Raw genomic sequence first — 115,343 nt, forward strand, 5'->3', positions numbered from 1 at the left:
TGACCTGGAACACTCATTTGAACAGCGTCATGTGTGTGGAGTTTTCCTTCTGTATATGCCTTTTGAAGCTCTTTAAATGACTTAATTTGCTTCGGTGTTCCTTTAGGCATTACATCACGAGTCATGTAGTAAATTCCTAGTTGCATCTCATGTTTCAAATCTGTGATTAATCCGTTGTTCGTAGGATTTAATAGATTTTTAGAAGGAAGTAATTTATCTTCTGCTTCTTTGGTTGCTGCAGCTGTAATCGGTAAATGCACCGCCATTTGATCCCCGTCGAAGTCAGCATTAAATGCTGTTGTAACAACAGGATTCAAGCCAATTGCACGTTCCTTCGAGCCATCACCATTCCAGTTAATTTTCGGATAGAAGGCTTGGATAGAGTGACGGTGAAGGGAAGGTTGACGGTTAAGAATAACCGGCTGCTTCTCTGCAACTTTCGTTAAGGCATCACGGAATTCAGGTGTGCGATGCTTCATGAAAGAATCAATCTCGTCGCTTGTGTATTGACGTTTTTGTAACTCATTCATGATTTTCGGTGCAAACATTTCTGCTGCTAAATCCTCCGGTAATGCAACTTCATCCAGTTTTAGTGTAGGATCTACTGTGATAACAGAACGTCCAGAGTAGTCCTGCATTTTAAACTGCATCTTCGAACGCAAGAAACCTTGCTTCGATTTAAGGGTATGCATAATCCCTTTAATCTCTTGGCCACGTTTCGGATCTTTTAACGGCTCTCCGGTACCCACAATGTTTTGCATGTTTTTATAGTAATCTTGCTTCAAGTTGCTATATAGGTAGCGGTCCGCTTCTAGTGGCTTGTTGCCATTGGCTTCGATGAAGTTTTTGTATTCATCATTCTTTTTAAGCAATGATTGATACAGCATAGAGATACCATCTTCTGCAAAAGCATTGTTATCGCCCATTTTTAGCGGCTTACGATACTTAACAGGTAAGACTGGAAGTGACTTCATCATGTAGTCTTCTGGCTCAAGTCCTCGGTCTAATGCTTTAGCTAGCATCATCACTTGACGTTCTGCAGTCGAACGCTGCGGTAAGGTCTTTGCATCTTTTAGACGAGTTTCAGCTTTCTTTAACTCATCTTTCAAGTTCACATCTTTTAGAAGGGTAGTAAGAGCCGAACCACCTGTATCTGCGACAACATCTTTATCCTGCATTTGCAGTTCATCAAGTGTTTCTAAATCAACAAGCTCTCCTTTTTCAAGACCGGAATCTTTTGGATCAAGAACAACGAACTTTTTACCTTTTACGATATCCTTGATATTGGATTGGCTAATTCCTTTTGAAGCAAGCATCGCTTCATATGGACGCGGACCATTATTATCATCAAGGAACAATGGATTCGGCATAGGTTCAATCAAGTCTACACGACTCCATTGAGAGCCATCTTCTCCGAAGATTTCAGGGTCATACACACCACCAGGACTAAAAGTATTTGTTCTTGCTTTTAAGCCCTTAGAAGAAGTCACAGGCGTTTGAGCAAGGTGCTCTAAATCCTTTTGCTTCAATGGATTTAACATAAGCTCTGTAAACTTTTCATCCAATGTTACTTCTTTATCATCACGAAGCGGTGTCATCTGAACACCTGCAGCATAAAGCTTATCCTGCAATGTCTTCAACGTTTGTGGAGTCATAGGTTCCGGAATGGCTACACCACGACGGATAGCGGCAAAGATTTCATTACGATTCTTTTTATCGCCAGCTCCATCACTTTTTAACGTTGTCATTTCGTGAATGTTATGAACAGCACCCGCTGAAGTGAGTGACCAAAACTCCATCGCACCTGTCGCTTGAGGGTTGTGACGATCCCCATCAATGCTGCCAGATGTTTTTCGTGGCGATTGGTTTATCTCATCAATACTACCTTTGATGTTACGAGCAGTGATTTTACTCTCTACTTTATGCTTTAGCTTCAGAATGTACATCGGACCTACAGTAACCTTGTTCTCATAAGGTTTACCAGTATCAGGATTAATAAGTGTTTGCTTACCGTCAGGCATTCCGATAGAAGCTAATTCATCCTGTAGACGTTTTCCTTCACTAGAATCAAAGTTTAAGACTTTATAGGAATCTAAACCTTTCTTCTCTGCAATTAAGCCAGCATTGATTTCAAATAACTGTCCCGGATTCTTACGCGACGGTACCGCAAGAGGGGAAAAGATCAACTCAACTGCTTTGCCATCAACTGTATGAGGCATTTCTTTATCAGGAAGGATTTTAGTAATCGTTCCTTTGTTTCCGTGGCGGCCCGACAATTTATCTCCTTTTTCCATTGGCTTAAAGGAAAGAATTTTAATCGCCACTTTCAGTTTGCCTTCACTTGGCTCACTTACCATGACATCGATAACTTTACCTTTTTGATAACCCACCGCACGTTTACTTACATCTTTGTAGATATCAGAAGGAAGCTCTACAATTTTGTTTCGTAGCAAGCGGCGAATATCTTTCTGTCCAGCAGACAAATCTTCTTTTTCTTTTTCGCGAACCGCTGCGACTAAGATATCACCAGCATTGATGTCTTCTCCTTTTTTAATAATTCCATTTGCATCAAGCTTTGATAACAGACCAGGAGAAACATGTAATTCTTTTAAGCGGTCAATGGCTGTTTTGGAATTGAAGGCTACTTGACCTTCTTTATTCTCCATTTCAACCGAAATCGTCTTGACCTCTTCAGATGCCATCTTCTTTGCGAACGTCTCACTCACGACTACGCCATCCTCGAAATTGTAGCCCTTGAAAGGCATATAAGCGACGCGGATATTGCGTCCTAATGCTAGTTTTCCGTTCTTAGATTGCCAGCCATCCGCAAGTAATTGACCAGCTTTTACTTTGTCTCCTACTCGAACAACAGGCTTATGATGAATATAGCCACCTGTTTTTCCTGTAGTGAAATAATTTAATTTACGAACTTTCTCAACACCGTTACCTGTATCAATTTCGATGAAATCATCACCAATACTTTTAACGGTACCAGCTACAGGAGCTTTCAAGATGTAAGAAGCACGTTCAGCCATATCTTCTTCTACAGTCTTTTTGGTTTCGGGATCGGAAATACTCTGCACAAGAGGTGCTTCCGGGTTTTCGAGACTTAAAGACTGCTTCTGCATCCCTGCACCCATCAACATACGTGCTCCGTCATTGTGGCCGCCGAATGGAATCAAGCTAGTCGCATGACTCATATGAGAAGAAGGGCTGTAGTCAATCAGCGTTACCTTGCTTTTTGGTACCTCTGTGAATTGACCTTTATGACGTACACGAACCTTATCAGTCTTGAAGGAAGTAATACGTCCTTCATCATCACGATTCATATCTTTTGGAATATTAAATGCAATGTATTCATCGAACTCATCTAGCGGATCGATATCATCTATTAACTTGCTGCGGTCCACATCACCATTTTTTACTCGGTAGAATTTAGAGTACAAACGGCCATTCTTAATTGTGGCGCCAGAAGCAAAGTGCTGAACAAGTCCCATACGGCTACTTTGCGGTGTCTCAACAGGATCGATTTTTGCGAACGCTGTGTCCTGCAAGTTACGATTGGCATTACTAGCTGATTTATCATTTAAGCTGCCTATACCTAGTGAAGTCACCTTATAGAGCTTTTGGTGAATATCAAGCGGGTTAGATGAATCTACAAGCTCCGCAATGTCACTGCTGTATAATTCTTTAATGCCTTTTTGGATATACTGATCCGGCTTCGCACTAAGCTTTTGTTGCTTCTCTGGTGTCATTTCAGAATACGTCATGCGTTGTAAACGTGTATTCTGCCATTCACGAATCCCTTTACGTACATATTCCGCTACCGTATCTTCTGGTGATTTAATATCTTTAAAACGTAAATCATCCGGAAGAGGAGACGAATTTGGGACTTTGTACTCTTTCGCCAGCTGTGCAATTGTTTGTAGAATAGTGGTAGGTTGGAAAGTACTAGCCTTTTCGCCAATTGTTTGTTTATTAATCTTTTGAGAATCTTCGCTGAACGTTAGTTTATCGCTAAGGAACGCAAGGATTTCTTGTTTTGCTTCTTCGCTGCCAGGGAAAGGTTTAGCAAAGAAAGCGGCATATACTTTTTGGTCAGACATATTAGAAGCGTGTTTGAGTAAAGAATCTGCCAATTCTTTATCTTCAATAGCTCCTTTAATCTGATCGTCTGTCACACCTAGCACACGTAAAAGGGAAATGACATCAACATTACCCGGATTCTTTTTATGAAAATCCATCGACAATCCTTTTAACTGGATTCTCATTTTAAGAGTGTCGAAGTTTAATTGGAAACGTTGCTTTCCAGCACGAACTTCACCTGTAATCATTTGTGTATGATCTACGTTACGGATAGGGTGAACATAAATCCCGTTACGCATTTGCATACGGTTTAAGACAACAATTTCATTTCCGTTCGTTACATACGTACCACGTTCTGTAGGGTAGGGAACACGAATCATCGCAACGTTTTTATGCGTTTTGATTAGTTCGCCTTTATAATACACCTCAATGGTACCCGTCACTTTCGCTTCAATGTTATCATCATCCAAAAACGCTTTTTGTTGCGCTTCATACGTAACAGATGGTTCTTCTACTTGAATATCTTTCACATCAAATTTATAATCACCGCGTTCATAAGGGAACATGTCAGCAAATTCATTTTTGATGTTTGAGATTAATTTATCTACCGCTCTTTTATGATCAAACCGTTCCATCTATTACATCAACCTACCTTTCATTTTCAATTGATAATCAAGGACAACTACAATACCTTCAGCAGTAGGGAAGTTGTACAATTTGATTAATCGTGTTCTCGGATCATTTAAAATATCATCAATCGGTCGATACCCTTCATTCGCCATAAACCTACGCACACATCGTTTGAATTTTCGTTCACGCGGCTCACATGGTTTCATTCGAATGGTCGCTGTTGTATAAGCTGTTTCCTCTGAACATGAAATCGTCATGGAAATTAAGTCTAATTCCTCGTCGTTTAATACATCATTTAAATAATCTTCATCAAGATTTAAACTAACGCTACGAAACATTACACACCACCTACCTGCCTACGTGGAGGCTTTTGATCAGGATACGGTCGCATATCTACATCGTCTTGTTCTGCCATAAGTTGATTATAGTATAAAAGCGCTCGTTGCGCGGTTTCTTTAGGGAGCTTCTGAACCAAATATGAACGTTCCGCTTCACCCATTGAAACCATTTTTTGAGCAACTTCAATCGCTTCTTGTTCTCTGTTTTGAGACGATTGCTCACCTTGACCAGCAGGTGCTTCCGCGCCTTGAGCTTGTGCTTCTGCAGCTTGAGTATTCGGATCTTCTTCCATTCCTGTATCTGTTGTTCCAGGAGCCGGTTCCGGTACAACAGGTGCATTAGGAGGCATTTGAGGGACTTGCCCCATTTCTTGCGCTTTTTGTTCCATTTTCGCTTGAAGCTCCATTTGTTTCTCTTGAAGCTCGACTTGTTCTTGCATCTTACGAATACGTTCCGCTTGAAGCTGTTTATTAACTTTCGTTGAGTCAAGACCTAGCACATCTTCAAACAGTACTTCATCCGGTAATTTGCCTTGTTGATTCAAGGAAATCATTAACTGCTTTTGCTGAATATCATCTTGCATTTTTAACTCACTGAAACTTACTTTTACTAATTTATCGTCATCATCGATGGTTTCCCATTCGCCGCGAATTTCCGCTAATCTCTTGATTAAGAAATTATTAATGTAATCTAGCAAACTTGTACGATACGTAATGAAATGATTTTCTAAAATTCGTAGGGACGTTGTGCTCCCACTGTACGAAACACCGCCTAGTACGAATTCACGCGGCGCACCTAGTCCGGCTAGAATCGTTTCGTTTAGCTGCTCAATTTCAGGAACAAGCAATAACGTTTTTCCTTGACCGCTATGCTGAATCTGATTAATCGGAATAGGGGAGACGATCTGGTAGTTCGGATCATCGAGCTGCTTCTTTAACTCAACCGCGAAATCAGTAGCGGCTTGAGCGAAATCTAAGTTTGGTGAAAGCTCATTTGTTTCTTGGAAATAGTAGACACGTTTCGGGATGATGTGTTCCCGCGCAATCGCCTCTTGAGCTTGGCGTAGGACGTTTGTATAAAGAATAAGCTTCATAACATGGAGAACACGTGGAGTCGCCCATGTGCCATCGTCACCACTTTCAGAAGGCATCTGAATATGATAGACGTAATCTGATTTCAATTTAACGAGGCCGCCTTTAGCTACAGCCTTTTTAAAAACTTCAGGAATACGTTTATATTTTTCTTCTGGATGCTTTGTTTGAATTACACGCTTAAGAGCAGTAGGGATATCATAGTAATAAACCTTTTCATTCGTTGCAGGGTCTTTATCAATTCGAACGCGTGTAACGTCTAGGCGCTGAACTGATTTCCATACGACTTCTTTTTCTGTGTAAATTTCATTTGTTTCTTTATTACGGCGTTTAACTTTTTTGATACCCGGCTCTGCAAAGATGATGCAGTTGGCATTTAAAAAGTAATCGTAGCCCACTTCGATTAAATGTTGATAAAGACCGATATCGTTTAAAACGTTCTCGTAAAATGTATACGTCTTACTTGCTTCTTCACTGTCTTTTGCATCTGTTTCAATATCATGTTCATCGGCAGCTTCCGTATCATTTAAAATCCAATCCGTAATAGGGAAGGTAGCCAGTGAACGAATCGCTGCACCAACAAGCGGATCGAATTTAAAGAAGTAGCGACACCAGCGAAAGATTTCGCGGTAGTCACTAGGAATCTCCATGTCACTTAATGTTAAGAAAGAAGAGCGATACGCTTTATACGAGTCGTTGCTTCGCGAGGCGCTAGGTGAAGCGGTTTTCACCATTCCACTTGAGCGCCCCATTAATTTGTCTACATATTGCATCATCTTTTCATGAGGATCTACGCTATTATTTTGACTCACGGATCACACCTTCTTTCTCCAGTTTGTCAGTAAGGTAGTGGAATTCTTGATGCTTATATTCAACAAAGATAGCGGTCATTAAATGAGCAACAACCGTTTCTTTCACCATATTGATAACGCCTTTGACATTATCTTCAGGGATCATGGACGTTAGGTTGTATTTATTGATGATATTTTCCGTTGTTACGTATGGGTTATCTGGTTCCAGCTGCTCGGCATAGTTTGAAATAATGTCATCTACAATTTCTGTGATTTGTTCAGTCATGATATGCTGCGTCTCGATTTGCTTATCATCCGTCAATCCGCTAGCATCACGTTCTTTCCATTTACGCATAAGAAAAGAGTTAACGCGGTCATAAAATTCTTTTTCAGAAGGATTATCTTCATCAAAGAGCTGCTGTGATACAAAGCGGACATTGGCATTCATTAATTCCTCTGATACATAAGGCGCAATCTTATCATGGAATTCTAGGAACACTTCATCACCGTCATATGCTTTGGCCACTTCTAAACCAAACACGATCTCTTCAAAAGCAAGGTTGCCCTGGAAGGTATCAAACAAGACACTCTTTGAATTCATGCCACGCATAAACTTTTCAAACGTAAGCGGCGTTTGGTACATCGCATGTTCTGGTGAGCTAATCGCTCGTAAAATACTAATCTTGTTTAATGGATTATCTGTAAGGCCTTCTTTTAAATCGAAGTCCAGCTCCAGTTGTTTTAACAAGGCTTCTGTTTCATAGTTAGACCATTTCTTACCGTAACGACTTGAAAGCAGGCGATCATAGACGAGAGGGTGGATGTCCGCATCTTCAAACACATTGATGTCATCCCGCTCGATTACAGGAAATTCATCTTCCACAATGTCATCTACAATATCTTCAAGAGCAGCGGCTTCTTTATCCACTTCATCTTCTTCCACATCTTCGACTTGCATTTCGCCGTGACTATCACTCGTACCAGCTATCAAAAGGTTACCCGGCTCTGTATTTTTAAAAGAAGCTTGCTGTTCAAATGATTCTTCTTCGTTCTGCAATTTTGCAGACAATTCGTTTGTATGTTTTCGGAAGAAATCAATAAAGAATTCTTTATCTTGATTTTTGAACGCTTCGTATCCTTCTTCATTCATGTGAAGGAGAGTAAGTTGTTCAATTAATTGCCCGTTCCATAGGTACACCACACGGTCCGGTAAAAAACCTACGTTAATTTCATTATTCAAACGGTCTACGCTAATTTGTTGTTCATCATCACCCTGGAACAAATCAAAAACCCCTGCAACTTTTTCAACTTGTCTAGGGTCTAAGAGTACGGCCGATTTATTGAAAGGGCGTAGATCATTGAAGTTAACAGGGATGTTTAATTTCCTGCCTTCTAATCCTTCAGAAGCAGTTTTAACCATTGGCTCAAACTCTTCTTCCGCTACTTTTGTTAGTAAATCTTGCTTAGCAGAAAATGTTGCCTCTTTATATTCACCGTATCCATTAGCGGCTATTAACCGCTGCATCAATGCTTTTTCCGCTAACTGGATTTCCATATTCATTTTGTTCACAAGCAGGTTGCGGAAATAGTCACCGTCTTGCTTTACGAATGCCTGCTTCATTTGAGGTGTCATTTCATCTGCTTGAATAATATCGAATGCTTGCCCGTTTAAGGTGTAAAGCACATTGATAGGAGTGAAGACGATTTTAAGATTCTTCAGCACATCTTCTACTTGTGAGTACGGATTATTTTCAATGGTGTTTTGTTTCTGTTCTTGCTGTGCTTGAGCTTGTTTTTTATCTAAGTATTGGCCACGCTTTTTGTTATACACGTGAGTAGCTGCATACCCGCCAGCAATTGAACTCAATACAGAAGTAGGATCAATACTGACATTGAAGGCTACTTTCTCGGTGAAATCTCCGTAAACACGACTGGCTTGTGTGACCTTATATTCTGGAATTGTAATCATTCAATCATTCACCTCTTTATTTAATGTAGGTTTGTTCCGTTATCTGAACAGGGAAGCGAGGTTTAAAAGGTTTGTCTGTCACAACAGCCACTTCAATTCCTGTTGTTTTAAAAGCACGGATACCGCCTTTGGTGATGCAGTATCCGAATAATTTTCCATTCTTCATTTCGTAAGGCTCAATGGAGCGCTCTGAAATTTTATCTTTATCGTCTCGATAACGAATCCGCACTTCCTTATTTTCAACAGCACCGTCACGAATCGCTTGAGCCGTTGCTTGATTAGTTTGAACTGTCGGTAGTTTCGCCATTTTGGTTTCGCTCCTTTAAGTATTTGCCTCCAACGCCTGCAAGACCGCCAACAGCAAGAGTGCCAGCACCAGCTTTCAAACGTGCATCCGCTGTACGTGTCTCTAATCCTTTGACTTGATCATCGAGTGATTTCTTCACTTCGTTTGTCTTTGAATCAAAAAGACGCTGCGTGAAATGGCTTTCTGTTTTGTCGTTCACAAGGTTGCCATATCGTTGTTTCACAATATCTGATACATTTTGGTGCTTCAGTTCACTAGCTGCTAAGTCAGCTGGATCTAAATCTTTAATCGCATTGATTTGTTTTTTATGACCTAGTAAATCATTGACGAATTGACCTAAGCCTAATTTGTGAGCATTACCCGGTGGTGTGAATGCCACTTTGCTAAATAAGTCATCCGATTGTTCAGATGAAAGTTTAGGAAGAGAGCCCATCATATTCGTTGGATGATTACCTAAGTTGTGATCATCACTTGCATCTGTAGAACCAAGCTCAATAATGACGCGGCTGCCTTTTGGTTTATCATCTTTTCCTTCACCGTTCTTCTGTTTTTGGTCATTCATCACTTTAGCAGCACCAAGCGATACACCAGTGAACCCTAAACCTGTTGCCATCGCTTCCGGTGTTTTTCGTCCAATCTCACGCATCCGATTGTAAAATTCTAATGAACCTGCAGCTTTATCCATCACGGGCTTTTCCTCCTTATTTGGCAAGAAACTTCCGGCATATCCGAATGAGTCTTCAAGTTTTTGTTTATTGTCTCTTTCTGTTGCTAACCGATCTATGGCGTGAAAACCGGATAATCCTCCTCCGAATGCCAAACCAGCTAAGCCAGAACCGACTGCATCACGTGCCAACTCTTTCTTATCGAACAGCGGTTTACCATCGTTATTTGAGCCAAAAAGCTTTGTTTTCGGCTTTTTAGGTGGTGGTGTAACGTTTGTGTCGCGTTTGACGGTTTCGCTTACAACCTTTTGATAAATCTCACGTACGCGCTGTTCAACGTCCCGTGAAGCATTGGTATTTCCGTTTAAGACGTTATCGACTGTTTCTCTTGTCGTTTCATTGGTTAAGCGACGAGCTACTTCACGACGAATCCGCTCTTGCATTTGCGGATCGTTCTCCACTTTATCTAAAGAATCGCTTAGTAAGTCATTGAGGTGCCTGCTTCCATCAATCGGTGTAGGTTTCTCCATCTTCTTTAGTTTGAAGAATGTTTTCTTGCCGACTTGCATCCCAAACTTTGAGCCTGGAGAACCTTTGCGACGGATATAATTTTCAAAGCCTTTCCCCATAGCACCTAGCGCTCTTTTTCCACCTACAGAAATATTGTTCAAATCTCCACGGATTGCTAATGTACCGGCGCCTGTTAAAATAGCGCCAAGTGCAGCTAATTCAACGGTGTTTTGTGACCATGAATCCTTAAAGTTTAGGGAATCCTCTTGTGATCCATTTAAATTTTTACTCACGTTGTCACCAACTTTCTTTATTTTGGTCGATAAGGATTGTTATCTTTTATCGCTGGCTTAAATAAAGGCTGAACACCTTCCACTTTCGCTTTAGGCAATTTCAGCTTTTGCGTTTCGTTAATATCTGGTTTAGGTTGTGATTGAGGTGTAAGGGTAGGCGGCTTACTCACTTGTTCTAAGCTTTTGACACTTGTATCAATGGCACCCTTCAGGCTTCCCGCTTCTTTAAGCATCATCCGTGCATGTTTTTGTAATGCTTGTTGAAAAGTACGCTCCATACGCTCACCTTCTTTATTTATTGTATAGTTCTATTGTACTAGATAATAAGTCCTAGACAACATAAAAAAACGCCCCGAAGACAGGACGTTTTTTAAACCTATTCAATTAAGAGCATGCATTAAGAGTTGTTGCGGATAAATGTATCGGCTTCAACATACTCTTTGTATGCTGCTTCTTTACGCATTTGCGCTTCTTGTAAAATATCTTGTGGAGCTGCTGTTTTTTCAACTTTGTATTCGCCAGGGTTGTTGATTACGTTATACCCGCGCATATCATCAGCTTTTTTGTTGCCGATCTCGCCATTAGCAACAGTTTCAGTTTTCTTTTTAGATTGGTTTACTTTTTCTTCGATATTGCTCTTAGCATCAGTTAGAGCACCTGCTACACCTTTAGCAGCAACGCCGTCAGCACCAGCCGTTTTCTCTAATTCATCAGCAGACATTTCATTAACATCAATAAAATAAGCAATCTTATCGAATAAAAGGTCGTTATGGTTACCTTGAACGATATCTTCTAATTGCTCTCTTGAATAGTTACTTTGAGCAACCTTCACGAATTCGCTTTCCATATCAGAACGTTTTAAACGTGCGATTTGATTGAACATGTCAGAAGCTTGTTTGCGAATGCCTTCTTCCACATTCTCATCATTTGCCGTATCGATTAATAGTGCAGCACCCGCTACTTTTAAAAAGTCTTGAACTAACTTTTGCTCTGTATTCATGCTAATATTTCCTCCTTCATATTGGGAATCTTCTTCATTAATTCTAACACCTGCTGTTTTGTCGGACAATACTTCTTCTGAGTCTTCTGAACTATTTTGTCTTGCATCGTAGGTCTTTTTACCTGCAAGAAGTCCAGCACCAACCAACCCGGCTGCTCCAGTACCTAACACCTGTGCGCCTTTACGACGTTGATCTTCAATTTCACCTTGTTGTTTTTGAGCATTGATCCAGTCAACATTTGCTTTCTCATGCTCATTCATCATTTGCATCTGCAAAGGTGCATCGCCAGCTTCTTGTGCTGCACGTACAGCTTGAGCCTTTTCAGAAACAAGTTGATTCATTTCATCCACATGCGCTTTTGCTGCATCAAGTTCACTTCGTAGCTTCCAGAACTTTTGAGTAGCATCCTTATATTCTTGAACGGTATCAACAGCTTTCGTGAATACAGGTCCTAAGTCAGCTGCTACTTTATTTAATTCTTCATCTTCTGCAAAAGAAGCTAATTGCTCAACTACATACTCCATGCCTTCTTGTGTGAAAAGCTGTTGCATGTTTGATTCGTTCTCGAAGAATAGCTCTTGAGCTGTTTTATTCAACACTTCTTCGTAACCTTCTTCACTAGCTAATAACTTTTCTAAACGTTCAGAAGCTACCTTTTGACGGCCATCTGATTCGTCTGTAGAAATAGCTAGTAAGTTAGCAAAAGCACCCATGTACGGAAGTTGATTCATTAAAGCAGGAGCCGCTGTCTTTTCAAAATCTTGATAGCTTTCATCCGCTTGTGTATGTGCTTGTTTCGCTACTTCTAGGTTTTGTTCCGCTTCTGATAGAGCGGCTTCAAGTTCTGCTTGATCTTGCGGAGAAGCAGGAAGTTGATCTTCTACTTCTTGCACAGCGTCAGCATTTTGAGCTTGAATTGCTTCAACTTCTTCTTCCGAAAGACCTGGCATCGGATCAGGATTCATCGCTTCAGCCGATTCATCTTCCGGAACAATCTCATTTGCAATTTTTTCTAACTCATCAAGATAATTATTGTTGTGTGCCATTTACTTTCACCTCACTGTCAGCCGGAGCTGTTTTTTGTACCATCGCTTCTTGTTGGCGTTCTAATTGTCTCGCAAGCGCAATTAATTGCTGATAATCATTGACTTGCGATGTAGGTTGAATCTTAATCTCTTTTACTTTGGTGGAATCATCCGCTTGTTTCAAGAGACTGTATTCTCCTAACACGTGATCTGCGACTTTAGTACTATGTTCCTCCGTTAATGTTACCACAAAATCAGGGCGGGCACGTCGTCTTTTCACCAATTCTTGACCAATAAAGGATGCCTTCTTCGTAATGCCTTCGATAGCATCTTCCGTCAAGGGAACATCGTTAAGTAGTGTATTGAACACCTCATTGCCGGACTTGTATTGTTTTTCTGTCATGACTAAGCTATTAGCAATCTTAAAGATGCAGCTTTCAGACTCTCGTTTCAAACGATTTAATTCCTTTTCATTCTCCTGTTTCTCATAAGCAGCGCGCTTTTCCATTTGGCGTTGACGCATGCCATCGACATCCGCATTTAAGTTATGGAAATAGCTAGGCTCTACTGAAGCGGCTTTATCCATTGAACCTTCTCCAGCCTTACCAGAAGATAGGTTAGGGTTGTTCATTTCAGGTGGAGCATCAGTACCCATTTCTTCCACAACATCAGCTAGGGAAGCTAACTGGAATGAAATACGGCGGTCATTCGAGCTACGCTTCTTGTCATAGCGTAAGTTATAAGCAAGCGTATTTGATTCTTCAACTAAGCGCTGGATCTGTACGCGGTTGAAACTTTCTTTCTTGCTCACATCCGCTAAGACTTTACTTAAATCAATATTTTGATTGACGCTCTTTTCAGCAGCTTGTTGCGATAAACGTTTCACTTTCTCTTGGAATCTACGTCCTTGCGCTACCTCTGAAGAAATATCAGTGTTTTTATTACGAATTGGAATCATGCTTATTCCTCCTTTTAATATGCATTCGCTTTAACAGATTTAAAGATACTTTCTTTGCCTTTATTTCCTCCTGCAGCCTTCGGAACAAATGCACCATTTCTGTACATTTTAGAAGCAAACCATGCGTACAGTGTGGCATGGAAGGCATCATCAGGTTGAGTAATATCATGACCATAGAATAATCGTTCCGCTAAGCCATTGCTTGCTTTTCGGTATTCAGAATAGATAGCGGTAAAGTTATCGTAAAAGACATCGAGCATGCCTTCATCGTCTTTACCGAATAGACGCAAGTTGCCATCGTTACAGAAGTCAATGAAGTCTGTCATCCAATCAGAACGTTCAATCAAGAACTTGAATTCGAGTGGATTGTAGTTTACCTTCACTTTTTGCTGGCCGACATATTGACATTGAGCGAAGCGAGTAGCACCGAAACGTTTGAAAATACGTTTGTTTTCTTTCACACCGGCACCATAGTCAGCTACGATAAATTTGCAGCGGAAAGCATCCGCAATGCGATAGAGCTGGTTGATTTGATAATCAGGATCTAAATCTTTTCCTTTTTCAAATCGCTTCGAATAAAGGATTTGAAATTTACCTTCTGCATTATAAGCACCTACAACCATAATGGTATAACCTGTTCCAGCTTCACCATTTTTCTCACCTTCACCCCAATCGACACCTAAGAAGGTAGGAGTATTAGCAAAAGCCGTATTGGTTACACGAGTGAGCATACTGAAAGCTGTATCGGTTATGTCAAGCATGAAGCTTTTTGTAAATGGCTTATCCGCTTTTTCATAAGATTCACCTAGTACCTCATTCTTCAAACGAATAAGAGGGTAGTTCTCAATCTTCTCGTAAATCTCTTTCGCTGCAATATCCGGTACCATCATCTGAGTGATACGGAAACCTTTTAACTTACGATTAGGATGGCGATGTTCCCAACGTCCCATCGCACGTACAATGTCCGGTATAGGCTTTTTGCATCGTGGATTTCTACAAACATAGGCATGAGGTTCAACACTCTCTACACCCATCACTTGATGTTTGCCACATGCTAAACAACGAATAACCCAATCCGCTTGAGACGATTTATCCCATTGTTGTTGAATCGTGTTGCTAAACGTTTTTGGTGTCCCTGTATAGATTCGATGTTTGTTTTTAGAACGTGTTTGGGTTTCCATAATGACCGGTAAAGCATCTACGACGATATCTTGAATTTCATCTATGAAAATATCATCGATAGAAAGACCACGGATGTTATCGGCTTCTTCAAAACAGTTTCGAAGATAAATCTCGGCCCCATTCGTAAACTCTTTATGGAACACTTGGTTAACTAAATCAGCGCTCATGTAACGTTTTCGAATAATATCGTCTTGACTGTAGCGGAACAATTTATCTAAACGAGAGCGACTGAATGTTTTTACCTGTTCATTCATTGGTGCTACATATAGGGAACGTGAGAAAGACCGCAATAATACGTTATTGGCGATTTTAATTGATTCAGTGGTGGACTTCTCAACTTGTCGTCCCGTCATCATTAAGATTTCTTCAATTTCTGCGTTGTGGATCGGTTTTAAATAGTTACGCCCTTGCGTAAATCGTAAAGCTTGCCCATTTAACTGATACATCGATTCAGCGAAGGCCATTGGTAACAGGTTTAAATCTATTGCGCCCATAAGTTACCGCCTCCCTTAGTCGAATCCGAGGATACCGCCATCATCCTCATAGGAAATGTCGTCGGAATCGTCTTCTGAATCATTCTGTGCCTGCAAGTTTGCTTGTTTAAAGGCATACATTGCTTCACGTTCTTCTTCTTCAATACGCTCAAGTGTTGGCATAACTGCCTCAATAATTTGTTCATTAACACTTTTAGATACTTTCTGACTAAGCACATCATCAATGCTAATAATCTTATCTGTTACCTTCGTCATCATGTTAACAACCGTATTGAGTGATTTCACCACTTCATCTTCTGTACGTTCATCCAGATCACGGTAACGTCTATACGTTCGGGTGAATACATCTTTGAAAGCATCACGCATATCAGTTGTTTCTAAAACAGCGGCATTAAATGATGTATTGGTATGCATACTGCTAAGACGCTTAATCATATCGCCAAGCTGTGTGATTTTATTTTTCATCGTAGAGAGCACTTCATAACGCTCCCCGAAACTAAATTCAGCAGCAGGCATGTGCCTCATTTCTGTTAATCTCTTTTCAAGGTCTGCTTTCTCGCTTTGAAGATTCTCCACTAGCCGATGAATATCTTGACGCGTCACATTAAAAAATGACTTTGCATACATTTTGATTTCTTGAGGTGTGACTTCAAGTTCATACATTTGATACAAATAATCCGAAATTTGTTCAGGAGAATAGCCATCAATTAACGATCTTTCAATAACATGACGTTTCGGATTTTGTAGCACCTCTACTAAATCAACAGGCTTTTCTTCTATAAGCAATTCACCTGTACTTGGATGCGTAGGGATATTTGATAGCCCTTGATAATGATCAACGATTTCTTCTGCGAAAAATTGCTCAAGACCTAAGCTCTTTAATAAATCAATAAACGCTATCCGATCACTCTCTGATTCTACAAATGTAGACGTAATCGTTAACGTGTCACACGGTAGTTTTAAATGATAACTTTTATAGTATTTTGAGAGCTGTGTCTTCTTTAAACGGGGATACAACACTTCTGAAAAGTAGATATCATAACTTTCCTTGTCGTCCCACGCTAAGCCTAATCTCATGAGCTCTTGTTTAATCCGTTCAAATGGCCAGCGCTTTAATAATAAGTATCGAATGTAATTCACATAAGATTTGCTTTCGATGCTTCGGACTAGCGAACGGTGTTCAGGAGTGATTTTGTTGTATTGAACAATCATTGATTCACCCTCCTTTCCGTTGTTGCATTCTATAAGATTCATTTTATAGGAAAATAGTCCTATATTCATTGCTTTATTCTACATTTCCCTTAAAAAACTACAAATAAAAAAAGCCCTCCGAAGAGAGCTCTTTCTTAATAAGAGAATGTAATTCTATCTAATGGATCCGTGTACTCTTTCACAGCAGGGAAGTTTTCATCAACTAGTGCGTCTGCCGCTTCTTTGTACAATGAATTCCAGTTTGTATCTTGTTCAGTAGCTGTTTTTTCCTCTTCAACTTGTGGTGTTTCTGGTTGCTTAGACTTCGCAAGAGAAGCGACACCTACACCAGCACCCGTTACAGCACCACCAGCCGCTACGCCTCCAGCTGCACCTTTGACAGCACCGCGAGCTTTATCCATTTTTTCTTTTTCTTTATTTACGCCAGCTTCCATTTTTTCTAAGTGTTGACGAGTGTTTGACACACCATGTTGTCTAGCTTGCAGTTTGAAAGCTTCCGGTGTACTGAATGATTCGTAAGATTTTTTAGCATCGTTATAGTTTTTACCTGTAACTGTATTGACACCGTTTTTAATCTTCCCACCAAGTCCACCAAGAGAAGGAGCGGCAATCTTAGCTAGATGATCCATTAATTCATCTTGCTCCTTGGCGATTTTTTGTTGTTGCATCATTGTAGGTTTAGGTTGCAACATACCTGCACCCGGTTGTTGCATTGGTACTTTCGGTGTTGGAGCCGGTGTTGGCGTTGGTTTTGGTGCATCGCCACCTGGATTCTTCAAGTGAATACCGTTCGATGATGGCGTTGGTGTAGGAGCAGCAGGCTTTGGTGCAGAAGCTCCACCTAAACTGTTCATGCTATTCGTTAAATTTTTAATACCAGAAGATGCTTTTGAACCAAGCGTACCGAAAATACCCGCTACTTTTTCTTCTAAGTGATCCATTAATTCATTGGCTTCTTTTGCCTGCGGATGTGCATCGTCCCACATATCGTGAAGTCCTCCGACAAGCGCACCACCTGCTCCACCAATAAGTCCGTTCGTGACCGCCCCTGCTGCAGCTCCTGCGGGTCCGGCTTGCATACCACCTGACGCTGCACCAAGAAGAGCACCAGTCATACCGCTTATTTTAGCGTTAGCCATAGCGTGACTATCTTCTTCATTTACACCTAGAATGTTATTCTTTTTCATTAGATAACCGTGTGGCCCCGAACCAAGAAACGTTTCTGTAAGGAAGTGACGATCTTGACGGCCTTTTTCCCCGTGAGTTTCTTCCGCAACTTTTTCGAGGTGGTTTAATAATTCATTTGCTGACTTATCGACTCCAGCAGGATTGTTAGACACAGAACCAGCTCCTTGACGTGAAGATTCAACATCTTCGTTATTTTCACCTTGCTCAGCTGCTAATTCAGCCATCGCTTGCTGTTTTAAAGCTTCATATTTTTTCATTTCAGAAGCAGCACCAGCAGCACCAATACCTAATCCACCTGCAACAACACCAGGCATAACTAGATTGCTACGCGCTTCATCACGATTAGCGATTTGACGATCCATAAGCGATTTCGCCTGATCCACTTCTGAAAAATGTTGCATAGCACCCATTTGTGGCTCACGCTCTAAGAAAGCTTGTGGAGTAGCTATCTCTTCATATGCTTTTTGCGCTTTACGTGCGCCTGCTCCTGTCGCATCCGCTAGGGTTTTGAAGACACTTGCTACTTTTTCTTCCAAATGCTCAAATAGTTCATTTGCTTCTTTCTTCTGCTTTTTCTCTTTATTCGCTTTCATATTCGATGCCACAGCTCCTCCTACAAGACCGGCACTACCAGACGTTACGCCTAGTTGAGTGATCGCATCCTTTTGTTTTTTCTTTGCAACATCTGCTTTACGTTGTGCGCTATCTACACTCATGTTATAGATGTCTTCGGAAACCATTTTTAACTCATCGTTACCTTTTGCTTTACGAACGCCTTCTAAAGCTTCCTTATGGTTTTTACCTAAAAGATTACGAGAATACTCTTTAACGCCTTCACGAATACCCGCTACCTTTTCTAAATGCTCCATAAGCTCACTTGCTTCTTTGGCTTGTTCAGCACGTAACTCTTCCTTGATGGCTTCTTTAATGTCTTCATCAGACTGAGATTTTTCATTCTGCACTAAGCGTCCATAGTCCACTAAAGAGCCTGCACCATGACCCACCATCGCACCCGGAATGGCTCCAGTAACTGCACCAACGCCAGCTCCTAGTAAACCCGTACCGATGCCGCCTAGTTTATTTTTAATACCAGGAGACGTTAAACCCGGTAAAGCTGACATTGCACCTGCAGCGGCTCCAAGAGAACCTGTTACGCCAGCTCCTAAAGCGGCACCATAATCTCCAGCACTTAAATGTTCATCTTGTGCAACTTTTTCTAAGTGAGCCATAATATCTTCACTCGCAACTTGTTGAAACGGTTGTTGCTGTTGTTGAAGTTGATTAGATATTTGATTTTGCTCCATAACATTCCCTCCTGTCGTTGGTTGATTTGATTCTTGATACGCTTTGTATCCACCTAGACCAGCTCCGCCTACAGTTGTAACACCAGCTGTACCAGCGCGAGCGATGTTGCGGTCCACTTTGGCATTTGATAAATCCTTTTTCATACCCTTCATTTGTTGACGGGATACTTCCGCTGGATTTGCATTATCAAGTGCTTTTTGTGCTTTCCGCACATTTAAGCCAGTGACATTCTTTAAAAATTTAGGAGTACCTTTAAGAAGAGCGGTACCAATGCCAGCTTCTTTTTCCATTCATTCCACTCCTTCCAATAGGTCTTATTACCTATAAATTTATCATAAAAAGAGAAGACGTGTACTTATTCTTCGTCTTCTTTCTCAAGAAATTGATTCATCGCTACTTCCGCACCAATGCCTCCCAAAATCCCACCGATGCCCGGAAGCATTCTGGAATATGGATGACGTACTTTTTCAGGGAAATCCCCGCGCATGGTTGCTTTGGGAAGGTTGCCGAAAAGAGGTTTGACCGTACCTTTCTTTAAATCATCCATTGAACGTTTTAATTCATATGGATTACGTGCCAGGGCTTTTATATCGTCTTTGAGCTCTGCGTATTGTTTGCGATAAAAGTCACGATCCGCTTCAGGTAAGTCATCAAAACTTAATTGGCCACGTTCAATTTTAATTAGCGTTCGCCAATGTTCTAGGGCATCTTCTTTATCCTTGGTTAATTGCAAGGCATCTTCTGTTAGTTTGTTTTGATGGCGAGCATCAAGCGGCAAGGAAGCTAAAGAGCCTGCTTGCCAGCCAATGCCCGAACCTGCTAATGCGGCGAGTCCTAACTTTAATTCCTTCTGCTTTTCTTCTTCTGTTTTATCACCAAATAAAGACAAAGGCATTTACTCACCACTTTCTCTGCGGTTATATTTAAGTCGTTTCTTCTTCCCGCGCCGTTTGGTTCGCTTTAAAGCATTGTTTTCCTTTTTCAATTCCTTGTTTTCTTTCTCAAGAAAATGCAAACGGCGGTTTAACTGATCAAGTTTATTCCATACTTCTTGATGGATTGGTTGATACTCGTTTGGAAGGTGACTCATCGTAACCACACCTTTTTTTAGTTTTGTTGGGACAATTCATGCCAGCGTCTAATAATTTTACGGATATCTCCTGTACTTACACCTAATGTAAGAGACGTTTCAACAAACGGTTTGCCATCTTTCACAATCATTTGAATCACCTGTTGCTCTCCAGGCGTAAACACTTGCTTGATTTTCCGGTCTAGTTCTTCTTCTTTCATCGAACCAAACACATCATTATCGCCAATGGTTGTTCCTTCAGTGAATTGGTCTTTAAAGGTTAAGCCATCACTTTCTTCATCTTCACCAAACACAGCGTCGCCTAAATAACTTTTGACATGATACGTTTTAATCTTATCGAAGTCAGTGGCAGCATCTTGTGGATAATAAGAGCGTACTTGGTCTTCAGTCGGATTTTTACCATGCTCCATTTCAGCTGTACGAATCGCTTGTTTGTATCGATCAAGATCCGGATGTTGATTACGCGGTACATAAGGACCTATTTTGTTTTCGGAAGTTGCATTTCGTAAATTACCGTTTAGTTGCCGAATGATGTAGGTTTTTAGTTTATATCCTCTGCTTGCATCAAAGCTTTTAATAATATCCGGTAGCTTTGTTTCAGCTCTCATTCGCAAGTTAGAAGCGGATACCTCATTCCCCGATGGAATAACATCCGCAATGGCTTTTTCAATTAAAGGACGGAGAGAGAGGCGTAGCTTTTTGTACGCCATTTCGTCTCCAGCCTTATATTTTTCAACAAGCTCTAACTCATCTTGTTCGGATAGCCGAGTAGGTTGAGCTAGCGCAACCTTTAAAAAAGAAAACCTCCCCATACTCATCCACCTTTCTTATTGTGAATCATGTGCAGATTCTCTAGCATACGCTAACCCTGCTAAACCCGGCACACCTACAGCAGTAGCGGCACCTACATTCTTAACCGCTTCTTTTTGACGCACATCGCCTTGACTTTCATGCAGGCTGCGTAGTTCTTGCACACCTTTTGTTAGCTCTGCTTCTGCTTGTTTGGCATTTTGCAATGCCTGTTGAACGTTTGGTGATTCGGAACCCTCATGCATGACCGCTCGTAACTTCGCATTTGCATTTTCGTATATTTGTTGTAATCTTTGTACGTTCTTTTCAGCATTCCCAATGTATTGCTCACCCTGCTTTAACAATGGATTTGTTCTGAAAATACCTGCCTGCTTAGTTAACTCGTTTTTTTTTACGAATGAAGCATAGCGATATAGGCCATCTAATTGAGCTACAGCGCTTTTAATGAGCGTTGGGTTAACTAAGTAGTTATTTGTACGAATACGCTGTTTGCGGTTGAAATCAATAAGCTCTGATGCTTGCTTTTCGATTACTTCCTTCAGACCAGCAACCTTTTCAAATACCTCATGTCCGTTATGAACATAGTTTCCTTGATAGATCTCACCAGCAACCTTATCTAAACGGTGCTTCAGGTTAATCATCGCTGAAATTTCATGCCACGTTTTACCGTTTAATTTTGAAGCGGTCTTTTCCATTTCCGTTGCGACTTCTTCTGATTCTTTCGAGAAAGAGAAGAGGCTATCTGCTCTTTGTGCAGCTGATACACTACTAGGAATAGTAGATGCTAGAACATTCGCAATTCCGCTTGATACACTATCCTCAAGTGCTGGCATGAAGTTTTTAGAATGAAGCATCGCATCGGCAATACCTTTCATCTTTTGCTTCACTTTAGAATTGGTTTGATCCGTAAGAGCAGTTGTTGCCCCATTATGGTCTTTTGGTAGATTAAAAGTAGCGCTACGCCCGTTACGCTTTGTGATTTCAAAGAACAAGGTCTGTTTGCGGAAGTCAAAGCCTAGCTTATTTAAAAGTGTTTTAGCTTCACCTTCACTTAAATCACCTTGCGAACGTTTTTCTAACTTCACGCCTTGAGACTCACTACCTTTACCATGTTCAGTAAATTGCCACTCCACACGATATTTCTTAGGTTGACGATCCGATAGCACAACAAGTGTTGCTTTGTTTTGATCGTTATAAGCCGCTTGCTTACTTAATGGACCTTCTTTAAATAAGCTGTCTGGTCGTGTGTAATAGTTCGTGATGTGTTTTTCTAAACGGAAGAAAGGATGATCTTCAGGGAAAAGGACAAATACTTTTTCATCCTCTGTTCTAAAGAAATCGTAGCTGCCGCTCGATACCATATCCAATGTCAGTTTGACATTATCTAATTCTTCTACATATTGATTCACATATTCTTTCACTTCTTTAAACGACATCCACGTAGGTTCTTGAATAGAAGGGTGCTTCGATACTAAAATACCAAACGCTTGATTACGATCTCCGAAGTCGTTACCATCTTTAAATTTACCTGGATTAACTTCTCGACAGTGGAAATAGTCTTCAAACAACGGGTTGCCCATCACATTTGATTTTTTGTTACGGTTAATGACCATCATTTCAGAACGTTGGCCTTCGTTGTAGCTGTGTTCTACCTTAAAAGGATTCATCAATGTCTCAATGCCTTTTTCAGTCGTGTAGATGTAATGCTCTTTTAAAGCACGAGCTTCAGTAGAAGGAAGATCAAAGGACATTGGCTTTTCCGTACTAGCCATAAATGGTTGATTAGACTCTAACGTGACAAAGCCGCCATCTTTATCAATGACCATCGCGTCTAGTTTAGGAGACGTGTAGCGTGTTGAGTTTTGTACCCATCCATCAAACTTGCGGTACACGCGCCCTAGATTAAACGTGAAGCTACCTTCTGTAAATGTAGGGAACATGATATTGTTTCCGCTTGCTGCACGATGAACATTGAATAACTTTGCTTCAGAAAGCTTAATCATATCGTTCTTTAACTTGGCGATCTCCAATGTATTTTCATCAGAATGAACGGCAGCCGTCTTCTCAAACTCTGCTTCTAATTCTTCCTGTGCTTGTTTTGTAATATGTTGTTCAAATGATTCTAACTGAGCAGGCGTATATACTTTTACTTGCGCGATTTTTTCCATAGCCTCATTGAACTCGTTGAGTACATCGACTTGAGCCATGCGTAATAATCGTTCGTCATCCATGGTTCCGAATCCCGGTCCATCCCAGGGCGTATCACCACGCAAATCTTTTTGACGATGATTATCACGTACCGCCATGATTGTTCCTAAGAAGCCGTTGTTTGGCTGGATGTCATCAAACTGCGCGACTTCCATTGTGTCAAAGCCGTCACTGTTTTCTACACCTTCTTGAGCAGACTTTGCTTTATGTTCAATTGAATTAACAATTTTGCGTAGTTTGCTATAATCATAGGCTACTTCTTCATCACCCATGCGGATCACGTCAAATGGCAACAAGGTTTTATCTACAATTAAGAATGGGATATATAGATTTGCACCGTATACAGTTAAACGAATGGCACCATATGCATTCGTGACGTTGGTAGATAAATCGTTATCCTCGTCTTGAATCTCTAAGAACACTTTCGTTTGAACCGCTGATTGGAAATCTCCTAACGCATCCTTAATTTCATTTTCTAAAGTCTGTTCAATCGCTTGAGGTGAAGAATTGTGCAGAACAGTTCCAGAAGCTCTTTTTTTCATGAGGATTTCCCTGCCTTTCGTTTTAAATGTTTTTGAACAAAACGGTCTTCGGCTTCAATATATTTATTTTGAATAGGGACGTACTCATTCGAAGCGGTTTTCTCGAAGAGCTTACCCTTAGCATCAATAAATACATCAGGGCCGATGAGAGAATACGATTTGGTCATGACCCCTAACACCGCCTTTAATAGTAAAATAGTCCTATTTGAAGTATACCATGTCAACTTTTCCCTTACAGTGTTTTTTAAGGGGATTCAGAAACTACTTGTACGTAAAAAGGTGTGATAAGAATAGTGGAAAAACAACGAGACATTTGATGTGCTCGTTTTTTTATTTTGTATAAAGGAGGATTCCTAGTGAAGAGAAACAATGGACTAAATCGAAAACAGTGGATGGTGCTGATCCAGCAGAGTATTAATGAGCTGACACAGCAGCAAACAATTTTATTGAAGAGGGGAGATTTATTTGGAGAGAAAGAACGAGGCACATACAGACACATTTATGATGAGCTTTGCAAATTGTTAACAGACACCTTAGCAGAAAGGGATCTTCAAGAAATGCATCGATACTTACAGGTTAGTGTCTTTATGCCAAACGAAAGTTTTTTAATGGATTTATTTGAAACGAATCATTTTCCATTATTGTTTGAGTTATTTGAGTATGAGTGAGGAGTGGATGATATGAATTTAAAACGGTATGCAGCACTAGGCGGTACCCATACATTTACCTGGAAAGACCGCTTTGAATGTCAACGAACACCCTTTGATCCAGAAGAGTTGCTGCAGGTAAAAGAAATGACAGATTTAGAGTTAACGCATTTAATGATGTTCTGCGGCATTCGCACATTTAACGATACGCCGGTTGTTACGTTAACAGAAGATGATAAACGATTAGCTTACGTATTGTGGAGAGCTGACCAAATGATTGAACAAAATAAACAATTAGCTGATAAAGCGGAAAGAGGTGTCAAATGGTTGAAAAGGTTTCAACAAGTCGTGGAGGTGCTAACCAAATGAACTCATTGAGTGAGGTTGGCGCTTCTGTAGTCGTGTGTTCTGCAAGTAAGGAAATGAGATATACCAAGTGTGGGGAGTGCAACCAACGCTATGTACGTCCTCATCAAGAAGAAGCGAAATACGTTCAGTGTAGCAATTGTGGAGTGACAATAAAAATTCAGAAGAGGTGGTACGATGATTCCTTATAATGTATTAGCCCATATTGATTTACCATTCGTTCAGTCAATGACAACTAAAATTCGTGATGTGCAGCTGCCGCTTTATCGGAATGTTGTTCAGAATGAAGAAAGACAGCAAGAATGTATCAGACGTTCACTAATCAATCTTGTGACGTTTCAACATATTAAAGCGGCACTTGTGTTTACAGAAGAACAAGGGACGTTACAGCTGAAGACATTTGAAACGTCTCATAGGCCTTTATCTAAACTAGAAGCGCGTGGTGCTTATGCGTTAACAATGGAGCTATTTAAACAAGGTTGCGAAGTTGTAAAGAAAATTGAGATTCCCAAAACGGAATGCCGCTTAAATAAGAAATCAGTCGTTTCCTACATCTATGAGATTGAAGAAGCAAACAAACCTTTCTTCATGATTTTAATTAGCTCCGACTTTTTATTTGCTACAGGCACTTATTACAACGAAAGTGCGATGTGTGAGGCTTTGATGAAGTTTTGTCCATTAACACCCAACAAGGTTATAAGAACAGTGAGCCAAGCAAAAGACGGGTTATCTCTTCACAAGATGAGGTATCCGTCTTTTTCTGTTGATATCCCTCAAATCTGCTAAAAGGGAGGAAAAAACTGTTATAAGGATTGTGAAAGTAACACATTAAAAATTTAGGAGGATGAAACAAAATGACAAATCAAAACAATGGAGTACAAACAAACGAGCAGGACGTAAAGGTAGCACAAGCAACACAGGAAGCAGCAATCAAAACGAAAGAGTTAGACGTACAAATCAAGGAGAAAGAAATCACGTTACAACAAGCAATCGAGCAAATGAAGAAAGACATCGAGGTAACAAAGCTAGAAGTCAATGAGCGTGTAGAATTACGCAAATTAGATACAGAAGTAAAAACAAAAGTTATTGAGCAAGTTGGATCAACAACAGCATGGATTACAGCATTAGCAGCAATCACAGCAATTTGGATTACACAAATGCAATTACAGATGGAAAAAGTTAAACAAGATGAGTTTTAAGTGATAAAATGGACAAGAGAGCCTTATGGTTCTTTTGTCCTATCTTTTTGTCTTTTTTTAGGAGGGGTTATTTTGGGATTAATTGAAGCGAAAAAAGAAAAGAATCAGTATACATTTGTCTTTAAAAAAGATGAACAGCTGATATCAACATCTGTTGAATTTAAATGTCTCGGTTATGATGGAACTGATTTATTAGAAGAAGATAATCCGGACGTTTTCTTACGTGACATTGCATACCGTGTTGAAGATGAAACGGAATTACCTTTTGATATCAAACAATATTTACGTGTGAAAGCGGTGCATATTCCAAACACCTATATGCAGTTGATGTTTAAAACCATTGTACATTACATTGCAGGAAAAACGGCGTTACCAATAAGTGTATCATCCGCTTCACATCCACAATATCAATTAACAACACTCACATACAACATTAATTATTTGACGTATGAAGAAGTCAATTCGTTAATCAATGAGGTGATGTTGGCTATGCACAATGCTGAGGTTATCACAATTGAAAATAAAACAAAAGAAGATGAAGAAACAAATCAAGTGGATGATGATGTCTTATCTAATTTTGATAATTTAGAAGGCGATCAGATTATTGAGTATGAGTTTGATCCTGACGTAGCAAAACAATTAAATAAAGAGCGAGTCGAAAAAATATATCCAATGGAGAGTGACGACGATGCCACTTAAATTTTTATATCATACAGATCCGCACACTACCGGAAGAAGTCCATCTACTCGAACAGATGACTATCCTTCTACGATTGAAATGAAGCTAAGACACTTCTTTCGCAAAGGGCATGAATTAGGTGTAGATGGCTTTTTAAGCGGTGGAGATACATTTGATTCACCTTATACAACAGCTGAGTATGTAACACGTATAGGTAAGTTATTTAAAGAAGAATTAAAAGGTAAACACATGTGGGGCGTTTTAGGAAATCACGAAATGATTGGATGGAACCCTGACACGGTTAAGCGAACTCCGTTTGGCGTATTTAAAGAATTTAATGATTTCTTTCATGTGTTAACGAAGGAGCCAACGATTATAACAGGAGCCAATGGGCAGCAGGTGAAACTGAGCGGTGTGAGCTCCTATGCTCAATTAGATCGGAATATTTACGATGAAGAAGGAAACATTCTTTATCACCGCTCCCGTGATTACATTGTGGATGAGTTTGACGGTATTCCTGAGATTCGTATTGTCCATGGCTTCTTATCTGAGAAACCAATTTTAGAAGATATTCCACATACCGTGATTGACGAGATTTATGAGACGAAAGCAGTCGTTACGTTAACAGGTCATGACCACAAAGGGTTTCCGGTTATTCGTTTACGTAATGGTTACGTCTATAATCCTGGTGGATTAGGTCGTGTCTTTGCATCACATTCAGAAATGAATCGTATGCCGAAGTTTGCGCTTGTCACCATTTTTGAAGACGGAACATCTGCCATTGAGCCAGTTCCTTGTGAAGTCGCAAAAGATGGCATGGAAGTTATGGATCGTAGTTTGCTAGATGAAAAGAAGCGCAAAGAGGCGTTGCTTGCAGAAGGTAGGAAAACAATGCGTGAGCTGTTTGAAGAGATTGATATTGAAGGCGTCGATCTGTTAAAAATCTTAGATCAGTATCAACAGCAAAAACAAACAAAACCTGAAGTAGTGAAAGAAGTGAAGCGTCGGCTGCACATTTAAATATAGATGGGGTGAAAATAGTGGCGAAGAAAGTAGTCAACTTATATGAAATTTTAGGGGTCGAGAGTGATGCAACAACAAAAGAGATAAGTAAAGCATATCGTGCTTTATCAAAAACACATCATCCAGACGTATCACAAGAAGAGAACGCTCATGAGATTTTTCAAGAGATTCATGAAGCATACGTTGAATTAAGTAATCCTGAAACTCGAAAGCAATACGATGATTTTTATGAAGAAGAATCTAAAAAGAATGAAGAATATACATTCGAGCACATTTTCAGCGCTTTCCATACTCATGTTGTCAAACCGCACCTTCCCATTCGCGGTGAAGATATCGAGTTAGAAGTGCCATTTTGTATTGAAGATATTAAGCAACAACGAACGTTAACCGTATCTGTTGAGCGTTTTATTAACTGCCGTACATGTGAAGGAGCCAATATTCTACAGGCATTAGATACAGGTTGTGAAGATTGTTCCGGTAAAGGTTTTAAGTTTGAAAACGTTCAGACTCCTTTTGGAAAAATCAAACGAGAAATTCAATGTCCTGAATGTAGCGGTGCGGGTTACAGTGATGCTCAAAAATGCCCTGACTGCAAAGAAGGTAAACACCCTGTTACGTATCAATTTAAAGTAGCGGTCGGTGATGATGTCACAGATGGTCATCGAATGCGTGTAGCTGGAAAAGGCGATGAAGGCGTAAATGGTGGAGCTCATGGTGATTTGCATTTGGTCTTTGTTTTAAAAGATGAAGATTACGAAATTGTGCATGAGTATGATTTACAAACAAAAATCAATGTACCTTTTGTAACAACACTTACCGGCGGGGATCATCCTATGCTATTGCCTACTGGAGAAGTAGCGAAAGTGCCGATTGTGAAAGGTACGCAAAGTGGCCATAAAGTGATTGTGCCAGGAGAGGGATTGTATATGCCATCGACACAGAAGTACGGCGATCTTTATGCCACAGTCAACATTATTGTTCCTGACGTTTCTCCAGATAAAGTAAAGCAAATCGTAAGTATCTTACAATAGGAGGCTAGTATATGAGTAAACAAGAGGATATTTGGATTACAGGTGTAGATATTAAAAACTTTCAATCTCATAGCAATACATCTTTGAAATTCACAAGTGGTACGAATGCCTTGGTTGGTTCGAGTAACAGCGGAAAAACTGCTGTTCTTCGAGCTATCAAGTGGTGCTTGCGAAATTACCCTAAAGGTACAGACTTCATTCGAGCGGGACAAAAGGAAGCAAGCGTAAAGACTCATTTATCTAATGGCAAATCGATTGAACGTGTAAGAGGGAAAGGTAGCGTGAACTTTTATCGTTTGTATGTAGACGGGGAGCTAAAAGAAGAATACACAGGCTTTGGTTCCAACGTTCCTCCTGACATCGAGGAAGCTCACGGTATTAAACCAATTGCAGGAGATATTTATTTTCAGTTTGCGGATCAACTTGAAGCACCGTTTCTCCTTTCGTTAAAACCTTCTAAGCGAGCTGAAGTGTTAGGAAACCTTGAAGAGCTTGGGAAGATTGATAAGGGATTAACGTCAGTCAATGAGGATTTACGCCTTAATGCAAAAGAGAAAAAGCGATTAGAACAGGAAGGAAAGCAAATTGAGCTTGAAAAGAAAAGTACAGAAGCAGTTGTAGAACGTCTCGCTGAAAAGGTGACAGTCCTCAAGAAATTAAAAACAGGGATTGAAACCAAAACGAACTTACAAACCTTTCTCCATAAGCAGCTGAACCGCTTGAAAGAAATTCGTGAAATTATTGGGGAATTGAATGAAACTATTTTGCAAGCCGATACGATTATCCATCACTGGCCAGAAGACCTCGAAGAACGCAATCGTCAGTTTGAATACATTCAGAAGCGTATGCAGCGGCTCGTTGATATCAAAGGAGAAATAGCGGAGATTCAAGATATGAAGGATGATATCTTAGCTACTCTTGAAGAATCAAAAAATGATATTGAACAGCGTGTTAAAAACTTCCGCTCTTTATCTGACAAACTAGAAGCTTTAAAACGCAATCAAGAATCACAAGAGAATGCAGCCAACGATTATTCTGAGCGAGTAGCTGCTATAAATTATTCGCAATTAGATGTAGATGTCAGCAAGTATAAAATCTTGTTTAATCACCTAGATCGCCTGCAGAATGTTGGTTCACAAATTAAGGAGACTGATTCATTGATTGAGAATGCTAATGAATCTATTGATGCAGCACTTAACCAATTTGTAGAAGCTTTACAAGAAGCAGAGATATGCCCTACTTGCGGTCAAGAAACACATGAAGTATGCACGAAAACTTTAGAGACAATTGTTTAATTAAAAATAAGGGAGAGATAACCAATATGGCTAGCAAATTCGAAAAAATCAAACGTGTAGTAGAAGAAGAGAAAACAAAGAAGGTTCGTAATGAAGCGCGTCGTGCTCATTTAAAAGAAGAGGAACAACGTATCTATGAGCAAATCAAAGAAGAAGCAGGCAAGGAAATCAAAACGGTAGAAGAAATGGAGGCATTTTGCACACAGATGAAAGAAGACATCACAAGCGATATTGATAAAATGGCTGAAGTCTTAAAAGCTGAAGGGATTGAGATTTAATGCAGGTTGAACAATTGATGGAGGCAACAGATCGTGTCATTGATGAATACGAACAATCCTTACGGGACTTACAGGCACTAGAACGTAATCTCGAACGCAACGCTTCTGTATATGATGATTTACTTAACCAAATCGAATTGTTTGAAGAAGCGCGTATCTTCCTTCAAGAGTTAGCGGAAATGGCTCGTGCAACGGTTGCGTCCGGTTTAGAAAAAGTTGTAACATTATGCTTACAATCCGTATTTGGTGAGAGTATGAGTTTTGAAATTGAAATTGATACTTCACGAAATAATACAGTTGTAGACTTTTTTGTATTGAGTCAAGACGGGGATAGCATTGTACGCTTCTCCCCTGAGAACTCAATGGGCGGCGGTGTCGTTGATACTGTCGCTATCGGTCTACGTTTTGGTTTATTGATGATTTTAGATCCTAGACCTGTTGGGCCTATCTTTCTTGATGAGCCTGCTAAGATGGTATCCGCTGACTTAATTGAGCTCATCGGTTCTTTATTACAAGAATTAAATACGATGTTTAAGAAGCAAAACATTATTGTTACGCATCACTTAGCGCTTATGGATACTGTAGATAATGCTATCCAATTTGAAAAGCGTGGTGGTGTAACGAAGATTAAAGCAATTAATGGCGAAGTTTATAGGGGGTAGCATATGAGAGTACCAGCGCCAGGGCAAATTCGTGACTATGAAAAAAACATACGGTCTAGTAAAGAAAAACTAGCTCGTTTAGCAAAAGGAAAGAAAATGATCCAAGATGCTGTTCGTAAAGGAGATATTCTAACCGCTACGAAACATTTGGAATTGTGGTTAGATTACGCCGGGCAAGTATTTCAGCATATGGAAACCACGACAATTATTCATCAGCAGCTCTTAACGAAAAAGGATGTCTTGATGGATACGAGCGGGCAATTTGTAAAAGATACAGATGTCATGAATACAGAAACAATTGAAGTGGATCCGTGGACGTTGATTATGATGGAAAAACTTGTGACTGTTTTCGGAGAAGAGATAAAAGAAGATATTGAGTTTCATTGATTGAAAGCCGCTCCCTCTATAGGTTGAGCGGCTTTTTTTATGTGTCCGTAAAAATCCAAAAACGAAAAAAATGTGTGATAAGAACAGTGAAGAAACTATAAAAAAATGAAATGGAGTGTTTAAAAATGACAAACGAAACAATGGAAATGAACAACATCGAGGAAGTAGTAGAAAACCAAGAGTTAACAGAAGCAGTAACATCAGAGGAATTTGAAAGAGCAGAAGAATTACGAGAAGCAGAAGCAAAAGCATTCGTAGTAGGAGCATTCGAAGGAGGAGAAGCAATGAGAGAAATTACATTAGCAGAAAACAAGAAAGTAGTAGTACAAGTAGGAGTCGGCGCATTCTTATTAGGATTATTAACAGGTGCAGCAGGTGGATATGCAGCAGTATTTAAAGAAAAGAAAAAACGATTAGCATTATTAAAAACAATTCAACGTACAACAGCAATTGCAAATGCAATTAACAAAGGTGAAACAACAGTACAATTTGAAAAACAAGAAATTGATTTAGCTAAGAAATTAGCAGAGAGCAACAACAAGTTCAACTTAATGGAGGAAATCCGTGAGCAAGTTAACAGTGTGAAAATGAACAAGAACGAAAAGCAACAATGGATGGATGAAATGACAAACATCGTAGCATTAGCACAAAGTGAAGTGAAAGAAGAAACAGTAAAAATCTTAGAAGAAGCACAAAAGCAACAAAATCAAACAATCAATACAACAAAAATTATTGACGAGCAATAAGTAATGCACGGAACAACACATAATGTGTTGTTCCTTTTTTATTTTTATTTAAAAAATACGTTAATTAAAAAGGGAGATTATTATAATGACAACTAAATTCGAAATCACTAAATTTGATACGGTAGATAAAAGTATGACAAGTGCAATTACTCAATTACATCCGATTGCTCTTTTAAACAAAGATGCTCAATTAAGACGTACATTTATTGATGCAGAGCGTGGAGTTGCTTTAGCTGGTTTCCGTCGTCAAGTAGCAAACTTCGGTGTGTTGTTAACAGCTCTTCATTATGGACCGAACAATGAAATCAAATTAGGTGAACGTGATTATAGAAAAGTGAACGGCTTGTATGATTACATGGATGATGAATATATTGAAACGAATGTTGGTCTTTTAGGTACTGAGGTTCGTGAAGATTACAGAGAACGAGTAGATGTAGATGTAGCGCAAAATTATATCGATACCATCAAAGAGCGGTCTGCTTTACGTTACGAAGTAGAATTAAATCCTAATACAATTATGAAATTTATTGATAGTCGTGAGCGGGATTTAAAAGGCGGTCATAAAGATAAGAAAATCAACTTTGGTTTCACAGCTGGTTTACCACAAGGCACAGCTGTCGGAATTGCTGAACGTGATCAAGAGGGACGCACAGTAATCAAGATTAGACTTGATACGCCAATGAAAGGTTTACGTTACTACTATTGCTATGTAGCAAACAATTCACAAACAACTGAAAAGAAAGTACAGCTAGGACGTGTGTATTTAGTCAAACCGGTCTTCTTTGATAAAAAGAATAATGTCCGCTATGTAAATGTGATGCAGCAGTATTACCGTGGTATTCGTATGGCGATTCAACATTTAAATAACGGTATCATTACACCGAACGATCCTGGCTACATCCTAACGCCAAATCATGAGTATGGTGTAAAAGAACGTACGATTGCAACAATGGCTTTCACAAGCACTCAAAATATGAAAATGATTATGAATGCACCGATGTTATCATTTGACTTAGATATGTTCTATTCTTTAATGAAAACATTGAGCGGGTATCCAATTGTCACAATGAAATTCAAAGATTCTTCAACAGGTGTATACTTCACAGCTGAGAGCCGTAGTGAGTATCAACCACATGCTGAAGCAATCATTGGACCAACAATTCTTCATGTTCGTGGTAGAACATATTTACCTTAATAGGGTAGGAGGTTAAACATATGTTGCAAATTAAGCAAAATAAATTAGGGATCGATATCTTTCCTTCTTATCGATCCTCTCTCTTCGGTAAAGGACTTCCGGAAATTGATATGATTTATAACCAATATGTAACAAGCGTAATGGAACACGATTACCCTGCAACAACTTCACATACACAACAATTAATTCAGATGGTTAATCATGATGCATGGGATTTACAAGACATGGAGCCTCCAGAGCTAATTGAAATTGGTATACAACATCAACTCGTAGTGTTCGATCATCTATTACAAGAGAATTTATCATTCATCAGCATAACCCAATCCGGCAAGAAAGAAGTATTCAATTCTCCTGTAGTAAGGTTGTGGTAACATGGATGCACTTTATCTTTCTCAACGGTTCCACTTCGCGGTGGAGCCGATTTTTTCTGTTTATACACATATTAGTAAACGAGAACAATGTCCAAGCGTTGAGAGTTTGATTACTTATTATGATGCCGTGGTAAGTCATCGAACCATTGAGCGCTTGTATGATGGGTATCATCATTCACAATCTGATTTATTAGATACGGTTATTGGTATGAAGCCGCGATTAGAAATTCAAGAATTATTAGATGTGCTCGATTGTTATCATTTCTTTTATCAAGATGATTACGGGGAGCTAGTCAATAAACCAGTGAAAGGAGTGTGGTAAGCATGCAGGAGTTACAAACGTTTGATAAAGCTTTATTAGATGCGGTTATGAAAGAATACCTTGATACCTGTGACACAATGATGCTTCAAGATATGTATAGGCTAGAGTATGTACCGGTGTATATACCTAGCTTTTTTGATGTCGTCAATGCGCTGCAGGATTCTTCTTATGACAACATACTACTATCTGTGGGAGCGTTAGCTTCACAGCATTATATTTTCTTTAATATGCCTGATGGTTTTCGTAATGTTCCGATTGTGGAGGTGTGGTGATGTATCTTCAGCAACGAGAATTTTTTCGTCATCAAGATTTAATTCAAAGTGAATATGAAAGTATGGTTTCGCGTCATTTTTACGGTAAAGCATATAGTCAAGTCCCTCATATTGGGCGACTCTTATGCGAATTAGAAGAAGTGGTTTTTATGAATATGGTAGAAGATTTAGCAAATCAAGGTATTGAGCGGAATGACCACATTGAGATTTATGGTATCGATCAGCAAGACTATTACATTTTGGCATTGCGTGGTTCGCTACAAGGATTTGAATATCCGGTTGTTTCAAAAGATGACCTGTTTGTAGATGTCATCGAATACTTTCATGCTAAACATATTTGTTATATCGATTATGAAGGAAAGTTAATGTTTGCACCTGTTAAGGAGGTATGGTGATGAACCAGATTATGAAAGCAAGTAGCTTGGAGATTGTGAAAAAGCGGATGGAGATTATACATCCTTCTCACTTCGATCTATTTGTAGCAAAAGTATTGTCCTGGTATCAAGTATCAACAGCAGCACATGACAATAACAATTCAGAAGAATTTATTAATCACGACTATATCCCAAATGTTTTTAGTCTGTTCGAATATCCAGGCGTGATAGGCGAACAAATCTATTTCATGTTTTTAGATAGCGAAACACAAAATCGAATGGATAATTTTAATGAGAGTTATCCAGTAGCAAAAGATGCAGCGATGCGTTTAATTAACGATGATGATGCGGTTACTCGTTTTAGAATGCAATTTGATGTGAAAGAAGTATTGAATGTGTATCGGATGTTTTATTGTTATCAAGATGATGCTCATGATTCAAGTGAATATTATAATCCTTATACAACGGAGGTATGGTGATGAACGAACTTATTTTAAGAAACGTTAATTTTAATTTTATTCCTAAACCAGCACAAGCGGAATTTTATACGTACTTTATGAATTGGTATGACGATACAGTGTTCTATGATCAAATTCCAGTAGTGAATGAAGATATGATTTTTGCAGATCCACTAGCTAAACAATATCTATTAGATTTCTTTACAGATGTGACGGATTATAACTATGTTCATGAAACTCCACGAGAACAAGATAGCGGCGTCTTTCCAGTAGAAAAATCTCATTGGCCTGATCTTGTATGGGAAAATTGTCAACAAGCTTATTTAGAAACAGCAGATCAATTAGAAGTTGCTTTTGTATTAGATATCAAACGCTTTATGGATTTTCATCATATTTGCTATCGTGATGAACTTAACTGGAAACGAGTAGATGGGAATTTGAATGGCATCCATAACAGTCCGGTGGTGTCAGTATGGTAAATAAATTAATACGGCTAGAAGATCAGCTGCAGTTTGATTTCTTTTTACCGGAGCACTTTGAACATGAGTATCTGCTTGAAAATATAATTGGATGCTATCAAGCGTTAGATGAAGGAGGCCGCGAACCGATTGTGGCCTCTTCTTCTGTTGCAAGGCGAGCAAGATATTTATATGAAGAGGGCGTGGTTGCTCGTATATGCAGATTACAAGAGGACTTTCCTGAAAACCTCTTTTTCCCTTTCGAGTACAATGATTTAATTCGCGACTTGTATATGCATCATGACAGAGATATAGAAATTGTACTAGATGAAATACGTGACTTGTCTTGTACATTTCCAGATGATGAACGTTTAATGTATTTGTACCGTACAGATGTTGAAAAAATCTTGTCTTTATATCGTATTTCTCACGTACAAGGTCCGCATCCTTATGGAACATTAAGAATGCTTCGGCATAAAGAAGTGCCAATAGGAAATGATTTACTTGTAGAATCGCTTATATCCGCTAATCCAATCGTAAAGGTGTGGTAGTAATGAACGAAATTATTGTCCTAGCAAAACCAAAAATTGAATGGCTGCCTGAGTGTTTCTTTGATTTATTTTATGAAGAAGTGATGGAGAACTATTTTCATGTAGCAAACCACGATGACATCATTCCAAGTGTTGTTGACGTTATGGAGTACTTCAGCAATACGCTGCTTTTACAGATTGCCTCTTATAACAATACAGATGGCCAAGACACGGAATACTTCGATAAGTATATTGCTAGCTTTCCAATCAGTGACCGCAAAGAAGCTTTATACGAGTTACAAGATCAGTTCGATGATGAATTGTTTAAAGGAATTAATCTCTTCTTAACGCATTATCAAATCGCTCATTGTCATACGACAGAGCCTGAATATATTCGTGAGTTTGTATTAACTCATGCTGTGGAGGTTTGGTGATATGAATCATTTATTAAAACAAGAACAAAAGTATTTATTTGTAAAGTCTCATAATCAAGATATGTTTCTTGATTACGCATTTAATATATACAGAGCTCATGCGATCTGCGTTGGAAACAGTCGCTACGGTTTCTCTCCTATTCCATCGGTTATAGATTTAGCGAATGAGAAACATGGTAGTTTTGCAGATTACGTGAAAGAATCGGTATCAGAACAGCTTTATGGTGATCCGTGGCGTTATATGTCTGTAGAAGTTGACGACAATGTGGCCTACTTTAATTCAATGGTTGAAGAGTGCTTTCCGCTATTCATGCATGATGTAACTGAAACCTATAAGCGGAACAACATTTGTTTTCGCTTTACTGAGTACAGCAATGACATTATGAACATTCCAGTGTGTTCGGTATGGTAAATGAATTACAGCTGCGTCAGATTCCCTTTCATTTTGTGCCGGAAGAATATCGTGAGGAATTTATCCCTTTAATTTTACAAGCTTATGAAGACGAAGCTACGTTTTTAAATGAACTATTCTACAGAGAAATACGTCACGATCAAATTATTCCATGTATGAATGAGTTTTATGAAGGCTTTGAAGACTTAGATGAATTTGTAAAAAGAATCGTCTCTTATGGCCTTTATGACAATGAAGACGAATACCTCTCTATAGAATCAGACTATGAAGATACAGGAATGATGACAGCAGCTATGGATGAGTTCTATCAACACTTTGGCGATGGCTTTGATTTATTTATGAAAGATATGTTCAACACATTCATGTTTTACAATATGTGTGTATTTGACTCTAATATGTTTAGTCATATTCACAACATGCCAATATGCGAGGTGTGGTAAATGCTCCAGGCACGAAAGCAATCTTTAGATATTATTCCAGTAGCGGTTGAACCGATGTTTGTCAACGCTGTTCTAGCTAGCTACGAAAACTATGAACTTACACAAGGAGCGCTCATGGTGACTGAAATGGATGTCCTCGAAATATTGATGGAGAGTGCAGCGGATGATGGCGTCACTTATGAGATTTTTGAAGATAATGTTTTCTTAAATCATATAAAAAAACAATCAAAGCTATTTTATATGTTAGAAGAGATAGTGGAGGACTACACGGATCAAGTGATTTCCGACATCATTGTGACATTAGATAATCACAATCTTTGTTTTTATCATGACACATATGGCGTCCTTCACAACATGTATACAAAGGAGGTATGGTGATGCAGTTACAAACGCTTGAGGAATTGTTTCGTCTTATTCCACCAGACATGCAGGAATGCTTTATAGACCGCTTTTGGGAAATGTACACATCTATTAGTACTCGGGCTTATGTAAATTCAAAGCCAGTGATTGTCCCTGCTGATTTGGAGCTCATTGATTATATGTCTCGTACGCTAATGGAAGTTACTTCTTATTGTGAATTCGACGAAGATCCCTTCAGTTATTTAGATTTAACTCCTCGTGAATTAGAAATGTTTTATTCATTAACTACTGAAGAATATCATTTTCGATTTTGGGCTGATATGTTCCGCTATGCAAAGCGTGAGCATGTTTTTTTATATACGAATCATACATCAACATTTATGAATGTACCCATCAAGGAGGTATGGTGATGAATCAATTATTGGATATGTCCAAACAGTTTACGTTTTTACCGAAGGCAATAGCATCTTATGACCTTAGAAGGTTAAAAGAAGAAGTGACGGATATCTATTTAAAAGCAATGGATGATTTTAGTTATAGCGATGAGTGGGAAGATGAAGTGCTTGTTCCATCACAAGCTATGGTTTTAAGTACAGGTTGGGATATATTTGAAGACTACTATATGGACTATATCTTAGCTGGCCATGATCCTAATTTATTAGCTGACCTCAAATATGATTTTGAAAACGGTTTAACGGAAGAAGATGTTGTAGAAGGTTGGCGCGAAATGAAATACCACAATGCGAGTTATGGTGTGTTTTATACACATGAGAGCTTAGAGAAAGAATTGTTGAAGGATATAAATAATGCTCTGCAGCTGTTTAATATCTCATTCTTTCTTTGTAATCGTGGAGATAATATTTTTAGCCACGAGAAGATTATGTTAGAAAAATGGATTAATCCTCCGCTTATTGGAGTGTGGTAAAGGTGAATGCATTAATCAAGAAAGAACTAAGCTTATGGAACATACCAGATAAATTGAAAGATGAATTTGAGTCAATGATACTCACGACGTATTTTGATCATGGTCATTATGATTTGTATACCTTAACGGGTCACGTAGACATTTTCGGGATTTATATGTATTCCGATGGTGAATTCGGTGATCCGTTTTTTGTGTTTCACAACAAAATCTTATCAGCTGAAGAACGAGTCGATATTTTAGAAGCTAGTTATTCAGAAATTATGGAAGACGTAGAAATGGTACTCGGTCATCACAACTTATTTTTCACCATAGAAAACCTTCAAATGTGCCCATTAAATGAATTGCACAAAATGACGTGTATCAACTATCCAAGTATTCAAGTTTGGTAAAAATTCTATTACAAAGGGGAATGTAAAATGGTTGCATATCAAACCGAAATTACGAACGAGGACTTATTGGTGCAGTATTTGGCAGAGAAAGACGAAGTAAAGAAAGAGGAAATAAAAGAAGAATTTTTTAACAAGAATATTCGTTTTGCTTATTACATCGCTTTGAGCTATAACAATGTGCGAGTTGATTATGATGAATTATGCACGTATGCTGCCGAAGGTATGTTAAAAGCATTTTATAGTTTTAATCCGTCCAATGGAGCAAAATTTATAACGTATGCCGGTACTTGTATTCACAATCAAATTAAGATGGAACTACGTAAGATACGTAATTACAGAAAGAGAACATTCAGTTTTGAATTTGTATTATCCACAGATGACAGTAGTGATAACGAATTGAAATTAAACGATATTCTATGGGATGAAAATGAGAGTAATAAATTTGAAGATATCTTTGATGTACCAGAAGCAAGAGAATTGTATCGGGTTATTAAACGTGCTTTAAATCCACGGGACTTAAAAATATTTACAGACATCATCATTGCTGAAACACCTAAAATGCAATATGAACTCGGTGAAGAGTTTGGTATTTCTCAAAGTTATGTAAGTCGTATGATTAAAGATGTAGAACGAAAAGCAAAGCAAGCGGTGGAACTTCATTATTTACAAAAAGAACGCGAAGCGGCTAAAAAGAGGGTTGGCGTATGCAAAATCAAATCATAAGAAAGCAGCTGGAATTAGATTATGTACCAAGGCTTATGCAACAGGATTTTGAGAAGGAAGTACTGGATACGTATTTTAAACAATGTAGCTTCTTAAATACAGCTCACAATGAAACAGATACGAACATTCCTTTCTTCACTGCAGGTTTTTCAGATAGTTTAGATTTACGATACTTCGTCGGGATGATTTTAGAAGATCAACAGCTCGGTAGCTCTGAATCACTATTAGCTTATTTAGACGGTTTGGATGAAGCGGATTGCAATGAGTATCTATGGGACATAACAGACGAATACGGCATTCGAGAATATCACGAAATGTATCATTATGATGTGCAACAAGTACTTCAACATTATAACTTGTGTTACATGGATGCTGTTTGTTTTGTATTTAGACAACAAACGATTTTCACTGTAGAGAATCCACCAATTATACAAGTATGGTAAAGGGGAGAATAATTAATGAATCAATTACAATTAAAACCAACATTTCCTGAATTGGGTTTTATCTTAGAAGAACATCGAGAGAATTTTGTAAAGCGTGTTATTGAAACATACCAATATACAGCAAAGCGGCTAGATACAATTCCGAACATTTCAGACAATCTTTTTATGTATGTCATGCATGAAGATTCGGAAGCGTTTGTAGCTGCTTTTTTATGTGCAAAGAAAGAGAATACGAATTACTTCCATCATGAAACGTCTATGATGACAGAACAAGATCGGCATGCATTCATGATGAGAGAAGCAAAACTGTATGACATGCAACAAGACTATGAGTATGACACCGCTTTTTATCATGATATTAAAACGGTGCTGCAGTTTTACAATATGTCGTTCATCGATATCTTAGATACGTCAAATCAAATCCGCACAGATGATGGATTCTACTTTGTGAATCTGCCATCTGTGCAAGTATGGTGAGGTAAAAATATGTCAGAACTATTAATAAATCAATACATTCACATAGAGTATGTACTTGGTACTAAATTTGAACAGCGAGTTTACGACGCATACATTGGTGCAAATAGTTTGAAGCGGCCGCCGTTCCTTGAAGATATCTTTATTGAAGTCATGGGGATGGAGGCGATATTAGCACTTAATGAAAAGTTATGTCATGTGATGGAAAAAACGGAGTGGGATCATTGGTATAAAGAAGTAGTTGAACAAAATGAAGATACACAAATACAAGTGCTAGAAGCTGCGTACGGTTCTCAATATCCATTCATTTTAAGTGACGTATATAAATATCTGAGCACAAACCGTATGTCATTTTTAACAAGAGAAGACGAGTACGGAACGATTTCAAAAGCAGCTATTAGCTATGCACCGGTGGTGAGTGTATGGTGATGGACAATACTCGCTTCGAAATCGCAAAGATGTTAAAAGAATATTGGAGCCTATTAAACTGGAAAGGAGACGATCACACGAACGGAATTTACTTCTACGAGAATTATGCTTACCTAGTGGAGCGCACGTATGCTATGAGAATGGAACATAGCGAACCTGCTGCTTCACTTTTTTATGTTCCGGCAGAAGCAAGTGAAACTGAAGAAGATGAAGTCTTGGTGACGTACCCTTATGACAACATGACAAAGAAACCGAATAAGTTTCAGCTGTTGTTTAAGGGATCGTCATTGCTCCAGGAAGAATTGAATCAATTATTTGAAGTAGAGGGGGAAGCGGTTGAAGTTGAGATTCAGCCGCTTCTTGATTTATTAAAGACCGTACCAAAGAAACGAGAACGTGACCGCTCATGGTTTATGTTTGAAGCGAAGGGTGATGAAATAACGGCTTCCTTGTTTCATAAAGACAATGAAACCGCTATTAAACTACCTGTTTTAAATGAGTGCAAAGGGGATGTAAATATGTCGTTTATGGTAAATGCTAACAATTTGTATCACGCATTAAATGTAATTTCTTTTGCTCGTACTATTTCAATTATGAAATCTCATGATAAAATTAAACTTACACGTGACACGTCACAGTCACGACTTGGGGCAGTCATTTCTTTACCGAAGGAAACAATAGAGAGAGAGATTAAAATAAAATTTCGGAAAGAATGATGTAGCTCTACGGAAAGGCGGGGAAACAATTGAGTTGGTTTGATGACGTATCGAAGTACATCCGAACCCATTTCGACGACTACATCAGTCACTTTTACGGTGCAGGAGCAAGGAAGAAGAGAGACGGTTATTATTTAATTAATCCGTGTCCTTTTTGTCAGCGCGAAGAAAAATTCTATGTAACACGAGATAAAGGCAGTACCGGCGCGGGGCATTGCTTCCACAGTGAGTGTAATGAAAGTGGATCTCTTATCACCATTGTACAGAAAATGAATGGTGAAGAAGAAGGACTACAGATGTTAGCCGATTGGTCCGGTATATCAAAAGCAGATCTGGTTATAGATCCTGAAAAAGCAGCAGCGAAAGAAAAACAAAAGCGGATTCAAACACTTTATCATGAAGCGGTAGACATTTATCAATTACTGTTAATGAATTATGATTTAAAACCGATGGATTCTGAAGGAGAAGAAAAGTATCCTCTTGATTACCAGCTGCAAGCTCGCGGTCACACAAAGGAAGGCTTAGAGAAAAACAAAGTTGGTTATTCTCCAGGTTATAAAGTCTTAGCGCAAATGCTTGCTAAAAAAGGTTATTCTGATGAAGAAATAAAAGATGCTTATAAAGTGATAGGAGCTCCAGCTCACTACTTTGTTTATCCGTATTATGACGAAAAAGGCAATGTCGTTCGTGTAAACTGCAGAGCTTTCCTTCGTCAATGTCACGGTGAAAAGAAAGCAGATGGCACAAAAGAATTTTGTGGTTACGCTACATTTGATACCAAGATTAAATCCGAAGATCATCCGCATATAAAAATGCATCCTACACATCAATTGAAAGATGCGAATTATTCTACTGGAGAAAAAGTTCTCATGGTTTCGTTAGATGAAATTAAAAAGAAACCGAAACAAGCTCTCATTTTAGTAGAAGGTGAGAACGATAAAATCTCAATGGAAGAAGCGTTAGCTCAAATAGCAGACTACAGCAGTCGATTCACTGTAGCGGCGCTTGGTGGTAACTTTGGGAAAGGCGCTTTTTCATCTAAGTACTTACGTAAATTTGAAACCGTCTACGAAGCATTTGATAACGATGTAGCGGGTGACAAATATAGAAGGCAGTTAGATGAAGAAATGCCTGACGTTCCACTTAAACGAATTGAATACCCAAAGGATTATAATGATCCTGATGATTTTGTGCGCTTTGCGGAGAATCCGATTGATAGTTTAAAAGAAGTCATTGACAATGCGAAAATGGTTCCAACCAATAATGCGCTTGTTTACAGGCATTTCCCTAAGCATGATTGGACAGTTAAAAACCGCAACTATCAGATTAACTATTCGATTAAAGGTTTTAATAGGCGTAATCATAAATTTGAGGGTACGATTGAAGTTATAAAAAATGGTCAAATCACTGAGAAAAAGAACGGAGATATTCAAACTGTTCGACTGGAAAATGTAATCCAAAACTACAAATTCCAGTTAAGTGATGCAATCCACAAATACTACCATGACTTAGGGTTCAAAGATTTAGATGGGAAACCAGCGCGTAAGTTTAATCAATTGTTGGATATGTACCGTTTTGCTAAAGAAGAAAATGAAGTTGCAAAACAACTTGCGTGGTATCTCCATAAAGCGCGTCAAACAAATGCTGTGGAGTATGATAAATTAACGCGAATAGTTGAGAAGGCGGTAAAAAATCAAGATCGGATTGATTTGATTTTTAAAGAAGTAACCGCTATTGACAACTATGATGCAGAAGATGTAGGGAACTACCCTCGTATTCAAGTGTCCCAAGCGCTATTTCCTAATAGCGGTGAAAACGGTGACGGCTACATGTATTATGTAAAACACATCAAAGATACAGAGGCGCCAAAGTATGTTCCTTGTTTGCTCAATAACAGAAAAGATGAGATCCGCTTAGATTTATTTAAGAAGCCTGATCCTCAAAGTATTTTATTAGTCGATAACAAGTATCAACTTCCTGGTGAAATACCTGTGAACTTACGGGAAGATGTAGAAAACCTTTCGCTTCAATATCGATGGGTCAAGAAATGGCAAAACAACGAGATTACTCCAGATGAAATTGATCCAGTTAGTATCATTCAAGAAATCGAAGCTTTTATCCGTCAAGTGTATTATGCTTCGGATGAAGTTACGAAAGTATTAGCGTTATGGATTTACTCAACGTACTTTTATACGTTGTTTGGTGATGGCTTCCCTTATCTATTACTTAACGGTGGAAAAGGGACAGGTAAATCAACGATTGATGCAATTATTAATTTAGTTGCTTTCAATCCATTGTTTACGGTTAATACGTCGGGATCAGCGATGTTCCGTCATTTGCACAACTTTGGTGGTACATACATCTTAGATGAAGCTGAATATCTATCAGATGCAAAGAAAATGATGGACAGTGATATCGGAGCAGTTTTAAAAGGTGGGTACTCGTCACAAGGAATCGTTTCACGTACAAACCAAAATACAAACCTACCTGAATACTTTAATATCTTCGGCCCTAAAGTAATCAGTAATATTTCGGGCGTAGAACCAATCATTGCGGATCGATGTTTAATCATTGAAACCTTTGGTGCCACAGAAGAAAAAGTAAGAGAGTTAGTGCCACCAACAGCTTTTCTTAATGAAGGACGAACAGAATTACATTCGCTTACATCAAGAGCTGCTATTTCTGCACTTGTGCATTTTAAATCTGTTCATGAAATCAAGAAGACAGATACACGTCTTGATACAGGAAATTTACGTTTAACGCAAATCTTACAGCCGCTTGTGACGATAGCGAAGCTTGTGGGTGATGATTATTTGAATCACCTTATCCGCTTCTATCAAACAGATATCGCAAGACAGAAAAACGAAATCACACTGGATACACTGGAAGGAAAGATTCAACATATTTTCGTATCGCTTTCAAAAGAAATCCTCGGCATTTCAGAAGCTCCTTGGATTTTAGAGAACAACAACGACAATGAATTTGATAGCCCTATCGAAGTGTATGAAGAATCCTTTACAGTTAACAGTTTGCACTTAAAGATATTAGCAGAACAATTATCTACCACTAGTGACTCGTATAATTTCAGAGACATTAATAGTGCTGTCAAAAATGCTGTAGGGAAAGACGCTACTTCCAGAGAGGTTCGACAAGAGAAACGTATTACGATTAACAATGAGGACCTTCTTAAACGTCTTGAATTAAAAACGAAAAAGTTCCGTGGCTATAAATGGACGTTTAGTGCGAGACGTTTTATTACAAAAGCGGAAGAACAAAAAATTAAAGAAGAAACGCAACAAGAGTCGCCGTTCTAAGCGGCTCTTTTATTTATATTAAAACTAAGGAGTGTTTATCTATGACAAATGTATCAACAGAAACCCTTTATCCAAAAATGCGTTTATCTCAATTTATCTATCCTGAAAACAATGATGCTTATATGCATTTTGTAAAATTAGAAAATGAAAACGATTCAATTAAAAAGGTTCCATACCTTGTATCAAATCATAAACAGTTAATTCGTTTAGACCAGCTAGATGTGAAAGAAGATTCATTCGGTGGATTCACAACACTTATTGAAAACAAATACATGCTGCCATCAGGCTTTCAACATTACATCCCGTCTAACCTAGCGGAAAGTACTCTTCAAGCAAAATGGGTAAAAGATTGGCAATTCGGAAAGATACCAGAAGCAAAATTACATCCTAAATATATTGTAAATGAAATTGAGAGTGCGATCCGTGCAGTATTCCATGCAGAAGAAGAAGAGTATCCAGTGCTGGCACTATGGGTTTACGCTACGTACTTTTATACACTGTTTGATAAATTTCCTATGTTATCTGTATACGGAAAAGCAGGTAGCGGGAAATCAACGTTAAATGGCGTGATAGACCGTTTTGCTTTTAACTCGACTTATTTATATTCAACATCAGCAGCGAGCTTATATGCGCTCATTTCGGGGTACGGTGGCACGTTTATTTTTGAAGATATCGATAAGAATAGTGAAGCTGAACAAGACTTTATTATTAACACGATTTTAAAAGGTAGCTATTACACAGGTGCTTTTATTCAAAAAACGCATACAGATGGCTATCCAGTATCCTTTAATGTATACGGCCCGAAAGTAGTTACAGCAAGAATGCGTCATGAATATTTAGCTGACCGTGCACTTGAATTAGAAACGAAGGAACCTAGCTTTGAACGTTTAAAGCATTTAATGTCTGTTGAACAGTTTGAGCATACGTATGAATTTGATATCAACTACTTAACTTCAAGAGCTGCTTTATCTGCACTCGAACAGTTCCATGCAGTTAACGATGCATTCAAAGGTGAAATGATTATCCAAACAAGCAATGGACGTATTGACGAAATGGTTCAGCCGCTTGCAGCTGTTGCAAAAGTAGTTGGTGGTAAATTCCTAGATAAGCTTATTAATTACGTGCGTAACTAACCCTTTGTTTTGTCCATAATTTTATAAAAAGTGTGATAAGTATAGTGAGGAAACAACAATAAAATTATGGAAAAGGGGAAATGAAAAATGAATATTATTACAATAGCAAAAACAGTTGGAACAGTAGGTTTACGAACAGGCGTACAATTATTAAAGACAGGTGCATGGGGTACATTAAATCAGTACACACAAACACAATACAGAAACAGCACATCACAGTTTATCAGACAGGTGGAGCAAGGCGTAGAACATGGCGCACACAAATTGAAATTAATCAAGAAAGACTAAGAACAGCATTCAGCTGTTCTTTTTTTATTTTATTTTAAAACTCAAGGAGGACGAGAATTATGTACATCATGGAATCTTCATACGGTAAAGGCTTCATTCATTATTATGCGGTGTCAACAAATGGTGATCGTCAAGCGTGTATTGCAATCAGTGACGGTAAGTATAAGAATTATTCAATCGTACCTGTCATTCGTGAAATGAGCGGAGAAGAGGAAGGCTTACTCTTTGTATTAAATTGGATTGTTGCTAGATTAAAAGGTCCGCTTGTATCGAATGTCGATTCACAAATGCTAATAGACTATGGCTTTGAAAAAGATGGCAGACGTTTAGTATGGATAGCTGAAGTGCGTGTTGTTTCCAAAGATACGTTTTCTGTATGGGTTGATGGTGGCCATTCAATACGTCCTGTTGAGTTAGAAATTAAAGCAAAAGATGAACAGCAAGCAAGACGTATTGCAAAGAGTAATTTTCCACGTGCTGTAATAGGCGAAGTGAAACGAGTAGAAAAACCAATAGGAGGCGTTAAGTAATGAGAATCGATAAAACGTTATTTATTAATAGACCATTTCAATTAAATTGGATGCAGGTATCTCCAGTAGATGCAGATGGAGTTGAGTATCATTTAACAGATGATTTATCTCTTATACTTCGAGGCATTGTAACAGGCGAACGTGATTTTAAGATTAGTAGTGTTGTATTAGATATTGAAGGCATTGAGTATGCAAGTGATATAGCTGCTGAAGGTCTTTTTATGCAAGAAGTATTTCCGAATAAATCAAAAGATCGTATCAAGAAACATTTCCATGACGGATCTGTTTCTTGTTTCTTTACAAGTAAGCAAATCGAAGAGCTGCACAATTTATTTGAAACAAACAATTTCATTAGTCACGATGTCAGTATTGTGTATCAAGGCAAAACGATTGAAGATGCTGTGATGTTGCCGCAACGTGAGTTTAAGATTGCGCTGGATGCATTAGATGAGTTAAGTGTCGTGCAAGGCTTTATGGATTATCGTCAGTCTCGTAAGGAACTAGAAGATGGCTACAACGAATATTTCAGAGATCATGTCGCAAGCACATCAAACGAAGCAAAACAAACGCTTAAAGATAAGTTAAAGAAAAAAGGTGTGCGTAAGAAATTAGCTACAGGTTTTTCAACGTATCTTACAAGTATTATCTTATCCGCTACGAAACGAATGTTATCTGAAAAGAGCGGATGGAAATTTAAAACGCTCGGCGTGTTAGCTGGAAGCTTCAGTATCATCTTTGAGATTTATGGCAGCACAGAATTAAACAGCACCATCCGTACGTTGCTGAGTGACGATAATAGACAGAGAGGAATGTTTGGACAATGAGAGTAGTTTCAAGTAATAACGAAACACGTAGGGAGCCAAATCGCGGTTTAGCTGTTCGCGATAGTGTAAACATTGATGAATTAAAAAAGAAGTATATGCGCGATGTTGAAGACGGCAAATTAGATACAAAGCCGTTTGATCCAGCTGAGTCACAATCTGCTGAAGATTTAGTATCAGCTGCTAGCTTCACAGACTTCTTTGATTTAGAAGGTGAAGTCGTCATTACAGAAGAAGCACCAGATGAAGCGCTATCCAGTTTAACGAATATTATGATGGATAGTTCAGACGAAGTGTTCACAAAAGCAGAAGAACAACGTACAGTCATTGAAGAAGAAGATGAAAATGAAAAGATGTCACACTATCAAGAAGATAAATACACCGTTAATGAGGATGTCGATCTCTCGAATGAGTACAGCAAGAAAAGCGAAAGCCTCATAAAGAAAATAAAACAAGATGACAAAGCCGCCAAACAAATATTTATTGGTTCTGATAAAGATGAGCACGGGAATTTCCTTAAGAAAGATGATGAGGAAGATCCATATGCTAAGAGATATAAACAGTCAAATTCATGGGCAAATCAGTCAACGCATACATCATCAACTTCTAAGCCTGTAGAAAGTTTCTCGAAGCCATCTAAAGCAGATGATCCTGATGCAATTAAACGTAAGCAATCACAGTATGCTCATGCTGCGGATACAGTTCGTCACTTTGTTGGCAGCGGCCCGAAGAAGCAAAAGAAAAAGAAAGAAGTATCTCGTTTCGGCAAAAAGAAATGGTCATTTAAAGGAATGGTTGCTTCAGCTAAACAATGGTTCCGTTCTGAAGATGCTGCATTACTTTGCAAAGTCGGTACGATGATGTGTTTAGAATTGTCTTTAGCTATCATTACGAAGAAGTATGAGTTTGACAATACAGGTCAACTTGTTGCGTTCTTAGGCATGATGTTAGGTATCTTCTATATCAGTCGTGAGATTATGTCTGAAGGTTACGATCCACGTCGTATGTCGTTCTTGTAAGATTGGAGGCTCAAATGAACACGTATTATTTGGAGTTTATTCATAGTTCTTTTCCTGGCCAGCAAGTTTGCCAGGAATTCATTGAAGAAAAAAGTGAAGAAGCAGCTAGAAAATATGCAGAGAAACAAGAGTATGTTGGTTTAATCTTAAAGCTTGAAAAAAGATAAACAACAATCTTTGTTGAACAGATTTATATCAGTTAATAAAAGACACTATGCCTGCCCCGTTGGGGTAAGGTGTAGTGTCTTTTTGTCTAATAGCATAATTATTAATTATGCTATTATTAAATTAATAATTATTAATTATGAAAGGGGAACATTATGCTTTTAGATTTAAAGAATAATGAACTGATCTTTTCTCAAATTCCGAATCCGACATTGTTTCTTAACGATATTAAGAAAATAGATAAATTGAAACACCGCGAATACAAAGGCCGCTACTATATGTCACTTAAACACTTAACAGATTTACAAAAGGTGCTTATGCGATTTAAAGGGTCTATTCGTAAGACGCAAAGCTACCAAACGTTCCAGGATAAATTTGTGCTTAATAAAAATCCTATTGTAATTGAATGGGAACCGATGATGTGCAAAGTGAGCGGTAGAGGTATGCCATGGAAAGAGATTATTCCGATTACCAGCTACTTTAACCAAGGAGCTAAAAACTCTAAGCAGTACGGAAAAACGTGGAGCGGATATACGCATTTAGTTGATCCAGTTAAGGGTGAGTTTCCGTCTGGCTTATTGGAGCGGATTGTTAACGTTCTTCAAACACATGGTATTCCTTTTCAAGTGCATCAGCGATTTAGCTATCCAGAGAAAGAATTTCATTTGAATCCAGTGTTTTCATTCACACCTACACAAGACCAAGTGGATTCAGTAACAGCGCTTGATAAAGCGAATCATGGTATTGCAAAGCTTCCTACAGGTTTCGGTAAGACATCATTTGTGGCAGCGGATCTCATTGCCAAAAAAGGTGTAAAAGCTATGTTCCTAGCAAACCAACGAGTCTTAACAAGTGATGCAAAAGACGACTTCGATTCTGTCTTCCGTAATGATGATATTAAGATAGGCGTTATCGCGGACGGAGAGTTTGATCCTGGCGATATTACCGTAGCTAGTATACAAAGTATCGCAAGTGCTTTAAAACCTCCTACAGCGAAAGAAATCGAGGTTGCACAATATGAACTTAGCCTAGTTAAACGACGATCAGAAAAGTTAACGCCTGAAGATGAATTGTATGAATCAACTTTAAAAGAGTTTTTGAAGTGCCAAACGCGTGTGAATAGCCTTGCTCGAAAGCTGAAAAGACATCATGAAATCATTCCGTTTTTAAAAACTGTAGGGTTGTTTATTGTTGACGAGGCGCAAGTGCTCGGAACGGATCAGTGGAATAAGTTTTTACGTGCTTGCCCTGCACCATATAGATACACACTATCCGCTACGCCAACGCGAACAGATGGAGGTGGCGTTCAAATCATAGCAGCCACAGGGGAGTTTCGTTATCAATCATCCGCTTCTGATCAGATACAAAAAGGACGATTATCGGAGTTTCTAGGACACTTCACCAAGTTTGACCACAAGGTTGATAAGAAAGTAGCAAGAGAATTAAAGATGGATCATCATCAAGCATACGATTTATTCATCGTGAATAATCCTAAACGGAACGAACACCTGTGTTTAAAAGTAAAAGAATGGGCTGTTAACAATAGCGTACTTGCACTTGTGAGTCGATTAGAACACGGAGAAATCGTTAGAAATATGCTTATTGATTTAGGAATGAGAGAAGAACAAGTTCATTTCGTTCATGGCGGTACGGCTAAAAAGCTTCGTAAAAATACAATTGAAGCGTTCCGAAATTCGGAATTCCCTGTGTTGATTGGCACAAGTATTTTCGATGTCGGCTTCAATGCGAAGAACGCCTCTAAAATTGTACGATTCAACGCTGGTTCAAGTGAGGTAAGAGAGCCACAACGAGCAGGACGTACAGTACGAATGAGAGACGATGGCTCACGCGGAGAATCCTATGACATTTTAGATATCAATGTTCCTTACTTTGAATCACAAGGATGGAAACGGTATACCGTCTTGAAGGAAGAATTTGGTGAGCATCGTGTCATGTTGGCGAAGCAAACTATAGAAGGTGAATTAAATGTGGTCGGTATTCAAGAAGTGGTTAGTAATATTCCGGATGAAACAGATCGTTTAAAAGGAGAAGAAATCTTAGCCTTTTTACAACGTGGTGATGAGGAATTCGAAGAACCGGAAGAGGAATATAATCTTAATGATTTAGAGCCAGATTTACAAATGGTTTTAGATGGATTAGATATGAAATAGTACCCCTGTCATTTTGACACGGGGTATTGGAGCAAAAAAAACTGTGGATAACTTATACCTTTAAAAAACTTAAATACTAGGTTTAAAAAATTTAAACGTACCCTTTAAGAAATTTAAAGGTATACCTTTAAAAAATTTAAACCTATGTTTTTGTGGATAAAGTACCTTTAAAAAACTTAAACCTATACCTTTAAAAAATTTAAACGGGGGGTATACCTTTAAAATTTTTAAATAGGGGGTTTAAAAAAATTAAACCAAATAAGTACAATCTTAAGAACTTATATATAAATAAATAAAAAAAGAGAGCCGGTTGGCTCTCTCATTATTTGTAATTGATAACTTTAAGTTCAGTTACATTTTCGTTAATTAATTCTTGATAAGCTGCAATAATTATCGATTTATATTTTTGTTCGATTCCTTCTTTTTGGAAAAGCGAACTTACATATACAATTATTTCTCCATCTTCTACATCTAATAAAGCATGAGTGAAATATGTTTCGAATGCAGGTTTGCTAATCAAGTCATTATTTAATTTGTTGAAAATGATCTCGGTATTCTCAAGCATCTTTTCAGAAATTTGACTTCTTAATCGATGATAGCTGTTTATCTTCTCACGCTGATCATTTAAGATGTGCTCCGGAGCATGCCCATTCATACGTATATACTCATCATGAATTTCAGAGAAATCAGGTTTGCTATAAGGAACGAGCGTCGTGTTAAATTTCTTCGCATAGTCCATAACCATTTTGTCATGCTCTTCTTTTAATTCATCTGGAAGCTTTTCGTATAATTCATTTGGCAAATACGGAGTTTGTTTTCTCACTTTAATAATCGGCGTATCCTCTTTATTTTCGTTTCCAGGGATTAACGTCCAAAAGCGAAAAATAAATCCGTAGTCCTCTAACTTCTCCATATACTTAATAAGCGAAGGTCTTGATGCGCCTAAAATCATTTCTAGCTTCTTTATGGATGGAAAGCAATAATCTTTTTCTTTTCCATAACAATAAGACAACAATGTAATATAAAGCATTGTCTCATTTCTACCTAGAAATGGCATCCAGAAATACAGTAAGTAATTTTTGATACGTGTGTAGTCACGATCAAAATCAGGAAGCGCATGGCCGTATTGATCGAGCGAGAAATCGATGACTTCATCTTCTTTGAAGAACACATAAGATTCAGTCTTTCGGAGATATTCTTGTTTTACTTTTTCTCCTGTCTTCTCGTCGATACGTGTTCTATGTACTGGTTTGACTTCACCTGTATGAATTCGTCGGTAGTAACTTATCTCACCAATTCGACCTTTCATATTCAGTTTTGGTTCTTGCATTTCAAAAAAACTCCCTTTCTGTTTTGACAAACGAAAGGAAAACATATTATACTAATTGCATAAAACTAAAACAAAAGAAATCAATTTGTGATTTGTAGTAATATGTTTTTCCAATTAAGGCTCTAACTTGTTGTGGCGACAAGTTAGGGTCTTTTTTGTTCGTCATTATTCGATAACGTTTTTATAATACCACAATTTTTTGTACGAGTAAAAATCATAGGCAGAGGGAACAATTCTCCTCTGCCTACTTTTTTATTCTTCTTTATCACCAACACCCGGCTCTTTCGGATCATTTAAGACACCGAATGTACCTAGTACAACACAAAGTCCGTTAGCTGCAGATAAGATTTTGTTTTGGAGTACTGTATCCAATAAGTAATCCGCATTGAAGATTGCTAAGATTAATTGAATGGCAATTAAGAGCTGAGCTAATGACGTAATGTAAAAGGTGGCATTGCGTCGTCTTTTAAAGTAGCGTTTTAATTTAGTCATTTGTTTAACCTCCTTATTTGCCAGCTAAATCAACAAGCATTTGAGCACGTGTAGCCGGACCATACTTTCCATCGTCTTTTAAATTTCCGTACATAGATTGGTAACGTAAAACAGCATCCGCTGTACCCGCACCGTAAATACCATCAACCGCTCCACACTTGAAGTGCAATGCATTTAACGCACGTTGTACTTGTTTCACCTGCTCTTTGTCATTCTTCGTTGTACGCGTCATCACAACATTAGGAAGAACGAACGTTGTTGGTTTGCTAGGAGTAGGCGTCGGTTTTGGCGCTGGTGGTGTCGGTGCATTACTAGGCGTATAGATCACCTTTGTATCTTCTAAAACATAAGCCTTCTCTTTTTTAGCAAATTCCAAAGCAGAATCTTTATCGCGAACAGCGGTTAATTGTGTCTTCGCATCGTTTGGATCACGGCGAACACGATACCAAATGGTTTTGCCTTCTTTTTTGTTTAGCGCTTTTTCAATTTCAGCTTTTGTATTTAAGCCAGCGATACCATCAGCAACTAAGCCATGGTCTTTCTGAAACTTAAGAACAGCAGCTTGCGTATTTTTACCGAACTTGCCGTCTGTACCTTGCGTGTCGTAGCCAAGTGCTGTTAAATCTTTTTGTAAGTTTTTAACCGCGGTACCGCTATCACCAATACCTAAATCCTCAACTAAATGAACATCGTCATTAGCAGTAGAAGGACGAGAAGGAGCAGACACAATACCTGTGCTTCCAGCAATCTTGTCGGCCACTTGACGTAAGAATGTTTTCCAGCGTCCATTTAAGCTTTTCACGAAGTAGCGGTGGCAATCTTTCCATCCATTTGTTTCATAGTGCAACCACACATCATCAGCTGTTAAGCCGAATTTCTTACAAAGATTTGCTACGTGCGTAACAAGCGTTTGATACGTAGCATCGGTCATCTTCCCGTCCCAATCCACGTGTGTACACTCTACGCCGATAGTCGCGTTGTTTGGATAAGAACCTATACGTTTAAGGCAATCTTTTGTATAAACTTTTGAACCGATGTGATAGCACATCACGTTATAAGGAACCGCATGATACAAATCACCATTTAAGTTAATAACGTCATGAGCTTGAATACCGTTTGATTGATTTCTCCAATAGCTAATGTTTGCTGCAGCTGTTGTATTTGGGTTTGCTACCCAATGAACAATAATGGCTCGTACACGACCTAATGCAATACCTGTTTGAGCAGACTTCGGTAAATAATTATTAATCGTTGCCATGAGTTTTCTTCCTCCTTTATCGATACGTGACTTCTAACTGCACGTTTGTTGACATATATAAGTAGCCTTGTTCGTCTTCACGGAAAAGCGCGATACCACAAGCTAAACCGTCTCGAATACGTTCAGCTATTTCATTTGAAACGGTAATCCATTTACCTTCACCGCGAGCGAATGAACTGAAAGGTCCTTGAACATATTTAATAGTCGGTTTTGTTTCACCAGCAGGCTTTGTCGGATGATTATGTGTGTGTAATTTAATCGCTTGACCACTTGCATAACCATGAGACGTATTCATTCGGTAGAAATAGATTCGGACTTTTTCAATGTTCTTATCTGCTAAGGTGCGACGAATGCTATTAAAATCGAACCACACACAGCCGATGTGATTTCCCCACCAAGGCGGCTCATTCCAGCTTCCTTGATAGACTCGGTTGTTATCTTCACGCCATCCCCAATCGCTCTTACTACGCCATGAAGCAGTTAACGTTGGCTTCCATGTTGTGACTTTTAAAGGTGGGAGGCTTAACTTCTGATCTGGTCCGGTCTTCCAATCTCCATCGAGGTAATTAGGAGAAACAGCACGAACACGCCATGTGATTGTCAAATGCTCACGTTTTTCCGTAGTTGTGTACGTAAAGGTACGATTTGCTCCTTTATACATTTGGCCCCATGATCCAGTGTTGTATCGACGTTCCAAAATGTATTGCGCTGCACCCGAAACGGCATCCCAAGAAACTGTAATTTGCTGACCATACGAAGGAGTAGGTGCAGATAATTTAGGTACAGTATCAAGTTTTTCTTTAAGAAGCGTCACATCGTTTCCTCTTGCTCGATCACTATCGTAATAACCGCTGCGAATAGCTTTAATAGAGAAAGCAACCGTTGTCCATTCAAAGCGTGATTGAACATCGTAATCGACATAACTTTTTCCGGTTCCTTTAAATACATCTGCGCTTGATCCAGTTCCGTCAGCACGTCCATATAGAGCACGAACTTCATACGTGATATCATTCGATAGGTTTTTCCAACTAACACGAACACGTTGGCCTTTCGTAATGACAGCAGGATAAGTTAATCCAGTCGGTACAGCTAACGTTTCTGGAGTCAACGAGCGAACCGGTCCTTCCGTCCATCCACTTTCTTTATCATGAACAGTAGGAGCAACCGCGCGAATACGGAATTGAATCGAATTGTAGCTAGTGTCAGACGATACGCCCCACACATCCGTATTCTTCGCAAAGAATTTACTAGCTGGCCCCCAAACTCCACCGTTATAACGAACTTGAAGTTCGTAAGCCGCTCCAGGAATATCTTCTGTTGTCCAGGTGATTGTGTCACCGCGCACAATTGTAGCCGGGTAACCTAAGAAAGCAGGTTTAGGGAAATTGTTTTTCCACATATCTTTCCAGCTACCATCTACTTTGTCGTAACCATTTGTGATCTTGCGCCATACGCCATCAATCTTTGCGTAGGCATCCACAATCTTTCTGTTCTTCCCGTCGATGTTGACGTAACCCATATGCTAACCTCCTTTCTCGTCCTGGCTGTTTATTCGTATTTAAAATACAAATCTCCATCCTGTCCGACAGTAGAAGTAGGAGTAGCTGTTGAAAGGATTACATTGCGGATTTGTCTTTTGGTGTATTCTTTGTTGCTATTTGCTGTAATCGGAACGGAGAATGTACCTGTATTTAAATCTTCAGGAACATGTTTGTGGACTTTATCCGCTTTGCTACCGACCATATTCTTAACTGCTTTTACAGCATAGGAAGTAGCTGCCGTTCCCTGCGAATCACTATCTGTAGAAGAGTTCAATTGCACAATCCCTTTAGCGCCAGTTGTTCCTGTCGGTAAACGTTCAGGAGAAACGATGCCAGATGTAATATCAGAAGCGGCATGTTTATGTCCTTTTAAAGAGAAGTCGTCAATTGGATGTCCATCTAATGTTTCTGCATCTGAAATGTTAACGCCGATATTGTGATTGGCGATGAGCTGTTCGATTGTTAATGGAGCTGCCATGTAAGAACCTCCTTTTTATAGGTAATTATTACTATACCAATTATAAAACTTATAGGTCTTTAGTTCTATTTGTTTTTCAAAAAAAAGACACTCTTTTTAAGAGCGTCTTTTAAAGTTGTTTATAGCGTGTATGAGCGTCTTTCATGAAGGAGTCGATATAATTGATTGGGAGTTGTAAATTCGTCTCCTACTTCAATCCCTACGCCTTCAAGAAGGGCATGAACTAGTTCTGAACAGATAAATTGTTTTGGGCTACCAATGCGGCGATTAGGTGCAAGTATGAATCCAATGATTTGCAAATAGTCATACCATTTACCGGTTGAGTTAACCGCGTTCTGCAACAGTGTATTTCGTTGGCCAATATTCATATTCATTTCAAACACTTCAACATTTTCATAGTCGAGCGGCTTGATCCGTACTCGGCTATTATATTGTGCTTCAATGATATGACTAGAAGATAACGCCATAGCTACGTGTGAGAAATCACCTTTATCAAACAAACGAACAGCCTTTGAAATAAATGTATCTCCTTTAACAAAAACTATATCTCCTGCTTTCATAGATACCGCATCTCCTTTAACCGCTAATCTTATTCGCTTCTAAGAGTATTTCAAATTCTGTTTCGTAACTAGTAATCTCACATAACTCTTCGTACGTAGTGCAGGCCGCAACCTTTCCTTTGATTTGCCAAAAACCATTGATGCGTTGTCGCTTATGTTTTTCTCCAGCTTTACAAACATCAATGAATTGTTCACGAGTAAATCTTTTAATCCCGTTATTCATGGTCTTCCAATAAATTTCTGAAATTGTAGGATCTAAAATGATGAATGATAATTGCTGACTGAAATTATTTTGATCTTTTAATTCAAAGTCAAAAAAATCAACACCGCATCCGAAGCCACTATAGATAGATTCGTTGCATTGTTCAGATAAATCTTTTATGACTAACTCTTTAAAAAACTCTAATACTTGTTCTGACGTAACGGATTCATTAGGAACGTCTTTTTCAACAACTATATAAGGATAACTCAAACCTTTAGCGCTTCCACCTAACCATGCTGCATCAGTTCGTTTAAAATCGAAAGGTTGACTGACTAAAAATTCTTGTTTAATCGTTGTCATATCTTCATCGAATAGCAGTAATTTATGTGTAGCTGTATTGTTTATTTCATCCAATTTAAGTCCCTCCTTTACTTACAAGGTGCATGATTACACCTTGTAAGTGACTTCAACTTTTAACGAGCCTGAGAACAACATGTAAGGACTGTTGGCATTTATCCATAGTCCAATACCTTTAACAGCAGATTGATTTAAGTAGGATTTAAATGCGTTTGTTACATCCACCCATTTCTCTTCTCCCCATTTAAATCCGCTTGTAGCAGCAACCGAAGTACCATCACCACCATAGATAGCAGGTGAAGCGGTAGATGAAGGTTGCGATGTATGGCCGTGTAAAATGAAACGTGCAGTTTGTGCAGCTGCAGTCCCTCCACCGTTATAACGTTTTGTGTAAATTCGAATTTTTGTAATGACCTTTCCGTTAAACTGATCGAACTGAGTGCCAAAGAACCAAAATCCTTTATAGCGACCATAAGCACTACTATATAAGCCTTGACACACTTCATTTCGATACCATTGTCCTCCAAAGCCAGGCCTCCATGATTTTTGAGCAGTACTTGTCACCGTAACCGTTTTGTAAACAGTAGGTGTCGGTGATGTCGGCGTTGGTGGCACAGGTGGCGGATCAGTAGGGAATGTTCCTCGAATGATTCCACCATCATATTCTGAACGTGTTCCAGCGGGATACGTACCAACTACTGCGATAATAGATGCACGGTATGAACGAATACCAACACCACTTTTAGCAGATCCTTTACAGTTGATAACATCCACCTGTGAACCGTATGCTGCAATGATTGCTGCAGTGTTCGCATTATAAGTTTCACAATCTCGTAAATCCCCACGCGCATTTGAGATATAGAATCCATAACCTGTTAAGTTCTTAGAATCTACAATCGTCCCTTGAGCGGTAAAACCGCTACATCCTAATACATAAACAGGTGCGGCATCCCTTGTAGAAATAATTCGCCCTCTATTAATTTTGACGGAGCAGTTCACATAACTAAATGTAATATCTCCGTACAAGGTGTTGGTCGTGTTTTGGAAATTGATAAGCAAACTTCCGGGCCCTGTAAAACCTTCAACCACTATATTCTCATACATTTCAGTACCTTTGTCGTAGTGAATCCCTATCTCAACGTTGTGCGCTAAAAATTTAGGCAAGCGGTTAATGGCTTCTTGTATCGTAGCTAAAGGTGTTCCCCATCCTAATCCGTCATTTTCATCATCACCGTCTATAGGGTTAACATTTAAGTTAAAGGATGAAGTTGTTTTCGTTACGATATTTGGTGCGGTGATTGACTCTGCTACATATAGTTCTTGTGCAGCTAACTTTTGGAAACCAGAAGAGTAAGATCCGTCATCCATTAACGTATTTAATTGAACACGAATGTCTTCTTCGTCTTGTCCATAAACAACCAATTCACCATTAACATTGTTGACTCCACCTAGTATCAATTGACCTCCGCGAGCAACGTCACTCCAGGTGATTGAGTTAACATCTAAATGCTTTGCCTTAACAATGTTTGCTTTTAAATGTTGGGTATCAACCTCGTCAGCTAAGATATGTCTTCCTCTGATGGCTCCATCTACAATCAATTCCGCACCGTTACGTTTGCGTAGTTCTAAATTACGCAAGTAGTAATAACCACTTGTGCCGCTGTCTTTTTCCATAAAGTATTGAACACGCTTAATGGTTTTTCCTGATGTCGGAGCTGTAGTGACTTTGACTGTCCCTTCAACAAATCCACCGCTTGTTTGAATAGGAACTACACTAGAACCAGCATTACTCCAAGTTCCATCTGTATAGTGATAGCGAATAATGAAATTGACATTCGTTACAGCTGCTTCTTTATATCCGATAAACCCGTAATAGTACTCATCGTTTACTTTAAATTCCACTTGTGGAGAATCAGCAAATTGGATAGTAGCATAGCCAGCTGTTCCAATTCGGAAATGCTTATCGTTTGCTATTGTCACAATGGTATAGCCTAGTGGATTTGATACTTCATTAATCTGAGAAAGGTTCGTAAAATCAGCTAGGGCGATTTGTTGAGCGAAAATCGTCTTTAAAGCAATGGCACCACCATTGATTTTTAATTGATCACCGGAATACTTCCATAAATCAACTTTTACTTTCGCATCATCCCAAGCGTTTTTGTTGCTAGTCACAATGCCATTTACAGTATCGGCCATTTGTTTAGCGCCTGTTGCGATGTCACGTGATAACTCATTGATCTTTTTAATAAGTTGGGCTTTCTTATCGTAGTAATCATCGAATGTTGCGCGGAACGTTGCTCCGTTAACATCTGATGTCACCGACATATTAGAAAGAATAGAGCTAATGAGCGTATTCAATGCATTGAATGAATTTATAAAGTTGGTCTTTTCCGTTCCCACTTCATACGTAGTCGCTAATGATTCATACTGTGGCTTCTCTGCAGAAATGGCTGCCCATTCTTTCTTCAGCTGTACTTTTTCTAATGGTGTGACCTTACTGTCTTTCGACATATCATCAACCATGTTTTTTGTTCCATTCCAATCACCAGAAGATGCAATGATGTCATCGTTAAGAATTTTGGTAACACGTACATCTGTAAAGAACCAGTTCCCATAACTAGCGCTGGCATTGATCTGTGAGAAGAAACGCGCCTTTGTATGATTAGCTGTCACTGTGTAAATGTTAGAGAAATATTGCCATGCACCCGTTCCCTTTGGTTTATGGCCACTAACTAGCCAGTTATTTGTGCCATCATTCATTTGCGTGTTCAGACCTAAACCAAACGTCTGAGCACTATCCGTACTAGCAATCCATCCTTCTACTAGAAACTTATCGCCTGCTTTAACAGAAAAGAAATCAGTGATGTAGTTATCTCTTCCTGTCTGTCTACCTACGAAACTCTTAGGTGATCCGGCAGGCACTCCAGCATCCGTAGCGGCAAAAGCTGTAGCAGCTGTATAGAATGTATTTTTCTTTCCTTCAAACGAAGGGTTAGGATTAAGGTTGTTTGCATCTAAACTAAGTGTGACTTTATCGTTTGCTGTATTAGCTGTCGTTTGAGCAGCTGTTCCAATCGACCGAGCCAACTCGTTAATCTTTTTTACTAATACAGATTTCGTTGTATAGTAATCATCAAATGTATTTCTAAACGTTGCCCCGTTCACATCAGTTGTCGAAGACATATTAGAGAGAATGGATGAAACCGTTGTGTTCAAAGCATTGTAGGCATTTACATAGTTCGTTTTTTCCGTCGTAATCGCATAAGTTGTAGCGACAGATTCAAACTGTGGCTTTTCTCCTGCAATAACCGCCCATTCTTTCTTTAGTTGAACTTTTTCTAAAGGTGTAATTTTGCTGTCAGAAGACATATCTGTAATAGCTTGGTTTGCGGTATTTGCACTTGTCTGTGCATTACTAGCAGCAGTGTTTGCGTTGTCAGCACTTGTTTGTGCGTTGCCCGCTGCCGTGTTTGCCGCTCCAGCAAGATTGTTGATGCTATCATTAATAGCTTTACGCACCTTTTCCGCTTCGTTAAAATAAGTAGCAATTTGCGTACGGAACGTATCTCTTACAGTAGTAGAAGAGAAGGTATACGTCGTGTTCATGCTGCTTAAAATGTCCGCTTCAATCTTAGGAGTTGTTCCGTTTAGCGCATTGTAAGCATTCACAAAGTCAGCGCTTGATACATTTAACGAACTAGCCTGAGCAAACACTTGACCATACTCTGCTTTAATTTGATCCCACGTTGTCTTAAGAGCACTCTTTTCTAATGGTGTAATCTTCATATCAGATGTCATATCATTAACGCCATTTAATGCATTCGTAGCAGTTGATTGAGCATTGTTTGCTAACGTGCGGGATAGTTCATTGATTTTCCGGGTTAACTGCGCTTTCTTGTCATAGTAATCATCAAAAGTAGCGCGGAAGGTTGCCCCGTTAATATCAGATGTTGTCTGCATATTTGAAAGAACAGATGAAACAGTTGTATTTAACGTCGTATATGCGTTGACGTAATTGGTTTTCTCTGTTGTGATTCCGTAAGTTGTCGCAACCGACTCATACTGTGGTTTCTCTGCAGAAATCGCTGCCCATTCCTTCTTTAATTGAACCTTTTCAATAGGCGTGATTTTATTGTCAGAAGACATATTGGCAATCATGACATCTGAATCGTATGCTTTAATTTCTTCTGCTGTTGCTTCTCGAATATGAAGGCGGTCATAGACAATGCTTTTAGCCGCTTTGCTACCTAAAGCATCATAGTTAGCCATTAAATAACCGCTCATTCCTGTCCATCCAGTAACATTGTCGTGCGGTCTAACAATCAATTTACGGACAGTGTACCACTTATTTAATACAGGACTAGGAACCTCTGAACTTAATTGAAGTGAAACACGGTTATTAGCAGCCATTCCCGCCCAATCAACAAGTAAGCCTGCACCGCTTAATGATCCGCTAACTAGCAAGAAATCAATTTCTACAACTAAATATTTAGAGTTAGATACATTGGTAATAAAGAAACTTCCGTTTAATTGTAAGCCTGCATCCTCTGTACCTACTGGCGATAATCGAACAGCATTGCTAGATGACCTCGTAAGCGACGTTTCTTTCTTCAAGATAGAAGAAGGTGTCGTACTCCATAAGGCAGTATTAGTTGGCGTTGTGCTAGTCCAATCGAGAAAGAGCGGATTCTTTATGATAGAACCTGCAATTAGATTTTTGGCATTGGCTTCTGCTTTGTTTGCTTTATTCGTTGCATCCGTAGCGGCAGTAGAGATAGCGTCGGTCTTAGCTTGGTTCGCTTTGCTTGTTGCGTCACTTGCAGCACTAGAGATAGCGTCAGTCTTTGCTTGATTTGCTTTGCTTGTTGCATCTGCCGCCGCTGCCGTTTTAGCGGCTGTTTCAGCTGCGTTTGCTTTAGCTTCTGCGTCTGCCTTAGCTGCCGCAAGATTATCCTGCGCTTGTTTAATACGAGCTTGTTCTTCTGCTGTGACGATGCCATCAGCATGAGCTTTTGCATTTGTTTCCGCAAGAACAGCTTTCGCCTGTGCTTCTGCAATAGCCGCTGCTTGAGCCGCATCCGCTTTGTTCTTAGCATCTGCTTGAGCTGCTTCAATCGCTGCAGTTTGAGCTGAGTTAGCCTTATTTGTTGCATCAGTAGCAGCAGTTGAAATAGCCGCATTCTTTGCCGCATCCGCTTTTGCTTGAGCGCCAGTTGTACTTTCTTTTGCATCCCACGTACTTGCTTTAGAAGTTAACGTAGCATTGGCTTCAAAAGCTTTAACCTCTTGTTCCGTAGCGGATCGCGTCTTCACAGAACTGAACTGAATGGTTTTTGCTGTTACGGTAGCAAATGTTGCGAAGTTAGGCATAACGAATATCTGATATTTACTAAAGTCAGAAGATACGTTTACCTTCACTACTTTTGAAACGGTATACCATTTATTCAGCTGCACACTTGGAACAAGATCCTTTAATTTAACTCCTTGGTCATAAAGGATAGAAGTACCGTCTGCTTTTAGATAACGGAACAATACACCTGCAGCATCTAACGTACCGCTCTCTAATTTAAATGTGATTTCCACATAGACATACTGATAAAAAGGTTTATTCGCAACAGTTTGAGACATGTATTGGTTAGAAGCTGGCGATACATAACGAGCAACAAAACCACTTCCGTTATCAGAAGTTGTTTTTGTTGGTGCCGCTCCTGCAGCTGCTACATATCCATTCGGATAAGTTCCAGTCCAATCAAAGAAAGCAGGGTTACTATTGATTAGGTCTTGGCTTCCGTTTGTAATCATGTCTTTTGCTTCTTGACTTAGCTCTGAAATCGTAATGCCGCCTTCGATATCTAATTGCTTCATACGAATCTTAAATGTTGTGGTTGGATCGTTCAAAAGAGTGACAATGTTATTGCCGTTAAAATCATCTAAATCTACTTTTAAATCATTAATCACACGAACAAGGTTGTTACGAGCAGCATAGTAGTCAGTGAATCGTGTACGCAATAACTGGCCATCCACATCGCTTGTAGAATTCATGACATTAAATAGAGGCGTGACATATGTTTCAAGAGCCGTATAAGAGTTACGATAAGCAGTTAATTCTGTCGTGATTTTTAAGCCTGTTGCCTGAACATCAAGACCTGGCTTCTCATCTTTGATTGTATCCCACTCTTTTTTTAATGCGTATTTTTCATTAGGTGTTACTTTGTCATCGCTGGCGATATCATCTAGTTGATCATGAGCAATGTCATTAATCTTTTTAAGCAAAGCGGTTTTGGCTGTGAAATAATTTGTGAACTTCGTTCTGAATTCAACGCCATTAATCGTGCTTTCTACTGTTAATACAGTTAAAAGAGGAAGCAAGTAATCTTTCAAACTATTGAACGATGTAATGTACGTATTTAATTCAGTTGTGATCGCAAGAGCTGAACCTTGTGTTTCTAAAATCGGTTTTTCTGTTTGGATAATTTCCCATTCACGCTGTACGGTTTTCTTTTCAGAAGGAGTTAATTTATTATCGTTCGCTAAATCATCAAACTTATTGAATGTTAAATCCGAAATCTTCTTGAGCACCGCTGTTTTCTTATCATAATAATCTTTGAATTTGGCGCGGAACGTCGGACCATCAATAGTTGTTGTGACGGTTAGGTTCGATAATAAAGGCGTGATATAAGTAGATAAATTGTTGAACGCAAGAAGATAGCTCTCTTTTTCTGTCGTAATACCGAAAGTCGTAGCTTGCTGCTCAATCATCGTTTTTTCAGATTGGATGATATCCCATTCTTTTTTAGCATCCTGCTTTTCGTTAGGCGTTAACTTGTTATCGTTAGCCATATCATCAATCTTGGTGTGAGCATTATCGGTATTTTCTTTTTGTTTAGCCGCTACGATTTCACGTAATGATGAAACGGCATTATAATAGTCCAGCCATTTTGTACGCCATGTATCGGGAACAACCGTAATATTCGAATCCAACGTTACGTTCCATGGCTTAGGAGACATCGGATTTAAATATGTACGTAGATTGTTGTATGCTGTTTCAACAGCAACATAAGCGGTGTGACTAGTAGCCACACCTGCATTTGCTGCTTCTCTACGTACTGAAAACATTTCACCTTTTCGAATGTTGACATCAATATCAGTAATCGTTGGCATATCCGCTGTTTCCGCTAAGGTCTTACCAACAATAAACATAACTTGATCTAACACTTCAAGTCGTTCTGAAACAGTGATAATACTGTCTTTACTGATATTGGTTAACTTATCGATAGCTGTTTCAATCTTTTGGTTAGCACCTGGATCAAGACCGCCTAGTGAGATTTGTTGCAGTATCCATTCTCTTCCGTTCCATGAATAGAGTTCATCCGGGCCGTTTTCGATTTCTTTTAACCACAGGGTACCAACGGACGGATCAGTAGGGGCCGTACCTGAAATGATTGCATCATTTACATCAATAATCGTTATTTGTCCTGTAGCCAGTGTGGTAGCCATAAAATGTCCTCCTTTTTTATCCTTCGATATCTACGTTAAATGTTGCCTTCACTCGAACATCCGCATCGCCAATGGTTAAGGTTTTTCCTGTTTTGAATGCGACACCCGTTCCACCAAAATCTGTTACCAATACACCAGCTTTGTCGTACTTGTACCATTTGTACACATATTTATAAGGAGAAGTTGTATCGATTTCTTCCCCGCCTCTAAATAATTTAGCGGTTAAAACTGATGAGCCCTGACCGTTTTTAAAGATTGTTCCTCCTGAAGACGTAACCGATACTTGGATTGGGTCAGATGTATCAATGAACGTAACAGTTTCCCAAAACGTTTGATTGTACGTAGGGCTTGCTGAATCAATATCTTTTACCGCTACTTTAAACACTTCTAGTGACGGTACTGCTGAAGCAGGAACGGTAATTTCACGCGTTGTATATCCAGTAATTCCGTAGTTAGTGGTAGAAGTTAGCTTTTCCCAACCTGCACCTGCGCCTTGGTCTGCTGTAATTTGTGGATCTTGGATATACCATTGGTACGATACTAGTGTGTTATCGATAGTAGATCCGCGCCATAAATCAACATTTGCTTTTAAAGAAGTTGTTGCACCATTCTTAAAGACATTTCCTAGAGGCGTCATTGCAATCGCTGTTACGATACCGCCACCACTAGATACACGGCTTAATGAGATTGATAACTTTGTAGCGATATCTAATCCTGTAGTCGGATCGCGATAAACAACTTCACAGATATAATCTTTTGCATTGATGTTACCGACAAGCACATTCTGTTTAATGGTTAATTTTTTTAATCCGGATGCAGGAATATCATACGTAGAACCACTTGTTAGTTCTGTATTTGGGTTAGCAGCGTCATACCATTTGATGCTTTGCACTTGTGGAGACGTAATAATGTCTTCTGATTTCCCTAAGATAAATAATGACGGCGTTAATACCATGTATGGAGATACAGCCCAGTTTGGTGTATACGTGTTGTTATCCGGATTATAAATTTGTGTTTTCGCTAAGTTGGCACCAATAAAACCTTGTAGCGATAGGGCGTCATTGTAATCGACAATTGTAATTTGACCAGTAGCTAATACTGCCATATTCTTTCACTCTCCCGAATTAAGTTAATGTGGTTACAATTTTTGAAACACCGGACGTTGATAAATTTCCAGCCATATCCCGCGTGAATACTAAGATGGTGTATTCCGTAGATGGCAATAAGTCTGTGATTGTAAAACTCAATCCGACAGTGGAACCTACAGTAGTCGAGCCGACTTTGATATCATAGGCAGCCACATCGTCTGAAGTACTTTCATTCCATTGCATTTCAATACTTGTACGACTAAGGTTTTTCACCCGTAGGTTCGTAACAAGAGCTGGAGGCGTGATATCCGTTGAACTATCCTCATACACTAAGCAGTTAAATGTAGCTCTCACTTTTATATCTCCTGGCGTTATATCAATGGTTTTTGTTCCACCAGAATGAGAAATGTTCCAACGCTCATCGCCCTCTTTGTCATCTGATACACGTTTCCAGCGAAAACGAGATGCATCAAAGTCTGCTGTTACATCAGTAGCGCCGTGGTAAACCTTTGCTTCAAGCTTCGTTAAAAACTGGCCATTTTTAAAAGCCAATCCTTCACTGGATGTAATCTCCACTTTGTAAACAAGATCGTTTTTAATCTCATCTACTTTTTCATCTGCATGATCCTTCGCATTGTTTTCTGATTGATCGGCACGAACTTGTGATAAAGATTCAATGGCCTTCTCAAAACATTGAACTAATAACGAAAGAGCTGTATCTAATTCCACAAAGCCTTGCCTTACAGCTGCAGCTTCTTCAGGTGTAGCTTTCCAATCTTCGATAGCTTGATAGATAGCATCTACTAGCTCTTTGTGTTTCTTGTCATATTTCGTTTTGGCATCTTGCAAATTAAATTTTGGAGTGCCAGATAAAAACTGACTTGTGTAAATCTCGTTGTATCGTTCATCGAGCTGCGTCTTTTGAAGAGTTAATGAATCTAAGTAAGAGCGGATGTTTTTAGCTTCAAATTCCGTTATGATTCCATCACGGAAAGAGCCGTCTACATATCCTTCAGCAGCATGAATTCGCTTTTCTAAATCATCGGTTGTATTAAGTACCTCTGTTTTAATTGCATTGGCATACTCTTTTGCATTGTTTTCCGCTTTGTTTGTGCGTTTCCCAATGATGTAATCAGTAGCCAATTGCATTGCTTTTTCTAAACGAGCTGAAGCTTCATTTAGATTTAAGAAAGCTTCATCAACAGCGTTTGCTTCTTCTTTTGTAGATTTCATATCTGCGATAGCAAGGCTTATTGTCGCAAGTAATGTACGATAGCGTTCATCGTAGTTGAGCTTAGCGGCAATAAGTTCATCGCGTGTATAGCTGTCTGATAGCTCTTTATTGTCAATAAGCAAGTCGTACCGCTCTTTAGTTTTCTTGTTTGCTTCTTCTAGTAAGTTAATGCTTGCTTGGATTTTACGCGCTTCCATTTGTTCGATTACGCCATCTGAAAAAGCACCACTTATATACTGATCTAGGTCTGTGATCCGTTGATTAAGTGAATCAAAGTTACCTTCAATCGCACCATTAGGTCTGATTTCTATCCCGTGGTCTACGAGTATTGAGCGAATATCCATATCAATCTATCCTTTTAGAAACGATTTTCATATTCACGTCGTAGCCTAGTTGCCAGGTGCGAGTGTGTAACAAAACTTTTCCAGTCTCATCGAAATAAGAAAGAAGGACATAAGCGTACAAACCTTTACCTATTTTGTTTAACAGCTGAGAACGCATATAAAGCGTGCGGTCTTTTCGATAATATTCAACGACTGTATAGATGCCTTCTTCATCGGGCTCTAGTGCTTCGGAATTGAAATCATCGTCTACTGCTAACTCTGGTAAGTTTTGAGCCATATGCAACCCACTCCTTTCTAGTAATATAGTAATGGTTCTTTAGACCTATGTATATTATAAAATAAAAAACGAATTCCTTCTCTATCTTTTTAGGGAGGAATTCGTTTTTTATTTTATGGTTGCGGAATTAATACTTTGGATGAAATTAATCCCGTTGTTGGATCGTAGTCAAGTGCATAGCGTTCTGTTTTTATAATCTCTGTACCCGCCGTATTGTAGAAGTCAATTCGCATACGTCGGAAATAGCCACGAGCATCATAGTTTTCTAAATTCGTTTCCATGTACAATGTGCCGTTCTTCCGCTTGTACTGAACTTTTTTCCACGTATACGTTGGCATATCCATATCAGAAGAGTAAATATCGAAAAAGCCGATATCCTCATCATTCGGTACATACTGATACGATTGTTTTACATAATACGCAATATCGAATTTTCCGCGATATGTTCCTGTATTAAATACGACGATTTCATTTGCTCGTTTCTCAACAGATATTTCACCGACATCAGCCGCCTTATCTGTTGGCACGGGAGGAATAACCACATAATTCGTTGTTCCTAAGTAGTGAGAAATGACGCGTCCTGACGGACCACCAAAGTAATCTTCCGAATGGTGAAGGCTTCGGTTATTTACTTCGGATTTACGATAATAAAACTCATCATGCTGATGTTCTTCTGGTGTATAGAGTGAAATGTTTCGGAACCAATAAAACCAAATCTTCTCTCCACCTTTAAGCGGATCGTGGAATTTAAAGGTTGTTGAATCCACTTCTGCATATTCACTCTCTGGCTGTGGCAACCAATCTTTATGAACGAATAAGGTTTTCTTTTTAGGTGTATAAGGAGTCGGCACTTTAAATATTTGTTGCCCTGGCTTCGCAATAATAGGATACGATAGCTTTTCTATAAAAGAAGAGTTAGGGTCTTCAGCTCCAGTTGTACCATCCAAGAAACGCACTTGTTTCTCAAAGATAACCTCTTCTTTAAATGTTGCCTTTCCTCTAAAGATAGCGCTATTGGCTACTTCGAGTGTGTTGATACCTAAATTACGAGACGTTAAATCTGTTTGTTTAAAAGGTACACCCATCGGCGGTACATTTACGTAGCCTAGTAACAAATGTGTGTTTCGGTTAGGGTTTGGTGCTGGCGTTGTGCTGCCGCCCGTACCAGGAACAACCACATAAGTTGCTGGAATACCTTCTTGGCCAAACTGATAAACCAAATAAATGCTGTCAACACGTGGGTTTCCTTCATTCAAATCGTTCGGCTCAATGTTTACAACATCCATTACATCTTGATCTTCCTCAATCTTCGCACCAGAAGGAGATACAGCAACACTTGATGTATAGCCACCTTTAGAAAGTGTAACTGTAAAATCCTCGCTCCCTAATTGCAGGCGATAACCAGCTAAAACACATGGACCTGTAATGTCGCGGAATCGCTTATTAAGAGCTTCCGAGGTCGCTCGTTCACGAAATTCAATATCGATATGTTGTGCCATCTATGCTCAACTCCTTTTCATTAAGCTTGCGGATCTGTATTAAGAGGAATCTCTTCATAAGAAACTGGAATTTCAGCGGCTTTTGTAAAGCTGAATACCCAACGAATTTCAATTCCCGTACCTTGTTCAATCTTTAAACGTACTGTCGGGAATGTGATACGAGCAAAGATTGTGCGGTTTAATGTGCCTTCTTCTTCAAACAACATAACCGCTTCGTTCACATCATCATTGACCTCATCACAAATCAATGTTTCTACATATTCAACTTCTGTACGAGATAAGCGCTTATACGCATTTAATGGCTTATCTAAAAGCTTCACAGCAATATCCATATCCTTATCGTTTACAGTAAGAGGGTTTAATGGATCACCGTCTGGAAAAGATTTAGCTCCACCTTTTCCCCAACGGATATACTTTAATTTTTTCTTCTTTGCACCAATTAGCAAATCAATTAACGAACCGCGTCCGTCTTCTACAATCAAATTGTTTTTAGTGAAAGAAATGTATTCGCGTTCACCGTTCTCCCCTATCTTAAAGGGGCGAACGGTAACTGTACCGATACCTGAAAAACCATCATTGAATTCTTGTGTTTGCAATTGCCCATTCATATGCTTTCCTCCTTAAAGTGCAGTAGTATCTATTGGCAAAGTGAAAAGTGAGTACGTATTTAGGACTTTTGACCTACTCTTATAATACAGCTTACCGCTTCCGTTTGCATTATGTGTAAACGAAATAATTGGAGCATTTGGATTGTTTGCTATCGTCTCAACTAACTCATAGGGTCCATCAATAGTAGCTGAGCCATAAAGCTCAAAATGAGTCGCTGTATCTTTGTTAGGAGCTGCACTAAAGCGGATGGCTCCTGTATCTGGAACCTTTGTCGCTTTGAACTGTCTTGGTATCACCAATTTGTAATGCTTGATGTATACTCTCTCTCCAGTCTTCGCACCATCCTTTACGTTTTTAGGATAGGTTTTGATACTGATAATCTCATTAGCAGGAGGGTCATCGTACTGCAAGTTTAGGTTATAAAAGAATGCTGTATCGTAACGCCCGTATAAGTCGAGCGGAAATTCTTTAAACTTCATGGTTACCTTTGAAACGTTAGCTCTCATTTCCGGTTGTAGCTGATCACCACGATTATAATAAATTGTAGGGAAGCGCCACATTGGAACCGGATAAGGATCGTGACGGATGATATCGTAAAAAATCATAAAATCTGTTTGCGATTCTTTTACCTCATTCAACAACGTCCGCACAATATTGACTTTGATTTTGTCGGGTATTAGTTCCTCTGGTAAACTCACAATGAATTTAAAAGGGGAGATTACCCACTCTTTATAGAGCTGCTTCTTCCGTCCAGAAATCGTCGGACTCTTATGATCCTCTAACTTAAATTGCTCCCACTTTGTTGCTAATTGAATGCCTTCTCGTATGGATTTAATCGTCATGTCACCTTGAAACACACGCATGAAAGCTTCTAATACATCCCGATATTCAAAACGTGGTAAGAGCGGCCCTGCTTGAATAGAGAAGCGTGTACCAAAGTTTTTCTCCAACGTATTTTCGTTGTATTTGATATCAAAAGCATGAAGATAATGAACTGATTGTTTTCGCTTCTGCACGTAATTAGGTAGTAGGTACAGTCGGTTTGAACGTAAGAAGTAATCTTCATATAAACGGAGCGGCTGCTTATCGCTAAAGTTTACAAACAGTCGCATTGCATACACCATAGGTTCCGGCGCATTGTCTTTATAATTAAAAACGAGCGACACAAACTTTTGCTCTTTATCCATGTACTGTATTTGTTGTTCAAAGCTCATACGCGAGAGCACACGCGCTGTCGTTAAGTCATACATACCGTCATCGATGTTTATCTTAAAATAGGGAATGGTGCTCAATGTTCTTGTTGTGGTAATGTGACTTGAATCTTCTGCTTCATTCATCAATTCCCATACATAATTAATGGTTTTAGCGTACACCTGAACTAGCTTTAATAAATTATTGTCCACCGGAAGGAAGTCTTGATAAAAGCTAGGCAGCGAATAAAGTATTTGATCGTACTGATCTTTGCTGAACATGGCATTCCCTCCGTTTCTTAGTGATGTACTTGATAGTCAATCGGTGTACTTTTCGTTAAATCAATAAGCCAGTCGAATAAGTCTTTTGGCTTTAAACCGCCTAGATTGTCTGTATTTGTGATGTACAGCATGACCGATACATACACAAGGAAATGGAGAATGTTTTCAACGTTTGTTTCTTCTTCTCCAGGATTCGCAATGTTCTCATAAAGATCAATTAAATCCTCTACTTCTTTTTCTGTATAGGTAATATCTTCGTTAATTGTAAAGTTTCCTAGCTCAAAATATTGGTTAGCAGGCGTTGTCCATCGAGCAGGGGAGAGGCGCTGAATTGAGTTAACATATGCTAGCATCCGCTTGGCAATATTGAAGTACTGCACTTTCTTTCCCCATGTATGGTCACGGAACGATATGTTTTGCCATACACCTTTTTCGATATTTTGATAGGTTAATAAATGCATCGCGTCAAAGAAATCGTAAATGGTTACGTTGTCTCTGTAATAGGGAATCCATTTCTTAAAGTAAACAGATTCTTCTTGGATTGCTTTAATAAAATTCCGTTTCTCTTCGTTTAAGCAGTAGTAGAGGAAGCGGTTATCATAATCTGTCACAAGGAATTGGGAAGGAAGAGAAATATAATCAACTTTTGTATCAACAGAATCGTCACCAAACTGATAGATTGGTTCTGCTAAATCGGAAAACTGAATTTCTTCTCCTGTTTGAAGGTCATTGATCCAACGGAATAAACGTTGGCGAATGACACTTTTATCTTTTAATTGAATACCTGTGACATTTTGTAATTTCATAATCATAGAAGCATGGACATATTTTTTACGTGCTTCTTTTAAAAGAACATCACTAGCAGGAGGGCGGTTATCTGCTGTGTAAAGAGCATCATTAATTGTTTCAAATAGCTTATTATAACGGTATCTTACCGTCACTGTGTCCTCTTCATTTAAACGACTATCTTTCACGACTACCCATGAATCTTCACTTAATGTACCAATCGTTTCGGGATCTTCATGTTTAAGAAGTAAGAAGTCTCGAACAACGAAAAACGTTTCATCTAAATCCGGATCTGTGTATCGTGGGGATGAAAACGTGATTTCCACAATGTCATACGTTGGGTGCTTAGATAGCGGAACAATTAATTCGTTATCTTTTGTTTTGGTAAGCTGCTTCGTATCTGCAAATTCTTCTAACTGGAATCCACGAATATGAAGGTCAATTTTGCCTCCCCAATGTACATTAGGGTCAGCTGCAGAACTAAAACGTCCTGGAGGCGTTACACCAATAATGTCACGTTGCATTAAAGGGTGTCCCATACCCGCTACTGTTATATCTTTTACTTCAGGAAAGCTTTTAGCAAATGTAATCCAGCCACGCTCAACGCCGAGGTTTGGTGTGCCTCCACGTTCCTTAATTCGGTTAGCGAAGTCTTCATTTGTCTCTTTGTCTTTTCCATCTTTAAATGCAATCTCATTCGATACTTCCGCTAAGTGAGGAAGAGGAGTGACTAAGCTTGTAATATCATTTTCATTAACGTTGTATTTTGCACCTGTATTTTCTGATTCAAACTTAACAGGTACAAGAAAACGAAACGTGTCTGGATCATAATAAGCTGCTAAATCATTTTCATCTAAAATAACAGTTTCGGTACTTCGGAAGCGGTACCCTTGTTTAGATTCAGCTTGTGTGCCTGCTCGAACTTGAATAACACCATTAGCGGGAACGTCATCGAATTTCAATGTGACATAGCCAGTTGAGTATTCACCGGGCTCCCGGTACATAAAGAACCTCGAAGCCAAGCTATCCATTTCTTCTTCTGTCATTAGTGACGCATTATCTAAACTTTGCGTTAGCTTGATACGATCCGCTTGCTCAATCAATGGTGTAAGTAGTTTGATATGAGGCAAGCCGAACATTTCCATAAACGCACCGTAATCACTGATATCTAAATTAGGAAACTCACTTCGTAACAGCTCTTTCATATAGGTTTGAACAATTTCTTCTTTATTGGATAAATCGTTCGTAGCCATGGTATTCCCTCCCTTTGATTAAATGGTAAAGTGAAAGATTTCGTCTTCTAAAGGTGTGATGATCCGCAACTTCACAATCACGATGAGTGGATTTTTCGTTGAGCGTGATACGTCCTCTACCAGCAAGTTTTGAAGAACTTCTTCATCCGACAATTCCATAATGCGGTCTTGCTGCTGAGTGAGATAAGCATCTTCAATTGTTGAGACTTCCATCCGAATCGTATTAAATAATTGCTCATCGTCATTCGAGTTTTCAATTAATCTTCTTTTTACCTTTGTACCATAATCTTTATCTAAAATGTGGCTGCCTTCTTCTGTTAAAAAATCTTTAATGACACGTTGGGCAATTTGCAAAACACCTTTCATGGTTTTGAACTCACCACTTTGATTAAAGATGTCAATGAACCATCCTTTTCCTCCGCATACAGGACAGTCTGCTAACGCATAGTAATCGTACTCAACCGCATTGTATTTAACTTCTGCTTTGACACGATACTTGATTGGAGGCTTGATAGACCATTTAATCCGGTTATGTAACGTTGGCTCGTAATAACCGGGAGGCAGCGGTTCAGACTCGTTTTTACCAACTTTAAAGAACTTTCCGTAGTTGATGATAAAAGCTTCCTTCTCATCGTAATACGACTCTCCTGGATTGGTAGAATCGTATGTTTGTGTACGCATGTAGTTGTCATAATAAAAGTCGATAATCTCCGCATCATCTTTATCATAATTTAAGACACGCACTTCAAAGATTTTTAAAACGACACCACCGTTAATGATGATGTCAATTAAATCGCCGCTATTTTCTACATCTAATGTGACTACTTCTCCAGCACGTGATGAGCGCTTTATCCGATGATCGCATATATGAAAATAAGAAAACTTATCCAATAGGTTCACGCTCCTTAACAAATTGCTCATAGTATTTACCCATTTCAAAATCAGCGATGTCATCAGGTGAGTATTGGTGAATGGTGAAGAAGTCTTGTACATAAACCGCTGTTTCTAATATCTTAATTCGTGTATCTGTTATTTTTAGTTTGTTTGACCATACCTTTGCTTCCTTTGCTTTCTCGATTAAACGAAGCTGCAGTTCAGCGATGGAGCGGTCAATGTCTTCGATAGATTTTTTAGAATCTGTAATTTGTTTAACAGACTCTGTTCTGACTTCTGGAAAGACCGTACTATCTTGATGGACTTTGTATAAAGGAATCCATGGCTCTGTTCGTTTGTACCAAAGTTCAGCTTTCTTATGAGAATTTTGGTTCTGATACTTCCGGAATCTCACAAACATAACCTTGAGAGAATAAACCTTATCGTCGTATTCTGTTTGAGCCAAATCCCTATGCACACGAATCGATTCTAATGAATTATTCACAAAGTCCTTATCGTTTTCTTTTAATACGAGAATTGCTTGTTTGAACATATCAAGTGTGATATCCATTCGTAATCACCTACTTTGTTCTTTCTTCATAAAACCATTTCAACATAGGTAAAAGGTCATATTTTTTGTCATCTTCTCCACATACAATTTTACCATCTTTTGTGAGAGCGATTTCGGTCTTTTTCACGTCTTCGCCTACTATTCTTTCAAGTGTCACCGACACTTCTTCCGGTGATACAGATAGGGTTGTCTGTGATTCAGATGTTTGAGTCAAGATGGTTTTACGTCCAGCTTTCGATAGAGTTTTTGTTTGCTTTACACCGTCTTTTGCAAACTCTTCTTTTGAAAACAATTCCGCTCCGTCCACTTCATCTGAAAGTGTTTCACCTGTTTCGTTAAATACATGGCCCATCTGTTGAATGTAGATCCGTGGCTTAGGAGTAAACTGAATAGAGCCAGTGTCTTTCTTTAGGATTTTTTCTAAGAATTCTTCTTCATCAGCTGCTACAATTTGTTCCGTTGTATCAGTACGTTCCTCAAACTCAAAGTAATAGAAGGTACGTTTATCATCATGCGAATCCATAGAAGCGGGACCAAAATAGCGGCGCCCGTTACTAATTTCTTCACGAATACGATCAGCCATTAATTCAAACTCACCTGTTTGTTGGGAAAGACCGAAGCGATGGAGAAGGGAGGTACCGATTTCGACATCACCTGCATTTTTAAAGAAGGCATAAGCACCGCCAGCAGAACGAATTAAATGTTCCCCGCCTTGAATATTCCGTAAAGATAACACTTCATCGATAACGCCTGGAGAAGCGGTCAATCTCATTTCTCCGTTTTCGCTATAGATTTTCGGAAGCGTTAATTGAATAGGGAGTAAGTAAGCTTGGCGTTCGGGTCCCCAAAATAGTATTGCTGTTGTCTCATTCATAGGAGGGGAGATAATCCCCGTGTTAAAGTACATAGAAGGAAACAATACCGGCACATCGTCACGGTATTGTTTCGAAGTAAGTGTGAATACGCGTGCCACTAAACGTTCACGGTCATAACTAATAATTTTGGCCATTTCGAAAATAGAATCTTTATCTGCATGTAATTCATCAAGCATTTGTGTATAGTAGCTATTTCTCTTTTGACGATCAGACATACGTATCACCCCTTAAAAGTTTGTTTTTAATAGCATCTTCACGAAGAAGTCAGCAGACTTATCGACAATGCCTTTTAATTTCTTTTTACGATCTTTTACAATTGGAGGCGCACCATCATACAAATTAACAATTTTGTCATGTAAATCGTTTGATGAAAATTCGCTATTCCATGATGTTGTATAATCGTTTTCCTTCCCGACTGCAGAAGAATAAAGACGGCTAAGTGTAGGTAAACGACGAGCATCTTCAATCACTTCATCACTCTTGTCATGAAGCGCCTTTAGCTCTTTTCGCATAGCGTCCATATTTTTCTTTTCGATTACTTCTCCAAAGTCAGAAGCTTTCGCATTCGACTTTCCTACGAAAATATTATCCTCAATATCGTCATAGTCTTTAGCGGAACGAACGAACCCTCCTGAGACAGTTGAGAACGCTCCCTGTTGGAACGAACCGTTATGAGATACCTTAGTTATATAAAAGACCATATCGCGTCTAGTAGGCTCAAGCCATGCATTGTATCCCGGTCTTAAAAATGGCATGCACGTTGATAAAGCAACACTTAAACTATGAGATTCAGCACGATACAATTGCATAATGTATTTTGCGTACAGTTCGATTAATACATCAGCATTTAACGTAGAGTTTGAATCTTCTTTTTTCTCATCAGCAGGTGGAGTGACTGCACCACCGCCGCTACCTCCGTCATCTGGTTTATCTGCACCTGCATCTTCACCCGGATTGGTTTTGTCACTATCCGGCTTCTTATAAGGTGGGCCATCTTTCGGTTTATCTTCTAGCCCTGGTAATGGTGTAGGTTTTGTTGGGTCAGTAACCTTTATAGGGTTTTTTAACTGATCCTCAAAGCCGCCAGGGAACGAGATAGGATTATCTTTAGATGCTATGGTGAATGATCTTTGCGCTTGTGCTTGCTGTGAGTCATCTGTATTGCCATTATCCGTATTGCCGCTATCTGCATTATCTGTATTGGTTTGGTCTGTTGGAGCTGCAGTTGGGTTTTGGATATCGTAACGAATCAACAATTGCTCTGATACTTTTAAATTCACTTTATATAAACGTTCTTCATCAGACATAATCGGTTTATATGAAGACTGGTACTCACCACTACCACCACCTAAACCGCCTGCTTGTGCAGCTGTTGTATCGGCGTTTTGAACAAATGTACGGTGCGGATCATCCTTCAACATATTTCCGTTTGCACTACTTGTATATTTGTTGATGATTTTATCTACATAATTGCCGACACCCTTATCAAGATGATTACGTACGACTGAAAAATCAGTGGAGCCAGCTTTCTTAACAGCATCTTCAAGCGGCTTCGTTTCTCCTAAATATAATGTCGCAATGGCGAATGTGTATTTTTTCGAGAACTTACTTAATCCTTTAGACATCAAGAGTGTTCCATGTTTTACGTTTACTTCCGCGTCATAGCAGTTGTTTTTCCCAATGCCTGACGTTGCGACAATGTAGTTTTTAGGAACGCCCATTAGCCCGTAATGATCACCGGATTTATATTTCTCTTTCCAGCTTGATGTTTCTTCAATAACCACACAAAGCAAGTTCGCATTAATGCCATTAGGTCTTGAAGAAATGAGCGGCTTGTAATCCTTTCCGTATTTCGGCAACCCGTATGTGAGTTTCGAATTAGCAAAGGAATGTACATCTACAGGTTTCGGAGTATTTAAGTCTTTTAAATAATCTTTTAAAGAAGTAGATACTTTTAAATCACTTGATACGTATCGTGTTGTGAAGGTATATCCACCTGTTGCTGCATAAGGGGTACCGATGTAAATGTTGCCACCGCCACCACCACCAGAACCTCCTTGGATAGCGCCAGCCGAGCCACCTTGAGCACCTGCAGCTGTACCCGAACCTTTCATAATGTCCGCAATTTTTGTGTGCCAACCTGGATCAGTTGCATAGTTATGTTTGCCGCTTGGAGAAAAACGCATCGTGTAAAGGGTTTGTTGTCCCTTATCGTAATAATTTTTGCGAATCCAAACAGCTCCTTGAATAATACCTGCGTCCGGTCCCGACCATGTACTTGCACTACTAAAAGGAGAGGAATCAAATGCAGCAATCCCGAAGAAGTTGTATTTTTTCTTTGCGATGTTTGATCTTCCCCATCCAGTTTCGTGAGCAGCATGAGCTACGATATAAATAGGATCTAAGCCTGATTGTTTAGCAGCTTCAGCAAAAGCCGCTCCACGATTATACATAACGCCATCTTTAGGAGCTCTGCTGTTAATCCATTGGTTTAATTGTGCGGCACTCCAGTTACTTTGGTTACGTAAGTTTTGGTTTACATATTCTTGCGTAGAACCACTGCCTGAAGGTAATGAACTTCCGGTATTGCTACTATTGCTCATATCGCCACCGCTACTACCGCCACTAGCAGGAGCTTGCCCTCTAGGACTTAGACCACCAAGCACTTTAATCGTGTCAGTATTGCTTCTTCCTTTATTTTCAATTAAATCGATGTGCCAGTCCTCACCCTTGCCGATGGCAGATTTATACAATCCGTATTTAGCAAGATCGCCGTCACGTAAAGGTCTTAACCAACCGGGGCCAACGTCTACAGCCGTACCAATTTCGTGATTGGATTTCCCTGGCGTAGCGGCTAAGTTTGGTTTACGTCTTTTTACATCTACTTGTTGAGCATATGTACGCCCACCGTCTGTAATGGAAATCGGTTTATTTCCATTTGCTTGAGATAGCTTAACAAGACGTTCCATTAGAATCGGATGAATGTTGGTTTGTCCCGAAATTAAAGGATGAGATAGCTTCGGCCATTTAACCCCGCCTGCAGGACCATCAGCTACACCTGTAGATTGGAACATGCCGTCACTACCGAAAATACCTTCTCCACCGCCGCTATCTCCACCAGCAGCAGCTCCACCTGTCGGGTCTGCTTGTGCCATCGCGATTTCGATAACTTCTGAGAAGTATTCGCCTTCGCCTGGCAACCCGATGTATAAGCCCATGGGAATTTTCATGATGTTGCCTGCTCCAAGAGAAGGGTGTCCACGTCTAGCGATATCTTGTTGGCCACCAATTGCAAGAACACGTGTCGGCTCATTTTCCCAATCATTAAAACCTGTTGCTTCAGCGACAACCGCTTCATCAAGGATATGAGCTTTCATGATTTGATCGCTCCAAGAAGGCGTCTTAATGCGGAAAGCACCGTCACGATCTTGATAGAATTCAAACATCATTTGCTGAAGAACCTGATTCAGATACACATAAAACGATTCAATTTGAGTTGAACGTACAAATGTGAAGGAATCTAAATAACCGGCATCACGGAACTCTTTAATCACTTCAGACATAACTTTGAAGCGGTCTTCAAGCTTTGCCCATGTATACGTAGAATCACTACTCATGTGGTAACCTTTGCTCATGATTTCAAATAAAGATTTGATTAATTCTTCAATGGCTTTATCTTTCATCATGAGCTCAGCTTTCGTACTCTGCATAGAAGCCATGCCTTCTACATCAATATTTTGCGCTTCGTAGCGGAAACGTTGGATGTAATCAAAACTTTCTTCTTGTCCGATTAAGAAGGGGATAGGGATGTCTAGCCAGTGATAGAATCCTTTGCATTGGAACGTGATTTCACCTGTATCTGTTCGTGCGTCTCCCCACGAACGATTCATAATTTCTCCTTCAAATACAATGGCGAATTTTCCGCTGAATACGTTACGAGCAAAGATACGAACTTGTGTTAAATATCCTTTCCATTCTTCCAGCTCTTTTGTGCGATACATGGTAAGAGAAGCAGTAGCATCAGATAGACGTAAACCGCATTCCGCATTCCATATTTTGATGTACGGATCCATTCGCACATCATCAAAATAAATTCGATAATCACTTGATTGAAGTATCTTCAATGGTTTCCCCTCCTTTAATCATAGAATCCAGCATACGAATTGCCGGTAACCGTATTAATCAGTTGATTCATAATGTCACTTCGGAACGCCGCTTCACTTTGACCATTGCGGTTAATAAGCGGTGCAACTTTGTTATACTCAGATGTCGATAACAACTTCTCGTTTAGCACAAGGAATTGCATGTTGTACTTACGATGGAAAGATTCATCTTCTCTGTCTGTATAAGAAAAGCCGACCACAATGCCTTTGTATTCTGTTTGTTTATAAAACAATTTAGAGATACCTAATCCGTAGTAATCGTTCGTCTTCTTAGCAGCCATGTATTTGTGATAGCGGCTCATAAAGTCATTGAATTCATTACTTGCTTTTGTCTCGATTAAAAAGCCTGTAATATTTAAAACAGGTAAATTACTAGCACGTACATTTATCATCCAGCCACCATTTGTTGCGGATTGCTGTACTGTATTTCCGTAAGTAGCACTAAAGCCTGTTGTACGTAATTCGATAACGGCCTTTTCACCTGCAGCATTTTCTAAATTCATGATAGGACGTTTATAACCAGGACGTTCAAACAGAACAGGTTTACCAAGTGTCGTATCTTTAGACATTGGTTGTCCGGCTCCTATGAAGGTAGATGGTTTGACTTTAGCTGCTACAGGCGTTTGTTTAGGTCCTAATCCAATCGATGTGTTAGGTGCCACTAATGATTTGGCCATAAAGGATTGAACAGTCATATTCGACTTTTTGTTCAAACGGATTTTTCCATCTAAGTCTTCTAAAGGAATTTCGTCATAAAGCACATACTCCGGATCACTTGTTATCCAGCGGTACTCATCCACTAAATACATACTGCGTCCTTTTAAAACGGCAATCTCATAAACTCGTAAAATCTCACCGTCCGCTAGCCATCGAACTCGTTTCTCGTATCCATTCGCCTGTACCTCGATTAGTGCGGTTTTCTTTTTAATTCGTACAAAACCGATTTGACCGTCTAATACTTTCCGCTCTTTATACGTCACATCTTTTGTAGGCGTAGCTAAGATGTAATCTGTTGTTTCAAGTTGATCACGGAGAGAGTGAGCAAATTCAATTTGGTCATAAGCGGTTGTCGTATTACGAATCGCATTCTCTTCAGGCGTATAAACCTTTAGCTTCCAGCCTACTTTTAGTTCTTGGTTAGCAGGAATGAAAGGATTATCTGCCATTAGAATCCGTATAGTTGTACGGAATTTAACTGCTAATACACCAATAACATCGCCCGGTTTAACTGTATAAATGTTCATTCCTCTTCACGTCCTTTACGGTAAAAGGTACTGCTGGAAAAGTTGTACGTATTTAAATCATGTTGAGCAAGCGAAGTGATAAACACGATTTCAGCTGCATTGTCTTCCATTTGACGCATCCAACCTAGAATGATCGGCACGGGTATTTTTTGTTCCACCATGTCAAGAATCATTTGTTTAATGCGTAAGTTTTCTTCTTCTAAATCGTAAATATTTTCACGTAATGTACGCTCAGTATCGAAAGCATTAAACTCACCGAGCCTTAATTTTTGATATGATTTGCGGTCCAAACCGTCACCTCATTTCTACAAACAAATCAAGCAGAAACGGAGTTAGTTACTCCGCTTCGTGCTCACACTTGTTGAATTCGAACCATTTACCGGCATGCCATTTATTGCATCTTCCATCATTTGTCGTTCACTTTGCATCATGCTAAGGAACGCTGCCATACTTTCTTCATGTTCTTTAGCTGTTTCTTTAATCTCTTTACTGGAAGCTTTCTTACCCGGCTTATCCTTGCCATCCGGATTAGACACATGCTGTGCTTGAACAGTTTTTAATACATAGTCCTTTAGTTTTTCATCGTTTACATCACCGGATTTATCGGTGAAATCCTTAAAGGTCACTTGACTGTCTTTTGAATCAAGGTACTTAGCAAACTCTGTCATTTCTTTTTTACTTAAACCGTCTAAGGCTGCATCAATTTCTCCAGCCATTCGGTTATTCGCATCTAACATATCCAGAACGTTGAGCTTACCTTTTTTCAATTTCTTGTTCGTTTTCTTGCCTTCTTTCCTTGCGTCACCTAAAAGGTCATTAATTTCTGCTTCACCCATAACATCACTAGCAGCAAGTAAATCAGCGATTTGTGTAGGAGCTGTAGCCATTCCTTTTGTTTGGCGAGAATAGTTTTTATAGATTTCAGCGTTTTTCGCAAGGTCTTCATCCGTATCTTTTAAATCAGCATATTTACCAGCTATTTCGAGCGCTGTTTCATTATCTGTAATAGCTTTTACTTTCTTTTTACTGCCGGATTCAATCGCTGCTTCTAATTTTTCAAGTTCTTTTTCACTCAATCCCTTAATGTCTTTGTCATTAGAAGTGAGGAGCTTTGTCGTTTCTTTCTTGAATGTTTTTTTATCTTTAATCATTTTGTCGCGTTGTTCTTCAAGAGTTTCAGCGGATAACGTCTTTGCCTTTTCGTCTTTTGGTTCACCGAGCCAATCTGTTGCTTTTTCAGATGACCAATCCCAACCGGTTTTTAAGCTAGAAGCAAAGCCGACGTTAAAACGATCTAAACCGTAATCCACGGTACCCCAAAAGCCTTCGTATTCGCCTTGTGCTTTGTTCTCAATGACATCTGCACGCATACCTTCGACAATGCCGTATTCACCTTTTTCTTGCTTCTTCTTCATTTGAGCAACTTCGGCAGCAGTCATTTCACCTTCTCTTATGCGAGCTAGATCACGACGGTAACGACCTGTATTGACTTCCTCAATTTTGTCTCGATCTTTCGCCATCTTCTTCACTTGTTTTTCTGCATCTGCTACTTCATCTGGTGTTACTGTAGCCTTTGCAACACGAGCTGTACCTCTGAACCCTTTACCTTGCTTAATTTCATCTACTCCGCGCTCTTTTTCGTAGTCATTAATTGCCTCGTTGTTTTTATTGATAACAGCTAAATCCTCTGCCATCTGATCGACGCCTTCATAAGTGAAATCATTTAAAGGTTCGCCACCAACCATGCTTCGATCATCAACGCCTGTGACAAACTTTTGATAGTCCATCATGACTTGACCGGTGGCATCAGTGATGTCTTGAGCCTTGTCACCAAAGTAATTTCCAAATGTTCGTTCCCATCCAAACTTCATTTGTTTAAAGAAGCCCGGACTATTTGAAATCGCATTGGCATCTTGCTCTTCTTTCAGAACTTTTGATTCATACATCTTTGTGAAACTATCATCTGTAGAAGCTTGTAGCATTTCTTCAAAATAAGCGGCTTGCTCAGGGTCTTTTGCAAAACCAATTTGTTGCAAGGCCTGCTTGTAATCAATCTCGTTACCACCTTCAGCAGCACGTTCTTGTACCAATTTAGCGGTACGATCCGCGAACTCAGCTAAATCTTCTTGCGAAGAACCTTCACTGAAACGAGCGGAAATGGTATCGCTCAGCTTTAATTTTTCAACTTCACTTAAGGAGTTAACATATTGCCTAGACGCTTTCTCCATTTCGTCCGCTGAAAAATCACCGGACACCAACATATCCATCTTCTCTTGATTTAACTCGAACTCTCCGGTTTGTTCGTTTAAGTCAAATGCAGGAGCATAGAATCCTAGTAAACTCGTTTGACCAAATTCTGTTTCCGCAAATTTACGAGCCGTTAAATCAAACTCGGCACCCGCCTGTTGAGGACCGCCAAGGTTTTTACTGTAGTTATAAATCGGATCACCAGCTGCTTTTGCATCATCTTGCACTTGTTGAGCAATGGCTAATGTTTTAGATGAGCTTTGAGCGATATCCGTTGCATTTAAAGAAGTGCCTTGCGTAATCTGATCCACTTGACCGAGTAGCAAGTTGCTTGCCTGTGTTGGGTCCATTCCTAACATAGAACCCATAACACGAGTTTGAGCCGCAATAAATGGCATATCTTTTGTTGATATACCGCGCGCTTCCATTTCACCCATGAAGGCTGTCGCTTCTTCAATCGTTTGGTTCATTGTTACAGTGATTTCTTTTACTGCGCCTACAATCTCACTGAATTTTTCTTTAAAGCTCTTTACATCCGAAACGCTTTTAAGAAGGTTATTATTTGCAGCACCTTCTAAGATTTGAGACATTTCACCTTCGTCTAAATATTCTTCTGGAGCTAGCTCACGTAAATAACGTGAAATTTCTTGACGGTCTTTTAACCCCATTCCGATACCGCCTAGCTCATTCGTTGATTCAAAGGCATTGATAAATTTGTGGTCTGTATCCTGCAAGATTTCTTGATAGTTAAGTGCTTCTTTCGCTTCGCCTACAAATGTATCTGACACGCCTTTTACTCCAAGTGATGCAGCAGTACCTACAGCTAACGCTGGAATGATTCCACCCGGAATAAATAAAGACGCGGCAGCGGTAGCACCTGTCATAACACCAGCTGTCACCCCAACAGCTTTTTCTTGAATATCACGTGATTGATCTTCAAAGAATGCGGATGTTGCTTCTTTTGAATGTTTAGTTGCATCAAAATCTCTCATTTCGCGTATCGTGCCACTTAAGAATCCAGTAGCAGGCGCGAATGGAGAAGGTGCTTCTGTTTGACGACCTCCAAATACAGAACCCGAAGCATAAGAATCGTATTTAGTGGGATCGAATAAAGGTAGCGCTTTAGGATCAAGAGGCGGAGCTTTAGCATCGCTAGAAGGTTTCGCTACACTGTCACTAGAAGGTAAAGCCATTTTTTCAGTAGAAGGCGCTTCCGCTATGCTGCTCTTTACATCAGGAATAGAAACAGGAATGTCCGTTGACGCAATCGGTATTGGTTCCATGTATCCAGCTTCACCATCAGAAGGCATAGAAGTAGGACTAGCGATATTGGGAGGTAGCGGTGTGCCAAAATTCCCCGACTCTGCAGCTGCAGGGTTAGAAGGAGGAGCAACAACTTGTGATGAATTGTCTTTCATTCGGTCCATTTCTTGCTGTTGTTGCATTTTGATAATTTGTTGCATAAGTTGCGTTTGAATATCCATTGTGTGTTGTAAAGCCGGGTTTTCCATTTCCATAGCCATTACTGCTCACCTTCCTCCCTAGCAGGCATTTGATAACGCTTGATACCTACTAAAAATTCTTCGTCTGCTTTTGAAATTCGTGGTAAACCAGCAAGAGGATCAACGTCTGGTTCATCCACGATAATTTCTTCAGGTAAAGATTGCATTAACTGATCCCACATTTCAGGGAATTCTTCAGGCGTAACTTCAGAGCGATGATCTTCAAGCTCTTTCATTTGTTGAACAAGGTTATAGCGCTTTGCATCAACAAAGATATAGAGTACTTCAAACAAGTCATCGAGTTTTTCTGCCCAATTTCGATTGATCGTATTCTTGTCATCCCATTCCTGCTCTTCCTCTTTCAGCGCTTGCCGATAAGCGATCATAAGTTGGATATCTGTCAGTTGAGTAAAGCGTTCTTCAAAAGCATGACCGTGCGCCCTTGAAGCCACTTTTGCTCTCATTTTAAAGACAGGATCGTCAATTACTTTTCCACGTTGTCAGCAAGGTCTTGCCAAAATTCGTTTTGCTTTTTGATTAGCTTGTTGTACTCTTTGCGTAATTCTTCTTTCATCCCGCTGTCTAAAGCTAGAAGCTCACTGTACAATTCACGACGTTGTTTAAATTGTTCTTCCGCTGTCTTCTCTGTATCTACTGGAGATTGACCGTCGATGGATTTTAGAGCCATCGTAATTAAAGCCGTTGTACGTAACTGATTCATTACATCGTTGTATGGAATTAATTTGTCTGAATTGTATTTTGTTTTTAAGTAATCCGGATCTACCATTGAAAGTGCTGTTGCTTGCTCTTCAGAAGTTAATCCTTTATAAACCCACTTTTTATCTGCTAATGTGAAGTCATGTAAAATTTCGCCTTTTTCAGCTAATCCCTTAAGTGTGCCTGCTAGTAAACTCATGAAAACCTCTCCTTTATTAGTTATATTTACCTAATACTTTATACCTATAAATATTATAATCTAAAAAGGAGGGATAACCAATAAGTTATCCCTCCTACTTGTAGAATCTTTCGCTTATTTAAGACGGAATGTAACCTTCGGAATTGTCGTGTACATGACACTTAAATTCTCCATTACAACCGTTCCACCAGCTGTGATTTGTTCACTACGAGCGGAGATTTGGCAACCACGGAATAGAGTAGACTCTACCGCTTCGGTTACTGTATTCGCATCGTTTACTGGATATTTCGCTACTAACATATCAAACGGCATGTTAATGTCGCGGATAGAACGCAAGATTTGATCATCACGTAAGTTTTTCTTATCAACCCCGTGATAGATAGCATTCAGTAAGTTTAATCCATTTAGCAACACACGAGAGATTTGGAACTGCCCTTGTGTGAGCCCTGGAATAATCATCGGCGCATCACTACCTAATTCGAAGAATTGTTGTAGCTGCTTCTGTTCACTGTGCGATAACCCTTGAATTAATCCAATGGGTTTCATTGCAGTGGACTTTGTTGTTGCGTTCGGAGTAGGAGCCGTAAAAAGAATAATACGGTCTGCTCTCGAAAAGTCATTTTGAGAAATGGAACCTTGAATATTGGTATCATGATAGGTCCACTTAGGGACTGTAATAGTTTCAGCCATTCTCTATCCACCTCCTAGATTACTAGATAAACATCTAAATGGTTAGCCGGATAAACCGGATCCATTTGCATTCTTGTTACAAGATCACGACCATCGCCTGTATCATTGATTTGCCAAGCGGTGATGATAGTGAGACTCTTAGCCAAACGTTCCTCTAATACTTCCTGACGAACAGTAGCAGTTGTTCCTTCTAAACGTTCTAAGTAACCAGAATCCACGTTGTACTGACCTGCGTATACGCTTAGTCGATCACGGAATTTCTTTGTTACTACGTCTAGGTTTTTCACAACGCTGTACTCTTGATCGGAAGCGATGTTTGTTTGTGCTGTAGTTAACTGATGGCGAATTTTCGCATTGACACGATCATTATCTTTTACAACAATGAACACGCCGCGCTTAGCCAACATATCCCACTGCACAGGACGGAAACGCGGAGCATTGATTTTTTCGAATACTGTAATCTCACGTAGAGATAACGGATCTACTTTTCCAATGACAGCATCTAAACATGCTACAGCAACAGACATATAGAAAGGAGGAAGCACATACAGTTGGTCTTCCATTCGTAGCTCAACAGAATCACCACAGAAAACGTTACATACACGCTTGCTGTTTAAAGATTCTGAATAGCCGCCAACTTTTGTGACTAACTCGTCAATGCTGTTTAAGTTTTCAATTTTTGTTGTGTCGTATGAAACAAAACTTACCGTTTCACGGCGATCTTTAGGGTTAGATACACCAGATACAAAGTTGTTAAGTAAGTTCGCAATTTCCGGCTTAGATGTTAAAGGTACGATTCGATAAGCATCCTCAAAGAAATAAACCTTTTCTACCGCTGCTTTAAAGTCAGCTAGTGAAGGTTCTTTACCGTAATCACGTGGCACCTCAAGGTAGTAGAAACGAGGCACTTGCATACGGAACGCAATTTCAGCTGCAATGGCGATATCGTTATAAAACTCATTGTCATCTTCTTTTAAAATCGGATGACCAAAAATATCTTTGGAATAGAAGCGGTTTTCTGTGCCCATTAAACGTAAGTCGAAATCTTTGTCTGCATTGGAAGCAGTGATATTCAACTCGTATACAGCGTCATTGGCTACCACTTTGCTTGATGTAACGTTTATCACGACTGTTACAGTTGAATCGTTCGAATTAAACGTTACGTTCTTAACGACTGTGAAGTCAGTGTTTGGCTCTAATGCTACCGTCGCAGGTTCCCCTTGCGGAGCAGAAGCACGAGTGACAACAACTTGACCAATTTGAAACTTCGTTACATCAAATAAATCAAAGTTCATATCCCCAATTAAATCGAACGTCAAGGTAACTTGAGGAAACTTTTCCGTATTAGCACGAATGTTTTTCTTTTGAATATTACGGTTACGAGACGTAACGCCTGTACCGATAAACACCGGATAAAATTGTGTCTCTGGGCTTTTTTGCTCCACTTGCCGTCTTTCGATGCTTACGTCTACACCAGGACCTCGATAGTTACTGTAAGGCATAAGGATTTCCCTCCTTTTGTTATTTCAGCTATCTATAATTCTAAAGGTTTTATAGGTCTTTAGCCACATATTTTAGGTTTTAAATAGTACTATTTTACTAGTTTTTAGGCGCACTTCGGTTATGGGTAACGGTATAAACGCCAGGTGCTCGATATTCTCCACCGAACGGATCTGGAATATCAATATCAATATTCGGATCATCAGAACCTCTTCCGGTTCCATGTTGATATTCCCACGGAACTTCGACTCGAAAAATAACTTGTGTTTCAAACAAATCATTTTCTCGTTCCACTTCTTGTGTCTCGCCAATCGTCGCATCTTGAATGTTTATGCCGACTTGCGTAAACATGCCATGAAGCGCGAACACACCAAGCATATTTAATTCATCCGCTAAATCAGACGATTCTTCTTCTACGAAAGCTCTGACACTCACACTGATCGTTGTAGGTATGACTTTAAACGATTTATAGCCAGCCACTACGCCTTCATTATTCCGGATTTCTTCTGTCATATTTTTAAAGAAGCCATCCTGTAAACCGAAATTGTATTGACCGATTTTAATAAGAAAACGCGGCACTTTATATTCATGAGAGATATTGGCATAGGAAGGTTGAATATGAATACCTGTTGCAGCCATATCATCCTCGAATTTATAAGCGGGATGTCGTTTATAAATTTCCCTTAAAGCAACCAAAAAACGTTCGCGTACCGTTTTCTTAAATAAATTAACTTGTGGAAATAAAGCACGTTGTTCTTCAGACAAATTTATCACTCACTTTCTACCGGTATCGAATAAGCAGGATGCCCCTTTTTCAATGGAGCCAGTTGCAAAACCTGCCTAATTAAAAATTGCGATACGGTACGAGGTGCGACACTTACAACTTTAAAACGCTGATTCAAATAATCGACCATTACATCTTCTGGATACACAATAGGAGTGTTGCTGATCCACGCTTGAATCGGAGTTAACGTTGTTTCATCTGCATCATGTTCACCAGATGTCATTACGTACTGACTCATATCTTGTGAGATTTTTGTTTTAATAGGTGGGTGATAGCCAGATAACTTTCCGGTACCCCCGCACACTTTACAATTCGCAAACTTAGGCTGATTAGTAATTGAGTTCCAGCAATTCGGACACTTTTCTTCAACGCGCTTTTTAAGCAAAAAATGTACCGGTGGATTATTCATAACACGTAATACCACGCGGCTTTCATAGATGACTTTATTCGCGATGTTATTCGGCATGTTATACGTTAAGCTAACAGGACCATCCTCAGCGACTTTCACTCCATTACGAAATCCTTCGACTCTGTAATAGTAGCGGATATTGTAATCGTATAGATTCACCGTTGGATCTAGTTGGAATGGCTGCGTGATGTTTTCAGCAATGATTTCAAAATCATCAGTAGGAGAAGTAGAGCGATAAAGCGTGAAGTTCTCTCCATCCAATGTCCATTCCACATACAGCTCCCGCATAGAAGTCGGTGTTACCTTCATCATTAGAAATACCTCATAGGGCTGCCGACACCGCGAAACTTCGGTAATCGCGAACGCTTAAACATTTTCAATTCTTGATAGAAAAGTGTCGCCTTGCTATTTAACCATTGAGCATAATGGCCAGATTTATCATCCAAATTTACATTGAAGCCTGCATCGCTGTAGCTAAGTTGATTCCGCAAGTGAAGCAAACCCTTCGCTTCAAGCATTTTCATCATAGCCCCGTCTAGCAGGAGTACGGTTTTTGGAAACTTACTTAAACTGTAACTTGTGCGTGGTTCTGTCTCATTAATCATGTACCATGACTCAGTGATCCAGTGGGCAATTTCTTCATCGCTAAACTCTTGCTCTTGCCCATTTAAAATATTTTTTAGAGGGTCTGTATCAAGTACATTCCCTCTAAAACGTTTCACATAGGTTTTCATAGGTTCAGTTAACTCAGCCATACAAAAACCTCCTTATTCAGCTTTATCCTCAGTCTGTTCTTCATCTTTTTCATCTTCTTTTTGTGGTGCTTCGTACTCGTCAAATTGCTCAGACATAAATTTGTGAACAGCTTCCGTAATTTGTCCAGCATTCTTACTTTTAGAAAGAGTTAAATTCGGAACGTCCTTCGACCAATCAATTAATTCCGTTTTATTCTTCTCTTCAACTTCTTCAGGTGTTAAGTACCAATCCGGTTTTGCATCGGCTTCTACTGCAGGAGTTCGAACAGGTTCTTCCTCTTGTTTATCATTGTCTTCCACCAACTTATCCACGTCTCCACCATTAAGCGCATATAGAATGGCTTGAGGTACTTCATCATGGATGTGAATTTCGTTATTTTCTTGTAATCGTAATGCGTAGTTTACTTGCTCCAGTGTACGGAAATGAACCAAGCCACCTGTATTCGGCTGAAGCATAGATTTCCCTAAAGGACGAACGACAGATTGTAAGTTTTCGATATATAGTGAGCAAACATGTTTATTTGAAAACATTTGAATTTCCCCTCTCATTTTTAAAAGTAAAAAAAGCGAAACGGTTACCCGCCTCGCTTTTTGTCTAACCGCCGCTTCTCGAATCTGCACCGATTACGACGAGCGACGGCGTTATTTTAAAATCAAGCAGCTTTACCTAACTCTAAACGAGCGATTGCAAGGTGACTGTGAATAAACATACCGATATACTCATAAGCCATTACCTCTTTATCGCGCTTCTCAGGGATACGGTTAACATCAACAGTGATGTCACGTAGAATCGGCATACGACCAAGTACTTCCTTCGGAGCTAGTCCGTATACATACTTTTCGTCAACCATGATACCTGTGATCATCTTGATACCGCCCCAAATTGTAGGCATTTGACCTGTTTCTAATACGCTACGTTGAGTCGTATCATCTAACTCATTTTCTCCCCATAATAGGAAGCCGTCGTATGTTACAGGATTCATTAAGTAAGCAGCAAATGCTACATCGTTACGAGAGAAGATATTTTTAACTGCTAGTAAACCTGGCTTCGTGATTTCACGTTCAGATTGAGTAGCAATTTGAGTTTTCTTACCTTCGTCAGATTCTACTAACATGTTAGCAGCATCTAAGAAAGAGCGGTCTTCAAGTTTACTAATCTCTTGACCTGCTTTTTCCTGTGTACGACGGAGTAAATCGTACGGTTGAGTATCTAACTCCCACTGTGTAATCGTTAAACGTGGAGTAGCTACTTCAAAGAAGTTTACTTTAACAGTTGTACCTTCAACAGTTAAAGTTGGAACCTCTGCAAAACGCGCTACAACAGCAGCAGTAGCTTCAACGTCTTTTGAATAAGTAACGAATACTTCTTCATTTACACGCGTTAAGTCTTCAGAAGAAACATTTGTAATCGTGATTATGTCACGCACAAAGCCCTCATAATCGCGCTGCACTTGAATAAATTCTGGCATTTTTTCCGATGCATAACGCTCGAAGCCATTGCCGCTTGCTAACAATTCGCGTAATTCTAATTCTTCTTCATGGAATTCCCCATTCATACGGGGTGCTGAAATACGACCTCTAGCCATAGTTTTTCTCCTCCTCAGCTCTTAATCAATGATTAAGATTGATAATGTAAAAATTCAGAATCATCACTAGGAACGATTGTTACGTAACCAACAATGTCTTGAGCTTTGTGAGTGCCTTCAGTGAATGGCTCCACAACGCCTTCTTTTGTTTTAGAAGCAACAACAGGTTTCCCATGTGTATAAGAAGCTTCTTTATCGTACATGTCTGTACCGATCATGTAGTTGTTCATTAAGCAAGTGATCGCACCTAAACGTGATACGTTGTCACGACCTTCTAAGCGCTCTCTTTGCAATCCAAGACCTTGACCATTGTAGCGGCTGTTTAAAGTTGGATATGCTTTGCGAGTGCCATCAGCATAGTCAAACTCACCTTCATCGTTAATGTGGAATAACTGACCAGGATAAACGTCTGTAACGTTGTCAGAAATCGGCAAGTCTAAACGATGGGCATTTTGATAGTAATTAGTTTGAGCTAACATGTATCATTCTCCTCCTTTGTTTACCTTCTATTGAGATCACTAGCCGCTTCACCGATACTTTGTCCTCTTTTTGACAGACCAAGATTCGCGTTCGCATTCGTATGAGTCGATGCTAGTTTCTTATTATCTTTATATTCTCCTATAATTGCTAAACTTTCAAGACTTTCTTCCTGCATTCCTGCCATTTTATTCATATTTTCATATCTTTTTATAGTACTTTCGTCGCATATCATAAGCTCGTCAACCATGCCCTCTACCTCTGCCTGTTTGATCAATCCATTCTCCAACATTTCTTCTGCAAGATCGACGGCAATTTTAGAACGCTTTTGTGCAATGGTTCTAAGACGTAACTCTTCAAACTCTGCTTCTTTTTCAAATAACTGCTCCTGTCTTTCAGCAGCTGTCTTTTCCATTAAGTCTTTTTCCATAATTGCTTGCTCTAATTTTTGCTCAGTAGCGGTTTTTTCCATATAGAGTATTTCATAATCTTTTGCATGCTTTTCTAGGCTTTCTTCTAACTCAGCGATTTTTTGCATGGAAGCTACTTTATCCATTTGCTCCATTTCGTCTTTTTGAAGAAAAGTGTGATTGTCATACACGGAAGATTCTTTTTGCATATTTTCTTGAGTGGTGGTTTCATTCTCTTTTTGCCCCTCGCGTGGATATAATTTATCCGCTACGTACCCTGTAGCAAGAAGGGGAGTGGCAAACTTAATTGGCTTTTCGACTACTGCAACAGCAGACGGTCTAAATACTTCTTTATTGACTTTAGACACGGTACCGTCTTCGGCCACTTCTTCACCAATTTGACGGTTCACTTTTGTCGAGAATGCTTTCCCTCTCATTGAATCCGGATTTTTACCAGCTAAGAAAGTACCTGCTTTTGTATCCGCTTTTTCTAAAACGTTTTTTGTACCAACAACACCTTTTTCAATGGCATCTTTTGTTTTAGGTACGATTCGTTTTGTTAATCCCAATGCACCATCTAATAAGAAGCTCCCTGTACCTTCACCTTTAAGAACATCGTTGTGTTTTGCTATCACTTGTTCCTCATTAAAAAGATTGAGGCTTGATGGATCTACCTTTGAATCTTTCACTTGATGAGTAAATGAACTAGTGAGTGGCTTAGCTTCTTTCACACCTTTTCGCATAAAGGGAAGAGCAAGCAGCTTCTTAGGATTGAAAGCCGCCTTCTTCTCCAAGAAAGATGTTTGCTCAAATGAAGTCTTATCCATACGTTCCACCCCCTTATTGATTTAAGAAATGAGTAAGCTCGTTTTTCAAACGGTCTGATGTAGAGAAGTTTTTCACTAAATCGAAATCGTGGTTCTCCATCAATACATCGAATACGGCGTTTGCAATATCCGCTAATTCTTTGTTTCGATATGTCGTAAGGAAGTTACGTGCCTGCTGCACAATCATGCGCTTGTAGTATTCGGCGCGGTAGCTGTCCATACCAGCTTCTTTTAATAAGCGATGCTCAATCATTTCTTCTACCTGTTTTTGCGTTAAACGTCGCATTGGCAAAGCACCGATTTGTTGCTGGATAACGTTGCGATCCATGTTATCGATGATGCCAGTAATAACATTGGGAAGTTCGCCACCATGCGTTTGTTGTAAATCTTCAGCTCGTTGTACAACGGTTGAAGCAAAATCATGTGCAGATTCTCCACTAATGCCTAACTTTTTGGAAATGTATTGTTTCGTTTGAGAAAATAACTCGAACGGGTTTGATACTGTATTTGCTCTTTTCTCCATTGAATCTTTACGTAGTTCGGTTACGTCACTAGCCATTTTTGAAAAGATAGCTTCTGACTCCATTGGAGAAAGGGAAGAAAAGGAGAGTGCCTTTTCTTCTTGCTTTCGATTAGAGATAGATTGCTCATCATAAACGCTCGCAATCTTTTTCATTCCTTGACTACGATATTGTAGGTTCTCAAACATTCGGATTTCCTCCTTCGTTCGGCTTCGGCGCTGTTTGTTCTTTCGGTTTGCCCATATCAGATAATTTCTTGAATACTAAGGCATCCACAGCGCGCCCTGGCAATGTACGAGATAGAGGAGATACGTCACCAATAGCACTTAACAACATGTTGTTTGTAAACTCTTCAGCAACCTTATCTAGTTCTCCCTCTACATGATCGGATGCAATCTTTAGCATTCTTCCTTTTTCACCAGACGGAATATTGTAATGGTCAAGAATCGCAAAGGCTTCTTTATCCATTCCTCCTAGTGAAAGGATGGTAGCCATTTTGACAGCGCTTGTTTGTTCCTCATTTGCACCTGTCTGATCCATGTAATCCGTTAAAACTTTTTTATTATCAAATACGTTATAATCACCAGATGTTAAATCATCCGCTACTTTCACAAGGCTTTCGAATTGGTCATAATCCGCTTCTTTTGTGAAAGGTTTTTTAAGTGCTTGGAAGACGTTGCCTCCAACACTCTTCGCTTTTCTTGCACCTGTCGCAACTGCTCTTGTTAAAGGAGCACCTGCTAAGGCAGCACCAGCACCAACAATAAACGGATGTTCTTTCATAAAGTTTTGGCCATCCGTTAAATATCGGCCGTTATTCTCACGACTCTTTTGATAAGCACTTGCACCGTAAGCGATAGGCACCGTAGCCATCATTAATTTCGTTTTGCCAATACCCGACTTCTTTTTATAATCAGGATTCAAACCGATCTTTTCACGCGGTTGATATTTCTGACGTTTTTGTTCCTTGTATTCTCGACGCTCATCACGAGATTCAAAGTCAGGTGCAGCTGTTTTATCCATGCCATCAAATGTATCTGCAGCTAATTTAATAATTTTGGTTTGACCGAAGCTAGGACGCATTCTTTCATATAAGCCATAAGCTAAACCGCCTAGTGCTTCTCCAATGGATGAAGGGTGTGCAATCATATTTAAATCACGGCGCACATCTTCGTTTCCAATAACTGCTCGATGTCCATTAAGCACAACCGACAAACGCGGATACAGATGATCCGGGTGCGAACTACGCATTTTCATCATTGGCTCTAATGTAGAGCGGATGATACGGATCACACGAACAGGTGCATCTTGATTTAACTCAGAACCTATATCAACATTTGATAAGAAGCTGTCGCGGTTACGATTGAAGCCATCTGTATCAAACGTTGCACGTTGGTATAAATCAAATAGAGAAGATGGATCATGGAAGTCAGGCGCATCTTCAATGTCCTGTACAGCTTTTGTCATTCCTGTCGCAAACTCACTAGGATATACGTTTCCTTCCTCTTCAGAAGCGACATCTAAATCTCTATTTAAATGAGCATCCGTCATATGTTTAAGAAGCGTATCCAATTCACCAGGGAAGAAGGTAATTCCCATTAACTCTGCTACACCTAAAAGGGTAGAGAAGGCACGTGTGATTGGAATGTTGTTTGCTTTCGCAACAGACTTTACGCTATTAGCAACTGTGATTAAGGAAGCATCATCTAATCGTTTTTCTGTTAAGAATTTAATCACTTGTAGCATTTCAGCTGCATGTGGTAAATCCGATTGTTTTTTTCCGCTGATGATATTGATAAGCTTTCCAGTGACTTGCTTTTCGAACTCAGCGATTTTACGCATCATTTCATTGTCCATATTCGCTTGCTTAGTAGCAGCCACTTTAAATAATGGATGAACGCTTTCTTCCTCATGAGCTACCTTCTCCATTGCTTCATCGTATACATAGTGAAGCGTAGAAGAATCAGAAGCGACTTTGCGGAAAGATGTTGTAGCAGTACCTTTAGGCGGTGTGTCTACAATAAAGAATGCTTTGGCTACACGTTCAGCTCCGTTAAGTACCGTACTTGAATCGTGAAAACGCGGTTTGTAGTTAATCTCAAATACACGTTCACCATTCCCTAAGAACTGAAGGCGGTACTTTCTTACGTGGTCACAAAACTCTGATTTCTTACGAGCTTTATTTCCACAGATACTGCACTCTGTATAAGGAACTTTACAACCCATCGATACATCCGTTAGGTATCCTTTTAGATAACCACGTGCTGTTTCAGGTGAGCGTTTTTTGTCAATTCCTTTTAGAATCTCAACGCATCGCATAACTGGATTCCAGCGGACACTGATAATCTTTCCAATCGCATTTTCCACTTTTTTATTTTCGTGGTTTTTGAAAGGATGACCATCATTAAATGTGCTGAAATAAGCTTCTAATTGATCGTTCGGAAAGTAATCTCCGTTTTTATTTGGACCGTAAAATTCACCGGACGACACGATACGAACCCACATATAAAGGAAGTCCGGGTCGTAGACAAATCCTTCGGGGAAATCTACATCACTTGCTTCTTTTACTAATTCGTCTTCTGACGACACATCAAAGATTTTGTATTCCGTTATTCTGGACGGAATTAATTTATCGAATGACATGGTAAATCCTCCTTTCGAACTATGACAAAATACCTATTATTACTATATCATGAGCCCTTTACCTTTTACTCTCTTTTTTAGGGTCAACAAAGCATTTTTTAAACAGAAAAAAGCCCACCGCAACAAGGCGGCAGGCTTAGTGGTTAGTCTTCTTCTGATAGATCGGTTCATTATCCTTAGAGAACAAAAGGACTAATTGTTTTTAATTAATGTGCGGATATAATTAATTCCTTCTTGATTCTTACTGACAAAAACAATAGAAGCAATTGTGTTATCTAAAGCTGCAGTGTTGTTAATATCAGAAGCACAGGTTACATAAGGCGAAATGCCTTTTGCAAGCGCTTCTTTATAATAACTGTATAACTTCTCTTTTGATTCTTGACCTAATTCGAATATGGTTGAAAGTGTCTGGGAATAAACAAGGTCTACATCTGTTCTTTCTTTTACAACCGTCCGATTAGCTTGAATGACTTTTTCAAATGGGTTTACAAACTGCTGCAACAATTCATGGTGCCAATCAACTTCATTTAACGATAAGGCTAATTCCACCAATGATTTTTGTTGCTCTTCACTAAACATGACATAAAATTTCTGAATCATTTCTTTTGGCAATATATGCACAGAGCCGTATTCTAACCCTGGAATTGGCGATGCATCGAAACGTTCTATTTTTTTCACAACAATTTTCAAGTGATCTGCAATTTCCTCAATGACAAAAGCTTCAATGGTTGCGCTTTTAAAAGGTCCTTTAATCCAATCTCCAAATTTCGGCATGTTCTCCCCTCGCTCTTCAACGATTATCAGAAACGTCGAACTCTCCTCCTTCAATTCTAAGTGTCCCCTCTATAAAACACAAGGTTTTAAAAGGATATTTCTTGAAAACAAAAAAAGGAGTAAGTACATAAAGTACTTACTCAAAAACATGTCCAATTAGGGGAAACGGAGTCAAAAGCAACGAAAAAAGCGAACATCCGTGTACCTAAATATTACCACAAAATATAGGTATAAAGATACAATAATTTTCTATATATAGTATATTGTCCACACAAAATAAGGAAGTGTTATAAGCACATTGGAATAGAAATACATTGTTTTGTATTTTCTATTTTTGGTTGTTTTGTATTAAAATAGAAAGGAGGGCTTAAATTGGATACATTCTGTCAAACAGAAGAAGCATTCAAACGCCTACTCGATGGCGATATTATTGAAAATATTGAGCAACAATTTTTCTTACGAAAAGAGAATCATCAGTTATTAATGTCTTATGATTGTGTCCGCTGGCAACAAACGGACAATTCGTTTTCTTCTTTTTTTAGCGGTGGAATATGGAGAAGCCTAAGTAATCTATCATACTACCAACAATTAAAAGAAGGAGATCCGCAAGCTGCACTATCATACTTAACCGAGCAAGATACGATTTTACCGGAGTCACATCCGAACGCAGATAAAACAAAAAGACGTTGGTTTAAAGGAGGAATATTAAATTGAAACGTACAAAAGTATGGTTCGATACAGAATTTACAGGATTGCATAAGAACACTACATTGATTAGCATCGGACTAGTAAGCGAAGAAGGCCATACATTTTACGCAGAGTTTACGGATTATGACAAGAAACAAATTACGCCCTGGTTAGAAACAAACGTCTTATTTAATTTACGACTGCAGCACATGAGAGGGTTTACGCATATAAACGTTACACCTTCAACCAAGCGAGAAGTAATTGGTGACACAGCAACCATCACCAAAGAGCTCCGTCAATGGTTGAATCAATATAAACAAATTGAAATGTGGTCTGATTGTTTAGCATATGATTGGGTGCTATTCTGTCAGCTGTTCGGTGGAGCAATGCTGATACCGAAACATATTTATTATATTCCTTTTGATTTGTGTACATTGTTTTTAGCAAAAGGAGTCGATCCAGATATAAGCCGAAAAGAATTTGCAGGTAAAAACCTCAAATTACACAATGCACTAGATGATGCATTACTGCAAAAAGCATGCACGGAAAAATTATTAAAAGGAGCGGATTAACATGGATAACAAAAAAGTACCGATGGATTTGCATAAAGGGAATTTCGAATTGGACGGAAACGCAATAACCGCTTCTCATATTGATTCTAAGAGACTTGCTGCTATTGATCCGCATCAATATACAAGTTACACATTACAGGTAGCAGACGGTAAAGAAGTGATCAAAATAACTAGTGATGGCGATCTACTTTGGAACGGTAAAAAAGTAGAAACAGAAGATGCATTGGTTAGTGCATTACGCTCGTTCTTACGAGAGGCGGGTAGACTATGACAATTAAATCAACAGAAACAATTGTGCCAATTTCATTAGATTCCTTACTTGAAAAAGCGGATCTTAAAGATATTCAAAGATTACTAGCAAGCGCAAAAGAAGTGATGGTTCGTGAAGTATTAGCAGGTACGGATAGTAAAATTAATCAAGAAGGGGATGTTTCTGTGTTAAAACAAAAGTTTGAAACAACCGAAGAATTATTTAATTTTATTCAACAAGGATGGGTAGGGATGCCTGCTACGGTGGTATGTAAAGAAATTAGACGAAAAGACCAATTGCCACATTGGAAAAAATGTCCCAAAGATCATATCTATGTTGGCGTGATCAGACGCAAAAAAGGTGATCGTGTAATAATGGTACGTCATGGTTTCTCGGCAGATTTAGATTGTAACGTTCCAGCAGAAGAATTAACTATTGATGACTTATTGTTAACGGTATGGCCAGGAAGCCGAAACTTGCATTGCAAACATTGCGGCGAGTTTGCTACAAGTATTGATCGTGAAGGTTCATGCAGTGATTGCCCAACGAAATAATCCAAATTAACAGGAGGATTATCCAAATGGAAATGTTAGATGGCCGTACATTAGAGATTGGTCAGAAGGTAAGGGTATATGTAAATTTGCATAAGCAAGGCAGATTCTCAATAGTTGATACAAGAAGCGGGCTCGTATGTGGCTACGCTTCTTCTTGTTTATTGGAGGATGCTCACTTCTTTGTCAGTCCTAGCGGAAGAGAGAAGGTACGCAAGACCAAACATAAAATGGTTCATGCATGGGTAAGAGGTATTTTTAAAGGAGCGGATTTAGAAGGAGAAGGGTTTACCGAAGCGGTAAGTTATAATCCATACAAGAACGAAAACTTTATTGATAGCGAAGGAGAGGACATTCACTATGCAGAGCAAGCTTATTTCTCCAATAAGAAAGTGTACCTGCAATAAAAAGCATAATAGCACAATTATTAAAAACATAATTAATAAAATCATAATTACACAAATAGCCCCTTATCTCCTTTATGGGAGATAAGGGGCTATGATTGTTTTTTCTTTCTATTCAGGACGGACAACTAACTCTTTCTTACTGTTGGCCATTGCTTCAGCAGCTGTTAATGATAAGCCGCTTGCCACAACCCAATTTTCCTCAACATTATAAACTTCGTACGTATCGACTTGAGCACCGTATTTCTCCATCATTATAAATCCACCTCCTTCTAAAACATGCACTTTTCGACGCTTGAATTCTTCAAACTTCTCTTTTAATTCTTTCTTTTCCGCTACCCGATTTTTATAAAGTTCATCCGTTTCAGGGATTCCATCAAACGACAATTCCAATTCTTCAAGGTCATTTTCATATTGCGTATGGAGTTTAATTAAATCATGCACGGTAAGGATATTTTCTTCTGGCAAAACAAGCTCAATTTCATCTTCGCAATACGTTCCAGGAGCGGTCTTCAAATACTCTTGAACTTGGTCAGCTCTTACAAAAGCTTTGTCCGCATTCATAATCTCATGATGAGAGTGCTCTAATAATACAAATATCTTCATCGCTTTTTCCTCATTTCCCCGCGAGTTTTTAACTCAATCCAATAAATACTATAAGCCGTAAAGTTAGACTCATAGATTGTATAGCCTAGACGTTCCAGAATTCCTCTTGTGACGTTTGAATCTTCATCATGAATCAAACATCGATACGATATGTAAGCTCCTGTTTCACGTCCTTCTACACTTTCGGGATATAAGAGCGCATACCTTCTAATTAAATCTTTTACTTCGTCTTCTACTTCTCGTAAAACACGAATCTCATTTTTGCTTTTATCCATTGAATAAAACATAGGAGGATATGGAAAGACCATTTCGGGAAGTAGGGATGAATTTCGCGTTGTTAAAGAAATGCGAGTAGGAAAGTCAAAATTAAAACGCGCCATCGTCTTTTACCTCTTTCGGTTCTACCCATTGCTGCCATTCCATGTTCTTATTGAAATGATGGTTATATGGATTAGGATAAGATTCAATATAGACCACACGGCGTATACCTACTTGAGCAAGCGTACGTGTGCAATTTTCACAAGGTTCCACTGTTGCGTAAACAGTAGCACCTTTGAATACATCTTTTTTCTCTTTTAATAAAGCGTTGATTTCTGCATGGTTGCAGCGAATACAACGCCCTTCGTTATTAATTAAGCATCCTTCATCCAAACAGTGTTCTTCCCCATGATTCGCACCGTTATATCCAAAAGAAAGTTGCTCACCATTTTGATCAACGATGACGCAACCTACTTTTTTACGGCGGCATGTGGAACGCTCAGCCCATATTTTCGCAACCGCTAAGTAACTTTCATCCAAACTTGGTCTGCTCATAATCGTTACCTCACAGCTGCATCTTTTTCTTGTTTTTTCAATTCGTTAATCATCCACTGGATATTGTTCTTCGCGATATAACCCTCCATATTCGGAAGAGCATCCTCTAACTTGGTACTGAATTTACTGAACCAATTCTCAATCTTTTCTAAATCTGTGCGTTCCATTCTCTCCATCTCCCTTTATTTAATTTTTAATACCCTTGTGCCTGTCTTACTTGGTTCTTTTTATGTTTAACATGATACGCTTCTTCAAGTTGCTTACTATAACCGAGTTGCCCCACAAGTTGAAAGAACGTATACATCACACTTACATAGTCCGTTACCATAGAAGAATCTTGTGTATCGATATCCAGTTCTTTCTTAATCCGTTCTTGCAAACGCCATCCTTGATGCAGATAAGTGATGTTTGCTACAAGATCCATAAACAGATCAGCAACCGGCTTATCCGTTTCAGTCGGGCCGTACATTTCTATAAATGGCATCGCTTGATCCACCACATTTAACTCAAGACCAAGAGATAAGATGAAATGGAATTTGTCACTTAGTTCTTCTAACAACTCATCTTCCATTGGTTCTTCGAGTTTTTGATTATATAGCTCTGCATAATGACGAGCTTTTTTAATAGAGGACGGCGTTTGCGTTGTGCTCCAGTATTTAAAGTCTTTAGGTGTTTCATTTGCAGCTTCACCCAATTCGACGATTAGACCTAAAAACTTTTTTTCGATACGTTCCTTCTTAGGAATATCTTTAAATTTCGCATCGAATTGGGCTTGTTCTTGAAACAATGTTCTGTAGTCCATACTCAACCTTCTTTCTTATTTTTGTTAGACACAATAAAGATAAGGACAATGTTCATTGTCCTTATGTATACTCACTTTTTCTTTTTGCGCTTTTTGATTTTCGTGCGTCGAATATTTATAGATTCATCGGGCTCTCGATGGATATATGTCTTGTATTTATCTAAGGTTAGTCGTCCTTGTTGAGTCATATTGATGAGGAAATCTTTTCGTACAGTAGCGGATTTATCAACCTTCAAATCTCTAGCCATCTGTTCGCCTTGAAAGACATTTTTATGTGTGTCTTTCACTGTTGCGACAATTTGGAAGTTCTCGTCCATTTTAGCAACGTGTTCAAATCCACCAGCTTCTTTAATCATCTTTGCAATATCGTTTTTTAAAGCTTGCTTTTCAAACTTCTTCTTACTCAATTCATCGGATAATTCGATAAAGCGAAACATTTTAGCTTCCAATTCGGCGTAATCCACTGACATACAATTTCCCCCTTAAATAAAAAATAATACTTTATACCTATATAATGTATATATTTTCTTATAATAAATGGTATAATTTTAGATAGAAACGTGATTGTTCTTGCTTTCAGTATAACTGAAAGGGAATAGTTTGGAAAGAAAATATAGTAAAAAAGTCACAATTTTTTTGAAAATATTAGAGGAGGATTGGATTCTTATGGCAAAAAGTAAACGTAAAAATAATAATTCTGCTTTACAAATTGTCCAAAAAGAGCATATACAACCTCAATTAATGAAGATGATGGAGGCAGCAAGAAAGATGGGTTACGAAGAAGGAAAGAAACAAGCTGCTCTCCAAAGCAAAATACAAGGTATGTCTGAACTAATGATTTCAATGCAAGTTTGGACAAATGAAATAGATAAACACGTGAAGGGGATAGGGCCTAAGAATAAGGAACTTATCATGTTTTACTATGCCGAGCGGATTAAAGAGCTCATCGAAAAGCAAATGAATGTGCAACAATAAACAGGAAAAAGGGGTTGTTCTTGTGATGACGAATCCTCCTCCTAGATGGACGAAGGAAGAACAAACATATTTAGAAGAGTATTGGGGCGTAAAGAGTTTAAAGGTCATTGCGACAAATCTTAATCGATCCGTAAAATCTGTACGCGAGAAAGCCCACCTTTTAAACCTTCGAAAGCCTTCATCGGGTTATGACGGGATTACACTTAGAGAACTAGCCAAAACATTAAATGTTTGGTTTCCTACTATTCGATCTTGGATTGAATTATTCGATTTTCCAGCGAAGAAAAAAGTATTTACATGCAAGCAACGTGTGTACGTTGTCACATTAGATGACTTTTGGGATTGGGCATTTTACCATCGTGATGTTATTAATTTCAATAATTTCGAACCTCTTAGTTTAGGGAAAGAACCTGAATGGGTAGAACAGCAGCGGAAGATATCGCGAATACAAGCAAAGTCTCGTCAACCGTGGACGGTGGAAGAACGAAACACATTGCTTTGTCTGGTAAAAGAACATAAGTACACATACTCAGAGTTGTCAGTAATCCTCAAGCGTTCTGAATACGCCATTCGCACACAGCTAACAAAAATGAATACAAAATATCGACCTTTACCATCTACCGGCGCATCAATCTGTACTGATGAAGAATTAGATGTTGTTATTGCGCGCTTAAGAGAAGGTGATACATTGAGCTTAATTATATCAGAAATGAATTATGATAAGGATCCATTTGAGTTTAAAAATAAAGCAAAGGTAAGACACCAATTAAAAAATTTAGGGGTTATTTTTTCGCGCGACAAAATAGTAGCTATGCCGACTCAACCGAAGAAAAAAAGAAGAATGAAGCGAATAACATAAAAAGGATACAGTGAAAAACTGCATCCTTTTTATATGTCAAATTTACCGTTCAATACTTTTGTGAATACTTCACGTGCCCATGTAGAACGATTGATTAATTTATCTTTACCTGTTTTCGTATCTGGTAGCATCACGTCATTTTGTTTCATTTCAAAAATGTGCTTTTCTAATTGACGAATTAAATCAACAGGAAGATTTAGAATGTAACGGTCTGTCTCTACTTCTTTCACCGCACTCAACGTAACAGGACCATACTTTTCGTTATCTTTATCTTCACCTTGATTTGCTGATTTACCTCCACCTAGCTTTACCATAAGAAACACCCCTTCATTGAATTACTCAAAACTGGCTGTACTGATTTTTTTAGGCTTTGCAATTGTATCAAGGTATGCTGATAATTCTTGATAGTCACCTAAAACCTTTTTCATGTACTTATTACTTAAATCTACGACTTGATCATTCATGCTAGCGCGGTTAATAACTGACGAATACCGAATTGGTGGTGTAAATTGGTTGATATCTACTTCTTGAAACGCAGCATAGAATCCATCCAATTCTTTTTTAAATCCACGAGAAAAATCTACAGCCATAGGGACGATTTGATAATCTAATTCAATTCCGCTATTAATTAAATCTGTAATGATTTCGATTGTTCGTGCAGTTGCTACGACACTACTTTTATCCATGATTGTAGGTAAGAGTGCCAAACTACTCGCGATTAAGCTCATAACCAACATTCGATCCGATTCAGTTGGATGTGTATCTATAATTATGTAATCGTAATAAGCGCGGATCGGCTCGATTAAATCTTCGAGAAACCACTCTTGTTTGATTACACGTTTCTTTTCGGCTAGCTCTCTAATTTTAGGCACATTGTTACTACCTGGAATAAAATCAATTCCTGTTTCCTCATCGTGCTGCAGAGCGTTTTTAAATGTCACTTCTCCAGAAGCCCAATCATATGCATCATATTTAAATGATGTGCGGTCATACCCTAGTCTTGTGGCCACATCCGAGTTTTGGCACAAATCAATAATAAGCACGCGTTTACCTTCTTGTACTTTTGTGATCCCATAGAATTTAGCCAATGATGTTTTCCCGGTTCCACCTTTTGTACTTGCAGATGCTATAACGATAGCGGGCATATGAACACCTCTTCAATCTTTATTAGTTTTGGTCTTTTTATTAAATCATATAAGCACATAATTACGAATGAGCATATTTTACTATTTATGCCGTATGGTAATTGCGTAATTAATAATTAATAATTATGTAATTAATAAAGGCAGCAGGAGTTTCCCTGCTGCCTTCTTTTTATATTAACGTTGTGATTGATTTTGTTCTGCTAATGATTGTTGAGCTAAATGGATTAATCGTTTTGTCATTTCTCCACCGACTGCTCCGTTCTGTCTAGCTGTTGCATCTGCACCTAACGTAATCCCCATCTCTTCAGCAATTTCATTTCTCATGTTAGCTAAGATACCTTCTGATTGTGGAACTACTAAGCGGTTACGTTTTGTCATATGACAACAACTCCTCTAGGTTAGTTGCTAAGAGGTTGTTTCCCTCTTGCACATTTAGAATAACACTTTTCGAATGTGCGAATCAAAGGTAGATGAATGGGAGAAATGACAATTATTAATTATGCTTTTATGTTTTTATGAAACGGCATAGGTTTATAAAAGCATAAAAAAAGAAATAGTATAGAAACGGATAAAAAAGGAGGTTAACCATGAGGCTGTTAACGATACTTATCTTTTTATTAGCCGTCATTGCTATTGTCTACTTATTTACTTCCGCAATTATCCAGGGACCAATCGCCGTATTATTAATGCTGATTCTTGCAGTTTTTCTTTTCTTATTATTAACAAGAGGCGGGATATAGTCCCACCTCTGTTTTTTATTTATGAAGGAAAGCAATTTTAGCTAAGCCACCGTCAAAAGAAGCTGCTTTACCCACGTTCAATTTCTTTTCATGCATTTCTTTATCCCAAGGACCTTTAGCATCCTTTACATCCGCAATGTAAGATTTGACGTTTTTCTTTTCAGCTTTTTCATAACCTTTTGTTCGATGATATCCATCCGCAATTTTAATATCGCCATTAGGTAAGCGAACTAGCACAACAGGCTCCATTTCCTGCCCATCACGAATAGCTTGAGCAATACCTTTCACCTTATCTTGTTCACGTGCGCCTCCAGGTCTACGAGCCATTTTAATGTCACGTAAAGGAACGTTATCAGAAAGCTTCCACTCGACATCCTTCACCCACTGCAAACAATCCGCTGGATAATTCTTTTTTAAATAGTTGTATACTTTCGTCTGCATTCCTTTTGCCTCCACTTGATCCGCTGCCACTTTAACTAATCCGTACATTTGCATTCCCCTTCCTTTGTAGGTAAAAAGCACTAATTATATTATGCAAGGTTTTCGATTGTCCTGCATTACTTTTTAAACAAAAATAACTTGAGCCCCACAGGGCCCAAGTTATGTGTCGTCTCTCTTGATTACTTTACGTGGCTGATCGCCATTATATTCTGATATTAATCCTTGTTCTTCCATCGCATCAATCATTCTCGCCGCGCGATTGTAGCCTATACGAAACCTTCTTTGAAGCATTGATACAGAAGCAGTATCCATTTCTTTAACTAACTTAATCGCTTCTTCCAGCAATTCATCTTCACCAGCTGCTTCATCTTCACCAGCTGCTTCATCTTCATCACTCATGCTCTCTTCGCCATTTCGCCATTTATTCAATTCTTCTTCAGGTGCAATCACAATCCTCTTGCGACCTTCTTTCTTTAACCAGCCTTCTTCCTCCGTTAATTGTTTTAAAATATCACTAATCAGATTAATCCGGCCGCCAACTTCATTTCGAATCGGCTCTGTTCTAGTTTCTCCTGTTTGGGCAATATACCGTTTTACTTTATTAATAAGCGGTTCCTCTTCTACTACTTCTTCAATGGCTTCTATCTCAGGCACTTCCATTTCAAGGCCTACTACTTTTTCGCCTTTAAATGCCTGCATAAGTTTATCTGTTAACTCTTCATCCTCATCCCGATCCAACGTAATAACAGGACCTTGAAAACGAATAAAGTCTTGTGTTTGACCTACGAATTGTATAACACCATCCCCAAAACCTAACAAGTTACTGTACGGAATACCTGTGCCAAATACGGTTTGATAATCACTTTGCGTACTTAATCTAAAACTTATCTTTGAGGGAATGTTGGCTTTAATTACACCTTCCATTACTTTTCGGTCAGGGCGTTGAGTAGCAATAACTAGATGGATACCTGCAGCTCTTCCTTTTTGGGTTAGTCGTTTAATCGGTTCATCCACATCGCCATCGAACATTTTTAAATCGTAGTATTCATCAACAACACAAATCACATATGGCATCTTTTTTTCAGCTACTTCGTTATATTGGATGATGTTCCGAACATTCTTGTAGGTGGAGAATTCTTGATAACGTTGATCCGCTAAGTCCGCAATATGCGTTAAAGTCATGCTGGCTCTTTGCATATCTGTTACGACTTCTTCTACGTGTGCCATGCCTTTATAATGAGCCAATTCTACAAATTTAGGATCAACCATATAGAAACGTAGTTCTTCGGGTTTCCGTCGCAACATGAGCGTGATAATCATGGCATTCATAAATACACTTTTACCGCTATTGGTGCCGCCTGCAATAAGAATATGAGGTGCTTTCGTCAAACATTTAAATATAAGCTGATCAAACACACTTTGCCCACACACAAAAGGCAGCGGGTTGTTTTTGGCAAATTCGATAAAGGCAGGGTTTTCTAAAATGCTTCGTAAATAAATGACTTCACGTTGACTACAGGGAATTAAGAAAGTGACCGTATTCGGCTTTTCTCCTGGAACAACACTCAATGCATGCTCACCTAAGTTCACGCTGATATCCTCACACTTCTTTTTAAAATCTGTGAACATAGTATCTTCAGGCATTTCAAATGTAAGCCGCTGCATAACTGCTCCTAGTGCCGTCTCCACTAGTTTGATATTTTGATCTTTAATAACCTTCGTTTTCTTTAAGGCTTTCGGGATATCTCTTTCAAAACGAGTATCTATCTCACGCTTTAATGATTCAGATGCAGAAGGAAGCAATGTAACAAGCGATTGGAAGTGAGGGATCTTCACGACTTCTTTCTTTACTTCTTCTACTTTCTGAACAATGGTGCGGATCTCTTGTTTCTTTTCTTCTGCATTTCCTACTGCTAATACCATGAGTTCTGTTTCACTAATGACTTGATCTTTTGACTCTTTCCAGAAAGAATGCTCAATAAAACGATTCACATATTCTGTTTTTTGTTTCGCTTTCTTGATTTCAAAAAGCTTCAGTTCATTGTAATAGTTCAGTTCACTCAATATGGCATCTACTTCTTTTTCAAATGATGTCACATCTTCGCTGTACACCATTAACCGAATCTCAAAGCGGTACGGCACATCCATAATCTTATATTCAATATCTTCTACTTCCTCACGTTCCGTTTCAAAGCCGCTAATCTTATTCAGAACTTTCAATAGCTTATCTTGAAACTTACGTCCAACATGGCTAACAGCAGGGCTATTGTTGCCTTTTAAAAACTCGATGTATTGCTGCACAAATACTTTCTTATAGTCAGGATGCTTCTTCTGAAACAGGAATTGAAAAAACATCGGCCTCCCTTGAATAGACAGTGAAGCTAAATGGTCAATAATTGAAAAAGGTTCTTCTACATAAAGCGGAAGGAACGATGAGTTACCTAATGCAATTTGATAGCAATGCAAATGCTCCATATCGTTCTGTAAGTGCCCGTAGTATCGTTCATAGGGTTTACCATGCTCTGTCCTAAAAAACGGTGGAGAGAAGAAGGAATAGTCCTTCTCCTGCCCGTCAAATGATACTTCAAATCCAAAAACACCTTCCCCAACATGGGGGGAAGATAGGATGGCATCCACAATCGTTTCATCAATTTTCTCTAATCGCTTTGAGACAGCTGGCATCTTATGAAGAGATTCATTCATCGTGCGTTTAAGCATGGTCAGCCATCACTTTCCATAATGTCTTGTTGTTAATATAGATAATCACCGTATTCGCTACAATTGCCACGCTGTTAAATACTACAATCAATTCAAGACCTGTCATTTTCATCAATCTCCCTTTGAGGTTTATTTTTTACCTTTGAATGTTTTCCATAGAGAAGAACCAGAATCTTTATCCGGTGTTGGTACCGCTGCTTTCAATGCTTTTCTGGTATTAATGGCTTTACCGACAAGACGACGTGTACGTAACTTCTTGAGTGTTAATGTGTTGTATGCATCACGGAATACATTGAATGTGTTAACCATGGAGTCTTCCATATTCGGTCCTTGATCCACATGCTTCTTCACAAAGTTCGGTGGGTTTGCCATGCGCGCCAATCCACCTATTACGATGATGCTTTTCAGAAACATTCCTCCAGGCGTTAAAATGTTCTTGGTACCAAATATGAAGATACCCATCAGCGCAATGAATACAGCATATACAAGCGGTGAGAATCCTAGTGTCTTTACGCTTTCCCACCATTTATCAAACAGGTACCGATAATCATCGAAGACCCATGCACTCAAAGCCAGCGGCGTGATGGCGGAGAGCACCATTAAGTCAAAAAATCGTCTTCCACTTTGCATAATAATCGGTATCATCAATGCGATAATGACTAGATCAAATGCCAGTAACGCAAACGTATTAAACGCTGTAAACGTATGAGCACTTAGATTTGCGGTAGCTCCTAGCTTTACATCAAGACCTCCTATTTTGGTAATAGCTCTTGTCACCATGTTGATGAATGTAAATGCCTGCTCAAAGGCAAAAGGCGCTACGCCCGAAACTGTCACAGCGCCTGCATATCTTCTGCCGATTGTGCCCATATCCGTATGTTTCTTTTGGAACATACGCTTAACACCTTGAATCATGGATAAAAAGGATACGACGAGAATGGATGTGATTGAGAACATAAGAGAAGCGTCTTTGATGTAGGAGTTTTGGAAGATAAAAAGAGGAGTCTCTAATACATACAGCAATAACTGATAAAGGTTTGCTAATAAATCGACAGACATTTTGGCTACATTTTCAGGTAAATTGTTCACCCACATTCCAGCAGATACGAGCCAATCAATTACCTTTTCTAATTTATCGAAGAAACTTTGGAATTCTTGAATTGAACCACCTCTCTCTACAATAGATTTTTTATTAAATGGTGAATCCTTTACTGATCCACGTTCAAGCAATGTTCCCCAGGTAGATGCTTCTGCTGATTTCATCGTTGTAAATAAAGAAAGAGTCGTCACAGCAGCAAAGGGAACTAATGGTTTCTTCATCTTTTTTAGAATGGCTTTACAAACCACTTCAAGTCTCCGAAAAAGATGTAGCACACGAACGCGATGAGAAGAATCAGTACCGGTGCTAGAATGACTTGCGTGTAACCTTTTAGAATATCCGTCATCCATTCGCTTGCTTCTTTCCCTTTTCGGAACATCCTGTAGTTTCCGGCCAGCTGTGTCAGGATGATGGCTAGGATGGTTGAAGCTACTGCACAAATTCCGATTAGATACATTCCTGCTTTTACGATGTCCTCTGGAAGCAACAGACTCGCTTCCGGTGAAAGTGGTCCGGTTGTTTGTTGAACGATTGTCGCGGCTAGTGCTAGCTTTGGATTCACGAGCATTAAAACGGATGTCGATGTCGCTAGTGTGATTTTGCATATCTTGAGTATTTGCTTTTTTGTTGGCTTCTTGAGACGCTTCACCTCCCGATCTAAATTTTGTAGATGAAAAAGTTCTTGTGCTTCTGTCATTGGTGCTTCTTGACCTAGTAAGTATGAACGCGTAGCATTATGATATTTAGTGTTTGATTCCAAATTTTTCGTTGTAATATTCAGTTTTATCGTTGTCATATTGACGACCACCTTTCTTTTTCGGTTTGTATTCGAACGTATGGAAATACCGTACACCTGTAATAATGCCTGTGATGCTTGCAAGTGCTGCACCTAACTTAATAATCCCAATCGCTACCACCATTGCTGATACGCCGCCATCCATATTAAAACCCTCCTACATTTGTTTTTGGTCTATATACTTTCAAGCCGCTTTTTTCTTTACTGACTAATTTTAGATGTACTTGTCGTCTTGCTCTTTTTGCCCGTAAAGCTCGAACAGCCATTACTGTTGTCATTCCCACACATACCGTTTGAACACCGATAAACACTGTAATCATCTATAAAACCTCCAGTTGTTTTTGTAAGCATACTCAACTATATTCGCTTGCTAGTTGTCTTTATCAAACTTTTTTCTAATACTTTAAACTTTTTAGGCATAAAAAAAGGACTACTCTCGATAGAATAGCTCCTCTATAGGTGGACACCCTAATGCAATCCAAATACGCAAGAAGTAATCAATGGAAGGCTGGTGATTATTAGAAAAAATCGTACTAGCGGTTCCTTTATTAATTCCTGTGACTTCGGTTATTCGCTTCTGATTCCACCCTTTACTTTCAGCCACTTCTTTAATTCGGTTCTTCAGTTGACGCGGTTCTCCTAAATGCTCATACGCCTCTAAATCCCTAATCATGTCAATATGTGCTAGCTGTTTATGAATACAGCCTATGATAAAATCTTCTATATCATAAGTAGGTTTATGGTTGCGTGATTTAATCACATGATTTAATGAATTTTCTAGCTGCAGAATGTTATTTATTTGGTCAACCACCTCCTTAGATAAATGAATGGAAATCTCTTTACTATCTGCCATGTATAGTCTCACTCCTTTCAGGACAAGATGATAATGAAATCACATCAGGAGGTACCTTAAATGATTCTATTTTCTTGCGATCCAAACGATCAAGATGTCATCGATTATATAGACAGCATTTTTGACTACTCAGATAAAAGGAGACAACAACGATGAGTTCATTCGGCTTCGGTACATGGTTCGATGTACGCAAACCACAATGGCAAACCTACCTAGAAGATGCACCAGAATCAGTTATCCGTAAAACAGGCTTAACACGTAAAGAGCTGAAGAAGACCCTTGACGTGCTCCATGAGCATCGAATAATCAACTGATACTAAAAAGTGAGCAAGGTTCATTTTCAAGGACTGGAAGAAGTCTTGATACACACTTGCCTGCTCATTCCATAAATCCGTAATCGTATATTTCTTTTGAGCTACTTCTATTTTGTCAGCTGCTTTTTGGAAAAAGCCTGGCGTGTTCATATGTTGGATTTGTTCGGTATACGGAGATGGATCAACAAAGTGTCCATCTTCTTTTAATCCAAAATGTAAGTGAGCTCCATTCCCATGATCACTGACTACATGCCCCGAGTGTCCCGAATGCCCAATTAAATCTCCTGCATTTACATGCTCCCCTGTATGAACAGTTGAATCTGACATATGCCCGTAGATTGCTTCCTTCCCATCATTCCATCTTATTTTCACAGTCAATCCTGCATTCGTATTTCCGTAATCAATAACCTTCTCTACAATTCCATCTTTAATCGTCCGAAGTGGAGTGCCATCTTCCATCGCAAAATCGATTCCCGAATGGCCTTTTTTTCTGAAAGATTCTCTCTCTAAATATCGTGATGTGATTTCATACATTTATATCCTTACTCCTCACTTATTGTTTTCTACAAAAATAAAATCTGTTCTTTATTACCGTTCTTCACAACACCCTTAAAAACAGCTTACCGCTACCCCCGGTAATTACCCACGCATGAAATATGGGTTGGTAATATAACGGGTAATCTAATTTTGGATAGCGGGTAATGAACGGGTAATATAGCGGGTAATCTAATTTCGCTATACAAATATATCTTTTTTATCTGTCGTGAACGCCATACCATCCGATAACTAAGTCGCGATTTGCTCCTTTTAGCTTGCAAATATACTTCGGATTATCTATCCAGTAATCGCTGCAGGAATAAAAACGACCTTCATACTCACTTTCAAACATAGAGACAAACTTCTCTATCCCAAACACTCTTACATATTCCTTTGCCGTATCGTGCTTCATCAATAGATCCATCAGCGTTCCTCCTTCATTTGTGCATCAATGCGCTTCAAAGTTTTTTGATGTTTTTTAACGTTCTTCAATGCATAATGAAGCGCACGATAAAATCACTTATATTTCTTTAAAATGTCTTGAATGTTCTTCTTTTTCGTCGCTTTCTTCTCTTGAGCACGTAAACCGATTGATGTATTGGTCTTAGATTTGTAGACCTCATTCTTTGTTAAGAGTTGTTCTGCATTTTTCTTCATGGACTCCACGACTTCTTCCGTTTCTCCTAACCTAGTACGGTACCAGCTTAATCCACTTAAAATGACACATAACGTATATTCATCGTTGTGGTAATAGCCTTCAAATAAATCTACCGGCATCCCATTCCTAAAGCCTCCAAAGATCGTTTTCATATTAATGTAGTCAATAAACGACTCAGGAGCATTTAACACTACACCAGCTCTGAAGACTTGATTCATTTCAATAGGAGAAAATATGCTTTCTTTCCAGGCCGCAGTAATCTTATCTGCAATAAATTGTGGTGCCGCTTCTTCACTGTGTTCATTTACATCTGTAATAGTAGCAATCCCAATGGAAGCCACGCCTTTTGTAGAGAAGATTGTTAATAAATCTTTTTCATCTAAAACACCGTTTTTGGATTCTTTAGTTGTAAAGGAAAGGACGCGTTCAATTGAATCAATAAACAAGGTGTTTGTTTTGTGGAAGAGTTTATTTTTAGGAAGGTTTAAAGTAGCGTATTGCTTACGTACTTGCTCATTATCTAAGGGTAAAACACACATGTCTAAGCCACATAGTTCTTCACCACTTTGAATGCTGTTAATCTGATTCGGAAGAACCTCTGATAAGTCCGGCAAAATAGGAACGGCTACAAATACCTTATCTGGAAGCTCTCCATGCAATATCTCTAATAAAACAGGAGCTATACCGCTACCCGATCCACCGCCTGTTGAAAAACAAACAAAAATAATTTCTATAGAAGGACTTGAAAAATTCTCTTGTACGAACGAAACTGCACTTTCCCAATTCTTAGACATAAGCCGACTAGCTGCTTCTCTGTTCTTTCCAACGCCTTCTGAACCTACGAGTTTCAACCTTTCTTCTATATACTCCAGTGAATCCAAATCTCTTTGAGAATAGTTAATCGCAATAGCTGGATAATCTCGACTTGCTGCTTCATCCGCTACATTACTGCCAGCTGCACCTAAACCAATAAATCCAATCATTCTTCTTCCTCCTCTTCAATTGACTGCTCTAATGCCTCTTTACCAAATACAGTTAAGAAAACGCGATGCTCTTTCTTTCCATAAACAATGTCAATGAATTGCGTAGCGGTCAGTTTCTCGATGACCTTGCGAAATTCAGTTGGCGTCATTCCTGTTGTTTCTTGAATCTGTTGCCGTTTGACTGCTTTAAAAGAAGCATTAGCATCCTTCTCATACAGGAATGCCAATACGTCCATTTCTTCAATCGTCATCTTCTTCGTAATATTCTCGAAGTACGCGTCCACTTTGATACACCTCCCCTTCTCCGGTTTGCTTATCACAGACGAAAAATATTGAAGTTCGTCCTCTGAACTTGAAAAAATGTTAAGGTGCTTCGATGCACATCGATGTGCTTCAACATGCATCAAGTTTGTTTAATGAGTACGGAAGAAACCTTGATATTATGCACGTACAGTCGAAAAAAGGTTGAATAAAAATAAAAAGCTTCCTATAAAAAGGAATGTTATAAGAAATGTGAGACGGCGGGGAGATTTTGTCGTCTTTTTTATTTCGCACAAGGGAGGCAACGTATGTTTGTAATATCAATCATATTGGACGGAACATTAGATAAAACCGCCATCCGAGGAAATGCAGATGATGCAGTTAACACAGCTCAGGATTGGTATCAAGAATATAAGGAAAGGAGCGGCATTGTAGATTATGAAAAAAGTTACATTGCGATAGATCAGCGGATCCCTAATAAAAAAGAGAATGAGCGGTTTGCTGAACTTCGCTTTAATGATCGTGATGATGAGTTACGTTTATTCGCACATGGTAATCCGAATTCCCCTATTTTTAAGGATCGGTTTGCCAATGTGACGAAACACTTTTTTGTTTCATTCTTAGAGTTTTCTTTATTCCGTTTATCGGAGTACTTAAAAAATCGACCTAAACCATAAGAAAGGATGATCAGCATGGATAACAAATTTGTGAGAAGAATGATTGAGGAAAAAGGGTTAATGGATGAAACGATTGAGGTAGTAGAAGGTGGTATGCAGCACATTATTGAAATGCCTGCTTTAGTTGAATTCATTGAAAACATTTCAGATAAAGATATGAAACAAAAAATCATTCACACGCTTAGTATGATTGACTTTAAGAATGGTGATGTCATGCATTACATGAATCATTTAGCTAGAGGATACGCAGCTGTTTATAATCATTCGATGGGAATGTAATTTTTATTTAACCGCACAAGGGGCTTTGTGCGGTTTCTTTATTTTATATAGAAAGGAATGTTAAGTATGCCCATACAAAAGTTCGAGCTTGAAATGTTAGATAC

The 115,343-nt window shown here is 39.0% G+C and carries 124 protein-coding genes (1 of these 124 running past the window's edge); 51 read left to right on the forward strand and 73 right to left on the reverse strand.

Going from position 1 to position 115,343, the window contains the following annotated elements:
* The 17 genes from AC0KUU_RS24370 to AC0KUU_RS24450 form a co-directional block, all read right to left on the reverse strand.
* On the reverse strand, positions 1-4,721 hold a 4,721-nt coding region (locus tag AC0KUU_RS24370), incomplete at its 3' end, for a hypothetical protein (protein ID WP_473453318.1).
* A 3-nt stretch (positions 4,722-4,724) separates the two neighbouring features.
* Positions 4,725-5,054: a hypothetical protein gene (locus tag AC0KUU_RS24375; RefSeq protein WP_473453319.1), complete on the reverse strand. Its 330-nt coding sequence runs from the start codon at positions 5,052-5,054 to the stop codon at positions 4,725-4,727.
* Positions 5,054-6,958, reverse strand: a complete 1,905-nt coding sequence (locus tag AC0KUU_RS24380; RefSeq protein ID WP_473453321.1) for a hypothetical protein — start codon at positions 6,956-6,958, stop codon at positions 5,054-5,056. The genes AC0KUU_RS24375 and AC0KUU_RS24380 overlap by 1 nt, the downstream gene beginning before the upstream one ends.
* Complete coding sequence (locus AC0KUU_RS24385; RefSeq protein ID WP_473453323.1) at positions 6,945-8,906, reverse strand: hypothetical protein; 1,962 nt, start codon at positions 8,904-8,906, stop codon at positions 6,945-6,947. Before AC0KUU_RS24385 ends, AC0KUU_RS24380 begins: the two co-directional genes overlap by 14 nt.
* Positions 8,907-8,922: 16 nt before the next feature.
* Entirely contained in the window at positions 8,923-9,213 is a 291-nt protein-coding gene (locus AC0KUU_RS24390; protein WP_473453325.1) for a helix-turn-helix transcriptional regulator, read from the reverse strand.
* The gene (locus AC0KUU_RS24395) at positions 9,185-10,681 is read right to left on the reverse strand and encodes a hypothetical protein (protein ID WP_473453327.1); all 1,497 of its coding nucleotides are present in this window, start codon (positions 10,679-10,681) and stop codon (positions 9,185-9,187) included. Before AC0KUU_RS24395 ends, AC0KUU_RS24390 begins: the two co-directional genes overlap by 29 nt.
* A 17-nt stretch (positions 10,682-10,698) precedes the next feature.
* A complete protein-coding gene (locus AC0KUU_RS24400; protein ID WP_473453329.1) occupies positions 10,699-10,959 on the reverse strand; it encodes a hypothetical protein in 261 nt (86 codons plus the stop codon).
* A gap of 119 nt (positions 10,960-11,078) precedes the next feature.
* Positions 11,079-12,728 (reverse strand): hypothetical protein, encoded by a 1,650-nt coding sequence (locus AC0KUU_RS24405; RefSeq protein ID WP_473453331.1) that lies wholly within the window; start codon positions 12,726-12,728, stop codon positions 11,079-11,081.
* Positions 12,712-13,665, reverse strand: coding sequence for a hypothetical protein (locus AC0KUU_RS24410; RefSeq protein ID WP_473453333.1), 954 nt, complete (start codon positions 13,663-13,665; stop codon positions 12,712-12,714). Before AC0KUU_RS24410 ends, AC0KUU_RS24405 begins: the two co-directional genes overlap by 17 nt.
* 14 nt (positions 13,666-13,679) lie before the next feature.
* The gene (locus AC0KUU_RS24415) at positions 13,680-15,341 is read right to left on the reverse strand and encodes a phage terminase large subunit family protein (RefSeq protein WP_473453335.1); all 1,662 of its coding nucleotides are present in this window, start codon (positions 15,339-15,341) and stop codon (positions 13,680-13,682) included.
* Between the two features lie 15 nt (positions 15,342-15,356).
* The gene (locus AC0KUU_RS24420) at positions 15,357-16,553 is read right to left on the reverse strand and encodes a hypothetical protein (protein WP_473453337.1); all 1,197 of its coding nucleotides are present in this window, start codon (positions 16,551-16,553) and stop codon (positions 15,357-15,359) included.
* Between the two features lie 134 nt (positions 16,554-16,687).
* Positions 16,688-19,336 (reverse strand): hypothetical protein, encoded by a 2,649-nt coding sequence (locus AC0KUU_RS24425; RefSeq protein WP_473453338.1) that lies wholly within the window; start codon positions 19,334-19,336, stop codon positions 16,688-16,690.
* Between the two features lie 65 nt (positions 19,337-19,401).
* Entirely contained in the window at positions 19,402-19,941 is a 540-nt protein-coding gene (locus AC0KUU_RS24430; RefSeq protein WP_473453339.1) for a hypothetical protein, read from the reverse strand.
* Positions 19,942-20,136, reverse strand: a complete 195-nt coding sequence (locus AC0KUU_RS24435; RefSeq protein ID WP_473453341.1) for a hypothetical protein — start codon at positions 20,134-20,136, stop codon at positions 19,942-19,944.
* 17 nt (positions 20,137-20,153) lie between these two features.
* Positions 20,154-20,948: a sigma-70 family RNA polymerase sigma factor gene (locus AC0KUU_RS24440; RefSeq protein ID WP_473453343.1), complete on the reverse strand. Its 795-nt coding sequence runs from the start codon at positions 20,946-20,948 to the stop codon at positions 20,154-20,156.
* 15 nt (positions 20,949-20,963) lie between these two features.
* The gene (locus AC0KUU_RS24445) at positions 20,964-23,696 is read right to left on the reverse strand and encodes a hypothetical protein (protein ID WP_473453345.1); all 2,733 of its coding nucleotides are present in this window, start codon (positions 23,694-23,696) and stop codon (positions 20,964-20,966) included.
* Positions 23,693-23,863, reverse strand: a complete 171-nt coding sequence (locus AC0KUU_RS24450; protein WP_473453347.1) for a hypothetical protein — start codon at positions 23,861-23,863, stop codon at positions 23,693-23,695. Before AC0KUU_RS24450 ends, AC0KUU_RS24445 begins: the two co-directional genes overlap by 4 nt.
* A 189-nt stretch (positions 23,864-24,052) precedes the next feature.
* Between AC0KUU_RS24450 and AC0KUU_RS24455 the strand changes: the two genes are divergently transcribed.
* The 40 genes from AC0KUU_RS24455 to AC0KUU_RS24650 all read left to right on the forward strand — a co-directional run bounded on the left by AC0KUU_RS24455 (position 24,053) and on the right by AC0KUU_RS24650 (position 51,175).
* Positions 24,053-24,364, forward strand: coding sequence for a hypothetical protein (locus AC0KUU_RS24455; protein ID WP_473453349.1), 312 nt, complete (start codon positions 24,053-24,055; stop codon positions 24,362-24,364).
* 12 nt (positions 24,365-24,376) lie between these two features.
* Positions 24,377-24,712, forward strand: coding sequence for a hypothetical protein (locus AC0KUU_RS24460; protein ID WP_473453351.1), 336 nt, complete (start codon positions 24,377-24,379; stop codon positions 24,710-24,712).
* A 174-nt stretch (positions 24,713-24,886) separates the two neighbouring features.
* Positions 24,887-25,495: a hypothetical protein gene (locus AC0KUU_RS24465; protein ID WP_473453353.1), complete on the forward strand. Its 609-nt coding sequence runs from the start codon at positions 24,887-24,889 to the stop codon at positions 25,493-25,495.
* A 68-nt stretch (positions 25,496-25,563) separates the two neighbouring features.
* Entirely contained in the window at positions 25,564-25,908 is a 345-nt protein-coding gene (locus AC0KUU_RS24470) for a hypothetical protein (RefSeq protein WP_473453355.1), read from the forward strand.
* 72 nt (positions 25,909-25,980) lie between these two features.
* Complete coding sequence (locus AC0KUU_RS24475; protein ID WP_473453357.1) at positions 25,981-26,607, forward strand: hypothetical protein; 627 nt, start codon at positions 25,981-25,983, stop codon at positions 26,605-26,607.
* Positions 26,597-27,607: a metallophosphoesterase gene (locus tag AC0KUU_RS24480; protein ID WP_473453359.1), complete on the forward strand. Its 1,011-nt coding sequence runs from the start codon at positions 26,597-26,599 to the stop codon at positions 27,605-27,607. The genes AC0KUU_RS24475 and AC0KUU_RS24480 overlap by 11 nt, the downstream gene beginning before the upstream one ends.
* Before the next feature lie 20 nt (positions 27,608-27,627).
* Positions 27,628-28,641 carry a DnaJ domain-containing protein gene (locus tag AC0KUU_RS24485; RefSeq protein WP_473453361.1) on the forward strand — a complete coding sequence of 338 codons (1,014 nt, stop codon included), beginning with the start codon at positions 27,628-27,630 and terminating at the stop codon, positions 28,639-28,641.
* A gap of 11 nt (positions 28,642-28,652) precedes the next feature.
* Entirely contained in the window at positions 28,653-29,936 is a 1,284-nt protein-coding gene (locus tag AC0KUU_RS24490) for an AAA family ATPase (RefSeq protein WP_473453363.1), read from the forward strand.
* Positions 29,937-29,962: 26 nt separating this feature from the next.
* Positions 29,963-30,214 (forward strand): hypothetical protein, encoded by a 252-nt coding sequence (locus tag AC0KUU_RS24495; RefSeq protein ID WP_473453365.1) that lies wholly within the window; start codon positions 29,963-29,965, stop codon positions 30,212-30,214.
* A gap of 17 nt (positions 30,215-30,231) precedes the next feature.
* Positions 30,232-30,876, forward strand: a complete 645-nt coding sequence (locus AC0KUU_RS24500) for a hypothetical protein (RefSeq protein WP_473453367.1) — start codon at positions 30,232-30,234, stop codon at positions 30,874-30,876.
* A gap of 3 nt (positions 30,877-30,879) precedes the next feature.
* Entirely contained in the window at positions 30,880-31,263 is a 384-nt protein-coding gene (locus AC0KUU_RS24505; RefSeq protein ID WP_473453369.1) for a hypothetical protein, read from the forward strand.
* A 125-nt stretch (positions 31,264-31,388) separates the two neighbouring features.
* Complete coding sequence (locus AC0KUU_RS24510) at positions 31,389-32,009, forward strand: hypothetical protein (RefSeq protein WP_473453371.1); 621 nt, start codon at positions 31,389-31,391, stop codon at positions 32,007-32,009.
* Between the two features lie 85 nt (positions 32,010-32,094).
* Complete coding sequence (locus AC0KUU_RS24515; RefSeq protein ID WP_473453373.1) at positions 32,095-33,204, forward strand: hypothetical protein; 1,110 nt, start codon at positions 32,095-32,097, stop codon at positions 33,202-33,204.
* Positions 33,205-33,224: 20 nt separating this feature from the next.
* Positions 33,225-33,575, forward strand: coding sequence for a hypothetical protein (locus tag AC0KUU_RS24520; RefSeq protein WP_473453375.1), 351 nt, complete (start codon positions 33,225-33,227; stop codon positions 33,573-33,575).
* Position 33,576: 1 nt separating this feature from the next.
* Entirely contained in the window at positions 33,577-33,897 is a 321-nt protein-coding gene (locus AC0KUU_RS24525; protein ID WP_473453377.1) for a hypothetical protein, read from the forward strand.
* Between the two features lie 2 nt (positions 33,898-33,899).
* Entirely contained in the window at positions 33,900-34,169 is a 270-nt protein-coding gene (locus tag AC0KUU_RS24530; RefSeq protein ID WP_473453379.1) for a hypothetical protein, read from the forward strand.
* A complete protein-coding gene (locus AC0KUU_RS24535) occupies positions 34,169-34,564 on the forward strand; it encodes a hypothetical protein (protein WP_473453381.1) in 396 nt (131 codons plus the stop codon). Before AC0KUU_RS24530 ends, AC0KUU_RS24535 begins: the two co-directional genes overlap by 1 nt.
* The gene (locus AC0KUU_RS24540) at positions 34,564-35,022 is read left to right on the forward strand and encodes a hypothetical protein (protein WP_473453383.1); all 459 of its coding nucleotides are present in this window, start codon (positions 34,564-34,566) and stop codon (positions 35,020-35,022) included. Before AC0KUU_RS24535 ends, AC0KUU_RS24540 begins: the two co-directional genes overlap by 1 nt.
* Positions 35,022-35,480, forward strand: a complete 459-nt coding sequence (locus tag AC0KUU_RS24545; protein ID WP_473453385.1) for a hypothetical protein — start codon at positions 35,022-35,024, stop codon at positions 35,478-35,480. Before AC0KUU_RS24540 ends, AC0KUU_RS24545 begins: the two co-directional genes overlap by 1 nt.
* Positions 35,474-36,010 (forward strand): hypothetical protein, encoded by a 537-nt coding sequence (locus tag AC0KUU_RS24550; protein ID WP_473453387.1) that lies wholly within the window; start codon positions 35,474-35,476, stop codon positions 36,008-36,010. Before AC0KUU_RS24545 ends, AC0KUU_RS24550 begins: the two co-directional genes overlap by 7 nt.
* A 2-nt stretch (positions 36,011-36,012) precedes the next feature.
* Complete coding sequence (locus AC0KUU_RS24555; RefSeq protein WP_473453389.1) at positions 36,013-36,423, forward strand: hypothetical protein; 411 nt, start codon at positions 36,013-36,015, stop codon at positions 36,421-36,423.
* Between the two features lies 1 nt (position 36,424).
* Positions 36,425-36,835 (forward strand): hypothetical protein, encoded by a 411-nt coding sequence (locus tag AC0KUU_RS24560; protein ID WP_473453391.1) that lies wholly within the window; start codon positions 36,425-36,427, stop codon positions 36,833-36,835.
* A complete protein-coding gene (locus AC0KUU_RS24565; RefSeq protein ID WP_473453393.1) occupies positions 36,829-37,275 on the forward strand; it encodes a hypothetical protein in 447 nt (148 codons plus the stop codon). The genes AC0KUU_RS24560 and AC0KUU_RS24565 overlap by 7 nt, the downstream gene beginning before the upstream one ends.
* Positions 37,276-37,653, forward strand: a complete 378-nt coding sequence (locus tag AC0KUU_RS24570; RefSeq protein WP_473453395.1) for a hypothetical protein — start codon at positions 37,276-37,278, stop codon at positions 37,651-37,653. It begins immediately after the preceding gene.
* Positions 37,653-38,045 carry a hypothetical protein gene (locus tag AC0KUU_RS24575; protein WP_473453397.1) on the forward strand — a complete coding sequence of 131 codons (393 nt, stop codon included), beginning with the start codon at positions 37,653-37,655 and terminating at the stop codon, positions 38,043-38,045. The genes AC0KUU_RS24570 and AC0KUU_RS24575 overlap by 1 nt, the downstream gene beginning before the upstream one ends.
* Positions 38,045-38,560 (forward strand): hypothetical protein, encoded by a 516-nt coding sequence (locus tag AC0KUU_RS24580; protein WP_473453399.1) that lies wholly within the window; start codon positions 38,045-38,047, stop codon positions 38,558-38,560. Before AC0KUU_RS24575 ends, AC0KUU_RS24580 begins: the two co-directional genes overlap by 1 nt.
* A 2-nt stretch (positions 38,561-38,562) precedes the next feature.
* Positions 38,563-38,949 (forward strand): hypothetical protein, encoded by a 387-nt coding sequence (locus tag AC0KUU_RS24585; RefSeq protein WP_473453401.1) that lies wholly within the window; start codon positions 38,563-38,565, stop codon positions 38,947-38,949.
* Positions 38,950-38,976: 27 nt separating this feature from the next.
* Positions 38,977-39,672, forward strand: coding sequence for a sigma-70 family RNA polymerase sigma factor (locus tag AC0KUU_RS24590; protein ID WP_473453403.1), 696 nt, complete (start codon positions 38,977-38,979; stop codon positions 39,670-39,672).
* Positions 39,654-40,115 carry a hypothetical protein gene (locus tag AC0KUU_RS24595; RefSeq protein WP_473453404.1) on the forward strand — a complete coding sequence of 154 codons (462 nt, stop codon included), beginning with the start codon at positions 39,654-39,656 and terminating at the stop codon, positions 40,113-40,115. Before AC0KUU_RS24590 ends, AC0KUU_RS24595 begins: the two co-directional genes overlap by 19 nt.
* Before the next feature lie 15 nt (positions 40,116-40,130).
* The gene (locus AC0KUU_RS24600; RefSeq protein ID WP_473453406.1) at positions 40,131-40,592 is read left to right on the forward strand and encodes a hypothetical protein; all 462 of its coding nucleotides are present in this window, start codon (positions 40,131-40,133) and stop codon (positions 40,590-40,592) included.
* A 9-nt stretch (positions 40,593-40,601) separates the two neighbouring features.
* A complete protein-coding gene (locus AC0KUU_RS24605; RefSeq protein WP_473453408.1) occupies positions 40,602-41,018 on the forward strand; it encodes a hypothetical protein in 417 nt (138 codons plus the stop codon).
* On the forward strand, positions 41,012-41,734 hold the full coding sequence (locus tag AC0KUU_RS24610) for a hypothetical protein (RefSeq protein WP_473453410.1): 723 nt from the start codon (positions 41,012-41,014) through the stop codon (positions 41,732-41,734). Before AC0KUU_RS24605 ends, AC0KUU_RS24610 begins: the two co-directional genes overlap by 7 nt.
* 29 nt (positions 41,735-41,763) lie before the next feature.
* Entirely contained in the window at positions 41,764-45,048 is a 3,285-nt protein-coding gene (locus AC0KUU_RS24615) for a toprim domain-containing protein (RefSeq protein ID WP_473453412.1), read from the forward strand.
* A gap of 41 nt (positions 45,049-45,089) precedes the next feature.
* The gene (locus AC0KUU_RS24620) at positions 45,090-46,181 is read left to right on the forward strand and encodes a hypothetical protein (RefSeq protein WP_473453414.1); all 1,092 of its coding nucleotides are present in this window, start codon (positions 45,090-45,092) and stop codon (positions 46,179-46,181) included.
* Positions 46,182-46,268: 87 nt separating this feature from the next.
* Positions 46,269-46,469, forward strand: a complete 201-nt coding sequence (locus AC0KUU_RS24625) for a hypothetical protein (protein ID WP_427598399.1) — start codon at positions 46,269-46,271, stop codon at positions 46,467-46,469.
* A gap of 59 nt (positions 46,470-46,528) precedes the next feature.
* Positions 46,529-46,999: a hypothetical protein gene (locus tag AC0KUU_RS24630; RefSeq protein WP_473453416.1), complete on the forward strand. Its 471-nt coding sequence runs from the start codon at positions 46,529-46,531 to the stop codon at positions 46,997-46,999.
* Positions 46,999-47,823, forward strand: coding sequence for a hypothetical protein (locus AC0KUU_RS24635; RefSeq protein ID WP_473453418.1), 825 nt, complete (start codon positions 46,999-47,001; stop codon positions 47,821-47,823). Before AC0KUU_RS24630 ends, AC0KUU_RS24635 begins: the two co-directional genes overlap by 1 nt.
* On the forward strand, positions 47,820-48,839 hold the full coding sequence (locus AC0KUU_RS24640) for a hypothetical protein (RefSeq protein ID WP_473453420.1): 1,020 nt from the start codon (positions 47,820-47,822) through the stop codon (positions 48,837-48,839). The genes AC0KUU_RS24635 and AC0KUU_RS24640 overlap by 4 nt, the downstream gene beginning before the upstream one ends.
* A 14-nt stretch (positions 48,840-48,853) precedes the next feature.
* The gene (locus AC0KUU_RS24645) at positions 48,854-49,006 is read left to right on the forward strand and encodes a hypothetical protein (protein WP_473453422.1); all 153 of its coding nucleotides are present in this window, start codon (positions 48,854-48,856) and stop codon (positions 49,004-49,006) included.
* A gap of 153 nt (positions 49,007-49,159) precedes the next feature.
* Positions 49,160-51,175 (forward strand): DEAD/DEAH box helicase, encoded by a 2,016-nt coding sequence (locus tag AC0KUU_RS24650; protein ID WP_473453424.1) that lies wholly within the window; start codon positions 49,160-49,162, stop codon positions 51,173-51,175.
* A gap of 322 nt (positions 51,176-51,497) precedes the next feature.
* Here the strand turns inward: AC0KUU_RS24650 and AC0KUU_RS24655 are convergent, their stop codons facing one another.
* The 36 genes from AC0KUU_RS24655 to AC0KUU_RS24830 all read right to left on the reverse strand — a co-directional run bounded on the left by AC0KUU_RS24655 (position 51,498) and on the right by AC0KUU_RS24830 (position 97,219).
* The gene (locus AC0KUU_RS24655) at positions 51,498-52,505 is read right to left on the reverse strand and encodes a helix-turn-helix domain-containing protein (RefSeq protein WP_473453426.1); all 1,008 of its coding nucleotides are present in this window, start codon (positions 52,503-52,505) and stop codon (positions 51,498-51,500) included.
* 252 nt (positions 52,506-52,757) lie between these two features.
* Positions 52,758-52,997, reverse strand: coding sequence for a phage holin (locus AC0KUU_RS24660; protein ID WP_427598411.1), 240 nt, complete (start codon positions 52,995-52,997; stop codon positions 52,758-52,760).
* A gap of 13 nt (positions 52,998-53,010) precedes the next feature.
* Positions 53,011-54,255, reverse strand: a complete 1,245-nt coding sequence (locus AC0KUU_RS24665; RefSeq protein ID WP_473453428.1) for a peptidoglycan recognition protein family protein — start codon at positions 54,253-54,255, stop codon at positions 53,011-53,013.
* Between the two features lie 16 nt (positions 54,256-54,271).
* Entirely contained in the window at positions 54,272-55,774 is a 1,503-nt protein-coding gene (locus AC0KUU_RS24670) for a hypothetical protein (protein ID WP_473453430.1), read from the reverse strand.
* A 29-nt stretch (positions 55,775-55,803) separates the two neighbouring features.
* A complete protein-coding gene (locus AC0KUU_RS24675; RefSeq protein ID WP_473453432.1) occupies positions 55,804-56,274 on the reverse strand; it encodes a phage tail protein in 471 nt (156 codons plus the stop codon).
* A 119-nt stretch (positions 56,275-56,393) separates the two neighbouring features.
* Positions 56,394-56,834: a YiiX/YebB-like N1pC/P60 family cysteine hydrolase gene (locus AC0KUU_RS24680; RefSeq protein WP_473453434.1), complete on the reverse strand. Its 441-nt coding sequence runs from the start codon at positions 56,832-56,834 to the stop codon at positions 56,394-56,396.
* Between the two features lie 16 nt (positions 56,835-56,850).
* Positions 56,851-57,450 (reverse strand): DUF4376 domain-containing protein, encoded by a 600-nt coding sequence (locus AC0KUU_RS24685; RefSeq protein WP_473453436.1) that lies wholly within the window; start codon positions 57,448-57,450, stop codon positions 56,851-56,853.
* Between the two features lie 33 nt (positions 57,451-57,483).
* Positions 57,484-64,890 (reverse strand): hypothetical protein, encoded by a 7,407-nt coding sequence (locus tag AC0KUU_RS24690; protein WP_473453438.1) that lies wholly within the window; start codon positions 64,888-64,890, stop codon positions 57,484-57,486.
* Between the two features lie 16 nt (positions 64,891-64,906).
* A complete protein-coding gene (locus AC0KUU_RS24695; protein WP_427598427.1) occupies positions 64,907-65,995 on the reverse strand; it encodes a hypothetical protein in 1,089 nt (362 codons plus the stop codon).
* 19 nt (positions 65,996-66,014) lie between these two features.
* Positions 66,015-67,556 carry a fibronectin type III domain-containing protein gene (locus AC0KUU_RS24700; RefSeq protein ID WP_427598429.1) on the reverse strand — a complete coding sequence of 514 codons (1,542 nt, stop codon included), beginning with the start codon at positions 67,554-67,556 and terminating at the stop codon, positions 66,015-66,017.
* A gap of 1 nt (position 67,557) precedes the next feature.
* A complete protein-coding gene (locus AC0KUU_RS24705) occupies positions 67,558-67,833 on the reverse strand; it encodes a hypothetical protein (protein WP_427598431.1) in 276 nt (91 codons plus the stop codon).
* A 113-nt stretch (positions 67,834-67,946) separates the two neighbouring features.
* Entirely contained in the window at positions 67,947-69,332 is a 1,386-nt protein-coding gene (locus AC0KUU_RS24710; protein ID WP_473453440.1) for a hypothetical protein, read from the reverse strand.
* Between the two features lie 20 nt (positions 69,333-69,352).
* Positions 69,353-69,940 carry a hypothetical protein gene (locus AC0KUU_RS24715; protein ID WP_427598435.1) on the reverse strand — a complete coding sequence of 196 codons (588 nt, stop codon included), beginning with the start codon at positions 69,938-69,940 and terminating at the stop codon, positions 69,353-69,355.
* A gap of 12 nt (positions 69,941-69,952) precedes the next feature.
* Positions 69,953-71,413, reverse strand: a complete 1,461-nt coding sequence (locus AC0KUU_RS24720) for a hypothetical protein (protein ID WP_473453442.1) — start codon at positions 71,411-71,413, stop codon at positions 69,953-69,955.
* 17 nt (positions 71,414-71,430) lie between these two features.
* On the reverse strand, positions 71,431-73,452 hold the full coding sequence (locus AC0KUU_RS24725) for a baseplate J/gp47 family protein (RefSeq protein WP_473453445.1): 2,022 nt from the start codon (positions 73,450-73,452) through the stop codon (positions 71,431-71,433).
* An 18-nt stretch (positions 73,453-73,470) separates the two neighbouring features.
* Complete coding sequence (locus AC0KUU_RS24730; protein WP_473453447.1) at positions 73,471-74,343, reverse strand: hypothetical protein; 873 nt, start codon at positions 74,341-74,343, stop codon at positions 73,471-73,473.
* A complete protein-coding gene (locus AC0KUU_RS24735; RefSeq protein WP_473453449.1) occupies positions 74,336-74,896 on the reverse strand; it encodes a hypothetical protein in 561 nt (186 codons plus the stop codon). The genes AC0KUU_RS24730 and AC0KUU_RS24735 overlap by 8 nt, the downstream gene beginning before the upstream one ends.
* A gap of 10 nt (positions 74,897-74,906) precedes the next feature.
* Positions 74,907-75,986: a hypothetical protein gene (locus AC0KUU_RS24740; RefSeq protein ID WP_473453451.1), complete on the reverse strand. Its 1,080-nt coding sequence runs from the start codon at positions 75,984-75,986 to the stop codon at positions 74,907-74,909.
* A gap of 12 nt (positions 75,987-75,998) precedes the next feature.
* Entirely contained in the window at positions 75,999-79,895 is a 3,897-nt protein-coding gene (locus AC0KUU_RS24745; RefSeq protein ID WP_473453453.1) for a glucosaminidase domain-containing protein, read from the reverse strand.
* 14 nt (positions 79,896-79,909) lie between these two features.
* Entirely contained in the window at positions 79,910-81,178 is a 1,269-nt protein-coding gene (locus AC0KUU_RS24750) for a LysM peptidoglycan-binding domain-containing protein (RefSeq protein WP_473453455.1), read from the reverse strand.
* Positions 81,175-81,468, reverse strand: coding sequence for a hypothetical protein (locus tag AC0KUU_RS24755; RefSeq protein WP_473453457.1), 294 nt, complete (start codon positions 81,466-81,468; stop codon positions 81,175-81,177). The genes AC0KUU_RS24750 and AC0KUU_RS24755 overlap by 4 nt, the downstream gene beginning before the upstream one ends.
* Before the next feature lie 42 nt (positions 81,469-81,510).
* Positions 81,511-84,948, reverse strand: coding sequence for a hypothetical protein (locus AC0KUU_RS24760; RefSeq protein ID WP_473453459.1), 3,438 nt, complete (start codon positions 84,946-84,948; stop codon positions 81,511-81,513).
* Positions 84,948-85,379: a hypothetical protein gene (locus AC0KUU_RS24765; protein ID WP_473453461.1), complete on the reverse strand. Its 432-nt coding sequence runs from the start codon at positions 85,377-85,379 to the stop codon at positions 84,948-84,950. Before AC0KUU_RS24765 ends, AC0KUU_RS24760 begins: the two co-directional genes overlap by 1 nt.
* A 32-nt stretch (positions 85,380-85,411) precedes the next feature.
* Positions 85,412-85,843, reverse strand: a complete 432-nt coding sequence (locus AC0KUU_RS24770) for a hypothetical protein (RefSeq protein WP_473453463.1) — start codon at positions 85,841-85,843, stop codon at positions 85,412-85,414.
* A 114-nt stretch (positions 85,844-85,957) separates the two neighbouring features.
* Positions 85,958-86,533, reverse strand: a complete 576-nt coding sequence (locus AC0KUU_RS24775) for a hypothetical protein (protein ID WP_427598459.1) — start codon at positions 86,531-86,533, stop codon at positions 85,958-85,960.
* Positions 86,534-86,547: 14 nt separating this feature from the next.
* Entirely contained in the window at positions 86,548-88,035 is a 1,488-nt protein-coding gene (locus AC0KUU_RS24780; RefSeq protein WP_473453465.1) for a hypothetical protein, read from the reverse strand.
* Between the two features lie 97 nt (positions 88,036-88,132).
* Positions 88,133-88,798, reverse strand: a complete 666-nt coding sequence (locus AC0KUU_RS24785) for a hypothetical protein (RefSeq protein WP_473453468.1) — start codon at positions 88,796-88,798, stop codon at positions 88,133-88,135.
* A gap of 5 nt (positions 88,799-88,803) precedes the next feature.
* A complete protein-coding gene (locus AC0KUU_RS24790; RefSeq protein ID WP_473453470.1) occupies positions 88,804-89,538 on the reverse strand; it encodes a hypothetical protein in 735 nt (244 codons plus the stop codon).
* Positions 89,538-89,981 carry a hypothetical protein gene (locus AC0KUU_RS24795; RefSeq protein WP_473453472.1) on the reverse strand — a complete coding sequence of 148 codons (444 nt, stop codon included), beginning with the start codon at positions 89,979-89,981 and terminating at the stop codon, positions 89,538-89,540. Before AC0KUU_RS24795 ends, AC0KUU_RS24790 begins: the two co-directional genes overlap by 1 nt.
* Before the next feature lie 12 nt (positions 89,982-89,993).
* Positions 89,994-90,512: a hypothetical protein gene (locus AC0KUU_RS24800; protein WP_473453474.1), complete on the reverse strand. Its 519-nt coding sequence runs from the start codon at positions 90,510-90,512 to the stop codon at positions 89,994-89,996.
* A 122-nt stretch (positions 90,513-90,634) separates the two neighbouring features.
* On the reverse strand, positions 90,635-91,567 hold the full coding sequence (locus AC0KUU_RS24805; protein WP_473453476.1) for a hypothetical protein: 933 nt from the start codon (positions 91,565-91,567) through the stop codon (positions 90,635-90,637).
* Positions 91,568-91,599: 32 nt separating this feature from the next.
* Positions 91,600-92,046: a hypothetical protein gene (locus AC0KUU_RS24810; RefSeq protein ID WP_473453478.1), complete on the reverse strand. Its 447-nt coding sequence runs from the start codon at positions 92,044-92,046 to the stop codon at positions 91,600-91,602.
* 20 nt (positions 92,047-92,066) lie between these two features.
* Positions 92,067-93,281 (reverse strand): hypothetical protein, encoded by a 1,215-nt coding sequence (locus tag AC0KUU_RS24815; protein WP_473453480.1) that lies wholly within the window; start codon positions 93,279-93,281, stop codon positions 92,067-92,069.
* A 13-nt stretch (positions 93,282-93,294) separates the two neighbouring features.
* A complete protein-coding gene (locus AC0KUU_RS24820; RefSeq protein ID WP_473453482.1) occupies positions 93,295-93,990 on the reverse strand; it encodes a hypothetical protein in 696 nt (231 codons plus the stop codon).
* Entirely contained in the window at positions 93,983-96,445 is a 2,463-nt protein-coding gene (locus tag AC0KUU_RS24825) for a hypothetical protein (protein ID WP_473453484.1), read from the reverse strand. The genes AC0KUU_RS24820 and AC0KUU_RS24825 overlap by 8 nt, the downstream gene beginning before the upstream one ends.
* A 192-nt stretch (positions 96,446-96,637) precedes the next feature.
* Complete coding sequence (locus AC0KUU_RS24830; RefSeq protein WP_473453486.1) at positions 96,638-97,219, reverse strand: hypothetical protein; 582 nt, start codon at positions 97,217-97,219, stop codon at positions 96,638-96,640.
* A 372-nt stretch (positions 97,220-97,591) separates the two neighbouring features.
* On the opposite strand from AC0KUU_RS24830, the gene AC0KUU_RS24835 reads away from it, so the two are divergent.
* Genes AC0KUU_RS24835 through AC0KUU_RS24855 form a run of 5 tightly spaced genes read left to right on the forward strand, consistent with a single transcriptional unit; the run spans position 97,592 to position 99,686 of the window.
* Entirely contained in the window at positions 97,592-97,933 is a 342-nt protein-coding gene (locus tag AC0KUU_RS24835; RefSeq protein WP_473453488.1) for a hypothetical protein, read from the forward strand.
* The gene (locus AC0KUU_RS24840; RefSeq protein WP_473453490.1) at positions 97,930-98,478 is read left to right on the forward strand and encodes a 3'-5' exoribonuclease domain-containing protein; all 549 of its coding nucleotides are present in this window, start codon (positions 97,930-97,932) and stop codon (positions 98,476-98,478) included. Before AC0KUU_RS24835 ends, AC0KUU_RS24840 begins: the two co-directional genes overlap by 4 nt.
* Position 98,479: 1 nt before the next feature.
* The gene (locus AC0KUU_RS24845; RefSeq protein ID WP_473453492.1) at positions 98,480-98,749 is read left to right on the forward strand and encodes a hypothetical protein; all 270 of its coding nucleotides are present in this window, start codon (positions 98,480-98,482) and stop codon (positions 98,747-98,749) included.
* Entirely contained in the window at positions 98,746-99,282 is a 537-nt protein-coding gene (locus AC0KUU_RS24850; RefSeq protein ID WP_473453494.1) for a hypothetical protein, read from the forward strand. The genes AC0KUU_RS24845 and AC0KUU_RS24850 overlap by 4 nt, the downstream gene beginning before the upstream one ends.
* 26 nt (positions 99,283-99,308) lie before the next feature.
* Positions 99,309-99,686, forward strand: a complete 378-nt coding sequence (locus tag AC0KUU_RS24855; protein ID WP_473453496.1) for a hypothetical protein — start codon at positions 99,309-99,311, stop codon at positions 99,684-99,686.
* A 108-nt stretch (positions 99,687-99,794) separates the two neighbouring features.
* Here AC0KUU_RS24855 and AC0KUU_RS24860 read toward each other — a convergent pair whose 3' ends face one another.
* The 6 genes from AC0KUU_RS24860 to AC0KUU_RS24885 form a co-directional block, all read right to left on the reverse strand.
* Positions 99,795-100,289: a hypothetical protein gene (locus AC0KUU_RS24860; protein ID WP_473453498.1), complete on the reverse strand. Its 495-nt coding sequence runs from the start codon at positions 100,287-100,289 to the stop codon at positions 99,795-99,797.
* Positions 100,286-100,669, reverse strand: coding sequence for a hypothetical protein (locus AC0KUU_RS24865; RefSeq protein ID WP_427598021.1), 384 nt, complete (start codon positions 100,667-100,669; stop codon positions 100,286-100,288). Before AC0KUU_RS24865 ends, AC0KUU_RS24860 begins: the two co-directional genes overlap by 4 nt.
* Positions 100,656-101,102, reverse strand: a complete 447-nt coding sequence (locus tag AC0KUU_RS24870; RefSeq protein ID WP_473453500.1) for a deoxycytidylate deaminase — start codon at positions 101,100-101,102, stop codon at positions 100,656-100,658. The genes AC0KUU_RS24865 and AC0KUU_RS24870 overlap by 14 nt, the downstream gene beginning before the upstream one ends.
* A gap of 5 nt (positions 101,103-101,107) precedes the next feature.
* Positions 101,108-101,269 (reverse strand): hypothetical protein, encoded by a 162-nt coding sequence (locus AC0KUU_RS24875; RefSeq protein ID WP_473453502.1) that lies wholly within the window; start codon positions 101,267-101,269, stop codon positions 101,108-101,110.
* 26 nt (positions 101,270-101,295) lie between these two features.
* The gene (locus AC0KUU_RS24880) at positions 101,296-101,904 is read right to left on the reverse strand and encodes a dUTP diphosphatase (protein WP_473453504.1); all 609 of its coding nucleotides are present in this window, start codon (positions 101,902-101,904) and stop codon (positions 101,296-101,298) included.
* Between the two features lie 71 nt (positions 101,905-101,975).
* The gene (locus tag AC0KUU_RS24885; protein WP_473453506.1) at positions 101,976-102,374 is read right to left on the reverse strand and encodes a hypothetical protein; all 399 of its coding nucleotides are present in this window, start codon (positions 102,372-102,374) and stop codon (positions 101,976-101,978) included.
* 196 nt (positions 102,375-102,570) lie between these two features.
* Here AC0KUU_RS24885 and AC0KUU_RS24890 point away from each other — a divergent pair, with 196 nt between their 5' ends.
* On the forward strand, positions 102,571-102,879 hold the full coding sequence (locus AC0KUU_RS24890) for a hypothetical protein (protein ID WP_473453508.1): 309 nt from the start codon (positions 102,571-102,573) through the stop codon (positions 102,877-102,879).
* Positions 102,880-102,901: 22 nt separating this feature from the next.
* Entirely contained in the window at positions 102,902-103,738 is an 837-nt protein-coding gene (locus AC0KUU_RS24895; protein ID WP_473453510.1) for a hypothetical protein, read from the forward strand.
* Between the two features lie 29 nt (positions 103,739-103,767).
* Here the strand turns inward: AC0KUU_RS24895 and AC0KUU_RS24900 are convergent, their stop codons facing one another.
* The 3 genes from AC0KUU_RS24900 to AC0KUU_RS24910 all read right to left on the reverse strand — a co-directional run bounded on the left by AC0KUU_RS24900 (position 103,768) and on the right by AC0KUU_RS24910 (position 105,261).
* Entirely contained in the window at positions 103,768-104,052 is a 285-nt protein-coding gene (locus AC0KUU_RS24900; protein WP_427598035.1) for a hypothetical protein, read from the reverse strand.
* Positions 104,053-104,073: 21 nt separating this feature from the next.
* Positions 104,074-104,883 (reverse strand): ParA family protein, encoded by an 810-nt coding sequence (locus AC0KUU_RS24905; RefSeq protein WP_427598037.1) that lies wholly within the window; start codon positions 104,881-104,883, stop codon positions 104,074-104,076.
* 174 nt (positions 104,884-105,057) lie between these two features.
* Positions 105,058-105,261 carry a small, acid-soluble spore protein, alpha/beta type gene (locus AC0KUU_RS24910; RefSeq protein ID WP_473453512.1) on the reverse strand — a complete coding sequence of 68 codons (204 nt, stop codon included), beginning with the start codon at positions 105,259-105,261 and terminating at the stop codon, positions 105,058-105,060.
* A gap of 209 nt (positions 105,262-105,470) precedes the next feature.
* On the opposite strand from AC0KUU_RS24910, the gene AC0KUU_RS24915 reads away from it, so the two are divergent.
* Complete coding sequence (locus tag AC0KUU_RS24915) at positions 105,471-105,623, forward strand: hypothetical protein (protein WP_427598041.1); 153 nt, start codon at positions 105,471-105,473, stop codon at positions 105,621-105,623.
* 15 nt (positions 105,624-105,638) lie between these two features.
* Here the strand turns inward: AC0KUU_RS24915 and AC0KUU_RS24920 are convergent, their stop codons facing one another.
* From AC0KUU_RS24920 to AC0KUU_RS24970, 11 genes are all read right to left on the reverse strand, one after another.
* Entirely contained in the window at positions 105,639-106,112 is a 474-nt protein-coding gene (locus tag AC0KUU_RS24920; protein WP_473453514.1) for a ParB N-terminal domain-containing protein, read from the reverse strand.
* Between the two features lie 111 nt (positions 106,113-106,223).
* Positions 106,224-108,782 carry an FtsK/SpoIIIE domain-containing protein gene (locus AC0KUU_RS24925; RefSeq protein WP_473453516.1) on the reverse strand — a complete coding sequence of 853 codons (2,559 nt, stop codon included), beginning with the start codon at positions 108,780-108,782 and terminating at the stop codon, positions 106,224-106,226.
* Between the two features lie 129 nt (positions 108,783-108,911).
* Complete coding sequence (locus AC0KUU_RS24930; protein ID WP_473453518.1) at positions 108,912-110,129, reverse strand: hypothetical protein; 1,218 nt, start codon at positions 110,127-110,129, stop codon at positions 108,912-108,914.
* Positions 110,108-110,677, reverse strand: a complete 570-nt coding sequence (locus AC0KUU_RS24935) for a hypothetical protein (RefSeq protein WP_473453520.1) — start codon at positions 110,675-110,677, stop codon at positions 110,108-110,110. The genes AC0KUU_RS24930 and AC0KUU_RS24935 overlap by 22 nt, the downstream gene beginning before the upstream one ends.
* The gene (locus tag AC0KUU_RS24940; protein WP_427598051.1) at positions 110,625-110,822 is read right to left on the reverse strand and encodes a hypothetical protein; all 198 of its coding nucleotides are present in this window, start codon (positions 110,820-110,822) and stop codon (positions 110,625-110,627) included. The genes AC0KUU_RS24935 and AC0KUU_RS24940 overlap by 53 nt, the downstream gene beginning before the upstream one ends.
* Position 110,823: 1 nt before the next feature.
* On the reverse strand, positions 110,824-110,997 hold the full coding sequence (locus AC0KUU_RS24945; protein ID WP_473453522.1) for a hypothetical protein: 174 nt from the start codon (positions 110,995-110,997) through the stop codon (positions 110,824-110,826).
* A 110-nt stretch (positions 110,998-111,107) separates the two neighbouring features.
* Positions 111,108-111,530 (reverse strand): helix-turn-helix transcriptional regulator, encoded by a 423-nt coding sequence (locus AC0KUU_RS24950; protein WP_473453524.1) that lies wholly within the window; start codon positions 111,528-111,530, stop codon positions 111,108-111,110.
* Between the two features lie 251 nt (positions 111,531-111,781).
* Entirely contained in the window at positions 111,782-112,378 is a 597-nt protein-coding gene (locus AC0KUU_RS24955) for a M23 family metallopeptidase (RefSeq protein ID WP_473453526.1), read from the reverse strand.
* A 220-nt stretch (positions 112,379-112,598) separates the two neighbouring features.
* Entirely contained in the window at positions 112,599-112,805 is a 207-nt protein-coding gene (locus AC0KUU_RS24960) for a hypothetical protein (RefSeq protein WP_473453528.1), read from the reverse strand.
* 92 nt (positions 112,806-112,897) lie between these two features.
* Positions 112,898-114,022, reverse strand: a complete 1,125-nt coding sequence (locus tag AC0KUU_RS24965) for an FtsZ/tubulin family protein (RefSeq protein ID WP_427598061.1) — start codon at positions 114,020-114,022, stop codon at positions 112,898-112,900.
* Entirely contained in the window at positions 114,019-114,306 is a 288-nt protein-coding gene (locus AC0KUU_RS24970) for a hypothetical protein (protein WP_427598063.1), read from the reverse strand. Before AC0KUU_RS24970 ends, AC0KUU_RS24965 begins: the two co-directional genes overlap by 4 nt.
* A 285-nt stretch (positions 114,307-114,591) precedes the next feature.
* On the opposite strand from AC0KUU_RS24970, the gene AC0KUU_RS24975 reads away from it, so the two are divergent.
* The 3 genes from AC0KUU_RS24975 to AC0KUU_RS24985 form a co-directional block, all read left to right on the forward strand.
* Positions 114,592-114,960, forward strand: coding sequence for a hypothetical protein (locus tag AC0KUU_RS24975; RefSeq protein WP_473453531.1), 369 nt, complete (start codon positions 114,592-114,594; stop codon positions 114,958-114,960).
* A 15-nt stretch (positions 114,961-114,975) separates the two neighbouring features.
* Positions 114,976-115,239 carry a hypothetical protein gene (locus tag AC0KUU_RS24980; RefSeq protein WP_473453533.1) on the forward strand — a complete coding sequence of 88 codons (264 nt, stop codon included), beginning with the start codon at positions 114,976-114,978 and terminating at the stop codon, positions 115,237-115,239.
* Between the two features lie 66 nt (positions 115,240-115,305).
* On the forward strand, positions 115,306-115,343 hold the beginning of the coding sequence (locus tag AC0KUU_RS24985; RefSeq protein WP_473453535.1) for a hypothetical protein. It continues 223 nt past the right edge of the window; only the first 38 of its 261 coding nucleotides appear in the window; the start codon lies at positions 115,306-115,308; its stop codon lies beyond the right edge, outside the window.

The sequence above is a fragment of the Priestia sp. ST2 genome (assembly GCF_055810735.1).

Excerpts from the sequence above, each read along its gene's own strand:
- AC0KUU_RS24375 (WP_473453319.1), bottom strand. The coding sequence starts at position 5,054 with ATGTTTCGTAGCGTTAGTTTAAATCTTGATGAAGATTATTTAAATGAT.
- AC0KUU_RS24385 (WP_473453323.1), bottom strand. The coding sequence starts at position 8,906 with ATGATTACAATTCCAGAATATAAGGTCACACAAGCCAGTCGTGTTTAC.
- AC0KUU_RS24390 (WP_473453325.1), bottom strand. The coding sequence starts at position 9,213 with ATGGCGAAACTACCGACAGTTCAAACTAATCAAGCAACGGCTCAAGCG.
- AC0KUU_RS24400 (WP_473453329.1), bottom strand. The coding sequence starts at position 10,959 with ATGGAGCGTACTTTTCAACAAGCATTACAAAAACATGCACGGATGATG.
- AC0KUU_RS24405 (WP_473453331.1), bottom strand. The coding sequence starts at position 12,728 with ATGGCACACAACAATAATTATCTTGATGAGTTAGAAAAAATTGCAAAT.
- AC0KUU_RS24410 (WP_473453333.1), bottom strand. The coding sequence starts at position 13,665 with ATGATTCCAATTCGTAATAAAAACACTGATATTTCTTCAGAGGTAGCG.
- AC0KUU_RS24415 (WP_473453335.1), bottom strand. The coding sequence starts at position 15,341 with ATGGGCGCAATAGATTTAAACCTGTTACCAATGGCCTTCGCTGAATCG.
- AC0KUU_RS24420 (WP_473453337.1), bottom strand. The coding sequence starts at position 16,553 with ATGATTGTTCAATACAACAAAATCACTCCTGAACACCGTTCGCTAGTC.
- AC0KUU_RS24425 (WP_473453338.1), bottom strand. The coding sequence starts at position 19,336 with ATGGAAAAAGAAGCTGGCATTGGTACCGCTCTTCTTAAAGGTACTCCT.
- AC0KUU_RS24430 (WP_473453339.1), bottom strand. The coding sequence starts at position 19,941 with ATGCCTTTGTCTTTATTTGGTGATAAAACAGAAGAAGAAAAGCAGAAG.
- AC0KUU_RS24435 (WP_473453341.1), bottom strand. The coding sequence starts at position 20,136 with ATGAGTCACCTTCCAAACGAGTATCAACCAATCCATCAAGAAGTATGG.
- AC0KUU_RS24440 (WP_473453343.1), bottom strand. The coding sequence starts at position 20,948 with ATGGGGAGGTTTTCTTTTTTAAAGGTTGCGCTAGCTCAACCTACTCGG.
- AC0KUU_RS24445 (WP_473453345.1), bottom strand. The coding sequence starts at position 23,696 with ATGAAAAAAAGAGCTTCTGGAACTGTTCTGCACAATTCTTCACCTCAA.
- AC0KUU_RS24450 (WP_473453347.1), bottom strand. The coding sequence starts at position 23,863 with ATGACCAAATCGTATTCTCTCATCGGCCCTGATGTATTTATTGATGCT.
- AC0KUU_RS24460 (WP_473453351.1), top strand. The coding sequence starts at position 24,377 with ATGAATTTAAAACGGTATGCAGCACTAGGCGGTACCCATACATTTACC.
- AC0KUU_RS24465 (WP_473453353.1), top strand. The coding sequence starts at position 24,887 with ATGATTCCTTATAATGTATTAGCCCATATTGATTTACCATTCGTTCAG.
- AC0KUU_RS24470 (WP_473453355.1), top strand. The coding sequence starts at position 25,564 with ATGACAAATCAAAACAATGGAGTACAAACAAACGAGCAGGACGTAAAG.
- AC0KUU_RS24480 (WP_473453359.1), top strand. The coding sequence starts at position 26,597 with ATGCCACTTAAATTTTTATATCATACAGATCCGCACACTACCGGAAGA.
- AC0KUU_RS24490 (WP_473453363.1), top strand. The coding sequence starts at position 28,653 with ATGAGTAAACAAGAGGATATTTGGATTACAGGTGTAGATATTAAAAAC.
- AC0KUU_RS24495 (WP_473453365.1), top strand. The coding sequence starts at position 29,963 with ATGGCTAGCAAATTCGAAAAAATCAAACGTGTAGTAGAAGAAGAGAAA.
- AC0KUU_RS24500 (WP_473453367.1), top strand. The coding sequence starts at position 30,232 with ATGGAGGCAACAGATCGTGTCATTGATGAATACGAACAATCCTTACGG.
- AC0KUU_RS24505 (WP_473453369.1), top strand. The coding sequence starts at position 30,880 with ATGAGAGTACCAGCGCCAGGGCAAATTCGTGACTATGAAAAAAACATA.
- AC0KUU_RS24510 (WP_473453371.1), top strand. The coding sequence starts at position 31,389 with ATGACAAACGAAACAATGGAAATGAACAACATCGAGGAAGTAGTAGAA.
- AC0KUU_RS24515 (WP_473453373.1), top strand. The coding sequence starts at position 32,095 with ATGACAACTAAATTCGAAATCACTAAATTTGATACGGTAGATAAAAGT.
- AC0KUU_RS24520 (WP_473453375.1), top strand. The coding sequence starts at position 33,225 with ATGTTGCAAATTAAGCAAAATAAATTAGGGATCGATATCTTTCCTTCT.
- AC0KUU_RS24525 (WP_473453377.1), top strand. The coding sequence starts at position 33,577 with ATGGATGCACTTTATCTTTCTCAACGGTTCCACTTCGCGGTGGAGCCG.
- AC0KUU_RS24530 (WP_473453379.1), top strand. The coding sequence starts at position 33,900 with ATGCAGGAGTTACAAACGTTTGATAAAGCTTTATTAGATGCGGTTATG.
- AC0KUU_RS24535 (WP_473453381.1), top strand. The coding sequence starts at position 34,169 with ATGTATCTTCAGCAACGAGAATTTTTTCGTCATCAAGATTTAATTCAA.
- AC0KUU_RS24540 (WP_473453383.1), top strand. The coding sequence starts at position 34,564 with ATGAACCAGATTATGAAAGCAAGTAGCTTGGAGATTGTGAAAAAGCGG.
- AC0KUU_RS24545 (WP_473453385.1), top strand. The coding sequence starts at position 35,022 with ATGAACGAACTTATTTTAAGAAACGTTAATTTTAATTTTATTCCTAAA.
- AC0KUU_RS24550 (WP_473453387.1), top strand. The coding sequence starts at position 35,474 with ATGGTAAATAAATTAATACGGCTAGAAGATCAGCTGCAGTTTGATTTC.
- AC0KUU_RS24555 (WP_473453389.1), top strand. The coding sequence starts at position 36,013 with ATGAACGAAATTATTGTCCTAGCAAAACCAAAAATTGAATGGCTGCCT.
- AC0KUU_RS24560 (WP_473453391.1), top strand. The coding sequence starts at position 36,425 with ATGAATCATTTATTAAAACAAGAACAAAAGTATTTATTTGTAAAGTCT.
- AC0KUU_RS24565 (WP_473453393.1), top strand. The coding sequence starts at position 36,829 with ATGGTAAATGAATTACAGCTGCGTCAGATTCCCTTTCATTTTGTGCCG.
- AC0KUU_RS24570 (WP_473453395.1), top strand. The coding sequence starts at position 37,276 with ATGCTCCAGGCACGAAAGCAATCTTTAGATATTATTCCAGTAGCGGTT.
- AC0KUU_RS24575 (WP_473453397.1), top strand. The coding sequence starts at position 37,653 with ATGCAGTTACAAACGCTTGAGGAATTGTTTCGTCTTATTCCACCAGAC.
- AC0KUU_RS24580 (WP_473453399.1), top strand. The coding sequence starts at position 38,045 with ATGAATCAATTATTGGATATGTCCAAACAGTTTACGTTTTTACCGAAG.
- AC0KUU_RS24590 (WP_473453403.1), top strand. The coding sequence starts at position 38,977 with ATGGTTGCATATCAAACCGAAATTACGAACGAGGACTTATTGGTGCAG.
- AC0KUU_RS24595 (WP_473453404.1), top strand. The coding sequence starts at position 39,654 with ATGCAAAATCAAATCATAAGAAAGCAGCTGGAATTAGATTATGTACCA.
- AC0KUU_RS24600 (WP_473453406.1), top strand. The coding sequence starts at position 40,131 with ATGAATCAATTACAATTAAAACCAACATTTCCTGAATTGGGTTTTATC.
- AC0KUU_RS24605 (WP_473453408.1), top strand. The coding sequence starts at position 40,602 with ATGTCAGAACTATTAATAAATCAATACATTCACATAGAGTATGTACTT.
- AC0KUU_RS24610 (WP_473453410.1), top strand. The coding sequence starts at position 41,012 with ATGGTGATGGACAATACTCGCTTCGAAATCGCAAAGATGTTAAAAGAA.
- AC0KUU_RS24620 (WP_473453414.1), top strand. The coding sequence starts at position 45,090 with ATGACAAATGTATCAACAGAAACCCTTTATCCAAAAATGCGTTTATCT.
- AC0KUU_RS24625 (WP_427598399.1), top strand. The coding sequence starts at position 46,269 with ATGAATATTATTACAATAGCAAAAACAGTTGGAACAGTAGGTTTACGA.
- AC0KUU_RS24630 (WP_473453416.1), top strand. The coding sequence starts at position 46,529 with ATGTACATCATGGAATCTTCATACGGTAAAGGCTTCATTCATTATTAT.
- AC0KUU_RS24635 (WP_473453418.1), top strand. The coding sequence starts at position 46,999 with ATGAGAATCGATAAAACGTTATTTATTAATAGACCATTTCAATTAAAT.
- AC0KUU_RS24640 (WP_473453420.1), top strand. The coding sequence starts at position 47,820 with ATGAGAGTAGTTTCAAGTAATAACGAAACACGTAGGGAGCCAAATCGC.
- AC0KUU_RS24645 (WP_473453422.1), top strand. The coding sequence starts at position 48,854 with ATGAACACGTATTATTTGGAGTTTATTCATAGTTCTTTTCCTGGCCAG.
- AC0KUU_RS24650 (WP_473453424.1), top strand. The coding sequence starts at position 49,160 with ATGCTTTTAGATTTAAAGAATAATGAACTGATCTTTTCTCAAATTCCG.
- AC0KUU_RS24655 (WP_473453426.1), bottom strand. The coding sequence starts at position 52,505 with ATGCAAGAACCAAAACTGAATATGAAAGGTCGAATTGGTGAGATAAGT.
- AC0KUU_RS24660 (WP_427598411.1), bottom strand. The coding sequence starts at position 52,997 with ATGACTAAATTAAAACGCTACTTTAAAAGACGACGCAATGCCACCTTT.
- AC0KUU_RS24665 (WP_473453428.1), bottom strand. The coding sequence starts at position 54,255 with ATGGCAACGATTAATAATTATTTACCGAAGTCTGCTCAAACAGGTATT.
- AC0KUU_RS24670 (WP_473453430.1), bottom strand. The coding sequence starts at position 55,774 with ATGGGTTACGTCAACATCGACGGGAAGAACAGAAAGATTGTGGATGCC.
- AC0KUU_RS24675 (WP_473453432.1), bottom strand. The coding sequence starts at position 56,274 with ATGGCAGCTCCATTAACAATCGAACAGCTCATCGCCAATCACAATATC.
- AC0KUU_RS24680 (WP_473453434.1), bottom strand. The coding sequence starts at position 56,834 with ATGAAAGCAGGAGATATAGTTTTTGTTAAAGGAGATACATTTATTTCA.
- AC0KUU_RS24690 (WP_473453438.1), bottom strand. The coding sequence starts at position 64,890 with ATGGCTACCACACTGGCTACAGGACAAATAACGATTATTGATGTAAAT.
- AC0KUU_RS24695 (WP_427598427.1), bottom strand. The coding sequence starts at position 65,995 with ATGGCAGTATTAGCTACTGGTCAAATTACAATTGTCGATTACAATGAC.
- AC0KUU_RS24700 (WP_427598429.1), bottom strand. The coding sequence starts at position 67,556 with ATGGATATTCGCTCAATACTCGTAGACCACGGGATAGAAATCAGACCT.
- AC0KUU_RS24705 (WP_427598431.1), bottom strand. The coding sequence starts at position 67,833 with ATGGCTCAAAACTTACCAGAGTTAGCAGTAGACGATGATTTCAATTCC.
- AC0KUU_RS24710 (WP_473453440.1), bottom strand. The coding sequence starts at position 69,332 with ATGGCACAACATATCGATATTGAATTTCGTGAACGAGCGACCTCGGAA.
- AC0KUU_RS24715 (WP_427598435.1), bottom strand. The coding sequence starts at position 69,940 with ATGAATGGGCAATTGCAAACACAAGAATTCAATGATGGTTTTTCAGGT.
- AC0KUU_RS24720 (WP_473453442.1), bottom strand. The coding sequence starts at position 71,413 with ATGTTCAGCAAAGATCAGTACGATCAAATACTTTATTCGCTGCCTAGC.
- AC0KUU_RS24725 (WP_473453445.1), bottom strand. The coding sequence starts at position 73,452 with ATGGCTACGAACGATTTATCCAATAAAGAAGAAATTGTTCAAACCTAT.
- AC0KUU_RS24735 (WP_473453449.1), bottom strand. The coding sequence starts at position 74,896 with ATGGATATCACACTTGATATGTTCAAACAAGCAATTCTCGTATTAAAA.
- AC0KUU_RS24740 (WP_473453451.1), bottom strand. The coding sequence starts at position 75,986 with ATGTCTGATCGTCAAAAGAGAAATAGCTACTATACACAAATGCTTGAT.
- AC0KUU_RS24750 (WP_473453455.1), bottom strand. The coding sequence starts at position 81,178 with ATGAACATTTATACAGTTAAACCGGGCGATGTTATTGGTGTATTAGCA.
- AC0KUU_RS24760 (WP_473453459.1), bottom strand. The coding sequence starts at position 84,948 with ATGGCTATGGAAATGGAAAACCCGGCTTTACAACACACAATGGATATT.
- AC0KUU_RS24770 (WP_473453463.1), bottom strand. The coding sequence starts at position 85,843 with ATGAGTTTACTAGCAGGCACACTTAAGGGATTAGCTGAAAAAGGCGAA.
- AC0KUU_RS24775 (WP_427598459.1), bottom strand. The coding sequence starts at position 86,533 with ATGGCTGAAACTATTACAGTCCCTAAGTGGACCTATCATGATACCAAT.
- AC0KUU_RS24780 (WP_473453465.1), bottom strand. The coding sequence starts at position 88,035 with ATGCCTTACAGTAACTATCGAGGTCCTGGTGTAGACGTAAGCATCGAA.
- AC0KUU_RS24790 (WP_473453470.1), bottom strand. The coding sequence starts at position 89,538 with ATGATGAAGGTAACACCGACTTCTATGCGGGAGCTGTATGTGGAATGG.
- AC0KUU_RS24795 (WP_473453472.1), bottom strand. The coding sequence starts at position 89,981 with ATGGCTGAGTTAACTGAACCTATGAAAACCTATGTGAAACGTTTTAGA.
- AC0KUU_RS24800 (WP_473453474.1), bottom strand. The coding sequence starts at position 90,512 with ATGTTTTCAAATAAACATGTTTGCTCACTATATATCGAAAACTTACAA.
- AC0KUU_RS24805 (WP_473453476.1), bottom strand. The coding sequence starts at position 91,567 with ATGGCTAGAGGTCGTATTTCAGCACCCCGTATGAATGGGGAATTCCAT.
- AC0KUU_RS24810 (WP_473453478.1), bottom strand. The coding sequence starts at position 92,046 with ATGTTAGCTCAAACTAATTACTATCAAAATGCCCATCGTTTAGACTTG.
- AC0KUU_RS24815 (WP_473453480.1), bottom strand. The coding sequence starts at position 93,281 with ATGGATAAGACTTCATTTGAGCAAACATCTTTCTTGGAGAAGAAGGCG.
- AC0KUU_RS24820 (WP_473453482.1), bottom strand. The coding sequence starts at position 93,990 with ATGTTTGAGAACCTACAATATCGTAGTCAAGGAATGAAAAAGATTGCG.
- AC0KUU_RS24825 (WP_473453484.1), bottom strand. The coding sequence starts at position 96,445 with ATGTCATTCGATAAATTAATTCCGTCCAGAATAACGGAATACAAAATC.
- AC0KUU_RS24830 (WP_473453486.1), bottom strand. The coding sequence starts at position 97,219 with ATGCCGAAATTTGGAGATTGGATTAAAGGACCTTTTAAAAGCGCAACC.
- AC0KUU_RS24845 (WP_473453492.1), top strand. The coding sequence starts at position 98,480 with ATGGATAACAAAAAAGTACCGATGGATTTGCATAAAGGGAATTTCGAA.
- AC0KUU_RS24850 (WP_473453494.1), top strand. The coding sequence starts at position 98,746 with ATGACAATTAAATCAACAGAAACAATTGTGCCAATTTCATTAGATTCC.
- AC0KUU_RS24855 (WP_473453496.1), top strand. The coding sequence starts at position 99,309 with ATGGAAATGTTAGATGGCCGTACATTAGAGATTGGTCAGAAGGTAAGG.
- AC0KUU_RS24860 (WP_473453498.1), bottom strand. The coding sequence starts at position 100,289 with ATGAAGATATTTGTATTATTAGAGCACTCTCATCATGAGATTATGAAT.
- AC0KUU_RS24865 (WP_427598021.1), bottom strand. The coding sequence starts at position 100,669 with ATGGCGCGTTTTAATTTTGACTTTCCTACTCGCATTTCTTTAACAACG.
- AC0KUU_RS24870 (WP_473453500.1), bottom strand. The coding sequence starts at position 101,102 with ATGAGCAGACCAAGTTTGGATGAAAGTTACTTAGCGGTTGCGAAAATA.
- AC0KUU_RS24875 (WP_473453502.1), bottom strand. The coding sequence starts at position 101,269 with ATGGAACGCACAGATTTAGAAAAGATTGAGAATTGGTTCAGTAAATTC.
- AC0KUU_RS24880 (WP_473453504.1), bottom strand. The coding sequence starts at position 101,904 with ATGGACTACAGAACATTGTTTCAAGAACAAGCCCAATTCGATGCGAAA.
- AC0KUU_RS24885 (WP_473453506.1), bottom strand. The coding sequence starts at position 102,374 with ATGTCAGTGGATTACGCCGAATTGGAAGCTAAAATGTTTCGCTTTATC.
- AC0KUU_RS24890 (WP_473453508.1), top strand. The coding sequence starts at position 102,571 with ATGGCAAAAAGTAAACGTAAAAATAATAATTCTGCTTTACAAATTGTC.
- AC0KUU_RS24900 (WP_427598035.1), bottom strand. The coding sequence starts at position 104,052 with ATGGTAAAGCTAGGTGGAGGTAAATCAGCAAATCAAGGTGAAGATAAA.
- AC0KUU_RS24905 (WP_427598037.1), bottom strand. The coding sequence starts at position 104,883 with ATGCCCGCTATCGTTATAGCATCTGCAAGTACAAAAGGTGGAACCGGG.
- AC0KUU_RS24910 (WP_473453512.1), bottom strand. The coding sequence starts at position 105,261 with ATGACAAAACGTAACCGCTTAGTAGTTCCACAATCAGAAGGTATCTTA.
- AC0KUU_RS24915 (WP_427598041.1), top strand. The coding sequence starts at position 105,471 with ATGAGGCTGTTAACGATACTTATCTTTTTATTAGCCGTCATTGCTATT.
- AC0KUU_RS24920 (WP_473453514.1), bottom strand. The coding sequence starts at position 106,112 with ATGTACGGATTAGTTAAAGTGGCAGCGGATCAAGTGGAGGCAAAAGGA.
- AC0KUU_RS24925 (WP_473453516.1), bottom strand. The coding sequence starts at position 108,782 with ATGCTTAAACGCACGATGAATGAATCTCTTCATAAGATGCCAGCTGTC.
- AC0KUU_RS24935 (WP_473453520.1), bottom strand. The coding sequence starts at position 110,677 with ATGACAACGATAAAACTGAATATTACAACGAAAAATTTGGAATCAAAC.
- AC0KUU_RS24940 (WP_427598051.1), bottom strand. The coding sequence starts at position 110,822 with ATGGATGGCGGCGTATCAGCAATGGTGGTAGCGATTGGGATTATTAAG.
- AC0KUU_RS24945 (WP_473453522.1), bottom strand. The coding sequence starts at position 110,997 with ATGATTACAGTGTTTATCGGTGTTCAAACGGTATGTGTGGGAATGACA.
- AC0KUU_RS24950 (WP_473453524.1), bottom strand. The coding sequence starts at position 111,530 with ATGGCAGATAGTAAAGAGATTTCCATTCATTTATCTAAGGAGGTGGTT.
- AC0KUU_RS24955 (WP_473453526.1), bottom strand. The coding sequence starts at position 112,378 with ATGTATGAAATCACATCACGATATTTAGAGAGAGAATCTTTCAGAAAA.
- AC0KUU_RS24960 (WP_473453528.1), bottom strand. The coding sequence starts at position 112,805 with ATGGATCTATTGATGAAGCACGATACGGCAAAGGAATATGTAAGAGTG.
- AC0KUU_RS24965 (WP_427598061.1), bottom strand. The coding sequence starts at position 114,022 with ATGATTGGATTTATTGGTTTAGGTGCAGCTGGCAGTAATGTAGCGGAT.
- AC0KUU_RS24975 (WP_473453531.1), top strand. The coding sequence starts at position 114,592 with ATGTTTGTAATATCAATCATATTGGACGGAACATTAGATAAAACCGCC.
- AC0KUU_RS24980 (WP_473453533.1), top strand. The coding sequence starts at position 114,976 with ATGGATAACAAATTTGTGAGAAGAATGATTGAGGAAAAAGGGTTAATG.